Genomic DNA, 113,235 nt, shown 5'->3' with positions numbered 1-113,235 from the left:
CAATTGTGTCGTCAAATTACAGCGGCGTAAGGTCGTGTGACGGAAGTGTTAGCATCCGGGGCTCATTTTGTTTTTCAGGAGTACATCGATGAAATTCGCGATCCGGGCCGCACTGGCCGCCTTCTGCGTGACGACAGCCGCCGCCTGCGTGGCGGGGCCCGCTTCGGCGCCCGCCGTGACGGCCGAGTCGATCAAGATGTTTCCGCAGGCGGCGGCCGGCCAGCAGCGCGTCGTGATCGCGCTGCCCGCGCTGGAGAACGAAGGCGATGCGCGCGTCGAGCTGATGATCGGCAAGACGCTGCAGACCGACTGCAACCAGCAGTGGTTCGGCGGCGAGCTGACCGCCGAGGACGTGAAGGGCTGGGGCTATACGTACTACCAGCTCACCGACGTGAAGGGGCCGGCCTCGACGCTGATGGCATGCCCGGGCCAGGCGCCGCAGCAACGGTTCGTGCAGGTACGCGGTGACGGCCAGCTGCTGCGCTACAACAGCCGCCTGCCGCTCGTCGTCTATGTGCCGGACGGCTTCGAGGTGCGCTATCGCGCGTGGCATGCGTCGAAGGACGTGCAACACGCGGCAAAACAGTAACGTTACGGCGCGGCCGCGGCGTCCTGCCGCTACGCGCCGCCCATACCGACGAGCGCTGGCCACGCGGCCAGCGCGGCTTGCGCGACGGCCTCCAGATCGCGACGGCTCGCACCGTCGCGCGCCTGGATCGACATCCCCTGCTGGACCGTCACGTAGTACCGCGCGATTGCATCGAGGTTCGCTTGTGCCGTGATCTCGCCGGTCGCGACCCCTTGCCTGAGGCGTTCGCGCAGGTTCTCGACCGTGCGCTCGCGCATCGCGATCAGCGTTTGCCGAACCGTATCGGAGCGCTCGGCCGGATGCAGTGCCGACAGCACGATCAGGCAGCCGGCCGGCTTCGACCGCCGCGTGAACACGCGTGCCGTATCCATCAGGTAGTTCCGTACGGCGTCGTGCGCGCTGCCGGCCTGTTCGACGCCGCCCCAGATTTCCCGTCCCTCCGTCGCGCTGTAATGCTCGAGCGCCAGCCGGAACAACGCTTCCTTGCTGCCGAACGCCGCATACAGGCTCGGCGACGCGATGCCCATCGCGGCCGTCAGGTCGGCCATCGACGCGCCTTCGTAGCCGAGGCGCCAGAATACCTCCATCGCGCGATCCAGCGCCGCTTCCTTGTCGAAGCTTCTCGGTCGGCCCCGTTCAGCCATTGCGTCCGTTCCTTCATCGATTTCTGTATCGATCGATAAATTAAATCAATTGACTGTGTCGCGCAACTTGCCACATTCTGTGTCGGTCGTTACATAAATGAGGAAAGGAACCGACATGAATCGACTTCAGGGCAAGCGTGCACTCATCACGGGCGGCAGCCGCGGCATCGGTGCGGCGATCGCGAAACGGCTGGCGGCCGAGGGCGCGGACGTCGCGATCACCTATGAGAAATCGGCGGAGCGGGCGCAGGCCGTCGTGGCCGGCATCGAGGCGCTGGGCCGCCGCGCCGTTGCGATCCAGGCCGACAGCGCCGATCCGGTGGCCGTGCGCGACGCGGTCGATCGTGCGGCGGAGGCGTTCGGCGGTCTCGACATTCTCGTCAACAACGCGGGGATTTTCCGGGCCGGCGCGCTGGACGACCTCACGCTCGACGATATCGACGCGACGTTGAACGTGAACGTGCGCGCGGTGATCGTCGCGTCGCAGGCGGCGGCGCGGCATCTCGGGGAGGGCGGGCGCATCGTGTCGACCGGGAGTTGCCTCGCCACGCGCGTGCCCGATGCGGGGATGAGCCTCTATGCGGCGAGCAAGGCCGCGCTGATCGGCTGGACGCAGGGGCTTGCGCGCGATCTCGGCCCGCGCGGCGTCACGGTCAATATCGTGCATCCGGGGTCGACGGATACCGACATGAATCCGGCCGATGGCGAACATGCCGGTGCGCAGCGTTCGCGGATGGCGATCCCGCAGTACGGCAAGGCAGACGACGTCGCGGCGCTCGTGGCGTTCGTCGTCGGGCCGGAAGGGCGGTCGATCAACGGGACCGGGTTGACGATCGATGGTGGTGCGAACGCGTGAGTGCGTGAATGCCGACGCCCGGCGTGATTGTTCGACCGGGCGGCGTGGCGTTCGTTATCGGCAGCCGAGCCGGTGATGCTCGGTTTCGAGATCGGCGCGCTTGTCGTAAGCGCGCAGCTCGTTGCGCGGCTTGCCGTCCGGGCCCATTCCACGCACGACCTTCTGGCCGCGGTCGGGGGCGTGCGTGACGGCGTCGATCCCGGCGGCCAGTTCACGGCAGCGTGCGTCGGGGGAGGAGTTTTCCGCGTGCGGGGCTGCAGCGTTCGTGATGTTGGCGATGCCGGGGCTGACATAGCGCGGCTTCGCGGGTGCGGTAAGGGTGTCGGCGGCGTTTGCCGTGCCGGTCATCGCTGAAAGCGCGGCGAGTGCCGCGATCGCTCGAATCATTGCGGGAGTCCGGATGCTGAAGAAGGTTCGGAATTCTACGCAATATGTGGCGCAGGGCCGTGGCGATCCGGTGAGATGCGATCGTGTGTCGCAGGGGATGCCTGGGGCTGAATGTTCTGCGATTTGTCTGCATCGCAGCCCGTCGGTGCTCACGCAGCAGTGCATGCGGAAAGCAAAAAGCCCGCTTGCTTTCGCAGAGCGGGCTTCGGTATTGGTTGCGGGGGTAGGATTTGAACCTACGACCTTCGGGTTATGAGCCCGACGAGCTGCCAGACTGCTCCACCCCGCGGCGCGAAGTGTACTAGGGCTGATGTGGAGAGTCAATCGATTGGTGAATTACGTCGAATGGAGTCGGCGGCTCACCTTCAACAAGCGCGAGATCCGGCGTGCAGATTGGCTGCCGATGCTTCCCGATCCGCTTCGACGTCAGGCGCTTTTCGTCGCCGCCGTTGCGGTATTGGATCGTGGGAAAGTGGATGAGGCCATGAGGATGGCTGGTCCCCCGACAGAATTCATGCCGGTCCGCCGGCTATGGGAATAGCCGGCAACCTTTGAAGAAATACCCCCAAAAATACCCCCAGGGGTGATCTGTAGAGGGCTCGGGCAGGACGATGCTCGGCACATTCTGCCGTTGGCCCAAACCCGCCTCGTCGCGACGCAAGATGCCGCGGGCATATTGCGGCCCAAATCTGCTCATCTGTCGACATGCTATTCATTGCCGGTCCCGACCGAGACGCACAGGAGTGGGCTGCCGTGGGCGGGAGCGTCGGGTGGTTCAAGTCGCAGCAGAAAGTCGAAGTACCGTCCGGTGAGCTTCCCGAGTTGTTCCTGTACTGCGCCGAGCCGGATCAGGCATTGGGCGTCCCAGTTCATGCCCACGACGAGCTCGCTCGTTTCGCAGTTCCACTCGCTCAGTAGAATCGCAGCGGCGCGGGCGTTTTCTTCGGCGAACCGCTCGATACGCTGCTCGATGTAGCGCACGTCGTCACGCATCAGCGTGCCGGAGATGCGCAGCGAGACGGCGTGTGCTACTTCATCGTGCCTCAGATACACCGTCGCGATACCGCCTAGATGTCGGGACACCCGATCGAGCTGTTCGTCTTCCAGATCGTCCTGGACGGGCAGTGCACCCGACAATACGTAGCGTGCTGGTCCTTCCATCGTATCCTCAGCTGATTCGGTTATCCTAGGTCCGCGGTCGGTAATGGCGTATCAAGTCGTGTGTGTCAGGGTGCTGGCTGCCGGAACCTGTCCAGAATCTGCGCTTGGCGCCGCAGGAAGGCCTCCAGTTGCAGGTGCTCGTAGGCGAGTTCCTCAAGCAGCTCGACGTGTTCGGCGAGGCCGACGGGAACGAACGACGGCTCTCCATACCGCACGCGTTTGAAGATGGCGCCGGTCCGCGCCCATTTTTGGGAGAATTCTTCCAGTGTGTCTTCGACCGACTCCGCTTCGTCGTCGGTGAGCGCACCGCGAATGCGGGTCATGAAAGAGTGCGTGACGGCATCGGTCGCGAAATAGACATCGGCCGGGTTCGCGATACTCTCGGCGAACTGTTGTGCGTGACTGTGCCGAAAATTGTCGAAGACGGACAAGGTGCCGCAGATTTCGTAGGTGAATGACATAGCATCTACTCCAGCAAAAGGACTGCTGTTTTTTCGGGGCGTATGCAGTCGAATTTTCCTGCACGCGATAACGTCGAAGCTCGATCGTGTACTCATCACGCTAGTCAACAAAAACGTATATGTGAAATGAAAATCCACGTTTGGATAACTTTGCGCTGCGTCTGAAGCAGGAGCGGCGGCGCCTGCGTATGACGCAGGACGAATTGGGCAACTCTGGTGGCGTTCGAAAACAGGCGCAGTCCAACTATGAGAAGGGTTTGCGGTATCCGGACGCCAACTACCTGGTTGGAATTGCAGAGGCCGGGGTTGATGTTCAGTATCTGCTGACTGGTCAAACGTCAAATCCTGCGACGCTCCGGCTTGCCGATGAGGAGGAGCGACTTCTCGCAGGCTTCAGAGAACTGAAGAGTCGGGAGAAGAGGGGCGTGCTGGCGCTGGTCGACGCGATTAACGGACCCGTGTCGGGGGAGTCGGACGGCACCGAGGACAATTGATCGCAACGTGATGATGTAACTGGCCGAGGCGGGCGAATATGGGGACGCCTCCCTGACTGCAACTTGTCGGCGGTCGGAGCCGCACACACCGTTCGCTGCCGGTTCGGCGCGACTTCGTGCCGCAGCCACCGCTACACCGGCGCAATCAAAATGGACGTGGGACCCAGACGCTCTCAGTTGCCGTCATGGTGAGTCGGCGGCGTACATGCTGCCCATACCGACAATTGAGCCTCACTGCTTCGACCTATCAATGGTGCGCGTAGAGTTCCATGTGCATGGCGCCCAAAACCGGCGCAAGCCTATCCTGCACTACTTCGCTTTCCATATTTTTCTTGGCGTTAACGTGATTTTTACGCGCGCGATGTGCAGATCGTGTGCAATGAAAATTCGCGTCCTCTGCAATCGCAATGTGTCGCAGTGTGAGGCTGGCAGCGCAAGCAAGTTAGCCCGGCATGCATAGGCGATCGATCCCGAGTGCGATAGCTGTAGATGAGTGGACGGTAGCGTGTTAGATCGCATCGTCGGTATGGTGTGCTAGACGAATCGCACCGTGTCGTCAGACTGCGAATCGCAGCTGATCTAAGGTCGCTTGGTTGCGACCATCTACGCAAGGCAGCGGCAGGTCCAGCGCGAAGGCGTCGCAAATTGCAGGGAGCTAGTGGTGCATGTTGCGTCCGCGCGCTGGTGCGATCGAATGCATTCTCGGTGTTCTTGGGCGTGACGTGCCAAGCGTATGATGGTCGCCGAGATTTACGTGGGTGTGCACGAATGAGAGGGCGGGTGTGCTTCCGCGCGTGTCGAATGGGACATGGACGGCAAGATAAAAATATTTTGTATTCCGAGACATTCCTCTGGTTGCTGATGCGTTCCTTTCGTCTGAAAACCGCATTCAACCAGTGTTGACGTTGAGTTGATGCCTGCGCAAGATGCTATCAACGGTATATGTCGGAGCGAGTCATGTCGGTATCCAGACGTTTCACGCGAGCGCAGTGGGAAGCGTTTGGTCGCAGACTTGACGCACTGCCGGAAAAACCCAAAGAAGAGCAGTCGGTCAAGGTCGGGGATGGCGTCAAGTCGATTCGGAAGCAAATCAGCGCAGCGCGCGAAAAGGGTTACACGCTGCCGGAACTGGTTGAACAAGCAGCACAAGACGGCATCGGTGTGAGCCTCAATTCTCTGAGATATGCGATGCGTCGTGCGGATGGAAAGGGACGAGCTCGGCACGGTGGACGGGAAGCGGAACGGTGTCAACCGGTGCCAGGTCCGAACACGAAGTCGTCGCAAAGCGGTATGACCAGCATTGACTCGGAACGCCCCCAATCCCAAGCGAATAGCGTGAGAGAAGCGACTAAGCCGAGGCAAGGGGTTCAGGGCTTCCTCGGATTCCCGATCAGCCCGGATAGCGAAGACTTGTAGAGGCGCGACATGGCAGGCGAAGAGCTGACCATCGCTGCAACGATCTGTGACCGCTGGTGCTGATGTTTTCGTACTTGCTGGGTTGTCGTGCCAGCCTGCAGCCTGGGAGATGGTATTGATGACGGATGGGGCCGAGCATCGATTTAGATCGGCGGAACGCGGAGGGTTGGATGTGACGGGCAGCAACCACCAGTTGGATGCGCATTGCTTCTTTGATCGACATGACCCTACGAGAGACGGACAGCGGCTTGCAAGAAGCTATGTCTATGGAAGGGACGCGCTTGTGGTGCTCTCCTTCGCATAGCTTTCAGATGGCACGATTAGCCAAGTAATTGACAATCTTTCTGCTGTGAAAGGTTCGGTGCATTTGCGTGCCAGCCTGTCAATTTTGGTTAAATGAGGCCTATGTACATGTAGGTGCTGCCCCAATCTCCTGCTCTCGTCTGCAGATTTGGTATCCTGTAATGTACGAAATGGTGATTCACTCGTCCCGGTATGTGGGTTGATCGCCTAAATCAATACGAAATCAAAAAAATCGAGAGGGCGGCTGTGTCACTATCCGAAACAATAAGTAGCTTTGCCGCGGGGGCGGTTGACTGGAATAGGCGTCCTGTAGCGCTGAACTTTGGTCGGTTGCAAAGTACCTTAGGGCATTTGCTTGCGCTTCAGCACGCAAACGTTCGCGAGGGGTTAATGGCCGGCATCCACGGACACCTCACCTGCGTATCAGCTCGCCATGATCTTTCACCGAAGCTGTTCATTGGCGTGCCTATCTCGGTGCGGCTTGTCACTGACCGTGGTCAGCTTCATTTGATCAACGCGATCGTCCAGGACGTACAGATTGGTCAGAGCGACGGCGAACTCTGTGTGTACCAGCTCACAATCTGCGACGCGCTATCCCTGATGGACAAGCGCACCAATTCTCGAGTGTTTCGCAAGCTGAGTGTTGTTGACATCCTGGGTACGCTGTTCAACGAATGGCGGCAGCGCAGTCCTGCTCTTGCTCGTGCGTTTGAGTTCGACCTGTCCGGTGTGAGCCGAGATCGCTATCCGGCTCGCGAATTGACTCGACAGGTAAACGAATCAGACGCGAAATTCGTACGTCGCCTGTTGCGTCGCGAAGGGATCACGGTTTTCGCCAAAGCCGGGACGGCTCAGAGTGAGCGCACTACCCATGACGACACACCGACTCATACACTGGTGTGTTGCGATGATCCCGGGTCGCTACCTGAAGCGCCAGCCGGTACGGTGCGCCTGCACCCTCGTGATGCCGGCACGGAGGAGCGCGATACGGTCACGTTGTTTGCGCTGCATGCGCGGCTGGTGCCGGGCATGACCAGCCGCCCATCGTGGGACTACAAGAAGGCTCGAATCGACGAATCGACTGTGGCGGGCAGCGTCGATCAGGGCGAGGCCGGCAATGATCTTGCGAAGCTCTTGACCGACGTGGCGATCGACGTCCCGCATGCGGGTGACTCGTGGGACGATCATGAACGGCTCACGCGCGCGCGGATGCTGGCGCATCAGTTCGAGGCAGAGCAGTACGACGGAGCAAGCGGCGTCCGCGATCTTGCCGTTGGCACATGGATCACCCTGGCCGGCGATCCAGACTTGGATATGCAGTCGATCGACAAGAGACGGTTCGTCCTTACATCGATCGATCACGAGGTCTGGAACAATCTTCCGAAGGGATTGACCGAACGCGTGCAGGCACTGTTCGCTGCAAGCCACAATCTTGCGTTTCAATCACGACCGCGGCCGTCTGCGTCGGCGGAAGAGGCGGACACGCGTTACGAAAATACATTCACCTGCGTGCGCCGTGGGGTGCCGCTCACACCGGCCTACGATCCGAAAATCGATTTGCCGCCGGTGCACCTGCTGACTGGTGTGATCGTGACGCGTAATGGAGAGGAAGTCGTCTGCGACGAACTCGGCCGAGTTTACGTGCGGATCCAAGGGCTCGATCCGGCGGATCACACCCACGCGCAAGGCGCTGGCACTAACGACAACGTTGGTGATAGTGCTCCGATACGCGTCGCATCGAGCCTAGCGGGAACACAGTTCGGGGCTTCGTTCCTGCCTCGCGCCGGAATGGAGGTTTTGCTGGGCAGCATCGGGGGCGATCCCGACCGGTTGGTGATCATTTCGGTGCTGGGGAACGGCGTGAATCAGCCGGCTACATTCACCCATACCGGCTCATTGCCGGGAAACCGTTATGTGTCCGGGATCAAGACAAAGGAAATTAAGGGCAAGCGGTATAACCAGCTCAGGCTCGACGATACACCGGGGCAAATTTCCAGCCAGTTGGCGAGTGAGCATGCGCATACCCAATTGAACCTTGGCTACCTGACCCAACCACGTGACAACGGTGTGGGGCAGGATCGTGGTGAAGGCGCGGAACTGCGCACCGATGCAGCGGCCGCTTTACGGGCGGCGCAAGGCATTCTGCTGACCACCTATGCGCGGTCGCAGGCGAGCGGCGGGCAACTCGACCGCGACGAATTACTTCAACTGCTTGGTGAATGTACTGAGCTATTTAAGTCACTCGGTGATTACGCCGGGCAGCACGGCGGCCAAGCCGCTGATACGGCAGGTCAGGCCGCTGTTTCGCAAGCTTTCAAGAGCTGGGCACCAAGCAGCGGTACGTCGGAATCCGGATCTGGGCCGGCAGCAACGTCGCAGGCCTTGATGGCGTTAGGCGCGCAGGCAGGGTCGGTCAATGTCACTCCAAAGACGCATGTTACCTACGCGGGTGAGAACATCGATCAGGTCGCGCAGCAGCATCTCCAGTTGATGAGCGGCCAGCGTTTTAACGCAACTGCGGGTCAGGGCATGCAGTTGTTTGCGCGTGGCACGGGTGTGCAAGCCGTCGCGGGCGAAGGCCCGATGTTGCTGCAGGCTCAGGCTGATTCGCTAACGGCGAATGCGCAGAAGGGGGTTAAGATCGCGACCAACGAAAACGAGGTGTTGGTGACCGCACCAACGATTCGGCTAGTCGCTGAGGATGGCAGCTATATCAAGATCGGCGATGGTGTGACGCTCGGCACGAACGGCGATATCAAGCTGCTATCAGCTTCGCATCAATGGGGCGGACCATCAACGCAACAAGCTTCGAAGACTTCCTTCGCAAACCAACCAACCGATCAGCGTTTCCGATTGCATTTTCCGGGACAAGACGGCGACACGCCGGTTGCCGCGAACCGCGCATATCGAATGACGCTGGATGATGGGCGCGTCGTCGAAGGCAAGAGTGGCCCTGACGGATTGACAGATCTCGTATCGGACGATGCGATGCGGATCGTCAAGATCGATATCCTGAAAAATCCGCTCGCTTGAGCTAGCTACGATGACTAATATCTCGCAACCGACTGTTGTTTCGCAGGGCATGGCTGTGACGATGTCCAATCGTCCCGGTCCGCGAAACGTCCAGATTCCGGCCGATCGGCCAGGCGTTGTAATTTTCTTGCATGGCGTTAATGATCCGGGTGCCAACTATGATCACATCGAGCAGGGGTTATGCGAAGGATTGAACGAACGCCTCAGTCGCAGCGATCTGAAGCCGGGTGTGTATGGTGCGCTCTTTAACAAGGCCGTGAAATATAAGAGTGACAATCCCAACTTTGATCAGTGGAAGGACATCAAGTACGATCCGGACACCTATCTTTATCAGCGAACCGAAATCACTGAAGGTCAGGACAAAACTCATAGTATGTTTATCCCGTTTTATTGGGGATATCGAGCGTCGGACGGTGAGATCAAAGGCGGGGAAAAAAATCCGTCGACGTTTCGTGGTCAGTATCAGGACGGCAACGGAAACCGCTTGGGCAAGAAGTTCGCGAAAGGCGGTGGGATGTTCAACAATGCAACCACGAATATTCCGGCAATGTACGATGCTGGCTGGATGGACAACGCTGCCAACTGGGGCGCTGGTCTGTTCATGAGCGACTACCAGTACAGTTCGTCAAGCCCGAAGCGGCACTACTACGTTCTGGCCGCGGTACGTCTTGCAATGTTGATTCGGGAGATCCGGAGAGTTGACCCGAACGAAACGGTGACGGTAATGGCCCATAGTCAAGGGACCGTTATTACGCTGCTTGCGCAGGCAATGCTTGCTGAGAGTAAAGAGGACGGTTCGCGATGCGCTGATTGCGTGATTTTGGCTGACAGTCCATACAGCCTGACTGAGCCTGCGATGGCTCAGGCTGCTCAGCCGAGTGCGACTCCTTACACGCTTCGCGGCAAGCTCAATACTCTCATCAACATTGTCCAGGCAATCACTGCACATCCACACTCAGAGCCGCCGCTATCGCAACTCATCTGTAAGGACGACAACCCTGATCATCAGGGGCGCACCGGCCGCGGGTGGAGTCCCGCGCAGGCAAGCCGAAAAGACAAGGATGGCAAGGCCTATCCGTTCACGGAACGGGACAATCGAGGCAAAGTTTACTTGTACTTTTGCACCGAGGACACCACGGTCGATCTCATGACAGTCAAGGGTATCGGCACGCATGGTGTGCCGGATACTGTCGACGAAATATGGCAGGGAACACGCAAGTTGTTGGGGATGCCGATGAAATCCACGACCACGCTAAAGGCGATGGACGTGCTGAAGACGCATCGGTTCTATCAGCGACTCTGGTCGAAGGTTTCTTCCGATTTATACGGCCGACCCCGTTTCGTCGGAAAGAAGCCCGAATACTATGATGGTCAGTACCTTGGGGACGACCGAAAGTTTGAGAAACGCTTGATTAACGCGGACGAGTTGTTTCCCCCGTATCAGCCAAATCTCTATGGTGATGAAGCAATTCGTGGCACGGAGCGCAAGGCGGGTAAGGATAAACCGGACTACGTGGCGCGTGACACTCTTCTCGGTAATCCAAAAGCTAAAGTGAAGTTTATTCCCTTGACGGGCTTGCCCGAAGATGTGCGTAAGCAAGGCAGTCCGGCAATCATGAAATGGTATAACAGCAAGATTGCGGACCCCGAGGATCAAACCAACGTCGTTCGCGCGGCCGACGGGTATGGAATAAATTGGGAGCGCGAGGAATCGCCCAACGAGACACGCGCGCGACTGGAGACGGATAGTGGTAAATGGGACGATAATTCATACCATTCCGCGATTTATCGAGACTCGAATAACATGCGACGTGTTGCGGCTATGGATGTTGCGATTGGTCAGGCACGCAGTCTCGATGATCCGGATATGAGAAAGCTGTTGGTGGCGATTGCTGACTGGAAGTTGGATTCAACAAAACTTAAAGAAGTTCAGAATAACAAATGTTATGGAAATTTGCTTGGTTCATCTCAGGGGATAATTGAAAAAAGTTCTAAGTATTATTCTCGGGGAGAGTTTCCGTCCGACATTGTTCCCAAAACGCCACCAAAGATGGTGGACGGGGAGACATTTGCTCAACGCGAGAAACGCCAATGAATGTAAGCTTGTCACCTTTGTCGCGCCCCCGGTTGCGCGGGTACGTGTTGATACTTGTCGCGCTGGCGTTGGCTTGGACAGCTGTTACGCTGGCGCGGTCGTATCACTACTGGGAAAACACTGGCATCGAGGATCCGCATATGGGTAGTACGATACGCAACGGTTTTTTGGTAATTGTAGGTTTGGTTGCCGCTGCATATGCTGGGCAGTGGGTCTGGCGAGCGTCGCATGGCGAAGGTCGGGCTGCGGCAGTGCAGCCTGTTGCGACCGCAGCTGAACTGACCACGCCGCAGACGAACTCCGAGAACGCTAAAATTTTGGCAGGGACGGGTGCCAAATACGCATTGGAGATTCGTGCGGTTGGGTTGGCGGTAACGGGGCGACACCAAGACACGATCTGGAAGCAAATTGTCACAAAATCGAATAACTACGAGACGGTTCTTTCCTCCGATCCGAGGGATTACGGGGAAAATCCGGATGAGCGTAGGACCTTTGCGGAAGTGGCTGCTGGTGCCTCATTTAAATATGCCGCTGGCGAAGCTGTTGATCACTGGCCAATTCCTGTAATTATTTATGGGCCGCCCAAAGGGGCTGATAGCCACTATCGAGCGGCATATGAAATTTCCGATGTGCGCCAAAAGGCCGGGCTTGGCGTTACTCAATTTCTTTGGTTGGATGACGCTAATGCCAGCAGCGCAGCACCCGCTATCGACAAGCTTTTTAAATTTTTCGACGAGCATCCTGATGTTCCGGCTGCGCTGGTGATGAGTCAAGATGGTATGGTTAATCGTTGGGGGCTAAATACACCCGGGGCACCAAAAGAGCCGCAGGGTGCGTTTATTCCACCGGTCATCGATAGCATGAGTGCATTGCTTGTTGCAAGAACGGATCGCGTTAATAAACTCGTTCGCCCATATCAGGTCGACATGCCGGGTGATATCGATAACACAAAGACGCAATACGACGTCGTCAAGCTGTGGAACTTCTACTGGAAGGAGGATAGTGCTTTTTCCGATAAGGTAGAGGCTGAAGCTGGCGGGCACTTTTATGGCCCTTCGACAATGCGCTCCGACTGGTGGATATCGAAATTGCCCGAGTTGTGGAAAGAGGTGACCAACAAGGGGCCAGGAGAATTCCAGTCAAGTCCGTATCTACCGGTTCGCTGGGCCAACTGGCAAGTCGAGGAGTTCGATGAGGCACCTTTGTTGGGCTACCTTCATCGTCCTGTCGACATCAAGTTGACCGATGACAACGGGAAGCTGTTGAAGCGAACTGACCAAGTGAAGCGGTTGCAGGAGGGCTGGAAGCAGGCGGTGGCGACGCTACCGGATGGCGCAAGGCCTACGCGAGTGTTCTATGACACAACCCGAGATCGCGAGTGGACGATTCCACTTACGCAAGCGTTGCACGGGAACACGGAAGGTATCGATCTTGGTAACGTCAAGGAGGGCTACGATGTTGGTCGGCGCATCGGCAATACTGGCGTTAGCTCGGCGCTCGTCCAATTGTCGCTCGCGACTATCGCGAACTATGAGGAAGGCGGAAGTAGTGCGACGATCAATCTGATGGACGATGGTCGAGCGAGCATTGTGATGGTCAGTCCCCCGGACGAGGCAACCAAGGCCAAGAATTCGGAGCATCGTGGCCCGAACCCCTTCCGATATCGGATGCCGCATTAACCAATTTGGGAGGCGCGTATGCGCGGTGTAATACGTGTCGGTGACTCGACTTCGCATGGTGGGCGTGTTCAAACTGGCCGCGAGAATTCAACGGTGATGGGACGAGCCGTCGCATGCGTTGGGGATCGCTGCACTTGCCCCATGTCTGGTCACGACCACTGCGAAATCGTGGAAGGCGACGAGAACGTGCGCATTGATGGTCGTGCGGTTGCTTTTGACGGTCACAAGACATCGTGTGGCGCTGCGCTGATGTCGTCGATTCCGACATCGGGACGTGCGTAGCAGCGCGTACGCCGATGGTTGGGGACCGGAATGGTCCCTGCCGATGGTGAACGTCGTTGGTCGTGAAGGGCCAACTGCGCAATACTATCTAGCGTTCATTGCGGAGGATTCGTGTGAGGGCAGTGACGATTTGCTTGCCTACGGCGGCGGACGTCCACCTTACGACTTCCTCAAGTCAGGGGGAGACACTCGACTCTATCGAGGTCGATCAGCCAGCGATTGACGCATTGGTCTCGCCCCCTAAACCGCATCCTGCGGTGCCCTCACGATGCGTGTTCGAGAAAATTGGAGATGCATATCCGGGTCCTCGTTCTGGTCACCAACGCTGTCGCCTTTTCGTCGAGGCATCGTCCTTGTTCGACGGTATGGGGGCGAAGAATCGAAGGTGGTATCCCTCCAAGGGGTATCTTGGATACCCCGAGAGATACCCCCAAATACCCCGGCTGTCGCAGTACGTCCCGGGACGTATGCGGAATTGAAAAAACCCGCGAAGCCTTATGCTATCACGGGTTGCCGGAATTCTGGGGATCGCACGAGAGGGGAAGACTGGTCCCCCCGACAGGAATCGAACCTGTATCTAGCGCTTAGGAGGCGCTTGTTCTATCCATTGAACTACGGGGAGCGCCATGTCCGGGGAAACGCAGAAAAACGCGAACCGGACGGCGGTGTGGACAGCGCGCAGAGTATAGCAAACGCGCGGCGCGTCGGCGGGGCGGAATGCATGCCGACGCGCGTGATCGCGTCATCACCCGCGATTGGAAATCAGCGCGTCAGCGAATCAGAAATCGACGACGACGAAATCTTCCTTGCCCACATCGCACAGCGGGCAGCGCCAGTCGGCGGGAATGTCGGCGAAACGGGTGCCAGCCGGAATGCCTTCGTCGGGCAGCCCTTCCGCTTCGTTGTAGACCCACCCGCAAATCAGGCAGACCCAGCTCTGGTATTCGGTTACTTCGCTCATGTAACGCTCGGGAAAATGGAAATTCGGTGATGCCGTCCGCGGCGTGGCCGGCGGACGAAAGGCGCAATGGTACCGGAATTTCGTCGAACGGCTCCGCAACGTCGTTTTAAACGTACGCATCGCGAACAACGCAACCGAAACACGCCTGCCGTGCGTGCGGTGTATGCTTCCGAGGCTGTCCAATCATAAGGAGAATGCGATGCTGAACAGAAAGTGGATCGCAGGTGCGGTATGCGTCGCGGCGATGGCCGTATCGACGATGGCGCGGGCCGAGGCGCGCGTGTATTTCGAAGCGCCGAGCGAAGGCGCGACGGTGTCGAACCCGGTGCATGTGAAGTTCGGGCTCGAAGGAATGGAGCTTCGACCCGCCGGAGACAACACGCCGAACACTGGCCATCATCACCTGCTGATCGACGGCCGGCCGATTCCGAAGGGCGACGTGATCCCCGCGAGCGAACGTTCGCTGCACTTCGGCAAGGCGCAGACCGAGACCGACATCAAGCTGCCGCCCGGCCAGCACACGCTGACGCTACAGTTGGGCGACGGCATGCACCGCTCGTACGGCCCCGAATTGAGCTCGACGATTACGGTCAACGTGAAGTAATTGCACGTGCCGCGGACGGACGCCCAGGGCGTCCGGCGCGCAATGGTCGATCGGACGGCCGCAGCATCCGGCCGACGCAGGCGTTTTGCCCGGAACGCACGGCCCAGCGTCCGCGAACGGAAGCCGGGCGCACCCGGCGCGTGCCATCGAAGCGCATTGCGTCGATGCGCTTCGATCGACGCCCCGCCTGCCTGCCGCCAAAAGCACGTTCCAACCCGCCTCCCAACCCGTTTGCCGGCCTTATCCGTCCGGCCATACCGGCAACGCCGCCCGCGACCGGTACAATGGGCGCTTCCGATTTCTCTCTTCGCCGTCTCCCCATGTCGCTCTATTCCATTTCCGGTGCGCAGCTCGCGTTCGGTCACGTCGCGTTGCTCGATCACGCGGATTTCTCGCTGGAAGCCGGCGAGCGCGTCGGCCTGATCGGCCGCAACGGCGCGGGCAAGTCGTCGCTGCTGAAGATCGTCGCCGGGCTCGCGAAGCCCGACGACGGGCTGGTCACGCGCCAGCAGGAACTCGTGACCGTCTACGTGCCGCAGGAGCCCGAGTTCGAGCCGGGCGCGACGGTGTTCGAGGCAGTCGCATCGGGGCTCGCGCACACGCGCGAACTGCTCGAAGAATACGATTCGATCGCGCACCGCCTCGCCGATATACCCGAAGGCGCCGAGCACGATGCGCTGCTCGCGCGGATGAACGCGCTGCAGTCGTCGCTCGATGCGCACGACGCGTGGAGCTGGCGCACGCGCGTGTCGATGACGCTCGCGCAGATCGGCCTGGCGGACGTCGATGCTCCCGTCGATGCGTTGTCGGGCGGGATGCAGAAGCGTGTCGCGCTGGCGCGCGCGCTGGTGCTGCAGCCCGATGTGCTGCTGCTCGACGAACCGACCAACCACCTCGACTTCGACGGCATCCGCTGGCTGGAAGAACTGCTCGTCGCGCAGCGCGCCGGCCTGCTGTTCATTACGCACGATCGCGCGTTCCTCGATCGCGTCGCGACGCGCATCGTCGATCTCGATCGCGGCCGGCTGCTGTCGTACCCGGGCAATTTCTCCGCGTACCAGACGCGCAAGGCACAGCAGCTCGAAATCGAGCGCGTGGAAAACGAGAAGTTCGACAAGCTGCTCGCGCAGGAAGAAGTGTGGATCCGCAAGGGCGTCGAAGCGCGCCGCACCCGCAGCGTCGGCCGCATCGCGCGGCTCGTGCAGATGCGCAACGAGCGCGCGGAGCGCCGCAACACGCTGGGCAACGTGAAGCTGGATGTCGCGCAGGGCGAGAAGTCCGGCAAGATCGTCGCGGAGCTGACCGACGTGACGAAGCGCTACGGCGGCCGCGCGGTCGTCGATCGTTTCTCGACGACGGTGATGCGCGGCGACAAGATCGGCTTCATCGGCCCGAACGGTGCCGGCAAGACGACGCTGCTCAAGCTGATCCTCGGCGAACTGAAGCCCGACGAAGGCACGGTGCGCATCGGCACCAACCTGCAGGTCGCCTATTTCGACCAGATGCGTGCACAGCTCGACCAGGAGAAGAGCCTCGCGGATACCATCAGCCCCGGCAGCGAATGGGTCGAGATCGGCGGCGTGCGCAAGCACGTGATGAGCTATCTCGGCGACTTCCTGTTCGCGCCGGAACGCGCGCGTTCGCCGGTGAAGTCGCTGTCGGGCGGCGAGCGCAACCGGCTGCTGCTCGCGCGCCTGTTCGCGCGTCCGGCCAACGTGCTGGTGCTTGACGAACCGACCAACGACCTCGACATCCAGACGCTCGAACTGCTCGAGGAGCTGCTGGCCGACTACGACGGCACGGTGCTGCTCGTCAGCCACGATCGCGCGTTCCTCGACAACGTCGTGACGTCGGTGATCGCGGCCGAGGGCGACGGCAAGTGGCGCGAATACGTGGGCGGCTTCAGCGACTGGCAGATCCAGAGCGCGCGCGCCGATCAGCTCGCGCAGCAGGAAGCCGCGAAGCGTGCGGTCAAGGAAGCCGCGCCCGTCAAGGAAGAAGCGGCGAAAAGCGCCGCGGGCCGCAACACGCAACGCACGGTGAAGCTGTCGTTCAACGAGCAGCGCGAGCTCGATTCGCTGCCGGAGAAGATCGCCGCGCTCGAAGAGGAGCAGAAGACGATCAATGCGCGGCTCGAAGACGGCTCGATTTTCGCGAAGGATCCGCAGGAAGGCACGCGCCTGACCGAGCGGTTCGCGGCGATCGACGACGAATTGCTCGAAGCGCTCGAGCGGTGGGAAACGCTCGAGGCGAAGCGCAAGCCCGCGTAAAACGCAGACGCGTCGCGCGGCCGGCGGCCGCTGCGCGCGATTCCGCGATTGGCGTGCCACGCGGAACCAGTAAAATACCGCGCGTCCCGGGCAGCGCAGCGCACGCCGCGCGCCCGCTTTCGGAGCAGTCCAAGCACACCGTTGTTTCGATTCGCTTTTTTACGGAACTCAACGTTTTGTCCACGACGTTATCCACACGAGGTGTGGACAACGTCCCGATGAATGACGAAATTCAGCGCCTATGTCAACGAAGAAACCCAGCGCGGCCTATAGCGAAGCATCGATCAAGGTGCTCAAGGGTCTCGAGCCGGTCAAGCAGCGGCCCGGCATGTACACCCGTACCGAGAATCCGCTGCACATCATCCAGGAAGTCATCGACAACGCGTCCGACGAGGCGCTTGGCGGCTACGGCAAGCAGATCACGGTCACGCTGCACGCCGACCAGTCGGTCTCGGTCGAGGACGACGGCCGCGGCATCCCGTTCGGCATGCACCCTGAAGAGGGCGTGCCGGTCGTCGAGATCGTATTCACGCGCCTGCACGCGGGCGGCAAGTTCGACAAGGCCGCGGGCGGCGCCTACACGTTTTCGGGCGGCCTGCACGGCGTCGGCGTGTCGGTGACGAACGCGCTGGCGACACGCCTCGACGTGACGGTCTGGCGCGACGGCAAGATCGCGGAACTCGGCTTCGCCGAAGGCGACGTGGTGAAACCGCTCGCGACGCAGGGCGCGGGCCGCGGCGAGAAGAAATCCGGCACGCGCGTGCAGGTGTGGCCGAATCCGAAGTATTTCGATTCGCCGAACCTGCCGCTCGGCGAACTGCAGCGCCTGCTGCGCTCGAAGGCCGTGCTGCTGCCGGGCGTCGAGGTCGTGCTCGTCAACGAGAAGTCGGGCGAGCGCCAGACGTGGAAGTATGAAGACGGCCTGCGCGGCTACCTGCTCGACGAAATGAACGGCAGCGAGCTGCTGATCCCGCTGTTCGAAGGCGAGCGCTTTGCCGATTCGCGTTCGGGCGACGACACCTTCGCCGAAGGCGAGGGTGCGTCGTGGGTCGTCGCATGGAGCGAGGAAGGCTCGCTCGTGCGCGAGTCGTACGTGAACCTGATCCCGACGCCGGCCGGCGGCACGCACGAATCCGGCCTGCGCGACGGTCTCTACCAGGCAGTGAAAAGCTTCGTCGAACTGCACAACCTGCAGCCGAAGGGCGTGAAGCTGCTCGCGGAAGACGTGTTCGCGCGCGTATCGTTCGTGCTGTCCGCGAAGGTGCTCGATCCGCAGTTCCAGGGACAGATCAAGGAACGCCTGAACAGCCGCGACGCGGTGAAGCTCGTGTCGTCGTTCTCGCGTCCGGCGCTGGAGCTGTGGCTGAACCAGCACGTCGAGCACGGCAAGAAGCTCGCCGAACTCGTGATCAAGCAGGCGCAAGCGCGCACGCGCGCCGGCCAGAAGGTCGAGAAGCGCAAGAGCTCGGGCGTCGCGGTGCTGCCCGGCAAGCTGACCGACTGCGAGACGGAAGATATCGCGCGCAATGAGCTGTTCCTGGTCGAGGGCGACTCGGCGGGCGGCTCCGCGAAGATGGGCCGCGACAAGGAATACCAGGCGATCCTGCCGCTGCGCGGCAAGGTGCTGAACACGTGGGAAACCGAGCGCGACCGCCTGTTCGCGAACAACGAGGTGCACGACATCTCGGTCGCGATCGGCGTCGATCCGCACAGCCCGGATGAAAGCGTCGACCTGTCGAACCTGCGCTACGGCAAGATCTGCATCCTGTCGGACGCGGACGTCGACGGCTCGCACATCCAGGTGCTGCTGCTCACGCTGTTCTTCAAGCATTTCCCGCAACTGATCGAGCGCGGCCATGTGTGCGTCGCGCGCCCGCCGCTGTTCCGCGTCGACGCGCCCGCGCGCGGCAAGAAGGCTGCGCAGAAGCTTTATGCACTCGACGAAGGCGAACTCGAGGCGATCCTCGACAAGCTGCGCAAGGACGGTGTGCGCGAGACGCAATGGAGCATCAGCCGCTTCAAGGGTCTCGGTGAAATGAGCGCCGAGCAGCTGTGGGATACGACGATGAACCCCGACACGCGCCGCCTGATGCCGGTGAAGCTTGGCGAGCTCGACTACGAGGCGACCGTCGCACGCATGACGATGCTGATGGGCAAGGGCGAGGCAGCCGCGCGGCGCGGCTGGCTCGAGGAAAAGGGCAACGACGTCGAAGCGGACATCTAAGCCGAACACCTGCGCGGCCGGGCATGACGCCCGGCCCGGCCTTACGCCACTTACGAATACGGAATTCAGATGGACGACAACACTTCCGATCTCTTCGCCAGCTCCGATGCACCGGATGCCGACGCGCTGACGCTCGGCAACTACGCGGAGCAGGCGTATCTCAGCTACGCGGTCAGCGTCGTGAAGAGCCGCGCGCTGCCCGACGTGTGCGACGGCCAGAAGCCGGTGCAGCGCCGGATTCTCTACGCGATGAACGAAATGGGCCTCGGCCCGGACGCGAAGCCGGTGAAGTCGGCGCGCGTGGTCGGCGACGTGCTCGGTAAATACCACCCGCACGGCGACCAGTCGGCGTACGACGCGCTGGTGCGTCTCGCGCAGGATTTCTCGCTGCGCTACCCGCTGATCGACGGGCAGGGCAACTTCGGCTCGCGCGACGGCGACGGCGCGGCGGCCATGCGATACACCGAAGCCCGCCTCACGCCGATCGCGAAGCTGCTGCTCGACGAGATCGACCAGGGCACGGTCGACTTCATGCCGAACTACGACGGCTCGTTCGAGGAGCCGAAGACGCTGCCGAGCCGCATGCCGTTCGTGCTGCTGAACGGCGCGTCGGGCATCGCGGTCGGCCTCGCGACCGAAATCCCGTCGCACAACCTGCGCGAAGTCGCGGGCGCGGCGGTCGCGCTGATCCGCAATCCGAAGCTCTCGCACGCGGAGCTGATGAACCTGATTCCCGGCCCGGATTTCCCGGGCGGCGGCCAGATCATCTCGAGCGACACCGAAATCGCGGCGGCCTATGAAACCGGCCGCGGCAGCCTGAAGGTGCGCGCGCGCTGGAAGATCGAGGATCTCGCGCGCGGCCAGTGGCAGCTCGTCGTGACCGAGCTGCCGCCGAGCACGTCGGGCCAGAAGGTGCTCGAGGAAATCGAGGAGCTGACGAACCCGAAGCTCAAGCTCGGCAAGAAGACGCTGACGCCCGAGCAGCTCAACACGAAGAAGGCGATGCTCGACCTGCTCGACGCGGTGCGCGACGAGTCGGGCAAGGAAGCGGCGGTGCGGCTCGTGTTCGAGCCGAAGTCGCGCACGATCGACCAGACGGAATTCGTGAACACGCTGCTCGCGTACACGAGCCTCGAATCGAACGCGACGCTGAACCTCGTGATGATCGGCGCCGACGGCCGGCCGGGCCAGAAGGGTCTGCTGACGATCCTCGACGAATGGGTGAAGTTCCGCCAGCTGACGATGACGCGCCGGTGCCGCCATCGTCTCGCGAAGGTCGACGACCGCATCCACATCCTCGAAGGGCGGATGATCGTCTTCCTGAACATCGACGAGGTGATCCGCATCATCCGCGAGTCGGACGAGCCGAAGGCCGCGCTGATGAGCGCGTTCGGCCTCAGCGAACGGCAGGCGGAAGATATTCTCGAAATCCGGCTGCGCCAGCTCGCGCGGCTCGAGAAGATCAAGATCGAGAAGGAACTCGAAGCGCTGCGCGACGAAAAGGCGAAGCTCGAGGAACTGCTCGCGAACGAAAGCGCGATGAAGCGGCTGATGATCAAGGAGATCGAGGCCGACGCGAAGCAGTACGGCGACGATCGCCGCACGCTGATCCAGCAGGAAAAGCGCGCGACCTTCGAGGCGAAGGTGGTGGACGAGCCGGTCACGGTCGTCGTGTCGCAGAAGGGCTGGGTGCGTGCGCTGAAGGGCCACGGGCTCGACCCGGCCAGCTTCTCGTTCAAGGCCGGCGATCATCTGTACGCGGCGTTCCAGTGCCGCACGCCGGATCGCCTGATCGCGTGGGGCAGCAGCGGCCGCGTGTACTCGGTGGACGTGTCGGTGCTGCCGGGCGGGCGCGGCGACGGCGTGCCCGTCACGTCGCTGATCGAGCTCGAGTCGGGCTCGCACCTGATGCACTACTACGCGGCGCCGGCCGACCAGCAACTGCTGCTCGCGTCGAGCAACGGCTTCGGCTTCCTCGCGAAGGTCGGCGACATGGTGAGCCGCGTGAAGGCCGGCAAGGCGTTCATGACGATCGATGCGGGCGCGGCGCCGCTCGCGCCGATGCCGGTGCTGCCGAACGCGACGCAGGTCGCGTGCCTGTCGAGCGGCGGCCGCCTGCTCGTGTTCGGGATGGACGAGATGAAGACGCTGTCCGGCGGCGGTCGCGGCGTGATCCTGATGGCGCTCGACGACAAGGAAACGCTCGTTCAGGCGCTCGCGATCGATCCGGCCGGCGTCGTGCTGATCGGCACCGGCCGCGGCGGCAAGACGATGGACGAAACGCTGTCGTATGCGGGGCTGGCGCCGCACGTCGGCAAGCGCGCCCGCAAGGGCCGCGCGCCGGACACGAAGCTCAAGGTCGTCAGCGAACTGCGTCCGCTGCTCGGCTGACGCTGCGCACGTTCGATCGCCCGGTTCAGCCGCGATCGAAGGCCGCACCTCCGCTTCGGCGGACGTGCGGCTTTTTCTTTTGGAGGGGGATTCGGGTAAGCAAGCGTGGCGCTGTCACGCGGAACTTGCAAAATAATGTGAAATCGCGCCTGGGGTCTGAACCGCTCGGCGACAATCGGGTCGAACGTCGCTCGATGCCGCGTGCGACGCGGCCGTTCGCCGCACCCCACTCCTCACAGGATCGCCGTCATGTCCCATGCTGTCTCCGTCGCGCTGTTTCTTCATCTGCTGGCCGTCGCCGTGTGGGTGGGCGGGATGGTCTTCGCCAACTTCTGCCTGCGCCCGGCGCTGTCCGACCTGTCGCCGCAGCTTCGGTTGCCGCTGATCGAGGGCGTGTTCGGCCGCTTCTTCAACTGGGTCTCGGGCTCCGTGATCGTGATCCTGCTGACCGGCGGCTTCCTGCTCGTGCAATTCGGCGGCGCGCACGCGACGTGGTCGCTGCACGCGATGGCCGGGCTCGGCGTCGTGATGATGCTGATCTTCGGGCATATCCGGTTCGCGCTGTTCCCGCGCATCCGCCGTGCGGTGCAGGCGCAGAAGTGGCCGGACGGCGCACGCGCGGTGAATACGGTGCGCCTGCTCGTGCTCGTGAACCTCGTGCTCGGCGTCGTCACGATCGGCGCGGCGGTGTTGTCGCGCGGTTTCTGATTGACCGCAGCCGGCCGGCCCGCGTGCAGCCGCGGGTGCGCCGGCAAGCGCCGCTACGCGGCCAGCATCGCATCGAGCAGCCATGAACCGACCGGGCCGAGCGGCCGGTTGCGCGACCAGACCGCATCGACCCGCACACGGCGCGGCCAGCCGCGCGCACGCAGTTCGCACAGCCGATCGCGCGCGAAGTGGTCGACCATCCAGCGCGGCAGTTCGGCCCAGCCGAACCCCAGCACGGCCATCTCCAGCAGCATCAGGTAGCTTGGCGCCAGCCAGTGCTGCGTGCCGACGACGATCCGGTCGTCGGCGCCGCGGCCTTCCGTTTTCACATAGGTATTGAGGCGCAGTTCGCGCACGTCGCGCAGCGCGGCGTGCGGCACGTCGGCGTCGCCGTATTCGGCGAGCGCGTGCGTGCGGCCGACGAACAGCCCGATTTCCGACTCCTCCGCGATCGTCGCCGCGCCGATATCGGCCGGGTAGGCCGCGCGCGCGGCCATCAGCCCGAGCTGCGCGCGCCCCTGCTGGATCAGGTCGAGCACGTCTTCGTGCTCGGCGATCTGGCATTCGAGCTCGAGCGCCGGGAAGCGCCGTTCGAGCGCCATCAACGTTTCCTCGTAGCGCTTCGACTGGTACGTATCGGACACGACGAGCGTCAGCCGCGCTTCCTCGCCACGCGCGAGCCGCGCGGCCGTCCGGTCGATCGCCGCGCCGGCCTCGAGCGCGCGCTGCACCTGCGGCAGCAGCGCACGCCCGGCATCGGTCAGCGTCGGTGCGCGCGTCGAGCGATCGAACAACTGCACGCCGAGATCGATCTCGAGGTTCGCGATCGCCTCCGACACGGTCGACTGGCGCTTGCCGAGCTTGCGCGCGGCGGCCGTGAACGAGCCGAGCAACGCGGCTTCGGCGAAGGCGAGCAGGGCTTCGGGGGCGTGGCGCATGCGGCGCTCCTGGTGGTGATATATCGGTAAAACCGATGATATCAAACTGGATTCATACGGTTGCGCCGATCAAAATGGCGGCCATGTACGAAGTAGACGAATCGGAGGGAATCATGAAACAGGTCAACAAAACGGTGACGGAACGGCTGCTGCATGCACTGACGTTCGAGCTGGTCGCGATCGCGCTGTGCGCGCCGATCGGCGCGTGGCTGCTCGACATGCCGGTGTCGCACGTCGGCGTGCTGACGGTGATGGTGTCGCTGATCGCGATGGCGTGGAACATGGCGTTCAACACGCTGTTCGACCGCTTCGAGCGTCGCGCGGGGCTGACCCGCACGCTCGGCATGCGGATCGCGCATGCGGTCACGTTCGAGCTCGGTCTCGTCGCGATGGTGGTGCCGGTCGCCGCGTGGTGGCTGAACGTGAGCCTCGTCGAGGCGCTGCTGCTCGACCTCGGCATCGTGCTGTTCTTCCTGCCTTACACGTTCTGCTTCAACCTCGCTTACGACGCGCTGCGCGCCCGCTGGATGGCACGCCGGGTCGCGATGCAGGCAGGTTGAGGAGGGCCTGGACGGGCGAATGCCGGTAGAACCCGGCGGGGCGGTGGTCGCCGCCCGTCAGCGCGCGGCGGCCAGCAGCCACACGCCGCAAGCCACCGCGACCGTGCCGTACACGGCATAGACGGGCACCTTGAAGCGCGCGAAGCACAGCGTCGCGAAGGCGCCCGTCAGCCAGTAAACGGGGTCGACGGGTTCGCGGTACAGGATCCTCACGACGGCGACGACGAGAAAACCCGTGGTCGCCGCACGCAGCAGCCGCATCCCGTGCTCGAAACGCGAATGGCGCTTGAGCCGGGACAGGTGGTTCTGCGCAAACACGACGAGGCATCCCGACGGAATGAACAGCGCGGCCGTCGCGAGCAGCGCGCCGACCCAGCCGTCGGTCAGGTAGCCGAGAAACGGGACGACGTTCAGCAGCGGCCCCGGCGCGACAGGGGACAGCGCGAACGCCAGCGTGAAGTCGTGATCGGAGATGCCGGTTGCGGGCGTGACGAACAGCGTCTTGAGCACGGGCAGCGCGGAAAAGCCGCCGCCGAACAATGTCATGCCGGCGCCGGCGAGACGCGGCCACAGCAGCGTCGCCTGGTAATCGCCGGGCAGCGGCACCGCGAACAGCGTGACGAGCACGCCGAGCAGCACGAGCAGGTTGCGGTCGCGGGTCGACAACGTGAAATCGACCGCGTCGCGTTGCGGCGGCCCCGTGAGCCAGCCGGCCGCGAACGCGGCGAAGAGAATCCCGACGAAGGCGGCCGGATTATGCGCGAAACCGAGCAGAATCGTGGACAGCGCGGCGATCAGTTGTTCGCGCCGTGTGCGCGCGAGCGAGCGCAACTGCTTGACCCACGTGACGCCGATCAGCGCGGCGAGCACCATCCCGAAGTGATTGATCAGCATCGGCGCGGCGAGCGAGCGCACGAGCGGCGTGCGATAGAAGATCGCGAACAGCGTCATCAGGATGGAGAACGGCAGCACGCTCGCGATGCCGGCGATCCACGCGCCGATGCGGCCGTGCAGGATCTGGCCGACTTGCACCGCCACGTTGCAGCCGACGGGGCCCGGCACCAGCCAGGCCAGCGCGACGAGGTCGCCGAAGACGTTGGGCTCGATGCGCTTCAGCCGCTCCACGTAGTGGCGTTCGAGCTGCGCCATCATCGACAGCCCGCCCCACGAGACCGCCGAAATGCTGGCGACGACCTTGAACAGGTCCCACAGGGACGCCTGCGCCTGTTCGACATCAGCGGTCGCTTCGATTTCGACGGTAGTCATGTTGGTGGTGTGAGCGCGGGGCCCGATCTCTCGCGTGCGGCCATGCCGGCGGCCCGCCGACACGTTGGCCCTCCCAATTGTCCGCCGCGCACCGTGACACTGCCATGCGCGAAAACGCTAGTTCAAGAACTAAACAATCGGATCGGAAAACGAAACAATGACGGCGCGCGCAATAGCCACCAAGGCCACGGCCGCGGTGCGCTTACGCGCCCGTGCTGCCGGTCGCGCGATGCGCGATCACGTTCGGCGCGTCGCCGCGCACGCCGAAGCGTGCGATCAGCGCGGGAATCGCGTCGGCCGGCACCGGTCGCGAGAACAGGAAGCCTTGCGCCTCGATCTCGCCGAGCGCGGCGAGCCACGTGATCTGCTCCTCGGTTTCCGTGCCTTCGACGACGACGGTCAGGCCGAGCGAGCGCGCGAGATGCACGATCGACGACACCATCACGCACACGCTGCGATCGTTCGGGATGGCCTGCACGAACGAGCGGTCGACCTTCAGCGTGTCGACGGAGAAGCGGTGCAGGTACGACAGCGACGAATAGCCGGTGCCGAAATCGTCGAGCGCGATGCGGATGCCGAGCTTCTTCAGCGCGACGATCTTCTCGGACACGAGCTCCGGATATTCCATCATCGCGGTCTCGGTGATCTCGATCTCCAGCCGGTTCGCGTCGATGCCGGTGTCCTGTAGCGCCTGCGAGATCGTCTCGATCAGGTCGCCGCGCCAGAACTGCACCGGCGAGATGTTGACCGCGAGCGTCAGTGTGTCGTGGCCTTCGTCGCGCCAGCGCGCGATCTGCTCGCACGCGGTGCGGATCACGAAGTCGCCGATCGGCACGATCAGGCCGGTCGATTCGGCGATCGAAATGAATTCGTTCGCGGAGATGACGCCGTGCTCCGGATGATCCCAGCGCGCGAGCGCCTCGAAACCGGTGATGTGGCGGTGCGTGAGGTCGATCTTCGGCTGGTACGCGAGGAACAGCTGCCCCTCGGCGAGCGCGACGCGCAGTTGCTGTTCCCAGCGCATCAGGTGGTCGGCGCGGTGCGACAGGTGCGGCGCATAGAACTGGTAGCAGTTCTTGCCGGCGTCCTTCGCGCTGTACATCGCGAGGTCGGCCTTCTTCAGCAGGTCGATCTCGCTCTCGTTCGCCACCGTGTGCAGCGCGATGCCGATGCTCGCATGCAGCACGAACGAGCTGCCGCGCACGTCGAACGGTTCGCCGAACATCCGGATGATCGCTTCCGCGAGCCGTACCGCGCGCCGCTCGACGTCGTCGCCCTTCATCACCACGACGAACTCGTCGCCGCCGATGCGCGCGAGCGAGCCTTCGTCGCCGACCGCATCGGACAGGCGCGACGCGGTCATCTGCAGCACGATGTCGCCGGCGTTGTGGCCGAGCGTGTCGTTGACGGTCTTGAAGTTGTCGAGATCGATGAACAGCAGCCCGAGCCGCGACAGGCTCGCAGGCATCGACACGTCGTTGCGCAACCCGCGCAGCGTCGCATAGCGGTTCGCGAGGCCGGTGAGCAGGTCGTACTCGGCGAGCTGCGTCATTTCGCGCTCACGGCCGAGCAGCTTCCCGATCAGGCCCGTCGCGACGCCGAAGAACGCGAGCATCGCGAGCGTGATGAAGCTCGTCATCAGCAGGTAGACGTTGCGCGTGTGGTAGTAGTCCGCGAATTCCTCGGTTTGCGACAGCCCGACCATCACCGCGAGCGGGTAGCCGTCGAGGTGGCGGTACGACACGATGCGCGTCACGCCGTCGATCGGGTCGATGATCGTGCCCGTCACGCGCTCGGCGATCGGGTAAACACCCGACGCGGAAAACGCGCCGGGCGCGTTGCTGACCGAGCCCGTGCGCCGCGCGAGCACCGCGCCAGTATCGGACACCACCGCGATCACGCCTTCCTTGCCGATCGCCGCGTTGTTGTAGAAGTCGTTGGTGAAGTAGCTCGGGTCTTCCGACACGACGACGATGCCCGCGAAGCTGCCGTCCGGGTTGTTCAGGCGCCGTGTCATCTGCAGCGTCCAGTGGCTCGACACGCGGCCGAGTACGGGCTTGCTGATGAACAGGCGGTCGTCGTTGTGCGCGAGGTGGACCTTGAAGTGCTCGCGGTCGGACAGGTTGATCGGCTGCGGATGCAGCTCGGCCGTGTTCGCGAACAGGATGCCCTTCGCGTTGACGAGCGACACCTGGATCAGCGTGTCGCTCGGCACGACGCCTTTCTCGACGGCGCTGGCGAGGTTGAAGCGGGCGGGCGACTTCTCGAATTCGAACTTGACGAAGCGGGTGATCTGGTCGACCTGGTGGATCGCCTTGACCGTATGCTGCTCGAGCGCGGAGGACAGGATCGCGGCGGAAGCCGCTGCTTCCTTGTACGCGCTGTCCTTTTCGACCGACAGACGCGCGATGATCACGGCCCACAGCAGCGCGAGCGCCAGCATCCCGAGCAGCGGGATCGCAAATAGCGCACGCCGGCGCGATTTGCGCGGCGCGCGTAGCGGCCGGGTCGGCGGCGTATGGTTGGACCGGGCGGAGCTCATCGAAGCGGGTGGCGTCCTGCTCGCGTGCGCCATCCGTCTGGATGGCTGATTATTGGTCGGGGTTGTCCCGACGTCTGTTCGTTCGCGGGACACGCAACCATGGACAGACCTCCGAAACAACGGATTAGGCCCGATATTACTGGTTGGAACGTTTTTGCGATAGTTGGGCGAATCGTAGGGGGGCGCCGGACGGGCCGGCGCCATCGCACATCGCGAAATGTCAGGCGGGTGACAGGAAAGAGCCGTCGACGACGGTGACGACCTGGCCGCCGATCCACGTGGTGCCGTCTTCGTCATAGCTGACGAAGACGCGGCCGTCGCGGCCGATCGCCGTACCCTGGCGGGCCGTATACGACTGGCCGGGGCGGCGTTCCTGCCGCGTCAGCAGCCCGGCGAGCGCGGCGTTCGCGCTGCCGGTGACGGGATCCTCGCCGAAGCCGAAATTGCCGCCCGTCATCAGGCAGCGGATTTCGAACGTCGCGGGGCCGCCTTCGGCGTGCGGCGCGTAGACCGCGATGCCGTCCGTGCCGTAGCGGCGCGTGAGCGCCGCCAGCGCGGCCGGATCGGGCGTCAGGCCGATGCAGGCATCGGCCGACTTCAGTCGCATGACCAGCCACGGCGCGCCGTTGTCGACCGCGCACGGCTCGGCATCCAGATCGAGCGCGTCGCTGCGCAACGCGGCAGCCAGCGCCGCGTAGTCCGAGCGGTCGAGCGGCGTGACGCGTGCCGGCGGCGCGGCGAACGCCCAGCCGTCGGCCTGCTCGCGCAGCGCGACCCGGCCGACCCCGCACTGCTGGATCAGCCGGCCCGGCGTGCGCGGCCGCGCGCCGCTTTCCAGGAACGCATGCGCGGTGCCCAGCGTCGGATGGCCGGCGAACGGCAGTTCGCCCTCCGTCGTGAAGATCCGGACGCGGTAGTCGGCTTCCGGATCGGTCGGCGTGCAGAGGAAGGTCGTTTCCGACAGGTTCGTCCAGCGGGCGATCGCGAGCATGTGGTCGTCGCCGAGCGAATCGGCGTCGAACACCACGGCGAGCGCGTTGCCCTTGAACGGTACCGACGTGAATACGTCGACCTGCTTGAAACGGACGAGACGGCCGGGCATCGTGCTGCGTTCGTTACGCAACTTCGGCGATCAGCTCGATCTCGACGCACGCGCCGAGCGGGATCTGCGCGACGCCGAACGCCGAGCGCGCGTGCTTGCCGGCGTCGCCGAACACTTCCGCGATCAGTTCCGACGCGCCGTTCGTCACGACGTGCTGTTCGGTGAAGTCGAGCGTCGAGTTGACGAGGCTCATCAGCTTGACGATGCGCGTGACCTTGTTCAGGTCACCGGTGTGCGCGTGCAGCGTCGCGAGCAGGTCGATCGCGATCGAGCGGGCGGCGGCCTTGCCGTCTTCCGTCTGCAGATCCGCGCCGAGCTTGCCGGCCCAGACCTTGCCGTCCTTCTTCGCGATGTGGCCCGACAGGAACACCGTGTTGCCGGTTTGCGCGCTCATCACGTAGGCGGCGGCCGGTGCGCCGGCGGTCGGGAGCTCGATGCCGAGCGACTTCAGCTTGTCGTAGACGTTAGCCATGGATTCGATTCCTCGTAGAGAGTCGTGACAGGAAAAAGGGGATCAGAGACGCTCGCGCAGCAGCTTGCCGAGGCGCGCGACGCCTTCCTCGATCTTCTCGGGCGGCACCGTCACGAACGACAGGCGCAGCGTGTTCTGCTGTGCGTTGTCGGCGAAGAACGGCGCGCCCGGCACGAACGCGACGTGGTTGTCGACGGCCGTGGCGAGCAGCTTCATGCTGTCGATCTGCGCGGGCAGGTTCACCCAGATGAACATCCCGCCTTCCGGGCGGTTCCACGTGACGCCTTCCGGCATGTGGCGCTCGAGCGCGCCGAGCATCGCGTCGCACTGCGCGCTGTACAGCTCGCGGATCGTCGGGATGTGCTCGTCGAGGAAGCCGTCCTTGATCACTTCGTGCGCGATGCGCTGCGTGAGCGTCGGCGTGTGCAGGTCGGTGGCCTGCTTGGCCTGCACGAGCTTGAAGTGGAGTTCCTCGGGCGCAATGATGTAGCCGATCCGCAGGCCCGGCGCGAGCACCTTCGAGAACGTGCCGAGGTGCACGATGTGATCGGGCGCCATCGACAGCATCGTCGGCAGAGGCTCGCCGCGATAGTTCAGCGCGCCGTACGGATCGTCTTCCAGCACCGGGAACGGGCTCGACTGCGCGAACGCGGCGAGCGCGCGGCGGCGCTCGACGGGCAGGCGGCGGCCGGTCGGGTTCTGGAAGTTCGGCTGCGCGTACAAGAGGCGCGCGCCTTGCGTGAGTTCGGGCGTGAGGCCGTCCGGCAGCAGGCCCTGCTCGTCGGTCGGCACCTGCACGTAGCGCGGCTCGTACAGCGAGAACGACTGCAGCGCGCCGAGGTAGGTCGGGGTTTCGACGAGGATCGGGCTGCCCGGATCGACGAGCGCCTTGCCGAGCAGGTCGAGCGCCTGCTGCGAGCCTGTCGTGATCAGCACCTGCGACACGCGCACGCTGTAGCGCTCGGCGATCCATTCGCGCAGCGGCAGGTAGCCTTCGGTCGCGCTGTACTGGAGCGCGGCGGCCGGCGCGTCGCGCAGCACGCGATCGGCGGCGGCGCGCATGCGCTCGGCCGGGAACGTGGCAGGGGCGGGCAGGCCGCCGGCGAACGAGATGACCTCGGGGCGTTCCGTGACCTTCAGGATTTCGCGGATGGCAGAGCTCGTCAGCTTGCGTGCGCGTTCGGAAAGCTGCCAGTGCGGCGGATGCAGGTCGCTCGGATTCATAGTCTCCTCGTTCGGATATCGTGGTCAGTCAAGAAAGGTCGTTCGGGCAAATCGCTTCGACGCCGCCGGGTGGGCGGGCACGAGCGCGATAGGGCCTTCGCGGCCGGGTGGGCAAACCGATCAGGCAAAACGTCCATTATGGCGCAGCTGTTCAGCCGGCGCGAGCCGGTTGCGCGGCGGTGGCGACCGCCGAGCGGCGCCCGAGCACCACGGTGGCGATCACCGCGGCTGCGAACAGCCACGTCGACGGCGTCACCGTTTCGCCGAACAGCAATGCGGAAAAAGCGATCGTGAAGAAAATCTGCAGCAGTTGCACCTGGCCGACGCGCGCGATGCCGCCCATCGCGAGCCCCGCGTACCACGCGAAAAAGCCGATGAATTGCGAAAAGAGGGTCACGTAGCCGAACGCGAGCCACGTGCGCAGCGCGAGCGGGCCCGGATGCGCGGCATGCTGCGTCCACGCGAGCCAGCCGACCGGCAGCACGAGGAACGGCGCGGACACGACGAGCGCCCAGCAGATCACCTGCCAGCCGCCGATCTGGCGCGCGAGCCGCGCGCCTTCCGCATAACCGAGCGCACCGATGCCGACCGCGACGAGCATCAGCGCGTCGCCGGCCTGCACCGTGCCGCCGCCGTCGCGCAGCGCGAACGCGATCACGAGCGCGCTGCCGGCCACCGCGCTGGCCCAGAACGCCTTCGACGGCCGCTCGTGCGACAGCCAGGCCGCGTACAGCGCGACGAACAGCGGCTGCAGGCCGTTGACTACCGCACCGTGCGACGCCGGAACCGTTTTCATCGCCCATGCGGAGAACACCGGGTACGCGATGATCACGCCGAGCGACGTGATCGCGAGGCTTTTCAGCTGCGCGCGGGTCGGCAGCGGCTCGCGGCGCCACCACAGCAGCAGGCCGGCCGGCACCGCGGCGGCGAGCGCGCGGCCGAGCCCGTTGAGCAGCGGATGGAGTTCGGCGACGACGATCCGCGTCATCGGCAGCGTCAGGCTGAAGATCATCACGCCGATGAGGCCGAGCAGCATGCCCCGGGTTTCGCGCGAATTCATGAAGTGGGTGTCTCCGTGTTGCCGGTATGGGTGTAGTTCAGCGAGGCGGCAGGGTGTTCAGCGCAGCGTGCGCGCGCCCTGCGGCGTGTCGAATTCGGCGACCAGCGCGGGCGGGCCGTCGGCGGCGTCGAGGTCGAGCAGGTGGGCGGCGCCGAGCCAGTCGAGCTGCTCGCGGAGCGCGTCCGCGCGCGGGTGGGTGCCCTTGAGCGCTTTCAGCGCGACGCCGTCGCCCGGGAGCGATTCGGCCGGGTGGCGCGCGCTGTCCCACTGGATCAGCGACGGCAGGAGGCCGTCGCCCGCGCCTTGCCACGCGGGGAACGTGCCGTCGTCGGGCACGGTGAGGCCCCAGCTCAGGTCGCCGCGCCGCATCGCGACGACCGGCGGGATGCGCGCCGGGTACTGGCTCTGCCACAGCGCGAGCTGGCGCGGACGGTCGACCCGCGCGACCCAGTGCGCGAGAAACGGGCCTTGCGCAAGCCGTGCGTGCATGGCCGGATCGTCGAGCCCGAACAGCCGCGCGCGCGGCGGCTCGGCGTCGGCGTTCGGCGCAGGCGCATCGGGATCGATCGCGATCACTTCGAGGTAGAGTCCGCCCCATACGCCGAACAGCGCATTGTGGGTTCGCATCAGCGGGTGGCGGCCGCCGCCGGCCGGTTCGATGCCGAGCGCGTCGGCGACGTGGCGGACGCCTTCGTCGAGCGTGCGCGCGGCGATCACGAGATGGTCGAGTGTCAGGGAGCGGGCTGGCATGAACGTCGGTCGGGAAGCGAAAGTGTCATGGTGGGCAGGTAATGCGCCGGGCGGTGGCCGGACCGGCCGGCGTACCGGCCGCGATGCGGGCCGGTGGGCGCGGTGCCAGGTGCGGCGGGGCCGGAACGGTGGCCGCACGGCCGCCATTCCGGTCAACTGTAATCGTCGCTACCGGCACAGTAACGGTACAATCGGCGCGATAGCCTTCGGTACAGTTGGAGCTGCCGCCCATGTCCACCGTCCCACTCGCCCAGATTCCCGTGCCGCACGACACGGCCACGCTCACGCTCGTCGACCAGCTTGTCCAGTGGGCGCGACGGCGCATCGACGAGCGCGTGTTCCGGCCCGGCATGCGGATGCCGTCGATCCGCAAGCTCGCGCTCGACAAGAGCGTGTCGCGCTTCACCGTCGTCGAGGCGTACGAGCGCCTCGTCGCCCAGGGTTACCTCGACTCGCGGCGCGGCTCGGGCTTCTACGTGCGCGAGCGCACGGGCGCCGGCCCGCAGCCGGCCGACGGCGTCGCACGCGTGGCCGAGGCCGCGCCGGTGCACAACACGATCGACGTCGTCTGGCTGCTGCGCAACATGCTGCATACCGTCAGCCCGGAAAAGGGGCCGGGTCTCGGCTACCTGCCGGGCCGCTGGCTCGACGGGGAACTGATCACCGGTGCGCTGCGCGCGCTCGGGCGCCAGTCCGGCGCGCAGATGCTCGGCTTCGGCACCGCGCAGGGCTTCCTGCCGCTGCGCCAGCAACTGCAGACGCGCCTCGCCGAAGTGGAGATCGGCGCGAAGCCCGAACAGATCGTGCTGGTGTCGGGGATCACGCAGGCGATCGACCTGATCGCGCGGATCTACGTGAAGCCCGGCGATGCGGTGATCGTCGGCGATCCGGCCTGGTTCCAGATGTTCGGCCGCTTCGCGGCGCAGGGCGCGCAGCTCGTCGGGATGCCGTACACGCCGGACGGCCCCGATCTCGACGCGCTCGAAACGCTCGTCCAGATGTGGCGACCGAAGATGCTCGTGATCAATTCGGTGCTGCAGAACCCGACCGGCACGTCGCTGTCGGCCGCGCAGGCGTTCCGGATCCTGAAGCTCGCGGAGGCGTACGACTTCCTCGTCGTCGAGGACGACGTGTACGGCGACCTGTGCCCGCCGAGCTACCCGGCCACGCGCCTCGCGAGCCTCGACCAGTTGAAGCGCGTGATCTACCTCGGCAGCTATTCGAAGACGCTCGCGGCGAACCTGCGGGTCGGCTACGTCGCGTGCGCGCCGGAGATCGCGAAGGCGGTCACCGACCAGAAGATGCTGGTGGGGATGACGACGCCCGAGCTCAACGAGCGCGTGCTGTACAAGATCCTGACCGAAGGGCATTACCGGCGCCACGTCGAGCGGCTGCGCGCGCGGCTCGACGGCGTGCGCGACAAGACCGCGCGGATGCTCGAGCGCACGGGGCTCGGCCTGTTCACGATGCCGGCGGCCGGGATGTTCCTGTGGGCCGACACGGGCGTCGATTCGGACGCGCTCGCGGCAGTCGCGCACGAGGCCGGCTTTTTGCTGACGCCGGGCAGCCTGTTCTCGCCGCAGCAATCGCCGTCCACGTGGATGCGCTTCAACGTCGCGAACTGCGGCGATCCCGCGCTGCCGGCGCTGCTGTCGCGCTATATCGATTCCGCCGTGCGCCGCGCATCGTGACGCGGCGCGGCACGCCCGCCCTTGAAATCGGGCGTGCCGCCTCCAGATACGCGCGCAAACCGCTAGCGCCGGGCGGTCGGCTTTCACGGGCCGGCCTGCATCGCGGGCGGGGCGCCTGCGCCACACCATTCAAGTTCAAGTAAGAGGAAACAGCATCCATGGCACACGAAACGATGAGCTTTCAGGCAGAGGTCAAGCAACTCCTCCACCTGATGATCCATTCGCTCTACAGCAACAAGGAAATCTTCCTGCGCGAACTGGTGTCGAATGCGTCCGACGCGGTCGACAAGCTGCGTTTCGAAGCGCTCGCGGACAACGCGCTGTACGAGAACGATCCGAACCTGCGCATCCGCATCGGCTACGACAAGGCCGCGCGCACGATCACGATCGACGACAACGGCATCGGCATGAGCCGCGACGAAGCGATCGCGAACCTCGGCACGATCGCGCGTTCGGGCACCAAGGAGTTCTTCACGAAGCTGTCGGGCGACCAGCAGAAGGATGCGGCGCTGATCGGCCAGTTCGGCGTCGGTTTCTACTCGGGCTTCATCGTCGCCGACAAGATCACGGTTGAAACGCGTCGCGCGAGCCTGCCGGCGAGCGAAGCCGTGCGCTGGGAAAGCGCGGGCGAGGGCGATTTCACGATCGACGCGATCGAGCGCGCGCAGCGCGGCACGACGATCACGCTGCACCTGCGCGAAGGCGAGGACGACCTGCTGTCGTCGCACCGCCTGAAGTCGATCATCCAGAAGTACTCCGACCACATCGCGCTGCCGATCCTGATGCAGAAGGAAGAATGGGATCAGGAAAAGGGCGAGATGGTCCTGAAGGCCGAGGACGAGACCGTCAACCAGGCGAGCGCGCTGTGGACGCGGTCGAAGAGCGACGTCACCGACGAGCAGTACACGCAGTTCTACCAGCACATCGCGCACGACCACCAGGATCCGCTCACGTGGACGCATAACCGCGTCGAGGGCCGCAGCGAATACACGCAACTGCTGTTCGTGCCGTCGCATGCGCCGTTCGACCTGTGGAACCGCGACTATCGCGGCGGCCTGAAGCTGTACGTGAAGCGCGTGTTCATCATGGACGACGCCGAGCAGCTGCTGCCGCAGTACCTGCGTTTCGTGAAGGGCGTGGTCGATTCGGCCGACCTGCCGCTGAACGTGTCGCGTGAAATCCTGCAGGAAAGCCGCGACGTGAAGGCGATCCGCGAAGGCGTGACGAAGCGCGCGCTGTCGATGCTCGAAGAGCTCGCGAACGCGGAAGAGGATGCCGGCAAGGAGAAGTACAAGACGTTCTGGAGCGCGTTCGGCCAGGTGCTGAAGGAAGGCCTCGGCGAGGATCACGCGAACCGCGAGCGCATCGCGAAGCTGCTGCGCTTCGCGTCGACGCACGGCGACACCGACGCGCAGGACGTGTCGCTCGCCGACTACGTGTCGCGCATGAAGCCCGAGCAGAGCAAGATCTACTACGTGACCGCCGATACGTGGCAGGCCGCGAAGAACAGCCCGCATCTGGAAGTGTTCCGCAAGAAGGGCGTCGAGGTGCTGCTGCTGACCGACCGCGTCGACGAATGGATGCTGTCGTTCCTGCACGAATTCGACGGCAAGCCGCTCGCGAGCGTGGCCCGTGGCGACCTCGACCTCGGCGAGCTGAACGACGAGGAGAAGAAGGCGCAGGAACAGGCGGGTGAGGCGATCAAGCCGGTCGTCGAGAAGATGAAGGAAGCGCTCGGCGACAAGGTGAAGGAAGTGCGCGTCACGTTCCGCCTGACCGATTCGCCGTCGTGCCTCGTCGCGGACGACAACGACATGAGCGGCTACCTGCAGCGCATGCTGAAGGCGGCCGGCCAGAACGCGCCGGCGATGCAGCCGATCCTCGAGATCAACCCGGAGCACGCGCTCGTGAAGCAGCTGAATGCCGACAGCGCCGATTTCGGCGACTGGTGCCATCTGCTGTTCGACCAGGCGCTGCTCGCCGAAGGCGGCATGCTCGACGACCCGGCAAGCTTCGTGAAGCGGACCAACGCGCTGCTGCTGTCGCGCGCCGCGTGAACACGCGGATGCGATTCGACGGCGGTCAGGCCGGCTGGCGCGAGACGCCGCGGCCTGGCTGCACGCTCGACCAGCGTGACTGGCTGACGCGCGGCGGATCGCTGACCGCGCACCTCGCGCGGCTCGGCCGCGTGAACGTGCGCGTGACGCGCGAGGCCGTCGACTGCCCGTGGTTCGACGAGCCGGACGCGCTCGCCAGTGCGCTGCGCGCGCCGATGTGGGTGCGCGAGGTGATCCTGTCGGTCGACGGCACGCCGTTCGTCGCCGCGCACAGCATCGCGCCGCTCGCGGCCAGCAAGGGTGTGTGGCAGGCGATGCGGCGGCTGCGCACGCGGCCGCTGGCGGAGCTGCTGTACAGCGATCCGCAGGTCGAGCGTTCGGCGCTCGTCAGCCGGCGCGTGATCGCCGGCCATCCGCTGTATGCGCTGGCGAGCCACGCGCTTGGCGGCGCGCGCGCGCCGCATTCGTTCGCCGCGCGGCGCTCGGTGTTCCAGCGTCACGGCAAGCCGTTGATGGTCACCGAGTGCATGCTGCCGGCGCTGTGGCGCCATCTCGATGCGCACGGCGACGGGCCGCGCTCGGGCGGGCCGGACGGAGGCGCGTGATGTTGCGCGGGTTTCCGCCGGTCGTCGCGGCGAATACGCACACGATGATCCTCGGCAGTTTTCCGGGCGAGGCGTCGCTCGATGCCGCGCAGTATTACGCGCATCCGCGCAACCAGTTCTGGCGGTTGCTCGGCACGGTGCTCGGCGAGCACGGGCTGCACGAGTTCGCGTACGACGCGCGGCTCGAGCGTGTGCTGTCGCACGGGATCGGTATCTGGGATGTCTTGGCCGCGTGCCATCGCGAGGGCAGCCTCGATTCGGCGATCCGGCATGCGAAGCCGAACGATTTCGCGTCGTTGCGCGAGCATGCGCCGTTGCTCAAGCGCGTGTGTTTCAACGGCAAGACGGCGGGGCGGTTTGCGGAGGTGATCGGTGCGGCGGGGTACGACACGCTCGTGCTGCCTTCGTCGAGCCCGGCGAATGCGATGCTGACGTTCGAGCAGAAGCTCGCGCAGTGGCACGGGATTCGTGCCTGATGAATGGACGGATCGTCGCTTATTCGTCCTTGCCCCAGCGCCATTTCGGTTTTTCGCCTTTCAGCCAGCACACGATCGTGAGCGCGGCCACCAGCACCACGATGCAAGCCGCGAACGCCAGCGGTGACTGGGCGGGCGACACGTGCGTCGCAACCACGACGATCCCGATCACGAAGAGCAGCAGGACGACCCAGCCTTGCCACGCGACCGGCAACCCCCATCCCCAGCCGTAGCGCTTCGCCGGAAACCAGATCGTCTTGTGGTGCGAGGCCATGTGGCTCCTCGTTGTCTGATGATTGTTACGCTGACTTTTTGTTAGCGAGCGTGTCGCTGGCGGGCTCTCATCGTATCGAGCAGGCGTTCCAGCCGTGCGAGCGCGTCGGATGACGAAACGTACTCGCCCGTGCGTCGCGCCTCGTCGCGCGATGCAATGCCGCGTGCGATAAACGCGCTTTGAAGCCGGCGATACGCGATGCCGTCGCGGATTGATTGCTCGACGAAGCTCGACAGCGTTTCGCCGTCACGCAGGACGCGTTCGGCAACGGCGAGCAGTTCGGGTTCGATGGGGATGGGCTGACAAACGGTGGTCTTCATCGGGCGACTTCCACGAACACGATTTCAATGCATTGTCGTCCACGCGCAGCGATTGTGCACGTGACAGGCCAACGGTACGCAGTGGTGGATCGGTTTCCGACAGCGACTATCGTCCCGCCAATGCTATCCTCTCGTCCGCTAAAACCAGCTTCACCCAGCGAGATTCACACATGACCCGACTGATCAAGCGCGCGTCCGCCGAGGCGCGCGCGTCCAAGCGCAGCAAGCCGTCCGCGTACAACGGCTCCGAAAAACTCCAGCCGCCGCGATTGAAGCGCCGCCCGGACATCGACGAGCACGACGACGTGCCCGTGCTCGAAGCCCCGCGCAAGCCGCGCTTCGCGCCCGTCACGTTCTCGGAAGAGGGCGGCGTGCGCTTCCTGCATTTCGGTACCGAATGGGTGCAGGGCGCGATGCGGATCTCGAAGCCGCTGCATATCGAGCTCGAATACGCGCAGCAGATGATGGCGTGGCTGCTGTTCCTCGAAACGCCCGAGCGGATCGTCCAGCTCGGGCTCGGCACCGGCGCGCTGACCAAGTTCTCGCACCGCTTCCTGTCGCACGCGAAGGTCGAGGCCGTCGAGCTGAACCCGGCCGTGATCGTCGCCGCGCGCACGATGTTCGCGCTGCCGCCCGACGATGCACGTCTCGCCGTGCATGAAGCCGACGCGTGGGATTTCGTCAACGATCCGGCCAACCGCGGCACGACGGGCGCGATCCAGATCGACCTGTACGACGCGACCGCGCGCGGTCCCGTGCTCGACAGCGTCGCGTTCTACCGCGCGGTGCGCGGCTGCCTCGCCGATGCGGGCATCGCGACGATCAACCTGTTCGGCGATCATCCGAGCTTCGTGCGCAACATGAAGCACCTGAACGCGGCGTTCGATCACCGCGTGATCGCGCTGCCGGAAGTGCATGACGGCAACCGGATCGCGATCGCGTTCTCGGGCCCCGCGCTCGACGTGTCGTTCGCGCAGCTCGACGAACGCGCGAAGCTGATCGAGGACACGCTGAAGCTGCCCGCGCGCAAGTGGGTGAAAGCTTTGAAAGAAACGACCGGCGCACGCGACACCGCGTTCGCGATCTGACGCTTCATGCACCGGCGGCATGCCGGTGCAACCATGCGACAAGGGGCGGATCACTCGGGTTCGCCCCCGCTTGACCGCGTGCTAGCGGCTCCTATACTGGCGCGAAGCCAGGGGAGCCGCAGCCTACCCGTTTTGCGCTCCTCTCGGCGCCGTACCCGCTCAACAAGATCGATAACCGGGAAAGATGAGGAGACGTCATGGCTCACGATGCCGACGCCAACCGGGCCGCCAAGCGCTGGCTCTGGCTGCTGGTACTGCCGCTGATCGCGATGGTCTGGGTACCGTCGTACAGCAAGATCGAACCGCAATGGTTGGGTTTTCCGTTTTTCTACTGGTACCAGCTGCTTTGGGTCTTCATTAGCGCGGTGATCACCGCGTTCGTGTACTTCAAGACCAAGAACGCGTGGAAGGCGAGCGGCCCGCAGGGAGGTGCGCGATGAATCTCGGCGCAACCTTCGTCTTCGTGCTGCTGTTCATCGGCGTCACGATCATCGGTTTCCTGGCCGCGAACTGGCGGCGCGGCGATCTCGCCCATCTCGACGAATGGGGTCTCGGCGGCCGCCGCTTCGGCACGATCGTCACGTGGTTCCTGCTCGGCGGCGACCTCTACACGGCCTACACGTTCGTCGCGGTGCCCGCGCTCGTGTTCGGCGCCGGCGCGATGGGCTTCTTCGCGCTGCCGTACACGATCCTGATCTACCCGTTCGCATTCGTCGTGTTTCCTAAGCTGTGGAGCATCGCGAAGCGGCACGGCTACGTGACGTCCGCCGACTTCGTCAACGCGCGCTACGGCAGCCGGATGCTCGCGCTCGCGATCGCGGTGACGGGCATCGTCGCGACGATGCCGTATATCGCGCTGCAGCTCGTCGGCATCGAGGTGGTGATCGGCGCGCTCGGCTTCGACACGACCGGCTTCGTCGGCGACCTGCCGCTGATCATCGCGTTCGCGATCCTCGCCGCGTACACGTACACGTCGGGGCTGCGCGCGCCGGCGATGATCGCGATCGTCAAGGACATCCTGATCTACATCACGATCGCCGCGGCGGTCATCGTGATCCCGGCGAAGCTCGGCGGCTTCGGGCACATCTTCGCGAGCGTGCCGCCCGCGAAGCTGCTGCTGAAGGCGCCCGACGCGATGAGCCTGAACGGCTACAGCGCGTACGCGACGCTCGCGATCGGCTCGGCGCTCGCGCTGTTCCTGTATCCGCACTCGGTGACGGCGATCCTGTCGTCGTCGTCCGGCAACTCGATCCGTCGCAACATGGCGATGCTGCCCGCGTATTCGTTCGTGCTCGGCCTGCTCGCGCTGCTCGGCTACATGGCGCTCGCATCGGGCGTGAAGGACATGCCGCAGTACGCGCCGTACTTCAAGGCGTTCGGCCCGAACTTCGCGGTGCCCGCGCTGTTCCTCCAGTATTTCCCGTCGTGGTTCGTCGGCGTCGCGTTCGCGGCGATCGGCATCGGCGCGCTGGTGCCGGCGGCCATCATGTCGATCGCGGCCGCGAACCTGTACACGCGCAACATTCACCGCGAGTTCGTGAACCGCAACATGTCGCACGAGCAGGAAACGCATGTCGCGAAGCTCGTGTCGCTGATCGTGAAGGTCGGCGCGGTGGCGTTCATCCTCGGGCTGCCGCTGACCTACGCGATCCAGCTGCAGCTGCTCGGCGGGATCTGGATCATCCAGACGCTGCCGGCGATCGTGCTCGGCCTGTACACGCGCGTGCTCGACCATCGCGGCCTGCTGGCCGGCTGGGCGGCCGGCATCGTGTGCGGCACGTGGATGGCGATCTCGCTGAAGCTGGCCGGATCGATCTTCACGATCCACCTGTTCGGTCTCGCAATTCCCGGCTATGCAGCCGTGTGGTCGCTGATCGTGAACCTGGTGGTGGCGGTGGTGGTGAGCGTGCTGGTGCGCGTGATGGGCATGGCGCATGCGGAGGATCGCACGCGGCCGGAGGACTATCTCGACGTGGTGGAAGGCTGACGCCGCCTGCACGGCCACGCAATGACAAAGCCCGCCACCGGCAAGGTGGCGGGCTTTGTTTTTCGCGTTATCCCTGCGCGCGCTCCGAGAGGTTCTCGCGCTGCGACAGGTCTTCGACGTTGACCATCCAGTGCACGCCGAAACGATCCTTCGCCATCCCGAAGCCGAGCGCCCAGAACGTCTTGCCGAACGGCATCGTCACTTCGCCGCCGTCGGCGAGCGCATTGAACAGCTTCTGGCCTTCCTCGACCGTCGCCGGGTTCAGCGACAGCGAATAGCCGGCGTGCATGCCGCCGCCGGGCTGGCTGCAGTCGCCGTCCGAGCACATGATCATCGACTCGCCGATCGTGAAGCTCGCGTGCATCACCTTGTCGGCCATCTCCGGCGTCATCGGGTAGTCGGGATTCGGCGGCGCGTCCTTGAAGTGCATCTTGAACATCGTCTTCGCCCCGAGTGCCTTTTCGTAGAACTGAAGGGCTTCGTCGGCGCGACCGTAGAACGTCAGGTACGGTTGGACTTGCATCGTTGTCTCCTGGAGTGGGGAGCCGGCCTGCGCATTCGCGCGGGTTCGGCGTCGTGCGAGACTGACTGGGAAAGGGGGCCTCGGGAGGCGGCCGACGCACCCGTGACGTGGATTGTAGTGCGCGTGCTTGACGATGGAATGAAAAATAAAACGGCCGCGAACATGATGTTCGCGGCCGTATGCGGCGTGCGTGCTGACGGCTGTTGCCTGTGTTGCTGACAGCCGCTGACGCTTGTCGTGGCTCAGCGGCTCAGTGGCTCAGCGACTCAGCGCAGCGAGTCGATCAGCTTCTCGAGCTTCACCGCATCGGCGGCGAATACGCGGATACCTTCGGCGAGCTTTTCGGTCGCCATCGCGTCGTCGTTCAGCTGGAAGCGGAACGCGGCCTCGTCGATCGCGACACGCGCGGCGGGCTTGTCCTGCAGCGCTTCCGGCGACAGCTTGCGGGTGACGGTCTCGTTGCTGTCCTGCAGTTTCTGCAGCAAATCGGGACTGATCGTCAGCAGGTCGCAGCCGGCCAGTTCGGTGATCTGGCTGGTCGTGCGGAAGCTCGCGCCCATCACTTCGGTCGTATAGCCGAATGTCTTGTAGTACGTGTAGATGCGGCGCACCGACTGCACGCCCGGATCGTTCGCGCCGCCGTCCTTCTCTTCATTCCACTCGGCGCCGGCCTGCTTCTTGTACCAGTCGTAGATGCGGCCGACGAACGGCGAGATCAGCTGCGCGCCGGCTTCCGCGCATGCAGCGGCCTGCACGAGCGAGAAAAGCAGGGTCATGTTGCACTTGATCCCTTCCTTCTGCAGCACTTCGGCCGCGCGGATGCCTTCCCACGTCGATGCGAGCTTGATCAGGATGCGTTCGCGGCCGATGCCGGCTGCTTCGTACAGCTTGATGAGCTCGCGGCCCTTGTCGATCGAGCGCTGCGTGTCGAACGACAAACGTGCGTCGACCTCGGTCGACACGCGGCCCGGGATCAGCTTCAGGATCTCGGTGCCGAATGCGATCAGCAGGCGGTCGATGATGAAATCGGTGCTTTCGTTGCGATGATCGCGGACGGTTTTCTCGAGGATCGGCTTGTACGCATCCTTCTGGACGGCCTTCAGGATCAGCGACGGGTTCGTGGTCGCGTCCTGCGGCTGGTATTGCGCAAGCTGCTGGAAATCGCCCGTGTCGGCGACGACGGTCGTGTACTGCTTCAGCTGGTCGAGTGCGGTAGTCATGGCGATTCGGAAGAAGGGCGCAAGGCGCCGGGTTCTCACGGGCCGCGCGAACGCGGCGGCGAAGCGAGGCGGCGCCGGGCGCCGCCTCCGATCCGCTATTCTAGGCCCGATTCGTGTCGGGCACGTTCTGGCGTGTCCGAAGGCCGCGGCGGCTGGCGCTAAGCCGCGTCACGCGGGGCGGCGCGCGTTCAGGATCACCTGCGTGACGACGCCCGCGACGAGCCCCCAGAATGCCGAGCCGATCGACAGCAGCGTGAGGCCCGACGCGGTGACCATGAACGTGACGAGCGCGGCTTCGCGCTGCTTCACGTCCTGCATCGCGTTCGCGAGGCCGCTCATGATCGAGCCGAACAGCGCGAGCGCGGCGACCGACACGACGAGCGCCTTCGGCAGCGCCGCGAACAGCGCGGCGATCGTCGCGCCGAAGATTCCCGCGACCAGGTAGAACGTGCCGCACCACACGGCGGCCGTGTAGCGTTTCGCGTGATCCTCGTGCGCTTCCGGGCCGGTGCAGATCGCGGCCGTGATTGCCGCGAGGTTGACGCCGTGCGAGCCGAACGGCGCGAGCAGCAGCGACGCGAGGCCGGTGGTCGCGATCAGCGGCGACGACGGGGTCTGATAGCCATCCGCGCGCAGCACCGCGATGCCCGGCACGTTCTGCGACGCCATCGCGACGACGAACAGCGGAATGCCGATGCTGACGATCGATGCGATCGAGAACGCGGGCATCGTGAATACGGGCTTCGCGAACGCGATGTGAAAGCCGCTGAAGTCGAGCAGGCCGAGACCACCGGCGACTGCCGTGCCGACGATCAGCGTCGTGACGATCGCATAGCGCGGCGCGAGCCGCTTGACGATCAGGTAGGTGAAGAACATCGCGAGCACGAGCGCCGTCTGGAACTGCGCGGCACGGAAGATCTCGATGCCGATCTCGAACAGGATGCCCGCGAGCAGCGCGGCTGCGATGCCGGCCGGAATCTTGCGCATCAACGTGTCGAACAGCCCGCTCACGCCGATGGCCGTCAGCAGCACCGCGCAGACGACGAATGCGCCGATCGCCTCGGGGTAGGGCACTCCGGGCAACGACGCGATCAGCAGCGCGGCGCCGGGCGTCGACCACGCGACGACGACGGGCGCACGAAAGCGCAGCGACAGGCCGATCGTCGTCAACGCCATGCCGATCGACAGCGCCCAGATCCACGACGAGATCTGCGCATCGGTGAGGTGGGCGGCGCGGCCGGCCTGGAACATCAGCACGAGCGAACTCGTGTAGCCCGTCATCATCGCGACGAAGCCGGCGACGAGGGCCGAGACGGACGTATCGGCGAAAAAGCGGCGGCCGCCGGCGCGGCTGGCGCTCGCGGTGGGCGAGGGGTTCATGCTATCTCCGGGGGGAGGCCGCTCGGACGCGGCCTTCGTGCTTGGTGGGTGTCGTTACTTGCTGAGTGCGCGCATTGCGGTTTCGAGGCCCGCGAGCGTGAGCGGATACATACGATGGCCGAGCAGGTCGCGGATCACCGCGACCGACTGCCGGTATTCCCATAGCCGTTCGGGCTCGGGGTTCAGCCATGCATGATGGGGGAACTGGTCGGCGAGGCGGCGCAGCCATACGGCGCCGGCTTCCGGGTTGTTGTACTCGACCGAGCCGCCGGGCTGCAGCACTTCGTACGGGCTCATCGTTGCATCGCCGACGAAGATCAGCTTGTAGTCGGGCGTGAACTTGTGCAGCACGTCCCACGTCGCGGTGCGTTCCGAGTGGCGGCGGCGGTTGTTCTTCCACAGGTGGTCGTACACGCAGTTGTGGAAGTAGAAGAATTCCAGGTGCTTGAATTCGGCCTTCGCGGCGGAGAACAGCTCTTCGGTGCGCTTGATGTGATCATCCATCGAGCCGCCGACGTCGAGCAGCATCAGCACCTTCACGTTGTTGTGGCGCTCGGGCACCATCCGCAGGTCGAGCCAGCCCGCGTTCGCGGCGGTGCTGCGGATCGTGCCGGGCAGGTCGAGCTCCTCGGCGGCGCCTTCGCGCGCGAAGCGGCGCAGCCGCCGCAGCGCGACCTTGATGTTGCGCGTGCCGATCTCGACGGAATCGTCGTAGTCGCGATACGCGCGTGCTTCCCATACCTTCACCGCGGTGCGGTTGCCGTTCGACGGGCCGCCGATGCGCACGCCTTCCGGGTTGTAGCCGCCGTGCCCGAACGGCGACGTGCCGCCGGTGCCGATCCACTTGTTGCCGCCTTCGTGGCGCTCCTTCTGCTCGTCGAGCAGTGCCTTCAGGCGCTCCATCAGCTTGTCGAGCCCGCCCATCGCCTCGATCTGCGCCTTCTCTTCCGGCGACAGCTCGCGCTCGAGGCGCTTCTCGAGCCAGTCGAGCGGAATGTCGAACGCTTCGGACGGCAGCGCGGACACGCCGTGGAAATATGCGCCGAACGCCTGGTCGAACTTGTCGAAGTACTGCTCGTCCTTGACGAGCGTCATCCGCGCGAGGAAGTAGAACGCGTCGATCGACGGCGAGATCAGCCCGGCCTTCAGCGATTCGAGCAGCGTCAGGTATTCCTTCACCGAGACGGGCAGCTTGGCTGCGCGCAGCGCGTAGAAGAAATTGAGCAGCATGGCCGGGCCTTCGCGGGTGAGAGAGGATTACCGGTTGTGCCGGTTCATGTAGACGAGCCGTTCGAGCAGGCTCAGGTCCTGCTCGTTCTTCAGCAGCGCGCCCGCGAGCGGCGGCACGATCTGCTTCGCATCCACGCCGCGCAACTGGTCGGCCGGGATGTTCTCGGCGAGCAGCAGCTTCAGCCAGTCGAGCAGCTCGGACGTCGACGGCTTCTTCTTCAGGCCCGACACGCCGCGCAATTCGAAGAAACTCTCGAGCGCCGCGCGCAGCAGCTCCTCGCGGATGTCCGGGAAATGGACCGCGACGATCTTCTGCATCGTCGCCGGGTCGGGAAACTGGATGTAGTGGAAGAAGCAGCGGCGCAGGAACGCGTCGGGCAGCTCCTTCTCGTTGTTCGACGTGATGATGACGAGCGGGCGGTGCTTCGCGCGGACCGTTTCCCGTGTTTCGTACACGTGGAACTCCATCCGGTCGAGCTCGCGCAGCAGGTCGTTCGGGAATTCGATGTCGGCCTTGTCGATCTCGTCGATCAGCAGCACGCTCGGGTGCTCGGCATCGAACGCCTGCCACAGCACGCCCTTGACGATGTAGTTCGAGATGTCCTTCACGCGCGCGTCGCCGAGCTGCGAATCGCGCAGCCGCGACACGGCGTCGTATTCGTACAGGCCCTGCTGCGCCTTCGTGGTCGACTTGATGTGCCACTGCAGCAGCGGCATGTCGAGCGCGGCGGCCACTTCCTCGGCGAGCATGGTCTTGCCGGTGCCGGGCTCGCCCTTGATCAGCAGCGGGCGTTGCAGCGTCAGCGCGGCATTGACCGCGAGCTTCAGATCGTCGGTGGCGACGTAGTGCGAGGACCCTTCGAAACGCATGGCGGCGCTCTTCTCAATCGGGGAAAAAAACCCAGTATAAGTCAGAAGGGCTGTCCGGTTGGGCCACGCCCGCGTATCGTTGCGGGGCTGTGGCGGGGAGAACCGGGGTGCCTTGTGGACGCGTTCCCTGCCGACGCGGTACAATCTGGCCGTTTTTTTTGGCCTGCGTGGCGACCTGATAAGCATAACGGCGCGGGCCGTTGCCGCTTCGGCGCCAGTTTCCCCTCAAGCTAGGTTACAAGAGCTATGAACAAATTCGTCGGCAAACACGTCGTTGTCGCAGCGCTCGTGGCGCTCGCGGGCAGCGCGCAGGCGGCCGGTGTGGTCGGCAACCCGAAGGACGGGGCGAGCAAGGCCGCCATGTGCATCGGTTGCCACGGCATCCAGGACTACCGCGCGGCGTACCCGGAGGTCTACCGGGTGCCTGTCCTCGGCGGCCAGAACCAGCAATACCTCGAGAACGCGCTGAAGGCCTATCGCAAGAAGGATCGTCACTTCCCGTCGATGAATGCGATCGCCGGTTCGCTGACGGACCAGGACATCGCGGATCTGGCGGCGTACTACGCCGTCCAGAAGGCCGACACGAAGGACAATCCCTACAAGTAAAGCGCGCGCCGCCGATCTGACCGGCGGGACAGGAGCATTCATGAACAACGCATTCAAGACGGCGGCGGTTGCACTGGCGGCCGGCCTCGCGATCGGTACCGCGCACGCGGCGGACACCACGAAGGGCAAGGAACTGGTCGAATCGCACAACTGCGCCGCCTGCCACGGCGCGCAGATGAACAAGCCGATCAACGCCGAATATCCGCGCCTCGCCGGCCAGCACGCCGACTACCTCGTGTGGGCGATGCGCCAGTACCAGATGGGCCTGACGAATCCGCTGCTCGGTCGCAACAACGCGATCATGCAGGCGCAGGTGCAGAGCCTGTCGGTCAGCGACATGAAGGACATCGCGGCCTACATCGAGTCGCTGAAAGAAACCGATCTCGTGTTCAAGAAGTAAGCGCGACGGGCCCGACGGGCCCGCGCAGCAAAAATACCCCGCCTCGGCGGGGTATTTTTTTGGCCGCGCGCCGCGCCCGTGGGCCGGCGCCGCGGCGCTCAGTCGCGCGATGCGCGACGCAGGATGCGCTGCAGGTACGCGTCGGTATCGGGCGGTGTGCTCGTGCGCTGGGCTTCCCAGATCGTCTCGCCGAGGCATTCCATGATCACGTGCTGCGCGTCGTGGGTCGAGTCGAGCTTGGCCGCGAGCTTGTCGTGTGCAGCGCGGATGCCGGGCGGCTGGTCGATCGACAGCTGCTCGCTGATCGCGAGATGCATCGACAGGTGCAGGAACGGGTTCGTGCGGCCTTCCTCGGGCGTGTACTCGCGCGCGGTCGCGCCATCGGCATCGGCGAGTTCGTCGTGGTATTCGGGATGCTCGACGATCCAGTCGGCTGCCATCGCTTCCAGCGGCGTCAGGATCTCGCCGGCGCGCTGCTTGCGCCAGGTCTCGGTGAAAAAGCGACGCACTTCGTCGCGGCTTGGATTGAACATGGTGGGGAAACGTCGTGATTCGGACGGCGTGATGCCGCGTCGGGCATTGTACGCCGGGTCGGCGGACGGCGCTGGCGGCGGGCGGGAGCGGGTTGCGCGGCGGCCAGCCGGGCGAGCAGGTGCGTGGCCGCGCGGCGCCGGCGGGTTGCCGGCACCCTGAGCCGGCGCCGGGGAACGGGTAAGCGCGGGCTAGGCTCGCCGCCGCCGCGCCGTTACACTCCGACGATTTCCGTCGCCACGCCGCTCGCGCCCGTTTCGTCATGACCGTCACCGCCCGCCCGTCGTCCGCGGCCCTGCAGGGCACGCTCTATGTCGCGCTGTCCGCCGCAGCATTCGGTGCGATGGCGATCTTCGGCCGCTACGCGTATGCGGCCGGCGTCGACGTGCTCGGGCTGCTGATCGTGCGCTTTGCGATCGGCGGCGCGGTGCTCGCCGCGATCGCACGGCATCGCCGTGTCGCGTGGCCGCGCGGGCGCGCGCTCGCGCCGCTCGTGGCGATGGGCGCGCTCGGCTACGTCGGGCAGTCGTTCTGCTATTTCAGCGCGCTGCAGCATGCGCAGGCGAGCCTCGTCGCGCTGCTGCTGTACCTGTATCCGGCGTTCGTCACGCTGCTGGCCGCGTGGTGGCTCGGCGAGCGCCTCACGCGCGCGAAGGCCGTCGCGCTCGTGCTGTGCGTCGCGGGTTCGGCGCTGATGGTCGGCGGCGGGCATGGCGAACCGCTCGGGATCGCACTCGCGCTGGCCGCCGCGGTGATCTATTCGCTGTACATCGTCGGCGGCACGAAGGCGACGCGCGGCGTCGATCCGCTCGCGACCACCGCGATCATCTGCCTGTCGGCCACCGCGACGCTCGTGGCGATCGCCGTCGTGCGGACCGCCGCGTTCGGCGCGCCGCCGCGCTGGCCCGCGACGGCCGGCGGCTGGGCGTCGATGCTTGCGATCGCGCTCGTGTCGACGGTGGCGGCGATGCTCGCGTTCTTTGCCGGGCTCGAACGGCTCGGGGCCGCGCGCACGTCGATGCTGTCGACGCTCGAACCGGTCGTGACGGTCGCGCTTGCGGCGCTGCTGTTCGGCGAAGCGCTGTCGCCGCTGCAGTGGGCGGGTGGCGTCGCGATTCTGGCTGCCGTGCTGGCGCTGGTGCGCGCGGGCGGTGCGGCGGCAGACGACGCGACGGCGACGTCCAACGCGTAAGTCGGGAAGGGGGAAAGCGGGGCGGCAGCGCGGGTGGCGACGCGCTGTCGTGGTGGCGGCTGCGGTATGCCGGCCGGCCAACGGCCGACGCGGCGTGCATCGTGCGCCTGGCTGTCTGGCGCCGGGCGGCCTGCGGCCTGTCAGCCGCGGTGGCGCATCACTCGTTCGGCGGCGGCGTCTTCGGCCGGAATTCGCACAGCGGCTCGATCGCGCAATGCCAGCACTCGGGCTTGCGGGCCTTGCACACGTAGCGCCCGTGAAGGATCAGCCAGTGATGCGCGTCCTGCAGGAATTCCTTCGGCGTGAACTTCTCGAGCGCGGCCTCGACGGCGCGCACGTCCTTGCCTGGCGCGAGGCCGGTGCGGTTCGCGACGCGGAAGATATGCGTGTCGACCGCGATCGTCGGCTGGCCGAACGCGGTGTTCAGCACGACGTTCGCGGTCTTGCGGCCGACGCCCGGCAGCCCTTCGAGCGCTTCGCGATCGGCCGGCACCTCGCCGTCGTAGCGGTCCAGCAGGATCCGGCACGTCGCGACCACGTTCTTCGCCTTGGTCCGGTACAGGCCGATCGTCTTGATGTACTCGGTGACGCCTTCTTCGCCGAGTGCGACGATTTGTCGCGGGGTGTTCGCGACCGGGAACATCTTCCGCATCGCCTTGTTGACCGATACGTCGGTCGCCTGCGCGGACAGCATCACGGCGATCAGCAACTCGAACGGCGTCGAGTATTCGAGCTCGGTGGTCGGATGCGGATTGAGGTCCTGCAGCGTTTCGTAGATCGCGCGTCGTTTGCTGGCGTTCATGGAGCGTTCGGGTCGGGCGGTGCGGACGGGCCATCCGGGCCGTCGTTGCCTGCGTCGTTCTTTTCGTCGTTGCCGCTCGCGGCGGCCGCCTCGGCGTCGCGCTGGGCCTGCTGTTCGGCGAGCCGCTTGCGGCGCGCCTCGGCCGCGTCGATCTGCGCCTGGACGGCCGCGCTCACGCCTTCGGTGTTCTTCGGCACGGCGCCTTGCCCGGACAGCTCTTCCTTCTTCTTGCGCGCGCGTTCGAGCGCGGCGGCGATGATCGCGCGCTTCTTCGCTTCGGCGTCGTCCGCGGGTGCGGCGGCCGGCGCGGCGGACGGCGTTTCCGCTTGTCCCGCAGCCGGTTTCGCGGCGCTCGCCGCGCGGCGTGCGGCCGCGCGCGCTTCGGCGGCCTCGCGTTCGCGGCGCTGGCGCGCGAGCCGCAGGTCGTGGTGCTCGCGTGCGGCGTCGGCCTGCTCCTGCGACCACGCATCCCAGCCGGTGCGTTCGCCGGTCACCGGCAGCATCGCGATGCAGTCGACCGGGCAGGGCGGCACGCACAGATCGCAACCGGTGCACTGCGACTCGATGATCGTGTGCATCTGCTTCGGCGCGCCGACGATCGCGTCGACCGGGCACGCCTGCATGCACAGCGTGCAGCCGATGCACAGGCTTTCGTCGATGAAGGCGACCGCGCGAGGATGCTCGGTGCCGTTGACGGGGTTCAGCGGAATCACCGGTTTGCCGAGCAGGCTCGACAGGCGCGCGATGCCCTCGGCGCCGCCGGGCGGGCACTGGTTGTAGTTCGCCTCGCCGGCGGCGATCGCCTCGGCGTACGGACGGCAGCCGTTATAGCCGCACTTCGTGCATTGCGTCTGGGGAAGCAGATCTTCGATGCGATCTGCGAGTGTTTTGGAATCGGTCACGGTGACAACGGGCGCAGCGGCGCCGAATGGCTCTCGGCCGTGTCGGGCGCGGCCGGAAAAGGTTTGCCAAAGCTCGATTATCGCCGATTTCCCGCATTGCGCTGGACGCCGTCTGTGCGCATAATCGAACCGCTTTTTTGCAGGGGCTCAGCAGGAGGGCGGCCGCCCGCGGCGCGCCCGTTCCAGGGCGGCCGGCGCCAAGGCGGTGGGGGTGCCGGTCCGGATCAAGCGGCTCACATAGCAAAACGCCACCATGAATCAGCCAAAAATCAAAAGAGATCCTGAAGGTACGCGCCGCCGCATCCTGATGGCGGCAGCCGAAGAGTTCGCGAGTGGAGGGCTGTTCGGCGCGCGCGTCGACCAGATCGCGCGCAGGGCCGAAACCAACGAGCGCATGCTCTATTACTATTTCGGCAGCAAGGAACAGCTGTTCACGGCGGTGCTCGAACACGCGTTCTCCGCGCTGACCGAGGCCGAGCGCGAGCTCGATCTCGACGGCGTCGCGCCGGTCGAAGCCGTCACGCGGCTCGCGCATTTCGTTTGGGACTACTACCGCGACCATCCGGAACTGCTCAGGCTCATCAACAACGAGAACCTGCACGAAGCGCGCTACCTGCACAAGTCGACGCGGATCCGCGAGATGATGTCGCCGATCGTCGCAAAGCTCGGCAACGTGCTGACGCGCGGCCAGAAGGCCGGGCTGTTCCGCACCGACGTCGATCCGCTGCGCTTCTACGTGACGCTGTCGGGGCTCGGCTACTACATCGTGTCGAACCGCTTCACGCTCGCCGCGACGCTCGGCCGCGACTTCACCGACGCCGACGAGCGGGCGGAGATGGTCAGGATGAACACCGAAGTGCTGCTCGCCTATCTGCTGCGGCGCTGAAGCGGCCGCCCGATGTAAAAACGCCGCCGTGCGCAGGCAACGGCGGCGTCTTTTCGTCGGAACGCGGTGCGTCAGGCGGCCTTGCGCGTGCGCACGGCTTTTGCGCGCGGGCTGACGGCGGCGGCGCGTTTCGCGGCCGGTGCGGCCTTGGCGGGGGCGGCGGCCTTCGCCGGCGCCTTCGCGCGCGTGCGCTTCGCCGTGGTGGCGCGCGTCGTTTCGGCCGGTGCGTCGGCGGCCGGCACGGCGGCGAGCGTCTTGGCGGCCGGCGTTTCCGGGACATCCTTCGTCGCACCGTGCTTCGGCTCCGGTGCATGCTCGCGGATGAAATCGCGCAGCTGCGGATAGATGATCGTGCGCCAGCGGCGGCCCGAGAAAATCCCGTAGTGACCGCACTTCTCGGCGGTCAGGCTGCGGCGCTGGTCCTGCGGGATGCCCGTGCACAGCTCGTGCGCGACGTGCGTCTGGCCGCTGCCCGAGATGTCGTCGAGTTCGCCCTCGATCGTCATCAGCGCGGTGTGCCGGATGTCCTGCGGACGCACGCGCTCGCCTTCGACGTCCCACGTGCCCTCGGCCAGGCGGAATTCCTGGAACACGACGCGGATCGTCTCGAGGTAATACTCGGCGGCCATGTCGAGCACCGCGTTGTATTCGTCATAGAAGCGGCGGTGCGCTTCGGCGTCGTCCTCGTCGCCGCGCAGCAGGCTCTGGTAGAAATCCCAGTGCGATTGCGCGTGCCGTTCCGGGTTCATCGCGACGAAGCCCGTGTGCTGCAGGAAGCCCGGATACACCTGGCGGCCTTCGCCCGGATAGTTCGCCGGCACCGTGTGGATCACGTTGTTCTCGAACCATGCGGTCGAGTGCTGCGTGGCGAGCGAATTCACCGAGGTCGGGCTGCGGCGCGCATCGATCGGGCCGCCCATCATCGTCATCGTGAGCGGCGTGTCCTCGCCGCGGCTCGCCATCAGCGAGATCGCCGCGAGCACCGGCACCGTCGGCTGGCACACCGAGATCACGTGCAGGTTGCGCGCGCCGATGTGACGGATGAACTCCTGGATGTACGCGATGTAGTCGTGCAGGTGGAACGGGCCGGTCTCGATCGGCACCATCCGCGCGTCGATCCAGTCGGTGATGTAGACCTTGTGATCCTGCAGCAGCGTGCGCACGGTGTCGCGCAGCAGTGTCGAGTGGTGGCCCGACAGCGGCGCGCAGACCAGCACGACCGGTTCGTCCTTCAGTTGCGTGACGGCGTCGGCGTCGTCCGAATAGCGCTTGAAGCGCAGCAGCCGGCAGAACGGCTTCTCGACGATCGTCTGCTCGACGATCGGGATGTTGTGGCCGTCCTTGACGATCTGATGAATGTTGAATTCGGGCTTCTCGTAATCCTTGCCGAGCCGGTACATCAACTCGTACGCGGCGGCCATCCGCGTCGCGCCCGGCATCAGCGAGAACGGGCTGGACGGATTGGCGAACGATTTGGACGCGGCCTGGGCCCAGGCCGTCAGCGGGCTCAGCATGGCGCGCTGGAATTCGTGCAGTTGGTAAAGCATGCAGACTACTCCCGCGTGGGGGACGGTGCGCAAGGGCGGCGTGGGGCGTCGCGGCGTGCCGTGTGGGTCAGCGACCGGCCATGTTGCATTGCAGCCGGACAATCGCGTCGATCATATCGGACAACGATGGGTGGTGCAATGCAACATTTCCCCGATTTTTCATCAAAGTTTTGCGATTTGACGTTATCTGACCAAGCCGCTCGCGCCCCCGTTCAGCGCCCCGTCGCCACCGCCGGCGCGGGCTGGCCGGCGGCGCGCGCCATCGCGTCCTCGTGGTGCATCAGGTTCATCGCGGTATGCACGAGCGCCACGTGCGAGAACGCCTGCGGGAAGTTGCCGACGAGCCGCCCGGCCACCGGGTCGTACTCCTCCGCGAGCAGCCCGAGGTCGTTCGACAGCGCGAGCAGCCGGCTGAACAGGCGGTGCGCGTCGTCGATCCGGCCCAGCAGCGCATAGTTGTCGACCAGCCAGAAGCTGCACGCGAGAAACGTGCCTTCGCCGGGCGGCAGGCCGTCGTCGTACTCGGTCGTGCGGTAGCGCATCACGAGGCCATCGTGCAGCAATTCCCGCTCGATCGCCTCGACCGTGCCGACGATGCGCGGATCTTCCGGCGGCAGGAAGCCGAGCAGCGGCATCAGCAGCACGCTGGCGTCGAGCTCGTCGCTGCCGTAGCTCTGCGCAAACGCCCGTTTGCTTTCGTGCCACGCGTTGGCGCACACGTCGGCATGGATCTGGTCGCGCAGCGCACGCCAGCGGTCGAGCGAGCCGGGCAGCCGGAACATCTCCGCCGACTTGATCGCGCGGTCGAACGCGACCCACGCCATCACTTTCGAGAACGTGAAATGGCGGCGGCCGCCGCGCGTTTCCCAGATGCCTTCGTCGGGCTCCTGCCAGATCTTCTCGAGATGGTCGAGCAGCGCGCACTGCACGGACCAGACCGTGTCGTCGGCCTGCAGGCCGCCCACCCGCGCGAGGTGCAGCGCGGCCATCACCTCGCCGAACACGTCGAGCTGGAGCTGGTTCGCGGCGCCGTTGCCGATGCGCACCGGCTTCGAGTCCTGGTAGCCGGGCAGCCAGTCGAGCTCCATTTCCGGCAGCCGGCGTTCGCCGGCGATCCCGTACATGATCTGGATCTGCTCGGGCGAGCCGGCCATCACGCGGCCGAGCCACGTGCGCCACGCGCGCGCCTCGTCGTAGTAGCCGCCGCGCATCAGCGCGAGCAGCGTGATCGTCGCGTCGCGCAGCCAGCAGTAGCGGTAGTCCCAGTTGCGGTTGCCGCCGATCTTCTCGGGCAGCGACGTGGTCGGCGCCGCGACGATGCCGCCGGTCGGCTCGTACGCGAGCGCCTTCAGCGTGATCAGCGAGCGGCGCACGGCGGCCGCGTAGCGGCCCTGCACCTGGCAGCGGCCCGACCATTCGAGCCAGTAGTTCTCGGTGCGCGCGAGCATCGACAGCGGATCGCGGGCCGGCGGCAGCCGCAGGTGCGACGCCGCATAGCTGAGCGAGAACGGCACGCGCTCGTCGGCGCTCACCGTGAATTCCGCGAGCGTGTGGAGATTCTTGCCGGTGAGCGGCACCGGCGTGCGCAGCACGACGGTGTCGGGGCCCGCGATCGCCTTCATGCCGTCCTCGCGGGTCAGCTGCGTGACCCACGGGATCGAGAAGCCGTAGTCGAAGCGCAACACGAGCTCCATGCGCATCTTCATCGTGCCGTGGCGGCCGACGACGATCCGCACCAGTTCGGACCAGCCATTGCCGGGCGGCATGAAGTCGACCACGGTGACGGCGCCGTCGGCGCTTTCGTAGTCGGTTTCGAGAATCAGCGTGTCGCCGCGATAGCGGCGCGTCGTGTGCGTGATCGCGGCATCGGCGGCCGGCGCGAGCAGCCAGCGGCCGTGCTCGGGGGTGCCGAGAAGCGCCGCGAAGCAGGCGCCCGAATCGAAGCGGGGCCAGCACAGCCAGTCGACGGAGCCGTCTTTAGCGATCAGCGCGGCAGTGTGGCCGTCGCCGACGAGGGCGTAGTCTTCGATCAGGGCAGGCATGGGCAGGCGATCCTTGGGTATTCGAGTTCACAATGCGGACGGCGGCGGCCAAGGCTTCACGCGCCGGCACCGCGCCCCGTATACTCGGCCGGGCGGCGGAGCGCATGAACGGCCGGCGTTTCGTCCTATCTCAACACTTGAAGCGACTCGACGCAAGGAGGATTCAATGCCCAACCGTTTACGCGAGCGTGACGCACGCGCTTCGACACGAGGGTTCCCGCTTAGGCTCGCTCACTGGATGAAAGGTTTCGCGATCGTGCTCTCCCTTTCCGCGACCCACGCATTCGCGCAGCAATCGCCCGCCCCGGCCGACGGCGTCTACAACCTGCTCGTCGGCACCTATACGGGAGGCGGCAGCGACGGCATCTATGTTTACCGCTTCGATACGAAAACCGGCAGCGTCGCACCCGTGTCGTCGGCGAAGACCGTGAATCCGTCGTATCTGTTGCCGAGCCGCGACGGTCGCACCGTTTACGCGGTCAACGAACTGCCCGGCGACGACGGGCCGGCGACCACGCGCGGCGGCATCAGCGCGTTCCGCTTCGACGCGAAGACGGGCGCGCTGAGTTTCATCGACCGCGTGTCGTCGGAAGGGAACGATCCTTGCTATCTCGCGCTGTCGCCCGACGGCAAGTACCTCGTGACCGCCAACTACTCGGTCGCGAAGGATCCCGGCGGCAGCTTCGCGGTGTTTCCGCTGCGCGACGACGGCGCGGTCGGCCAGGCCGCGCTGACCGTGCACCATGAAGGCACGGGGCCGGTGAAGGGCCGCCAGGACGGCGCGCACGTGCATTCGACGGTGTTTTCGCCGGACGGCCGTTATCTGTTCGTGCAGGATCTCGGTGCGGACAAGATCTACGGCTACCGCTACACGGTGGACGGCAGCCGCGGGCTGATCAGCCCGACGGACACGCGCTACACGCCGGTGAAGGCGGGCTCGGGCCCGCGCCACATGGTGTTCGGCGCCGACGGCCGGTACGCATACGTGACGAGCGAGCTCAACGCGTCGGTCGAGGTGTTCGGCTATCACGACGGCAAGCTGACGCCGGTCGAGACCGTGTCGATGACCGCGCCGGGCTTCAAGGGCAAGGTCGGCGGCGGCGCGATCCACCTGTCGCCGGACGGCCGCTTCCTGTACGTGAGCAACCGCGGCGACGCGAACGACCTGGTGATCTACGCGGTGAACCAGGCCGACGGCCGGCTGAAGCACGTCGGCCGCCAGTCGAGCCTCGGCAAGACGCCGCGCGAGTTCCTGATCGATCCGACCGGCAAGTGGCTGATCGTCGGCAACCAGGACAGCGATACGTTCTACGTGTTCAGCCGCAATGTCGAAACGGGGCAGCTCGGCCCGAATCCGCAGAAGGTGGCGGTCGGCAAGCCGGTCGACTTCAAGCTGGTGCCGGTACTGTAAATGAAAAAGGGCGCTGCCGATGCAGCGCCCTTCGTTTTTCGGGGCGGCCGGTTTCCCGGCGCGCCCGTATCGGCGGACGGCGGCCGCCCGGCCGCCGCACTCAGTCGGCCGCGGCCGGCACGAGCACCTCGCGGCTGCCGTTGATCCCCATCGGCGACACGAGCCCGGCCGCCTCCATCTGCTCGACGAGGCGCGCGGCGCGGTTGTAGCCGATGCGCAACTGCCGCTGCACCGACGAGATCGACGCGCGCCGCGTGCGCACGACGAACGCGACGGCTTCGTCGTACAGCGGATCGGCTTCCGCGTCCGGCGCATCGCCGAACAGGTCCTGCGTCGCGCCGTCGGCGGCCGGGCCGTCGAGGATCCCTTCCTCGTACTGCGGCTCGCCGAACTGCTTCAGGTACTCGACGACCCGGTGCACTTCTTCGTCCGCGACGAACGCGCCGTGCACGCGCTGCGGATAACCGGTGCCCGGCGGCAGGAACAGCATGTCGCCCATCCCGAGCAGCGATTCGGCGCCCATCTGGTCGAGAATCGTGCGCGAGTCGATCTTCGACGACACCTGGAACGCGACGCGCGTCGGGATGTTCGCCTTGATCAGGCCCGTGATCACGTCGACGGACGGACGCTGCGTCGCGAGGATCAGGTGAATGCCGGCCGCACGCGCCTTCTGCGCGAGGCGGGCGATCAGTTCCTCGATCTTCTTGCCGGCGACCATCATCAGGTCGGCCAGCTCGTCGATCACGACGACGATCAGCGGCAGCGTCGACAGCGGCTCCGGATCCTCGGGCGTCAGCGAGAACGGGTTGCCGATCTTCTTTTCCTTCGCTTCCGCGTCGCGGATCTTCTGGTTGAAGCCCGCGAGGTTGCGCACGCCGACCGCCGACATCAGCCGGTAGCGTTTCTCCATCTCGCCGACGCACCAGTTCAGTGCGTTCGCCGCGAGTTTCATGTCGGTGACGACCGGCGCGAGCAGGTGCGGGATCCCTTCGTAGACCGACAGCTCGAGCATCTTCGGGTCGATCATGATCAGTCGCACGTCCTCGGGTGTCGCCTTGTACAGCAGCGACAGGATCATCGCGTTGATCGCGACCGACTTGCCCGAGCCGGTCGTGCCCGCGACGAGCATGTGCGGCGCCTTCGCGAGATCGGTGACGACCGGGTGGCCGGTGATGTCCTTGCCCATCGCGATCGTCAGTTGCGACGCCGAGTGCTGGTACGGGCGCGACTCGAGAATTTCCGACAGGCGGATCATCTGGCGCTTCGCGTTCGGCAGTTCGAGCCCCATGCAGGTCTTGCCGGGAATCGTCTCGACGACGCGGATCGACGTGAGGCCGAGGCCGCGCGACAGGTCCTTCATCAGCCCGACAATCTGGCTGCCGCGCACGCCGAGCGCGGGTTCGATCTCGAAGCGCGTGATCACGGGGCCGGCGGACGCGCCGACCACCGTCACCGGCACCTTGAATTCCTGCAGCCGCTGTTCGATCACCTGCGCGGTTTGCGCGAGGTGTTCTTCGGTGATCGTTTCGATGTCGCCGGACGCGGACGCGGGCTCGAGCAGGTCGAGGGTCGGCAGTTCGACGCTGAACGACGCGGGTGCGTGGAATTCGAAGGCGTTCGGGCGCGGCTGGCGCGCGGGGGTGTCGGGGGCGGGCGAGCCGGCTGCGGCAGGCGGGGCCGGTTCGGTTGCCGGGGTGGTTGCTTCGGCCGGCGGGGCAGTGGGGATCGCCGGTACGGTCGTGACTGCCGTCGGTGCGGACAGGCTCGCGCCGGGGATCGTTGCTGCGGGTTGCGGCGGTGCCACGGGCGATGCGGCTAACGGTGCCGCGGAGGCATTCGACACGGACCAGCCTGCCGGCGACGAGGTCGCGGCGGCCGGGGGGGCGAACGTCGTGGCTTCGACGGCTGTAGGCGCGGAAGCGATCGACGGAGCCAGCGCCGCAGTGGTTGCGCCGAAGGACGTCAGCGAGCCGGCCGGAGCGACGGGCGAGCTGGCGATCGGTTGCGCGGGAGTCGCCGCGGCGGTGGTGATCGGTGTGACAACGCCGGAGGACGTTGCCGTCGTGGCGGCAGGGGCCGGCGGCACGGGCAGGCCTGCGGCCGGCTGCGATGCGATTGCGCCTGAGGGGGCGAAGGTGCCGGATGTCGTGCCGGTCGACGAGGCTGATGGGGTGGCCGGATGCGTCGGAGCAGGCGCGGCGGATGGAGCCGCGACCGAGCCGGACACGACATTCACGGGCGTCGAGGTAGCGACCACCGGCGCGCTCGAACCGGATGCCGAGGCCGTCGGGCTGGCCGTCGACGGCGGCACGGCGGGCGCAACGGGCGATGCGGGCGACGCGGGTGTTGATGCGCGGGGGAACGAACCGTAAGTCGTGTCCGCAACGGTCGATGCCGACGTGGCCGGTTGCGAAATCGAAGCCGACGCAGTGCCGGTTACGTCGATCGGGGATGCCGACGCGACGGGTGCAGTGTTCGCTGCCGAAGCGGCCGGCTGCGAAAGCGAAGCCGAGGTAGCGCCGGTCACGCCGATCGGGGATGCCGGCGCGACGGATGCGGTGTTCGATGTCGAAGTGGCTGGCTGCGAAAGCGAGGTCGACGCAGTGCCGGTTACGCCGATCGCAGATGCCGACGGAGCGGCTGCAACAGTCGACGCTGCCGGTTGAGCCAGCGAACCGGATGCCGTGTCGGTCACACCATCCGACGAGGCGGTAACGGCGACAGGCGCAATGCCCGAGGCGGATGCAGGCGCTTGCACGGTCGAACCGTGGGCGGTGCCGACGAGCGGCGACGCAATGCTTGCCGAAGCCTTTTGCGTGGAGGCAAACGGTTGAGTGGCAACCGGCGATTTCGGCAATTCCGCGGTGACAGGCGTATTCGTCGGGGCCGGTTGCGCCGTCGCAGGCGTCCACGTCCATGCTGTCGCCGGTGCGGTGCCTTCAGCGGTTGCGGCCAGCGGCGCTGCAGGTTCCACCGTATCCGACTTGGCAGCTTCCAGTGCGGCACTCGATGCGACCGGTGCCGCCGCCGCAAACGGCCTGGTTTCGGCACTTGCGCGCGGCGTCGTTTCGATGATCGGCGAAGAGGGGAGGGCCGCGAACGGCACGCTGTTCCCGGCGGGTTCGGCGTGTGCATTGGCGATGCCCGGCGGCACGCTGGCCGATACGGTGCGATCGATTGCAGGCGCCGGATGCGCCGTGTACTTGTCGTCGGTATCGATGGATGCCGGGTTGCTCGCCGCGAGGTCGTGAACCGCCTCGGTCCCGGGTTGCGCGAAGGCGGCATGGGCCGGTTCCGATCCCGTCACATCGGTCGATGACTCGGCGACCGGGTTCCAGGCGGATGCGTCGAACGCGGAAACCGGTTGGCTGGCGAGGTCCTCCCACGGCGCGAGGTCGATGGGCGCGTCGAACGTCGGTGCGGGCGAGATTCCCGATGCCGGTGCGATAGCGGCAGCGACATCGTCGGCGTGCCGGATCTCGTCATTGGCGTGATGCGGGAACGCGGCATCAGCGATGCCGGTATTCGACAACGCGTGCGGTGCGGTGGCGTCGACTGCCACGGCGCCCGTATCGGCAACCGGTGCATGGACAGCGGGCGCTGCCGGATTGAACGCATCGAGCACGATCGGTGCGTTGTCGTCGTATGTCGGCGCCGGATCGTAGGCGAGCGGTGCACTGGCGTCATGCGCCGCGAGGCCGTGGGCCGCGGAGGCAGCCCCGGTCGGCACGGCCGCTGCTGCCGGCGCTGCCATGCCGGCTGCCGTCGCGGCCACACCGGCTGCGGTTGCCGCTGCCGCCGCCGCGTGCCCGGCATCGTCCTGCGCACCGCCCAGCGTCGCCCACTGCGCGGTGCTGGCTTCGATCGAGCGCAGCGTGTCGTGCACGCTCGGCGCCGGCGTGATCGGCGCGGCGGGTTTTTCCGTCCAGGCATAAAGCGGTGCACGCGCCGGCGTTGGCTGCGGCGGGCGACGTCGTGCCGCATCCTGCGTCAGGCCGGCCGAACCGGCTGCAGCTGCGGGGCGTACGGGCGGGCGCTGCGGCTGCGCGGTGGCCGGCCGCGGTGTGACCGTGGTACGCGGCGGGGTCGGTTTCAACGCCGCGGTGGCCGGTCGCGCGCCAGTCGGCCGCGGGCGGACGGGTTCGAATCCGGCAGGAAGCGGGGCCGGATCGGGGCGCGGGACTTGCGAGTTCGCGGCTGCGCGCGCAAGGCTGGCGGTGCTGCCGGTCGTCGGCGGCGGCATCGCGCTGGCCGGCGTGATCGGCGCGGGCGGTGTCGGCATGCTGCGCTGGGGCGTGGCCGGCTTCAACCAGCCCGACGGCGCAACAGGTTCCACGTGCGGACGCGCAGGCGTGCTGCTGCGCGGCTTCGGCCGCGCCTGCGGGTCGGGTTTCCACAGCGTCGGGCGCGAATACCGGCCGTTCTGGCGGGGCGCCATCGAATTGACGGTATGCGCGGTGGTCGGCTGGACGATGTCGTCGTCGCGATGCAAGGCGCTGCGCGGCAGGTCGGCGATGCCGCGCGCTTCGTCGTCACCGCCGTCGCGCGCCAGCTTGACGCCGAACGACGTATCGACCCACGCGGCGAACTGCCGCCAGCCGATGCCGGTCAGCCAGGGCAGCCCGGCGAAGAACAGCACGACCATCGCGACCGGCGTGCCGATCGGGCCGAGCACGTGGGCGAAGCCTGCCGAGAATGCATGGCCGAGCGCGTTCGTGTCGGGGCCCGACAGCGGGCTCGTCAGCGTGCAGCTCGCCACGAACACCGCGACGAAGCCGAGCCACAGACGGATCGAGCCGCGGCCGGCAAGTCCGACACCGCCAGGCAGCATCGCCTGCACGAGACGCCAGAAGAGAAGGAGGAACCAGACGGCGGAGATGCCGAACCAGCCGAAGACAACCGTGTGCATGCTTTGAAACAGGAGTGGGGCGGGGCGCGCGGGGCGCGACCCGCCGAGTTTAACCGGCCGGCGAACAAGACTCTAACGCGGCGTGCATCCGATACACGCCGTGCGACGCGTGTGCGCGGCACACGCGCGTGGCGCGCCACGCGAAGGCGGTCGGTCGGCCTTCGCGCGCGCCGTGCATCAGGGGCTCCGGTGCGTGAAGGTCAGCGTTGCGCCGGACGTGGTCACGATCTGCAATTGCTGCGGCTCGCGCATCTGCACACCGGTCTTGTCGACGTGGGCGAGCGCGTCGAGGTACGCGGTTTCGAGCTGGCCGCCGAGCGTATTCGGGCAGGCCATCCGCGTGCCGGCGAGCGGCCCGAAGCTCAGCAGGCCGTTCTTGATCGCGTAGGTGCCCATGTAGCGGTTGCAGCCCGAAAACCCGCTGGCGCGCCGGACGCCCGATTCGGTCGACAGCGCGAGCTTGATCGGCTCGCCGTTGTCGCCGTGCGGGATCGCGCGCTGCGTGCCGTCGGCGTTCAGCCAGCTGGTGAGTTCCCAGCTCGTGTCGTCGAGCAGCTGGACGGCGGCCGGGTTGTACGGGTCGGGCGCGGGGGCGGCGGAATCGGGGTGGGTCGGCATCGCGCAGGCAGAGAGAAGCGTGGCAAGCGTCAACGCGCAGAGCGGCGCGCGCAACGGGCGAAGCAGGCCGGTGCGTGCGCGTGCGGCGGCGGACAGGTGGGACATGAGCCTCGTTCCTCATCGGATTCTGATCAAGGCGTAAGAGTAACGCACCCGCCCCGCGGCAGGCGAGCCGACACTTCACGCGTGAAAACGTTCGCAGTCTGCTCGCGAGCGGCCCGCGGCCGGTTGCCGGCACGGCGAAACGCGCAAAACCGGCGCCGTGGCGCGTGTTAACATCGGAGCCGTTTTCGTCCTCCACCAGAAGCGGGTAATCACATGCAGATCGGTCAGCGGCTCGGTACGCCGCTCTCACCCTCGGCCACGCGCGTCATGCTGCTCGGCGCCGGCGAACTCGGCAAGGAAGTCATCATCGCGTTGCAGCGGCTCGGCGTCGAAGTCGTCGCGGTCGACCGCTATCCGGACGCACCGGGCCACCAGGTCGCGCATCGCGCGCACGTGATCGACATGACGGACGCCGCCGCGCTACGCGCGCTCGTCGAAGCCGAACGCCCGCACCTGATCGTGCCGGAGATCGAGGCGATCGCGACCGACGCGCTCGCGGCGATCGAGGCGGCCGGCCTCGCCGAAGTGATCCCGACCGCGCGCGCGACGCAGCTCACGATGAATCGCGAAGGAATCCGCCGGCTCGCGGCCGAGGAGCTCGGCCTGCCGACTTCGCCGTATGCGTTCGCGGATTCGTTCGAGGCGTTCAGCGCGGCGATCGCGAAGATCGGCATGCCGTGCGTCGTCAAGCCCGTGATGTCGTCGTCGGGCAAGGGGCAGTCGGTCGTGAAGACCGAGGCCGACGTGAAGCCGGCGTGGGACTACGCGATGGCGGGCGGGCGTGTGAACCACGGCCGCGTGATCGTCGAGGGTTTCGTCGATTTCGACTACGAGATCACGCAGCTCACCGTGCGCGCGATCGATCCGGCGACGAACGCCACGCGCACCTATTTCTGCGAGCCGGTCGGCCACGTGCAGGTCGCGGGCGACTACGTCGAATCGTGGCAGCCGCAGCCGATGAGCGCGGTGGCGCTCGAGAAGTCGCGCGAGATCGCGCACAAGGTCACCGAGGCGCTCGGCGGGCGCGGGATGTTCGGCGTCGAGTTGTTCGTGCGCGGCGACGACGTGTGGTTCTCCGAAGTGAGCCCGCGGCCGCACGATACGGGCCTCGTCACGCTCGCGTCGCAGCGTCAGTCGGAATTCGAGCTGCACGCGCGTGCGATTCTCGGGCTGCCGGTTGATCCGGCGCTCGGTACGCCGGCCGCGTCGGCCGTGATCTACGGCGGGCTCGACGAGCGCGGGATCGCGTTCGAGGGCGTGCGCGACGCGCTTGCCGTGCCGGGCGCCGACCTGCGCCTGTTCGGCAAGCCGGAAAGTTTCGCGAAGCGGCGCATGGGCGTCGCGCTGGCGACCGGCGCGACCGTCGACGAAGCCCGCGAACGCGCGAAGCGTGCCGCCGCGGCCGTCCGGCCCGTGTCGGCCCGCTGACGTAATCAGGAGAGGACGATGACGCCGAAGTGGCTGCGTATCGGAAAGCTGGCCGCCGCGCTGGCGCTTGCAGTGAACCTCGCGGGTTGCGGGCTCGCGGCCGCACCGTGCCGGGTGGCCTCGGCCGGGCTCAAGATCGTGCCGCTCGTCGGTCATGTCGCGGCCGCACCGACCGACGCGTGTGCCGACGTCATCGATCCCTGAGCACGCTACCCGACCCGATCGCCAACAATAATCACGCGCCCCGCGAGGGCGCGTTTCCACCCGTCTCGTGAGAGGACCTGCATGATCCGCCAAACCCTCGCCGCGCTCGCGCTCGCCGGCGCGGCCGTTTCCGTCGCGCATGCCGCGCAGCTGACCGTCGAAGAGATCGACGCCGATTCGCGCCAGTTCACCGTCTACCAGTGCGCGAACCAGAAGCAGCCGGTGCGCGTGTCGTACTGGCTCGCGGGCAATGGCCAGAGCTTCGCGCTCGTGCCGGTCAACGGGAAGCAGATGCTGTTCGTCGACACGGTGTCGGCGTCGGGCGCGCGCTACCAGGCCGGCCGCTATACGTGGTGGACGAAGGGCAAGGAAGCGACGCTGCGCGACGAGATCGCCGACCAGAGCTCGCCGCCGCTGCTGGGCGACTGCGTACAGGTCGAGAAGAAAAAGAAGAAGGGCTGAGCGCCGGGCGGGAACGTGGATCGTGCTGCCGGTGCCGGTGCCGGTGCCGGCCGGCTCCCGGGCCTGACGGCCGGATACGCGGCCTGGCCGCGGGCGATCGGGCCCAGTGATCGGGGATCAGACCCCTGAAATCATCCGCTGGCCCATCGGGCTAGTCCGATCGGGGCATCCGTCTGCCGCGCGGGCTTGCCCGGGCCTGCCGCGCGAACCGCCGTTGTGGCCGTTCGCCGCGTTGTCACGGACAGATGGCCGCGCAGTGCTACAATACGCCCCTTTCCGCCGGCATTCGCGCCGAACGGAGTCCGCACGGCCTGGCGTCCAGCGTTCACATTGAACCGGTCCCAAGCGCCAGAGCGGCGCCGCGCGGCGCGCCGCGGCTCCGTCTATTTCCGAATTGTGATGAGCGCAGGCCCGGCTGGCCTGACGCACGATGTCCCCGCCGCGCCTTTTGAGCGAAACGCCACCATGTCCGATTCTGTCGCCAAGCCCGTCGACGCAACCTTCGATCAATTCGGCCTTGCCGCCGATATCCTGAAAGCCATTGCGGAGCAGGGCTATACGACGCCGACGCCGATCCAGGCGCAGGCCATTCCGGTCGTGCTCGCCGGCCGCGACGTCATGGGCGCCGCGCAAACGGGCACCGGCAAGACCGCGAGTTTCTCGCTGCCGATCATCCAGCGCCTGCTGCCGCAGGCCAACACGAGCGCGTCTCCGGCGCGCCACCCGGTGCGTGCGCTGATCCTCACGCCGACCCGCGAACTCGCCGACCAGGTTGCCGCGAACGTGCACGCGTATGCGAAGCACACGCCGCTGCGCAGCGCGGTCGTGTTCGGCGGCGTCGACATGAACCCGCAGTCGGCAGAGCTGCGCCGCGGTGTCGAGATCCTGATCGCGACGCCGGGCCGCCTGCTCGACCACGTGCAGCAGAAGACGGCGAACCTCGGCCAGGTGCAGATCCTCGTGCTCGACGAAGCCGACCGGATGCTCGACATGGGCTTCCTGCCCGACCTGCAGCGCATCCTGAACCTGCTGCCGAAGGAACGCCAGACGCTGCTGTTCTCGGCCACCTTCTCTGGCGAAATCAAGAAGCTCGCGTCGACCTACCTGCGCAACCCGCAGACGATCGAAGTCGCGCGCAGCAACTCGACGAACGCGAACGTCACGCAGATCGTCTACGACGTCGCCGAAGGCGACAAGCAGGCGGCCGTCGTGCAGTTGCTGCGCGATCGCGGCCTCAAGCAGGTGATCGTGTTCTGCAACAGCAAGATCGGCGCAAGCCGACTTGCGCGCAATCTCGAGCGCGACGGCGTGGTCGCGTCGGCGATCCACGGCGACAAGACGCAGATCGAGCGGATGCAGGCGCTCGACGCGTTCAAGCGCGGCGAGATCGAGGCGCTGGTCGCGACCGACGTGGCCGCGCGCGGCCTCGACATCGCCGAACTGCCGGCCGTGATCAACTTCGACCTGCCGTTCAGCGCGGAAGACTACGTGCACCGGATCGGCCGTACCGGCCGTGCGGGTGCGACGGGCGACGCGCTGTCGCTGTGCAGCCCGAACGAGCGCAAGCAGCTCGCCGATATCGAGAAGCTGATCAAGCGTCCGCTCGAAGTGCAGACGCTCGCGCTCGACAAGCCGGCGCGCCACCGTCACGACGAGCGCGGCAACGACCGCGGCGGCGATCGCAACAGCGAGCGCGGTGGCGAGCGCGGCGGTGAACGAGGCGGCCGTCGCGATCGCGACGAGCATCGCGGTGCATCGGGGCGCCGTCCGGGCGGTTCCGAGCGTGGTCATCACCGTCGCCACGAAGCGCCGGTCGACGATTTCTTCCTGAAGCCGTACGAGCCGTCGGCGCCGGCGAAGCAGCAGGACGACGCGCAGCCTGCGCAGCAGCCCGAGAAGAAGGGGCCGAAGCGTCAGGTCGCCGCACTGCTCGGCGGGTTCGGGATGCCGCGCAAGCCGTCGGCGTAAGCCGGGCGGGCGTGACAGCGCAGCGCGAGCGCTGCTGCAGAAGCGGGTGCATGCGATGAGCATGTGCCCGTTTTTCATTGGGGCTGCGGTTTGATGGGGGAGGCGGGCGCGTGGCGTGGGCGGGGATGCCGGATCCGGTTTGGGCCTGGTCGCCACGACATCGGCGCGCTGGCCGTGCGTCAGCCGGCCTGAGGCCCGAAGCGCCTCGCCCATGCGGCGGTGGCGGCGGCGTAGAACGTATCGAGGGTCGTGCCTGCGAGCGTGCCGTCGGGCGCGAGGCCCAGGTGCGCGGCCGCGGCCAGCAGCGCCGGCAGCGGATCGTCGCGCTCGAGCGCGGTCGCGCCCGTCTGCTTGCTGAGCTTCTCGCCGTTCGCATCGACGACGACGGGCACGTGCAGGTATTGCGGTGTCGGCACGCCGAGGCAGTGCTGCAGGTGGATCTGGCGAGCGGTCGAGTCGAGCAGGTCGGCGCCGCGCACGACGTGCGTGATGTGCGCATCGGCATCGTCGACGACGACCGCGAGCTGGTAGGCCCATTGGCCGTCCGCGCGCTTCAGCACGAAATCGCCGACTTCGGTCGCGAGGTTCTGCGATTGCGTGTGCTGCCAGCGATCGTCGAACGTGACGATCGCGTCGTCGCCGTCCGGCACGCGCAGCCGCCACGCGCGCGCGGGCTTGCCGTGCAGGCCGGTGCGGCAGGTGCCCGGGTACGCGAGCGTCGTATGGCGCTCGTGCGCGGCGCGCAGCGAATCGGCGATTTCCTTGCGCGTGCAGCCGCACGGATAGACGAGCCCGGCCGCGACGAGCCGTTCGAGCGCGGCCGTATACGCGGCATCGCGCGTGCTTTGCCAGACGGGCGGCTCGTCGGGCGTCATGCCGAAATGCGCGAGCGTCGCGAGGATGTCGTCGGCGGCGCCCGGCACCGTGCGCGGGCCGTCGAGATCCTCGATGCGTACGAGCCATGCGCCGCCGTGTGCGCGTGCGTCGAGCCAGCTCGCGAGTGCACCGACCAGCGACCCGAAATGCAGCGGGCCGGTGGGCGACGGCGCGAAGCGGCCGCGATAGCCGGTCATCGGGGCGCGGGGCAGTGCGCGCTTACGCGGCGCTGGCCGCCGGTGCGCAGGCCGGGCACGACTTGCCGGGCACGTAGCTCGGCGACTGTTGCGCGTCCGGCGTGACGACCGCGCGGCACGCGAAGCACGTGACGTTCTCGGTGGGCTGGAGCTGCGGATTCAGCGCGGTGCGGTAGTCGAACACGAAGCAGTCGCCGTGATAGTGCGCGCCGCCGACTTCCTCGAAGTACTTCAGGATCCCACCTTCGAGCTGGTACACGTTCTCGATGCCGATTTCCTTCATGTGGATCGCGGCTTTCTCGCAGCGGATGCCGCCCGTGCAGAACGACACGACCGTCTTGCCTTCGAGGTCGGCACGGTTCGCGTCGATCACTTCGGGGAATTCGCTGAACTTGTCGATCCGGTAGTCGAGCGCGTCGTCGAACGTGCCGACGTCGACTTCGAACGCGTTGCGCGTGTCGAGCATCACGACCGGGCGGCCCGTGTCGTCGTGGCCGCGATCGAGCCACGTCTTCAGCGTGCGCGCGTCGACGAACGGCGCGCGGCCGAGTTCCGGCTTGATCGCCGGCTTCTTCATCGTGATGATTTCGCGCTTCAGGCGCACGAGCATGCGGCGGAACGGCTGCGAGTCGGACAGGCTCTCCTTGAACTGCAGCGACGCGAACTTGCCCTCGAACAGCGGATCGTGGCGGATGTAAGCGATGAATGCGTCGGCGGCTTCGCGCGTGCCGGCGATGAACAGGTTGATGCCTTCCGGCGCGAGCAGGATCGTGCCGCGCAGGCCGAGTTCGTTGCAGCGGGCGGTGACGAGCGGGCGCCATTGCTCGTTCGCGTCGAGCGACACGAAGTGGTAGGCGGCGAGGTTGACGATGGTCATGATGGTCCGACGGGAAAACGGCCGCACGGCGGCCCGCAAAAAAGGGTGCGAAGCCGGGGCGTGGATTCGAAAAGCCGTATTATCCCGCAAACCGCGCCCGGGCCGGCACCCTGCCGTTTGGCCAGCCGCGCGACGTGCGGTCGCGCGCATCGGCCGAACGGCCAGCGCGGGGATTTTTTGGGCAGCCTGCGCGGCGGGGCGGCTACAATAGCGCCCATGTCAGATCCCCGCTTCGTCCATCTTCGCGTTCACTCCGAATTCTCGATTGCCGACGGCATCGTGCGCATTGACGACATCGTCAAGGCGGCGGCCGCGGACGGTCAGGGCGCGCTCGCGCTCACCGATCTCGGCAACGCATTCGGCCTCGTTCGTTTCTACCAGGAAGCCCGCGGCAAGGGCATCAAGCCGATCGCCGGCTGCGACGTCTGGATCGCCAATCCGGACGACCGCGACAAGCCGTCGCGGCTGCTGCTGCTCGTCAAGGACAAGGTCGGCTACCTGAATCTGTGCGAGCTGCTGTCGAAGGCGTGGCTCACGAACCAGTACCGCGGCCGTGCGGAGCTGGACGCGAGCTGGCTCGACGGCGAGCTCTCGAAAGGGCTGCTCGCGCTGTCGGGCGCGCAACAGGGCGATATCGGGCTCGCGCTTGCCGCGGGCAACGAAGAAGCCGCGCGCCGTCACGCCGAGCGCTGGGCGAAGGTGTTCCCGGGCGGCTTCTACATCGAGCTGCAGCGTTACGGCCAGCCGGGCGCCGAGGCGTACATCCAGCAGGCCGCGACGCTCGCCGCGGCGCTGAAGCTGCCGGTCGTCGCGACGCACCCGACGCAGTTCATGACCGACGACGATTTCACCGCGCACGAGGCGCGCGTGTGTATCTCGGAAGGCGACATCCTCGCGAACCCGCGGCGCCAGAAGCGTTTCACGACCGACCAGTATTTCCGCACGCAGGACGACATGGTCGCGCTGTTCGCCGACCTGCCGTCGGCGATCGCGAACACGGTCGAAATCGCGAAGCGCTGCAACCTGAAGCTCGAGCTCGGCAAGCCGAAACTGCCGCTGTTCCCGACGCCGGACGGCATGTCGCTCGACGACTACCTGGTCCAGCTGTCGAAGGAAGGGCTCGAGACCCGTCTCGCGCAGCTGTATCCGGTCGAGGCCGAGCGCGACGCGCAGCGTGACACGTATTACAAGCGCCTCGAATTCGAGTGCGGGACCATCACGAAGATGGGCTTCCCGGGCTACTTCCTGATCGTCGCGGACTTCATCAACTGGGCGAAGAACAACGGCGTGCCGGTCGGCCCGGGCCGCGGCTCGGGCGCCGGTTCGCTGGTCGCGTACGCGCTCGGCATTACCGACCTCGACCCACTGCGCTACAACCTGCTGTTCGAGCGCTTCCTGAACCCGGAACGCGTGTCGATGCCCGACTTCGACATCGACTTCTGCCAGCATGGCCGCGACCGCGTGATCCAGTACGTGAAGGAGAAGTACGGCGCGGACGCCGTGTCGCAGATCGCCACGTTCGGCACGATGGCCGCGAAGGCGGCCGTGCGCGACATCGGCCGCGTGCTCGACCTCGGGTACATGTTTACCGACGGCATCGCGAAGCTGATCCCGTTCAAGCCGGGCAAGCACGTGACGATCGCCGATGCGATGAAGGAAGAGCCGCAACTGCAGGAGCGCTACGACCACGAGGACGAGGTGCACCAGCTGCTCGATCTCGCGCAGCGCGTCGAGGGCCTCACGCGTAACGTCGGGATGCACGCGGGCGGCGTGCTGATCGCGCCCGGCAAGCTGACCGATTTCTGCCCGCTGTACACGCAGGGCGACGACGGCGGCGTGGTCAGCCAGTACGACAAGGACGACGTCGAAGCCGTCGGCCTCGTGAAGTTCGACTTTCTGGGCCTCACGACGCTGACGATCCTCGACTGGGCCGAGCGCTACATCCGCCGCCTTGATCCGTCGAAGGCCGACTGGTCGCTCGCGCAGGTGCCGCTCGACGATCCCGCGTCGTTCCAGATCCTGAAGAAGGCCAACACGGTCGCGGTGTTCCAGCTGGAAAGCCGCGGGATGCAGGGCATGCTGAAGGATGCGCAGCCTGATCGCTTCGAGGACATCATCGCGCTCGTGTCGTTGTACCGTCCGGGCCCGATGGACCTGATCCCGAGCTTCTGCGCACGGAAGCATGGCCGCGAGAAGGTCGAGTATCCGGATCCGCGCGTCGAACCCGTCCTGAAAGAGACCTACGGCATCATGGTCTATCAGGAGCAGGTGATGCAGATGGCGCAGATCATCGGCGGCTACTCGCTCGGCGGCGCGGACTTGCTGCGTCGCGCGATGGGCAAGAAGAAGCCCGAGGAGATGGCCAAGCACCGCGAGATCTTCGCCGAGGGTGCGGCGAAGAACGGCCTCACGCGCGAGAAGTCCGACGAGATCTTCGACTTGATGGAGAAGTTCGCGGGCTACGGCTTCAACAAGTCGCACGCGGCCGCCTATGCGCTGCTCGCGTACTACACCGCGTGGCTGAAGGCGCACCATCCGGCCGAATTCATGGCGGCCAACATGACGCTCGCGATGGACGACACCGACAAGGTGAAGATCCTGTTCGACGATTGCGTCGTGAACAACCTCGTCGTGCTGCCGCCCGACATCAACGCTTCGCATTACCGCTTCGAGCCGGTCGCCGAAGCCGACGGCAAGCGCTCGCGCACGATCCGCTACGGCCTCGGCGCGGTGAAGGGCAGCGGCCAGAACGCGATCGAGGAAATCCTGCGCGCCCGCGAGGAAAAGGCGTTCACCGACCTGTTCGACTTCTGCGAGCGGATCGACCGGCGCGTCGTCAACCGCCGCACGGTCGAGGCGCTGATCCGTGCCGGCGCGTTCGATTCGCTGAACACGAACCGTGCGCAGCTGATCGCGTCGGTGCCGCTGGCGATGGAAGCGGCCGACCAGGCCGAGGCGAACGCGATGCAGGCCGGCCTGTTCGACATGGGCGCCGAGTCGCCGCACGCGCATGCGCTCGTCGACGAGCCCGCGTGGGACGACAAGCGCCGCCTGCAGGAAGAGAAGGGCGCGCTCGGCTTCTACCTGTCCGGCCATCTGTTCGACGCGTATCGCGACGAGGTGCGCCGCTTCGTGCGGCAGAAGGTCGGCGACCTGAAGGAAGGGCGCGACAAGCTCGTGGCCGGCATCATCGCGTCGCTGCGCACGCAGATGACCCAGCGCGGCAAGATGCTGATCGCGCTGCTCGACGATGGCTCGGGGCAGTGCGAGATCACGATCTTCAACGAGCAGTTCGAGGCGAACAAGGCGCTGTTCAAGGAAGACGAGCTGCTGATCGTGCAGGGGCAGGCGCGCAACGACGCGTTCACGGGCGGCATCCGCTTCACGGCCGATACCGTGATGGATCTCGAGCGCGCGCGCAGCCGCTATGCGCAGGCCGTCCGGCTGACGATGAACGGCAACGCCGACGCGGCCGCATTGCGCCGCGTGCTCGAGCCGCACGTGTCGAAGGACGATCCGGCGGCAAACGTGGTCGACGCACCGGCGCCGCGCGGCGGCGGGCGCGATGGCGGTCGTCGCCCGCAGGCGCCGCTGCCGAACGGGCTTGCGGTGCAGGTCCACTACAGCAACGCGCGGGCGCAGGGTGAAATGCGCCTCGGCGACGCATGGCGCGTGAAGCCGAGCGACGTGCTGCTCGCGGAGCTGCGCGCGACGTTCGACGGCAGCGTCGTCGAAATCACGTACTGATCGCGCCTACGCCGAACGGCTGTCGCGCCATGCGGCCCGTCGCATCGCCATCGGGCGGTGCGGCGGGCCGTTTTTGCAGGTTCACGCCAGCGGGTCTTGGGCTCGCCATCCGGACGCTATACAATCCGGCGCTAGCCGCACGAACGCGGCGCTGACCGCCGCTTGTCCGGCGGATTGCGCCGGTATCGCGCACATAAGCGGGGGCGGATCCGTGCGGCGAGCCGCGATAGGCGACCAGGCCGTCCCGGAACCGGATGCCGTGAAATGGCTCGTCGCGACGACAAAAACTGACAGTCTCCACATGACCATGGCCAATGTGAACCCGACGCAGCGGATCCTCGTGATCCGGATCGATTTTTTGGGCGACATGCTGTGCACAACGGCGTTTCTCCGCGCGCTGAAGGAGCGCTGGCCCGGCGCCGAACTCCATGTGGTCGCGAACCGCTACAACGCGGCCGCGCTGGACGGAAACCCCGACGTCGACACGATCCACACCTACGTCTATAGCCGTCAATGCGAGCGCAACGACCGTCCCGGGCGGATGCGCGCGTTCTTCGACCGGCTGCGGCTGGTGCGTCGCCTGCGTCGCTTGCGGTTCGACCTCGTGGTCGTGCCGAACGGCGGCATGCATCGCAGCAGCGTGCAGTTCGCGCGCCAGATCGGCGCGAAGGATTGCCGCTGGCACGATGCCGAGACGGAATTCGACGATCGCAAGCCCGAGCATGTCGCCGAGCGGCCGATGTGCCACGAGGCGTTGTCGGGTTTCCGGCTCGTACCCGAACTCGGCCGCGCCGACGTCGACCGCCTCGCGTTGTCGGTTCATCCCGACCGCGCGCTGCAGGACGCGTGGTACCGGCTGCTCGGCGCACGCACGAAGCCGCGCGTCGGGTTGTTCGTCACGAACAAGGCGGTCGAGCGCCGCTGGCCGGCCGATCGTTGGCGCGACCTCGCCGAGCGCCTCGCGCCGCATGCCGACGTGATCGTGTTCCGCGACCCGGCCGTCCGCCATGCCCCCGAGGACGACTCGTGGCGCGACGTGTGCGCGCGCCATGTTGCGCCGTCGTCGGTCGCCGAGCTGGTGGCCGCGGCGAGCCTGCTCGATGTGATCGTCTCCGCCGACAGCGCCCCCGTGCACCTCGCGTCGGCGCTCGGCGTGCCCGTCGCCGCGCTGTTCGAGGACCGTCCCGAGAAATACCTGCGCTGGCATCCGCTCGGTGTGCCGCACGTGATCGTGCGCGCCGGCGCGACCGTCGATGCGATCGGCGTCGACGCGGTCGAGCGTGCGGTGAATCACCTGCTGCCGCAGGCCACCCATCGCGACGAACGGTTGGCCGACGCAGCACACACTCAGCCCGCGGCTGCCGCTGCGGCGCCGGTGATCATGACCATCGCTTCGTAGCGCCGCGGGTATCGCAGGGCACCGCGTACGCCACCGGCGCACGGGTGCGCCTGCCGCGCGGCACCTCGCGAGCGGGGCCGCATCAGGCTGACCGGACGGCCGATTCGCCATGTCGCGCCGGCTGCTGCAAAATCCTGTACATTGCCAGCCTTGTTCAGCCAGCCAGACACACCCGCCGTGGCCCTGTTTTCTTCCGCCCGCCCGCCCAGAACCATCCTCGTTGCCGCGCCGCGCCGTATCGGCGACGTGCTGCTGACGACGCCGCTCGTCCGTTCGCTGAAGGCCCGCTGGCCTGAAGCGCAGATCGACATGCTGGTGTTTCGCGGCACCGAAGGCGTGCTCGAGCACAATCCGGACGTGCGGCGCGTGATCGTCGTCGCGCAACGCGCGGGCTTTCGCGAGCGGCTGCGCGACGCGCTGTCGATGTGGCGCCGCTACGATCTCGCGTGCGCGGCGCTGAGCTCCGACCGGCCGCGCTTCTACAGCTGGTTCGCGGGCCGCAAGCGGGTGGGCCTCGTCGATCCGAACCGCGTGACGTGGCTCACGCGGATGATGCTGAACGGGATCGCGATCAATCACCACGAATCCGCGCATACGGTCGTCAGCACGCTGGCGCTCGCGCCCGTGATCGGCATCGAGCCGGTGCCCGAGGTCGTCGCGCCCGGCATCGGCGACGATCCGGCGCGGCGCGCGCGCTTCGACGCGTGGCTCGCCGAATCGCCGGCGATCCGCGACGGCAAGCCGTTGGTCGTCCTGCATCCGTATCCGATGTTCCGTTACAAGCAATGGCGGCTCGACGGCTGGGTCGAGATGATCGGCTGGCTGCGCGAGTGCGGCTTCGCGGTCGCGCTGTCGGGCGGCCCGGCGGACAGCGAGCGCGAGTATGCGGAGCAGGTCGCGGCCGAAGCGGGCGGCGACGTACTGAACCTGGTCGGCCGCCTGACGTTCGGCGAAAGCGCCGAACTCGTGCGGCGCGCACGGCTTTTCATCGGGCCCGACACCGGCGCGACGCACGTCGCGGCCGCGACCGGCACCGACACGATCGCGCTGTTCGGCCCGTCCGACCCCGTGCGCTGGGGGCCGTGGCCGCAGCACTGGCCGGCGACCGAGAATCCGTGGCCGCTGCGCGGCTCGGGGCGGCACGGGAACGTATGGCTGCTGCAGGGGGAGGGCGATTGCGTGCCGTGCCGGCACGAGGGCTGCGAGCGCAAGGTCGACAGCCGCAGCGACTGCCTCGTCAATCTCGGTGCGCAGCGCGTGAAAGCAGCGGCGGCCGAGATGCTCGGACTGAATCCGCCAGGCCCGGCCGAAGCCGTCGTCGATACGTCGCGACTGCACCGCGCCGGATCCGACTGACGCGCGGGCGACGCGCGTTTTCCGCCGGTTTCAGGCGGCTTGTTTGGCGACGCGCCAGCCGCCCGGCTCGTTTCCGTCGAAGCTCGATCGTGAAGAACGCCGCGGTGGCCGAAGCCGGCCGCCGGCGGAGCGCAGGCCGCTGCGCGTTACGCGCTGCGCCGGATCGCCGACGTTTCGCGCGGCAGCGCCTCGGCGCGCTCGCCGCAGCCGAGCAGGATGCCGGCCAGCAGCACGATCAGGTGCCCTTCGGCGAAATCGAGCAGCAGCGAATTCGCGAGACTGCCGATCGCGAAGATCGCGAGCCAGCCGAGCAGCAGATGCCGCGAGCGCGGATCGAGCGTGCGGCTGCCGCGCGCGATCTGCACGATCAGGTTGATGAACAGCAGCAGGCCGAGCGTGCCGAGCTGCACGGCCATCAGCAGGTATTCGTTGTGCGGATTCGACGTGAGCTGGCCTGCGGCTGCTGTCTTGCCGGCCGTGAGCCGCTCGAATTCGGATTCGAGGCCGCCCGCGCCATAGCCGATCACCGGGCGCTGGCGATACAACTCGAGCCCCTTCTTGTACCACTCGAGGCGCAGCCCGGTCGACGTGACCGCGTCGCTTTGCCGGTATTGCTGCACTTCCGTCACGACCTTCGTCAGCCGGCCGTTGTGAACCGTGCACGCGGCGACCACGAGCGCGATGCCGGCCAGCACGAACGCGCCGGCGGCGAGCCCCGCGCGCAGCGCCGATTGCCGGCGCAGCAACAGCACGAAACGCACGGCGACGACGAGGATCAGCAGCAGCGCGATGACCTGCCCGGTGCGACCCTGCAGCATCACGAACACGTTGACGAGCGACCACGCGGCAACGCCCGCATATGCAGCGCGCGACAGCGCCGTGCGGGCCGCCAGCGCGAGGTCGGCCGCCTGGTAGAACAGCAGCGCGCCGAACATGCCGGCGGCGATGTGGTTCTTGAACACCCAGGCGCGTGACAGCGGCAGCTCGGTCGCGTGCGCGGGCCCGATCGCGGTCAGGCCGAGATAGTTGGTGGTCGACAGCAGCAGGATCACGCACAGCGTGCCGAACCAGCAACGCCGCACGATCGGTGCCCAGTTCGAATGGCGGAAGGCGAGCACGGCGAACGGCAGCAGCAGCAGCTTGTCGTACTTGGCGACCCAGCTCCACGCCTTGTTGTGCGGCGCGACCGTATAGGTGACGCTGGCGGCCAGCGCGGCCAGGATCAGCAGCGCCGCGAGCGAGGCCGGGTCGGTGACGAACGAGCGCAGGTCACGCCAGAATTCGGGGGAAATCACGAGCGCGGCGGCGAACAGCCCGCAGAACACGTTGGTCAGCGCGGTCGAGACGGGCACCATGCAGAGCGCGGCGACGGCGAATGCGCGGGCGGCGGTCAGGCGCCGCGAGGCGGGAGCGGAAAACGAAAGCATCGGAACCTGTCGAATGGACGAATGCGGCTTGCGTACGTCGTGCTGCGCGCCGCGCGCCCCGGCGGGAGATCCGGGACGAACGGCGCAAAGTATACGCGAAGCAGCGCGCGTTTCCGTGTCGTTTTCGGGGCGCGATCAGCTGAACGCGCGCTTGATCCGCGAGCGCAGCAGTGCGCGCTTCAGGCTGCCTTCCACGGCCGGCGTGTCGAGCTCGACGCGCGTGCCCGCCGGCTCGCCGCGATGCAGGTAGTGGCGGTCGAACGTCGCCTGGGTCATGCCCCATTTGTTCAGGAACTGGCGGCGACCATCGTTCTTGACGATCTTGCCCGTGCTCTTCTGCTGGAAGTGGTAGACGAGGCTGTCGCCGACGCCGATGAAGATCCGGCAGCCGGCATCCCAGAATTTCATCGAGAAGTCGTTGTCGCTGCTCATGCCGGGCGACAGCTCGCTGCTGTAGCCGCCGATCCGGTTCCACCAGTCGCGGTGCACGAGCGTCGGCGGCCAGGTCGAGCCCAGCCAGTCCGCCCGCACGAGCTTCGGAGCCGCCGCGACGAGGCCCGCCGCGGCGAAATGTTCGGCGTCGCGGCCGAAATTGCTGACCACGACGCACGGATTGCGGGTGTCGACCGGCTCGACCATCGTGCCCGACAGCATGAAGAGGTCGGTCGGCATCCGTTCGATGCGGCGCACGAGCGCCGTGTCCCAGCCGGGGCAGCAGAACATGTCGTCGTTCATGTAGACGACGTAGTCGCGCGTGGCGCGCGCGGCGGCCCAGTTCACCGCGTGGCAGATGCCGATGTTGGTCGGCGACGCGGTGTGCTCGATCCCTTCGCTGCGCACCCAGTCGAGCGTGCCGTCCGAGCCGTCGTTCACGTGCACGATGATCTGGTGGTCGTACGCGGAGTGGCGGCGCAGGCTGTCGACGACGAGCTTGAGGTACGGCAGGTTGTTCCAGGTCGGAATGATGATGGAGAACATGGCGGTCGGATTCGGTAGTCGTCGTGGCGGGCGGCGCGTGGCGCCGCCGGTCGGGCGGGCACGCGCGGCGCGGGCAGCCCGGCATTGTAACGCCGGGCCGGCTCCCTGCCGGGCGGGCGCTCAGCGGGCCCGTTCGTGGCCGAGCTTCAGGAAACGGTAGTACACGGTTTCCGCGTTGAACACGGCGATCATGAAGCCGGCGCGGCCATCGAGGAAGCCGCGGCGCAGCACGTAGGTGCGCACGAACGCCCAGGCGCCGCGCGCGAGCGCCTTGCCGAAGCCGCCGCGCTGGCCGGCCGCGCGGCGCTGGCGCGCGCCGGCCGTCGAATAGGCGTCGAGCTTGCGCACGACGGTTTCGAAATCCTCGTACGAGTAGTGCATCAGCTTGCCCGACAGCCGCTGCGCGGCGCCGTCGAACACGAGGCGCTCGTGCACGAGATCGTCCGAGAAGCGCGCGGCGCCGCGCCGGAACAGGCGCGGGATCCAGTCCGGATACCAGCCGCTGTGATGAATCCACTGGCCGCAGAAGCTCGACAGGCGGTCGACCGCATAGACCTGCGCGGCCGGCGCGCGGAGCGTGTCGCGGATCGATTGCGCGAGTTCCGGGGTGACGACTTCGTCGGTATCGAGGGACAGGATCCAGTCGGTGTCGAGCGCGTCGAGCGCGCGGTTCTTCTGCGGGCCGAAGCCCGGCCAGTCGCGCTCGACGATCACGCGCGCGCCGTGCGCCTGCGCGATCGCGACGGTATCGTCGGTGCTGCCGCCGTCGATGACGACGACGTCGTCGGCGAACGACAGCGCGGCCAGGCACTGCGCGAGCCGCGCGGACGCGTTGAGGGCGATGAGGGCGACGCCGAGGGAGGGTTCAGCCATGAAATCGTCGGAAAAGGCGGAGAAAACGGTGAGCGGCAGTATACCCGCGGCCCGGGCGCCGCCCGCATCGGCCAGGACCGTGCCGGCGGGGGCGGTGCGGCTATAATGTTGAGCCCTTTTCGGCACCCGCCCGACAGGGCGAATTCCCGGGCGGCCACGTCCGGGCGCCGCATCGCGGCTCAAGAAGGATTGCCTTGGAAACCCAGAACACTCTTCGCAAACCGATGGACGGCACGGGCACCTCGCCCGTGACGGTCCTCAAGCGCCTGTGGCCGTACATCCGGCCGCTGATCGGCATCGTGGTGCTCGCCGTGATGACGATGGGCGTCGTCGCGGCCACCGAGGCCGGGATTCCGGCGCTGCTCAAGCCGCTGCTCGACCACGGCTTCGGCTCGCACGGCAGCGACCGCGCGAAATGGTACGTGCCGATGGCCGTGATCGGGCTCGCGCTCGTGCGCGGCGTGTCGCAGTACGCGTCGAATTACCTGCTCAACTACGTGTCGAACCGCATCCTGCTGCAACTGCGGCTCGAGATGTTCCAGCGGATGCTGCACACGGGCGCGTCGTTCTTCCAGCGCGAGACGGCGAGCACGGTGATCAACGCGATCGTGTTCGAGGTCAACCAGATCCTGTCGGTGCTGACCGGCGTGATGGTCACGCTCGTGCGCGATTCGCTGACGGTGATCTTCCTGCTCGGCTACCTGTTCTACCTGAACTGGCGGCTCACGCTGATCGTCGCGGTGATCCTGCCGGGCATCGGCTGGCTCGTCAGCAAGATCAACCGCCGCCTGCGCCGCCTGAACCGCGAGCACCAGACGCTGACCAACGAGCTGTCGTACATCGTCGAGGAGACGGTCGGCGGCTACAAGGTCGTCAAGGTGCACAACGGCGAAGCGTACGAGATGGACCGCTTCACGCAGATGAGCAAGCGCCTGCGCGGCTACGCGATGCGCATGACGATCTCCGGCGGCCTCGCGCAGCCGCTCACGCAGTTCCTCGCGTCGATCGCGCTCGCGGTCGTGATCACGATCGCGGTCGTGCAGTCGTCGAACGACCAGACGACGGTCGGCGGCTTCGTCGCGTTCGTCACGTCGATGCTGCTGGTGATCTCGCCGCTCAAGCACCTGATCGACGTCAACCAGCCGCTGCAGCGCGGGATGACGGCCGCCGAACTGATCTTCGGGCTGATCGACGAACCGGCCGAGCCGCAGGGCGGCGGCCGGCCGCTCGCCCAGGCGCGCGGAGACATCGAGTTCCGCAACGTGACGTTCGACTACGGCGCGGCCGAGCGGCCGACGCTCGACCGCATCTCGTTCAAGGTCGCGCCCGGTGAAATGATCGCGCTCGCGGGCCCGTCGGGCAGCGGCAAGACGACGCTCGTGAACCTGCTGCCGCGCTTCTTCGACCCGACCGACGGGGCGATCCTGGTCGACGGCGTGCCGGTGGCCGACTACGACCTCCACGCGTTGCGCGGCCAGATGGCGATGGTCAGCCAGGACGTCGTGCTGTTCAACGACACGATCGCCGCGAACGTCGCGTACGGGCAGACGCCCGACCGCGCGCGCGTGCAGGCCGCGCTCGAGGCCGCGAACCTCGCCGATGCGGTCGCCGCGATGCCCGACGGGCTCGACACGCTCGTCGGCGGCAACGGGATGCGGTTGTCCGGCGGCCAGCGCCAGCGGCTCGCGATCGCGCGCGCGATCTACAAGGATGCGCCGATCCTGATCCTCGACGAAGCGACGTCGGCGCTCGACTCGGAATCGGAGCGCCACGTGCAGGCCGCGCTCGAGCGGCTGATGGAAGGCCGCACGACGCTCGTGATCGCGCACCGGCTGTCGACGATCGAGCGTGCGGATCGCATCCTCGTGCTCGAGGCCGGCAAGATCGTCGAGGAGGGCAGCCACGACGAATTGCTGCGCCACGGCGGCCTCTACGCGCACCTGCACCGGATCCAGTACCAGCAGCAGGCGGCGTAACGCGCGGTCATATGCGCGGTCATGTGGCCCCGCGATACCGTGTGCTAGTCTTCATCGGGCAGTCCGAGTGGTTTCGTTCGACGTGACAACACGGAGGGAAGGCACGATGAAGAAGATGCACGGAATGATGCTGGCTGCGCTGATTGCGGCGGGTTTCGCCGCGCCGGCCGCGATGGCGCAGGATCACGACCACCACGACGACCAGGGTGGCCACGGCATGCAGCGCGGCCACGGCCCGAAACACATGCCGCCCGGCCAGATGCGCCATGAGGACGACGTGCCGCCGCGCTGGGCCGACCAGCCGCGCCGCGAATGGCACAAGGGCGACCGGCTTCCGCCCGAGTTCCGCGATCGCCAGTACGTGATCGACGACTGGCGCGGCTATCGCCTGAGTCCGCCGCCGCGCGGCTATCAATGGGTCGGCGTCGGCGGGGATCACCTGCTGGTGCAGATCGGTTCCGGCATCGTGCTGCGGATCGGCAACTGACCTGGCCGATCACCCGGCACGGATCGCGATGCCGCGATGCGCGCCGGGCAACCGGATCAACGCGTCACTTTGCCGCCGCGTGGCGGAACCAGCGGCGCTCGATTTTCGACATCACCCAGCACACGCCCAGCGCACACACGGTGCCGAGCGTCACCTCGCCGAGCCGCATCAGCGGAATGTCCCACAGCGGGCCGTTGCCCGGAAACAGCAGCACGATCGTCGCGGTCACGCCGCCGAGCCGTGCGGCGCTGCCGACGTTCAGGCACCAGCAGCAGACGATCACGACCGCGACGGTCATCGCATACGCGACGAGGCGGTCGCCGCCGAGCGCCGCGCCGGCGAAGCCGAGCACGCCGCCGACCATCGCGCCGACGAACTGGTCGCGCGACAGCGACATCGTGTCCGAGTAGTTGTGCTGCGTCACGGCGATCGCGGTGATCGCCGCCCACACGGCCTGCTCGGTGTGCAGCGCGCGGCCGATCACGTACGCGAGGCAGGCGCCGCACACGGCCTGGAGCGCCATCAGCCCGCCCTGGGCGAGCCGCTCGCTGAATGACAGCCCCTTGAACAGGTCGAAGATCGACTGCTGGATCTGCTGGCGGGCTTCGTTGAGTGTCCTGATCGTATCCATCATGCGTTGGCCAAGAAGCGGGTAACGGCGGCGCGCCGGTGTCAGCGCGCCTGTTCGGGCGATGCGGCGGCCGGTTCGTCGGCGGCCGCGTCACCGTTCGCGACGCGCGTTTCGGGCATCACGAGCCAGACCAGCAGCACCGCGAGCGCACCGGCGCCCGCGAGCCCGAAGAAGCTCACGGCGTTGCCGAAGTGATCGGCGACGTAGCCGGCCGCGGCCGTGCTGAGTGTCGCGCCGATCCCGGCCGCGAGCCCGAAGAGCCCGATGCACAGGTTGTAGCGGCCCTTGCCGCCCGCGACGTCGGCCGCGATCAGCGGCAGCATCACGCCGAACACGGCCGCGCTGATGCCGTCGAGCATCTGCACCGGTACCAGCAGGTACGGGCTGCTCACGCCGGCGAACAGCAGCGCGCGCACCGGCAGTGCCGAGAAGCCGAGCAGCAGGATCGGCCGGCGCCCCCAGCGTTGCGCGGAGCGGCCGACCCACGGCGACAGCATCGCGACGATCGCCTGCGGCACGATGATGCACGCGGCGATCACGAGCTGCACGTTCTCGCCCATCCCGGCCGTGACTTCACCGGCCGCGAGGTTCAGCATCGCGGCGTTCGACAGGTGGAACAGCACGACGCACGCCGCGAAGATCAGCATCCGGCGGTCGCGCAGCAGCTCGAGCAGCGTTTCGCGTTCGCCGGCTTCGTCGCGATCGTCGGGCTTCGACGACTGCGGGATCACCTCGTGGGTCGGCTGGATCATCGCGAGCGCGAACAGCGCGGGCAGCGCGAGCACGGCGGTCAGCCAGAACACCGCGCGGGCGGAGAAGTATTCGCCGGTGAGCCCCATCAGGCCCGCCGCGACCGCGCTGCCGATCGACGCCCAGCGCGCGTTGCGGCCGAGCCGGTCGCCGAGGTCGGCGCGGCCGACGAGCGAGAACGAGATCGCGGCCATGGCCGGCACGAGCATGCAGCTCGCGAAGCCGTGGAACACCTCGGCGGCGATCACCGGCACGATCGTCGGGCTCGACGCGAGCAGCACCGCGGACAGGATAATGGCCGCGATCGCCCACGCGGCCGCGCCTTTCTTGTTCTTCAGCGCATCGACGGCCGCGCCGCCCGGCACCTGGCTGACCATCGCGCTGATCGTGCCGATCGACAGCACCATGCCGATCTCGCCCTGCGTCCACTTGTGCGACGCGAGGTAGGACGCGATGAACGGACCGAACCCTGTTTGAACGTTTGCAACGAAGAAGTTGAGCCAGTCGAGGGACCGGAGACTGCGTGCGCTGACGGAATGCTTGATCGTCATCGGGTCGCGCTCGCAGACGAAGCCGGTGCCGGGGCAACGGGCGGGGGGAAAACCGCAACGATCGGCTTGTCGGCCGCGTAGGGCGGCGACGCCTTGATCTGTGCGTCGTTCAGGTCGAGCTGCGGATGCAGCGCCTTGTCGCGCGTGACGAAGCGCAGCGCGCCCCAGCTCGCGGCGATCGAACGGCGATCGGTATTGACGAGGCCGCCGAGGTCGAGCACGACCGCCTGCGGCTGCGATGCGCGGTCGATCAGCACGTCGACGATGCGGCCGATCTTCGTGCCGTTCGGGCGCTCGACGTCGCTGTCGAGCATCGGCAGCCGCGTCGCAGGCGAGGCGGCTGCCGAACCGGACAGCGGCACGGCCTTGGGCCGGGCGGCCGGCGGGAGGTCGCCCGACGGCACGTCGAGCACGATCGGCTCCTGTTTGCCGCCGGGCGTGAAGCGGAACACGTTCCACGGGAAGATGACCTTGCGGTCGCCCACGCCCATGAAGCCCTGCAGGTTCACGATCATCTCGCGCGGCTTGCCGCTCGCGTCGGTCACCATGTCGACCGCGCGGCCGATCACCTTGCCGTTGCGGCGCGCGACTTCGCTGTCGAGCAGCGCATGGATCTGGGTGCGGTCGAGCGGGCGCGTCGCGACGATCGGCGGCGGAGGAGGCGGCGGCGGTGTCGGCGATTCGGGGCGCTGCACGGGCTTCGGCCGCGTGGCTTCGCGGTGCGGCTTCTTCGGCGCTTCCGGTTCCTCCGGGTGCGTCGGCGCCGGCACGGGCGGCATCGTCAGCGGTTCGCCGGCGGTTTCCTCGACGGGCTCGACGAGCGCCTCGCTGATCGGCGCGGGCGGATTCTGCACCGGCAGCAGCCCGCAGCCGGACAGCAGCGTGGCGGCGGCGAGGATCAGGAAAACCGTCGAGGACGGCAACGACTTGCTGCGGGATGCGGGAAACGGAGGTCCGCCGCTCATTGACACTCACTCCATGGGTCGGGGGCGGCCCGGAGGCACGCGGCTGGCGATGGATGGCGGGTGCGGGCGGCGCACCACGCGAGGTGAGATTTTAACGTGTCTTGCTTTCAGGTCTGATTTCGATGGCTGGCTGGAGGCGGACTGTCGGGAAAAGGAAGGGATCGCGGGGTGGGGAAGGGGGTGAATGCTGGCGAAGGCGAAGGCGAAGGCGAAGGCGAAGGCGCCCGATCGTCTGCGACGATGCGGGCGCCGTGCCGGCCTGCCGCTTACTTGACCAGCGCGCCGAGCGTCGTCGTCACGGGGGCGAGCACGCCGCCCGTTTTCGAGAGCGCACCGGTGCCGCTGCCGCCCGTCAGCCCCGCGACGGGCGAGCCGCCGGCTGTGCCCGACACCGCTCCCGTCACGGTGCCGACCGCCGACGTGAGCACACCTGCCGGGTTGCTGCCACCCGTCGCGCCGCCGAGTGCGCCGGTCGACAAGAGCCCCGTGACCGGTGCGAGCGGGCTCGTCGCGGCGCCGCCGCCGCCCAGCAGCGCCGTGCCGGCGGTGGCCACTGTATTGCCGGTCGCGGTGACGACGTTGCCGACGCCGGTCGTTACCGGATTCCCGCCGGTTTTCGCGATCGTCGTGCCGGCGTTCGCGATGCCGTTGCCGACCGTCGTCACGAGGTTCGTGAGCGGCGCGCCGAGCGGCGTGCTCGACGCGACGGTCTGCGTGACCGACCCGACCTGCGTCGTGATCGGCGTGATCGCCGAGCTGGCGGCGCCCGTGACCTGCGCGACGGGGCCGGTCGACAACTGCGTGCCGAGCGTCGCACCGCCGCCCGCGATCGTGTTGCCGAGCATCGTGACCGCGCCGCCGACCGGCGACGTGACGGGCGCGAGCGGCGCCAGCGCCGAACCGCTGGCGCCGAGACTCGACACGACGCCGCCGGTTGCAGCGACCGCGTCGCCGAGGTTCGTGACCACGCCGCCGGTGCTCGCGACCGTCGTGCCGACCGGGTTCGAGGATGCGCCGAGCTGGCCGAGCCCCGAGCCGAGGCCGGTGCCGAGCGTCGTGACGGCCGCGCCGGCATCCTGCACGACCGTGCCGAGACCTTGCGTGGTCGACGCATGGGTGCCGGGCAGCGACTGGCCCGCGATCGTCGTGCCGACGCTCGATACCGCGCCGCCCGCGGCCGTCACGATGTTGCTCGACGAGTCGATCGTCTGGCCGAGCGCATTGGCGGATGCGCCGCTGCCCGCCGAGCCGGTGCCCGAGCCGCTGCCGCTGCCCGTGCTGCCGACGGTCGAGCCGCTGCCGGAACCGCTGCCCGAGCCGTTGCTCGTGCCGCCGGTCGTGGCCGTCGTGTCGCCCGAACCCGATCCTGCGCCACCGGTGCCCTGGCTCAGCGAGCCGGAGCCGCCGCACGCGGACAGCGACACCAGCGCTGCGACGCCAGCCGCGATCATGATCATTCGGAGTCCTGCTTGATGGGTGGTAGGCGTATCCATGTCGTCCTCGTATTCGTTGGAGAGTGGGGTCAGGCGGCCTTCGTGTGCGTCAATGTGTCGCTGCGATGGGAAGCGGCTGGCGCATTGTTGGTTGTCTCCCTGATTGGCCTGTCGCCGTGTCGCGTTTTCGCCCGTACCGGAATCCGGAACATCGGTCGGGCGAGCGGTTTGCATTCTTTCGTCTTGCTTGCTGATCGCACCGGAAAACATCGGATTCCTGGCGATCAGAGTAGGTCTGCCGGCGCGAGCCGTCTTTTAAGCAACGTTAAATTGAAGTAAGCGTCCGATTCACTGCCGAAATCGGGGTAATCACCGTCGACGCGGCGGAAATCGTGTGAGTCGGTGCCGGTGGCGCGGATGTCGCGCGATGGCGGGAGAGGATGGGGGAGGCGAGGCGGAGGGAGCGGGGCGGCGCCGGCCTCACCCGCCGTGGCGGCGGGCAGGCGCGGGCGCGGCGCGACGGGCGTGAAGCCGGAAACTCAGGCTTCCGGGTACCACGCGTCGGTGAATTCGCTGACCTTGACGTCGGTCAGTTCCGGCCGTGCGGCCAGCCAGCCGCGCACGAGCTCGCGGTCGGCGTCGGTCGTCGTGCCGCGCGGTGCGCCGGAAATCACGTAAGCGCCGATGCCTTCGTCCGCCGACGCGACGGTCAGCAGCCCGTTCGCTTCGACGAAGTCGATGAACGCATCGATCAGTTCGCCGCGCTCGAGGTCGGTCATTTCGTTGCGGTAATGCGCGGTGGCGTTGAACGCGAGTTCCTGGAATTCGCCAATGTGGAGTTTCTTGCGCTGGCGGCGGTTGTGGCCTTGGCTCATGGTGTGTGGTGAATGCGAAAAGGGTAGGGTGAAAGGGCGGCGGCGGGTGCCGGCGCGACATGCGCGGGCGGCCCGGGCGCCGCATCGAAGCGCCGCGCGGCGATGCCGGCGGCGGATGGACGGAACGTTACATCAGCACGATATCGTACTGCTCCTGGCTCAGGTTCGATTCGACCTGCAGCGACACCGGCTTGCCGATGAAGTCGATCAGCATCGCGAGATGCTGCGACTCCTCGTCGAGGAACAGGTCGATCACCTGCTGCGCGGCGATCACGCGGAATTCGCGCGGGTTGAACTGCCGCGACTCGCGCAGGATCTCGCGCAGGATGTCGTAGCACACGGTGCGCGAGGTCTTCACCTGGCCCTTGCCCTGGCAGGTCGGGCACGGCTCGCACAGCACGTGCGCGAGCGATTCGCGCGTGCGCTTGCGCGTCATCTCGACGAGCCCGAGCTGCGAGAAGCCGTTGACCGTTACGCGCGTGCGGTCGCGCGACAGCGCCTTCTTCAACTCGGACAGCACCGCGTCGCGATGCTCGGCGTTCTCCATGTCGATGAAGTCGATGATGATGATCCCGCCGAGGTTGCGCAGCCGCAGCTGCCGCGCGATCGTATGCGCGGCCTCGAGGTTGGTCTTGAAGATCGTGTCGTCGAAGTTGCGTGCGCCGACGTAGCCGCCCGTGTTCACGTCGATCGTCGTCATCGCCTCGGTCTGGTCGATCATCAGGTAACCGCCCGACTTCAGGTCGACGCGGCGCGACAGCGCGCGCTGGATCTCCGTCTCGATGTTGTACAGGTCGAACAGCGGACGCTCGCCCGTGTAGTGGTGCAGCTTCGGGCTCACGGCCGGTGTGAATTCGCCCGCGAATTCCGACAGGCGCTGGTACGTCTCGCGCGAATCGACCTGGATGCGCGTCGTGTCGTCGTTCGCGAAATCGCGCAGCACGCGCTGCGCGAGATCGAGGTCCTGGTACAGCAGGCTCGTCGCCGGCAGCCGCTGTGCCTGGGCGACGATCGTCGCCCACGTCTTGCGCAGGTACGTGACGTCGCCGGCGAGCTCGTCGGAGGTGGCATCCTCGGCGATCGTGCGCACGATGTAGCCGCCTTTCTCGTCCGGCGGGATCACGGCCGTCAGGCGCGCGCGCACGGCCTCGCGTTCGGCCTCGCTCTCGATCTTCTGCGAGATGCCGATATGCGGCTCCTGCGGCAGGTAGACGAGCGTGCGGCCCGCGATGCTGACCTGTGTCGACAGCCGCGCGCCCTTCGTGCCGATCGGATCCTTGATCACCTGGACCATCAGCGTCTGGCCTTCGAACACGATCTTCTCGATCGGCTGGTGCGGCGTGCTCGACTGCGGCTCGCCCGCGAGGCGCGGATGCCAGATGTCGGCGACGTGCAGGAACGCCGCGCGTTCGAGGCCGATGTCGATGAACGCCGACTGCATGCCGGGCAGCACGCGCACGACCTTGCCGAGATAGATGTTGCCGACCCGCCCGCGCGACAGCGTGCGCTCGACGTGAAGCTCCTGCACCGCGCCTTGCTGGACGAGTGCGACCCGCGTTTCCTGCGGCGTGAGGTTGATCAGGATTTCTTCGTTCATGGTGGGTTCAGAAGGCGACGCGCGCGGCACGCAGCAGCGCGGCAGTCTCAAAAAGGGGCAGACCCATGATACCTGAATGGGACCCGTCGATTCGCTCGATGAACTCGGCGGCGCGCCCCTGGATCGCGTATGCGCCGGCCTTGCCGAACGGCTCGCCGGATTCGACGTAGCGCGCGTACGCGTCGCGCGACGCGGCCGCGAAACGCACCGACGAGCGCGACAGCGCGGGCGGCAGCAGTTCACCGTCGGCATCGATCACGGCGACGGCGGTCAGCACCGCGTGTTCGCGGCCGGCGAGGCGCGTGAGCATCGCGAGCGCGTCGTCGGCGTCGGCCGGCTTGCCGAGGATCGCGCCGTCGATCGTGACGGTCGTATCGGCGACCAGCACCGGCGAGGCCGGCTTGCCGCTCGCGACGAGGCGCGCACGCGCAGCCTCGGCCTTGGCGATGGTCACGCGCCGGACGTACGCATCGGCGGCTTCGCCGGGCAGTTCGGCCTCGAGCGCCTCGGCATCCTCGTCGGGGCGCGGCAGCAGCAGCTCGAAGCGTACGCCGATCTGTTGCAGCAGCTCCTGGCGGCGCGGGCTTTGCGAAGCGAGGTAAAGGGTCGGGAAAAGCGCGGGGGGCGTGCTGGACGGCATGGTGTCGTTATCTCGGTGTGCGCGCGTGGCGCGCGTCTCGAGGACGACACGTCATGCGCGGTGGTAGGGGTGATTCTGCGTGATGCTCCACGCCCGGTAAAGCTGTTCGGCGAGCAGCACGCGCACCATCCCGTGCGGCAGCGTCATGCTCGAGATGCGCAGCAGCGTGTCGGCACGCGCTTTCAGTTCGGGATCGAGCCCGTCGGCGCCGCCGATCACGAACGCGACGTCGCGGCCGTCCTGCTGCCAGCCGGGCAGCGCCTGCGCGAGCTGCATCGTGGTCCAGTCGCGGCCGCGCTCGTCGAGCGCGACGAGGCGCGCGCCCTTCGGCAGCGCGGCCTCGATCTTCTGCCGCTCGGCCGCCATCACGCTTTCGGCGCTGCGGCCGCCCGAACGCAGTTCAGGCTTGATCTCGCGCAACTCGATGCGCAGCTCGGGCGGCATCCGCTTCGTGTATTCGTCGAAGCCGGATGCGATCCAGCCCGGCATCTTGTGGCCAACCGCAAGGATGAAAAGCTTCATCGGAAGACGCTTGACGACTCGGGACTCAACGGCGGCGAGCGGCCGTCTTGCGCGCCGGGCGGGCGGGCGCGGCTTCCTCTTCTTCGTCGTCGCCTTCGCTGGCCTGGGCGAAGCCGTTGCCCTTGCCGCCGCCGAGCTTCATCCGCACGGGCTTGTCGCCCCAGATTTCCTCGAGGTTGTAGTACTGGCGCAGGGCCGGTTGCAGGATGTGCACGATTGCGTCGCCGCAGTCGACGAGCACCCATTCGCCGGTGTCTTCGCCTTCGGAGCTGACGATGTCGCCGCCGGCTTCCTTGACCTTGTCACGCACGCTCGACGCGAGCGCCTTGGTCTGGCGGTTGGAGGTGCCCGAAGCGACGACCACGCGGTCGAACAGTTCGGTCAGGTGGCTGGTGTTGAACACCTTGATGTCTTGCGCCTTGACGTCTTCGAGGGCGTCGACGATCACGCGCTGCAGTTTGCGAATATCCATGGATTCAGGAATGGTAGAGGCGATGTTGAAGAATATAGGCCCATACGGCGGCCGGCACATGCTCGGCCGATGCGTCGGGCATTTGCGCATGGCGTGCGATGCATTCGCGCAGGTGGGCGCGGATGTCGGTCGCGGCAATGTCGAACGAAAGGGTCGTATCGATCAGCAGGTGGCCTGCCGGCGTGGCCTTCAGCACGTCGGCGCCGGCCTGCCGCGCGGCGATTACCTGCGCGACGTCCGGTGGCGCCGCGCCGAGGTCGAACCCCGGGCGCGTCGACACGCAGATGTGCGCGTAGTCGAACAGCTTGCGCCAGTCGCGCCACGTGTCGAGGCGCACGAGCTGGTCGGCGCCGATCAGCAGCGACAGCGATGCGCCTGGGCCGATCCGCTCGCGCCAGCGCGCGAGCGTCTCGACCGTGTAGGTCGGGCCGGCGTGCTCGATCTCGTCGGTGGCGACGGTCACGGTCACGCCCGGCACGGACAGCGAGCCGGCGGCCGCGCGCGTCATCGCGAGCCGATGCTCGGCAGCCGACACGTCACGCTTCTGGTACGGCTGCCCGGCGGGCAGCAGCACGAGTTCGGTCAGTCCGAGCAGTTCGGCGAACCGGCGCGCGAGCGCGAGATGGCCGTCGTGGATCGGGTCGAAAGTGCCGCCCAGCAAGCCGATACGACGCGGCAGCGGGGCGGGGCGGGCGGTGGTGTCCAGAAACGCGTCCTTTGCTTGAGGCAGGGTCAGACCCAGTCGCGCGGCACGATGAAGTCGCTGTACAGGCGCGCCTCCGGCGAACCCGGCTCGGGCTGCCAGTTGTAGCGCCAGTTCGCGACCGGCGGCATCGACATCAGGATCGACTCGGTCCGGCCGCCGCTTTGCAGGCCGAACAGCGTGCCGCGATCGAACACGAGGTTGAATTCGACATAGCGGCCGCGGCGGTACGCCTGGAAGTTACGCTCGCGCTCGCCGTACGGCAGCTCGGCGCGTCGCTCGACGATCGGCAGGTAGGCCTGCAGGAACGCGTCGCCGACGCTTTGCATCATGTCAAACGAGCGTTCGAAACCGGGCTCCGAGAAATCGTCGAAGAAGATCCCGCCGATGCCGCGCATCTCGTTGCGGTGCTTCAGGAAGAAATACTCGTCGCACCACTTCTTGAAGCGCGGGTAGAGCTCGACGCCGAACGGGTCGAGCGCATCCTTGCAGGTCTGGTGGAAATGCCGGGCGTCGTCCTCGAAACCGTAAACCGGTGTCAGATCCATGCCGCCGCCGAACCAGAACACGGGCTCCTCGCCCGGTTTCGTCGCGATCAGCATCCGCACGTTCATGTGGACGGTCGGGCAGTACGGATTGCGCGGGTGCAGCACCAGCGACACACCGAGCGCCTCGAAGCCGCGGCCCGCGAGTTGCGGGCGCGCCGCGCTCGCCGACGGCGGCAGCGCATCGCCCGCGACGTCGGAAAAGCCGATCCCCGCGCGTTCGAACACGCGGCCGCCTTCGAGAATCCGCGTGCAGCCGCCGCCGCGCAGGCGTTCGGCCGGCCCGCGTTGCCATGCGTCGGTCGCGAGCGGCGTACCGTCGAGCGCGCCGAGCGCGTCGGCGATGCGTGTCTGCAGGCCCTGGAGGTACGTGCGCACGCGCGCTACGTCGTAGGTCGAATCGGTCATGTCTGGACTGGGTGCCCCCGCCCGAAGCGGGGGCCGTAAAAAAGGCTTCTGCCGGGCATTCTATCGAACCCCGGCAGACGAGCCGCCGCCGCGCGCGGGCGGGGCGGCAATTGCAGCGTCAGGCGCTCTTGCGGTTGAGCGCGCGAAAGCCGATGTCGCGGCGGTACTGCATGCCTTCGAAATTGATCTGGTTGATCGTATCGTACGCATGCTGCTGCGCTTCGCGCACCGAATCGGCGAGGCCGACCACGCACAGCACGCGGCCGCCGGACGTCGTCAGCTTGTCGCCGTCGAGCGTCGTGCCCGCGTGGAACGTGACGGCCTGTTCGGTCTCGGTCGGGATCCCGTTGATGCGGTCGCCCTTGCGCGGCGCGTCCGGATAACCGTGCGCGGCCAGCACGACGCCCAGCGCGGTGCGGCGGTCCCAGTCGAGCTCGACCGTGTCGAGCGTGCCCGCGATCGCCTGCTCGACGACCTTCGAGAAATCGCTCTTCAGGCGCGCCATGATCGGCTGCGTTTCCGGGTCGCCCATCCGGCAGTTGAACTCGAGCGTGCGCGGATTGCCTTCCTTGTCGATCATCAGGCCCGCATACAGGAAGCCCGTGAAGCGGATGCCGTCCTTCTCCATCCCGCGTACGGTCGGCATGATGATCTCGCGCATCACGCGTGCGTGCATCTGCGGCGTGACGATCGGCGCGGGCGAATACGCCCCCATGCCGCCGGTGTTCGGGCCGCGATCCTCGTCGAGCAGGCGCTTGTGGTCCTGGCTGGACGCCAGCGCCAGCGCGTGCTTGCCGTCGACCATCACGATGAAGCTCGCTTCCTCGCCATCGAGGAATTCCTCGATCACGACACGCGCGCCGGCGTCGCCGAGCTTGTTGCCCGACAGCATCATGTCGACGGCTTCGTGCGCTTCTTCCGGCGTCATCGCGACGACGACGCCCTTGCCGGCCGCGAGGCCGTCGGCCTTCACGACGATCGGCGCACCCTTCGCGTCGATGTACGCGTGCGCGGCGGCCACGTCGGAGAACGTTTCGTACTCGGCGGTCGGGATGCCGTGGCGCTTCATGAACGCCTTCGCGAAATCCTTCGAGCTCTCGAGCTGCGCGGCTTCGCGGGTCGGGCCGAAGACCTTCAGGCCGCGTGCGCGGAACAGGTTGACGATGCCGGCCGCGAGCGGTGCTTCCGGCCCGACGAGCGTGAACGCGACGCCTTCGCGTTCCGCGAAATCGGCGAGTTCGTCGAGCGCCGTGATGTCGACGTTCTTCAGACGCTCGTCCTGCGCCGTGCCGCCATTGCCGGGCGCGACGTAGACCATCTGGACGCGCGGCGACTGCGCGAGCTTCCACGCCAGCGCATGTTCGCGGCCGCCGGAACCGACGACGAGTAGTTTCATGGGATTCCCCGCAGACTAGAAAACAGGGCGGCCGGCACGCTCAGGCGCGCCGGCCGCGGATTCGGTCGGGCCGCCGCCGCGACAGGAACACGGCGGCCGGCACCTCATTCCTCGACGATGACGGCGTTCGTATACACGTCCTGCACGTCGTCGAGGTTCTCGAGCGCGTCGAGGAGCTTCTGCATCTTCGCCGCGTCGTCGCCGGTGAATTCGACTTCGTTCTGCGGCTTCATCGTCACTTCGGCGAGCTCGGCCTTGAAGCCGCCGGCTTCGAGCGCGTCCTTCACCGCCGAGAATGCCTGCCAGTCGCACAGCACTTCGATCGAACCGTCGTCGTTCGTGTTCACGTCGTTCGCGCCGGCTTCGAGCGCGGCTTCCATCAGCGCGTCTTCCGACGTGCCCGGTGCGAACAGGAACTGGCCGACGTGATCGAACATGAACGCGACCGAGCCGTCGGTGCCCATGTTGCCGCCGAACTTCGAGAACGCATGGCGGACTTCCGCGACCGTGCGGGTGCGGTTGTCGGTCAGCGTGTCGACGATGATCGCCGCGCCGCTGATGCCGTAGCCTTCGTAGCGGATTTCCTCGTAGTTCGCGCCATCCGCGCCGCCGACGCCGCGATCGATCGCGCGCTTGACGTTGTCCTTCGGCATGTTCGCGTCGGCCGCCTTGTCGACCGCCAGACGCAGGCGCGGGTTCGAGTTGACGTCACCGCCGCCGAGGCGCGCCGCGACCTGGATTTCCTTGATCAGGCGGGTCCAGATCTTGCCGCGCTTCGCGTCGGCCGCTGCCTTCTTATGCTTGATGTTGGCCCATTTCGAATGACCAGCCATACCTTTCTCCGTGCCCGGGCGCACAGCGCGGGCGATTGTTTCAATGTGTCGTTGAATCGGCGGCCGTTTCGGCGGGCATGAAGCCGCGGGGCCGCGCGTGTCGAGTGGATCGAGATTTTATCACGCGGCGACCGCCGGATCGGGGCCGCCGCGCATGGCCGGACGGCCAGGCGGGCCGCCGCGAGCCGGGCCGCGCGCCGCGCGGCCGTACCGGGGCTCAGTTCTTGGTGCCGAACAGGCGGTCGCCCGCGTCGCCGAGGCCCGGCACGATGTACGCATGCTCGTTCAGGTGCGAATCGAGCGACGCGACGAACAGCTTCACGTCCGGGTGCGCGTCCTGGAACACCTGCACGCCTTCGGGCGCCGCGACCAGCGCGACGAACATGATGTTCGCGGCCGGCACGTTGCGGCGCTTCAGCACGTCGACCGCGTGCACGGCCGAGTAGCCGGTCGCGACCATCGGGTCGCACAGGATGAAGATGCGGTCTTCCAGATCCGGCAGGCGCACCAGGTATTCGACCGGGCGGTGGTCGTCGGCGCGGTACACGCCGATGTGGCCGACGCGGGCGGACGGAACCAGGTCGAGCAGGCCGTCCGACATCCCGATGCCCGCGCGCAGCACCGGCACGATCGCCAGCTTCTTGCCCGCGATCACCGGCGCGTCGACCTCGACGAGCGGGGTTTCGACCCGCTTGGTCGTGATCGGCAGGTTGCGGGTGATCTCATAGCCCATCAGCAGCGTGATTTCGCGCAGCAGCTCGCGGAACGTGCGCGTGGACGTGTCCTTGTCGCGCATGTGCGTGAGCTTGTGCTGGATCAGCGGGTGATCGGTGATGAAGAGATTCGGGAAACGGCTGTCCTGTTTCATGACGGGGGCGCCTTGGCGGCAAAAGAGGATCGGGGGCGGTGGCGGGCGCAAGCCGGCCGCGCGCTTATGCCCGCAATTTTACCAAGGCGCGCCGCATGATCCGGATAATATCGACGTCTCACGACAATCCGCGCGCCCGCTGCCGCCCGATTGCCCGCCCGACCCGTCCGGGGTCCGTGCGCCGGCGTGATCGGGCCGAGCCGGCGCGTGTCGCCACCAAGGAATCGACGATGGATCTCGGCATCGAAGGAAAGACCGCGCTGGTGTGCGCGGCAAGCAAGGGGCTCGGTCGCGGCTGCGCGGAAGCGCTGGCCGCCGAGGGCGTGAACCTCGTGATCGTCGCGCGCACGCGCGACACGCTGGAGGAAACCGCGGAGGAGATCCGCGCCGGCGCGAACGTGTCGGTGACCGCGGTCGCCTGCGACATCACGACGCCGGACGGGCGCGCGGCCGCGCTCGCCGCGTGCCCGCAGCCGGACATTCTCGTGACGAATGCCGGCGGCCCGCCGCCCGGCGACTTCCGCGACTTCTCGCACGACGACTGGATCCGCGCGCTCGAAGCGAACATGCTGACGCCGATCGAGCTGATCCGCGCGACCGTCGACGGGATGATCGCGCGCGGCTTCGGCCGGATCGTCAACATCACGAGCTCGGCCGTGAAGGCGCCGATCGACGTGCTCGCGCTGTCGAACGGCGCGCGCTCGGGGCTGACCGGCTTCGTCGCGGGGCTGTCGCGCAAGGTCGCGGGGCAGGGCGTGACGATCAACAACCTGTTGCCGGGCCTGTTCGACACCGACCGGATCGCGACCACGCTCGCCGCGTCGGCGAAGGCGCAGGGCGTGAGCGTCGACGAGATGCGCGCGCGGCGCACGAAGGACATCCCGGCCGGCCGCCTCGGCACGCGTGCGGAATTCGGCGCGGCGTGCGCGTTCCTGTGCAGCGTGCACGCGGGCTACATCACCGGGCAGAACTGGCTGCTCGACGGCGGCTCGTATCCGGGCACGTTCTGACGCGCGCACCGCCTTTCACGACAACCACCTGAAACGAAGGATCTGGAGATGAGCAAACCCCGCATCGCATTGATTGCGCACGACGCGAAGAAGGACGAGATCGTCGCGCTCGCGGGCGAATTCCGCACGACGCTCGCGCAATGCCGGCTGGTCGCGACCGGCACGACCGGCGGCCGCATCGCGGACGCGCACGGGCTCGAGGTCGAGCGCAAGCTGTCGGGGCCGCTCGGCGGCGACCTGCAGATCGGTGCGGAACTGGCCGACGGCCGCATCGACATTGTCGTGTTCCTGCGCGACCCGATGACCGCGCAGCCGCACGACCCCGACATCACCGCGCTCGTGCGTGCCTGCGACGTGCACGACGTGCCGGTCGCGACCAACGTCGCCACCGCGCGGATGCTGCTCGACGATCTGGCGCGCAACATGCAGGACGTTTGCTGAGGGCTGCCCGCGCCCGATTGCCCCTGCTGGCGGCAGGGCCATGCACGGATGGCCGCGGCGCGCGAGAATCGTGCGTCGCGACGCGCGCCTGCCGGCCGGTACCCGCATGAGGCCGGCCCCGCGGATCGGCGACCCGGATTTTTCCCTGACCGAATCAGAAACGAGGAGCGAAACGATGCCGAAAGCAATCCGATACGACCAACCGGGCGGCCCGGACGTGATGAAGTGGGTCGATGTCGAGGTCGGCGAACCGAAGGCAGGCGAAGTCCGCATCCGGCAGCACGCGGTCGGCCTCAACTACATCGACGTCTATTTCCGCACCGGTTTGTACCCGCAAGCGCTGCCCGGCGGTCTCGGGATGGAGGCGGCGGGCGAGGTGACGGCCGTCGGCGAAGGCGTGACCACGCTCAAGGCGGGGGACCGCGTCGCGTACGTCGGGCAACCGCCGGGCGCATACGCGCAGGAACGCGTGATGCCGGTCGACCGGCTCGTGAAGCTGCCCGACGGCATCAGCTACGACGACGCGGCGTCGGTGATGCTGCAGGGCCTGACCGCGCACTACCTGCTGCGCCGCACGTATCCGGTGAAGGCCGGCGACACGATCCTGATCCACGCGGCGGCCGGCGGTGTCGGCCTGCTCGTGTGCCAGTGGGCGAAGGCGCTCGGCGCGACCGTGATCGGGACGGTCGGCTCCGACGAGAAGGCCGCGCTCGCGAAGGCGCACGGCTGCGACCATCCGGTCGTCTACACGCGCGAGAACTTCACGCAGCGCGTGAAGGAGATCACGAACGGCGCCGGCGTGCCGGTCGTCTACGACTCGATCGGCGAGGACACCTACGTCGGCTCGCTCGACAGCCTCGCGCCGCTCGGGCTGTTTGTCAGCTTCGGCAACGCGTCGGGCCCGCTGCCGCCGATCGACTCGAAGGAATTCTCGTCGCGCGGCTCGCTGTTCTTTACGCGCCCCACGCTGTTCTCGTACATCGCGAAGCGCGCCGATCTCGAAGCCGCGGCCGCCGAGCTGTTCGACGTGCTGCTGTCGGGCAAGGTGAAGACCAGCATCAACCAGCGCTATCCGCTCGCGGAAGTTGGCCGCGCGCATGAAGATCTCGAAGCGCGCAAGACCACCGGCTCGACGATCCTCGTTCCCTGACCTGTCTCCCCGTGCCGGCGCCACGCCGGCACGCGCTTCTCCGGGCGGCGCCACGGCGCCGTCCGTCCCGTCTCCCGGTTCCCGCCGTCGTCCCCCCAGAATGCCTCGTTTACGCGTTTTTTATACGCGCCCCGATACCTTTGACCCGTCCTTTACGTGCGTTCCCATAAGGTTCTAGTCGTCTGATTTCGACGATGGAGAACAGAAAAATGGATGGGGTTTTCATCGGCGCACTGGTGCTCTTCACCGCGCTGATCCTCGGTTTGGTTGCCGGTTGCGACAAGCTGGTGCAATACGGTCGCGGGGGGCGAGCATGACCTGGATGCTTTGGCTGGCGGGCGCCTCGACGGCGCTGCTGTTCGCGTATCTCGTCTTTGCGCTGCTGCGCGCGGAGGACATTGAATGAACGCGAACAATCTCTTTCAGACGCTGCTCTTCATCGTCGTGCTGCTGGCGGCGGCCGTGCCGGTCGCGCGCTATCTGTCCGCGGTGATGGACGGCAGCTCGCGCGTCGTGCGCGTGTTCGGGCCGCTCGAGCGCGCGCTGTACCGCATCGCCGGCGTCGACGCCGGCAGCGAGATGAACTGGAAGCAGTACGCGATCGCGACGATCGCGTTCAACGCGCTCGGCGCGCTGTTCCTCTACGGCCTGCTGCGCCTGCAGGGCTTCCTGCCCGGCAACCCGCAGCAGTTCGGTGCGATGACGGTCGACGGCGCGTTCAACACGGCCGTCAGCTTCGTCACCAATACGAACTGGCAGGACTACACGCCCGAGCAGACCGTCAGCTACCTGACGCAGATGCTCGGCCTGACCGTGCAGAACTTCCTGTCGGCGGCAACCGGGATCGTCGTCGTGATCGCGCTGATCCGCGGTTTCGCGCGTCATACCGCGCAGACGATCGGCAACTTCTGGGTCGACCTCACGCGCGTGACGATGTACGTGCTCGTGCCGATGTCGATGATCATCGCCGCGCTGCTGATGAGCCAGGGCGTGATCCAGAACATGAAGTCGTACCAGGACGTGCCGGTGCTGCAGGCGAGCACCTACGCCGCGCCGAAGCTCGACGCGCAGGGCAATCCGGTGAAGGACGACAAGGGCAACGCGGTCACGGTGCCGACCCCGCTCACGAAGCAGACGCTCGCGATGGGCCCGGTTGCGTCGCAGGAAGCGATCAAGATGCTCGGCACCAACGGTGGCGGCTTCTTCAACGCGAACTCCGCGCACCCGTACGAGAACCCGACGCCGTTCGCGAACGTCCTGCAGATCTTCGCGATCCTGATCATCCCGGCCGCGCTGTGTCTCGTGTTCGGCCGCATGATCGGCGACCGCCGGCAGGGCATCGCCGTGCTCGCGGCGATGACGGTCGCGTTCGTGCTCGCGATCGGCTTCGAGGTGAGCGCCGAGCAGGCCGGCAACCCGACGCTCGCCGCGCTGCACGTCGACCAGTCGGCGAGCGCGCTGCAGCCGGGCGGCAACATGGAAGGCAAGGAAACGCGCTTCGGCATCGCGCAGACCGGCATCTTCACGGTCGCGACCACGGCCGCGTCGTGCGGCGCCGTCGACACGATGCACGATTCGCTGACGCCGCTCGGCGGCCTCGTGCCGATGCTGCTGATGCAGCTGGGCGAAGTGATCTACGGCGGGGTCGGCTCGGGTCTCTACGGGATGCTCGTGTTCGCGCTGCTCGCGGTGTTCGTCGCCGGCCTGATGATCGGCCGCACGCCGGAATACGTCGGCAAGAAGATCGAAGCGTACGAGATGAAGATGGTGTCGATCGTCGTGCTGCTCACGCCGCTGCTGGTGCTGGTGGGCACGTCGATCGCCGTGCTCGCCGATGCGGGCAAGGCCGGCATCGCGAACCCGGGGCCGCACGGCTTCTCGGAAATCCTGTACGCGTTCAGCTCGGCCGCCAACAACAACGGCAGCGCGTTCGCGGGCCTGACGGTCGGCACGCCGTTCTACAACTGGATGACCGCGATCGCGATGTGGTTCGGCCGCTTCGGCACGATCGTGCCGGTGCTGGCGATCGCCGGCTCGCTCGCCGCGAAGAAGCGCATCGCGGTAACGAGCGGCACGCTGCCGACGCACGGTCCGCTGTTCGTCGTGCTGCTGCTCGGCACCGTGCTGCTGGTGGGCGCGCTGACCTACGTGCCGGCGCTCGCGCTCGGCCCGGGCGTCGAGCACCTGATGATGTGGCTGGGCGCGTGATGCGCGCCCGCATGGCGACACCTTGAAAAGACTGAAGAGATTGAAGAGATCGCAATGACTCAACATTCCGCAACACGGTCCATGTTCGATCCGGCGCTGCTGCGCCCGGCGATCGTGGACTCGTTCAAGAAACTCACGCCGCGCACGCAGTTCCGCAATCCGGTGATGTTCTGCGTGTACGTCGGCAGCATCCTGACCACGATCCTGTGGATCGCGGCGCTCGCCGGCCAGGCCGAGGCGCCCGCGGGCTTCATCCTCGCGATCGCGCTGTGGCTGTGGTTCACCGTGCTGTTCGCGAACTTCGCCGAAGCGCTCGCCGAAGGGCGCTCGAAGGCGCAGGCCGCGTCGCTGCGCAGCGCGAAGAAAGACGTGATGGCGAAGAAGCTCAACGAGCCGCATCCGAAGTCGCCGATCCGCATCACGACCGCGACCGAGCTGCGCCGTGGCGACGTCGTGCTGGTCGAGGCCGGCGACGTGATCCCGGCCGACGGCGAGGTGATCGATGGCGTTGCGTCGGTCGACGAATCGGCGATCACCGGCGAATCCGCGCCGGTGATCCGCGAATCGGGCGGCGACTTCTCGTCGGTGACGGGCGGCACGCGCGTGCTGTCGGACTGGATCGTCGTCAAGGTCACCGCGAATCCCGGCGAGGCGTTCCTCGACCGGATGATCGCGATGGTCGAAGGCGCGAAGCGCAAGAAGACGCCGAACGAGATCGCGCTGACGATCCTGCTCGTCGCGCTGACGATCGTGATGCTGCTCGCCACTGCCACCCTGCTGCCGTTCTCGACGTTCGCGGTCGAGGCGATGAAGGCCGGCCATGTCGTGACGATTACCGCACTGGTTGCGCTGCTCGTGTGCCTGATTCCGACGACGATCGGCGGGCTGTTGTCCGCGATCGGCGTGGCCGGGATGAGCCGGATGATGCAGGCGAACGTGATCGCGACGTCGGGCCGCGCGGTGGAAGCCGCCGGCGACGTGGACGTGCTGCTGCTCGACAAGACCGGCACGATCACGCTCGGCAACCGCCAGGCATCGACGTTCGTGCCGGCGCCGGGCGTGACCGAGGAAGCGCTGGCCGATGCCGCGCAACTGTCGTCGCTCGCCGACGAAACGCCGGAAGGCCGCAGCATCGTCGTGCTCGCGAAGGAGCGCTTCAACATTCGCCAGCGCGACATGGGGCAACTGCACGCGACGTTCATCGGCTTCTCCGCGCAGACGCGGATGAGCGGCGTCGACCTGCCGGGCCGTGAAATCCGCAAGGGTGCGGCCGACGCGATCCGCAATTACGTCGAGACGCACGGCAGCCGCTTCCCGGAAGAAGTGCGCCGCGCGGTCGACGAAGTCGCGCGCCGCGGCAGCACGCCGCTCGTCGTGGCCGACCTGCATGAAGGCGCGGCGCGCGTACTCGGCGTGATCGAGCTGAAGGACATCGTGAAGGGCGGCATCAAGGAGCGCTTCGCGGAACTGCGCAAGATGGGCATCAAGACCGTGATGGTGACGGGCGACAACCGGCTGACGGCCGCGGCAATCGCGGCGGAAGCGGGCGTCGACGATTTCCTTGCCGAAGCGACGCCGGAAACCAAGCTCGCGACGATCCGCGAACACCAGGCCGCAGGGCGCCTCGTCGCGATGACCGGCGACGGCACCAACGACGCGCCGGCGCTCGCGCAGGCCGACGTGGCCGTGGCGATGAACACCGGCACGCAGGCGGCGAAGGAAGCCGGCAACATGGTCGACCTCGACTCGAACCCGACGAAGCTGATCGAGATCGTCGAGATCGGCAAGCAGATGCTGATGACGCGCGGGTCGCTCACGACGTTCTCGATCGCGAACGACATCGCGAAGTACTTCGCGATCATCCCGGCCGCATTCGTGACGACGTACCCGCAGCTGCGCGTGCTCGACATCATGCACCTGACGTCGCCGGCGTCGGCCATCCTGTCTGCGGTGATCTTCAACGCGCTGATCATCGTCGCGCTGATTCCGCTGGCGCTGAAGGGCGTCACGTACCGGCCGCTCGGCGCCGCGTCGCTCCTGCGCCGCAACCTGCTGGTATACGGCCTCGGCGGCGTGCTGCTGCCGTTCCCGTTCATCAAGCTGATCGACATGACGCTCGCTGCACTCGGCTGGGCCTGAGCCGGCCGTATTTGAAGGAAACATCATGAAAACGTTGATTCGTCCGCTCGTCGTGCTCTTTGTCGTCCTGACTGCCGTGACGGGGCTCGCCTACCCGGCCGTGATGACCGTGTTCGGCCAGGCCGTGTTCCCGTCGCAGGCGAACGGCAGCCTGATCGAGAAGGACGGCAAGGCGGTGGGCTCCGCACTGATCGGCCAGCCGTTCGATGCGCCGAAGTACTTCTGGGGCCGGTTGTCGGCGACCTCGCCGATGCCGTACAACGCGACCGGCTCCGGCGGCTCGAACCTCGGCCCGCTGAACCCGTCGCTCGCCGACCAGGTGAAGGGGCGCATCGCCGCGCTGCGCGACGCGGGCACCGACATGTCGAGGCCCGTGCCGGTCGACCTCGTGACGGCGTCGGCCAGCGGCCTCGATCCGGAGATCACGCCGGCCGCCGCCGCGTACCAGGTCGAGCGCGTCGCGAAGGCGCGCAACCTGGCGCCCGACGCGGTCGCGCAGCTCGTCGCCGCGAATACGACGGGCCGCCAGTTCGGCGTGCTCGGCGAGACGCGCGTGAACGTGCTGAAGCTGAACCTCGCGCTCGATGCGGCACAGGCCGCGCACTGAGCGCGCGTCCGGGCTTCCGACGGCAACCGGCGTCCGGCGCGGCACGCCCCGCGCCGGGCGCGCCTTTTCCCGACGGCGCATGCGCCGTCTTTGCCTTTTGCGGCGATTTGGAACAACAATGCTCGTACTCGCGCGCATCCGGGCGCTCCGCCTTTCTGACGCATGAATCGTCCCGATCCAGACCAACTCCTCGACAAGCTGCAGCGTGACGAAGAAAAGCAGCGGCGCGGCCAGCTCAAGATCTTCTTCGGCGCATCGGCCGGTGTCGGCAAGACCTACGCGATGCTGCAGGCCGCGCGCCAGCGCCTGCAGGAAGGCGTCGACGTCGTCGTCGGCATCGTCGAGACCCACGGGCGCAGCGAAACCGCCGCGCTGCTCGACGGCCTCGACGTGCTGCCGCTCGCGCGCATCGACTATCGCGGCCGCACGCTCGCCGAATTCGATCTCGACGGCGCGCTCGCGCGTGAGCCGCAACTGATCCTCGTCGACGAACTCGCGCATTCGAACGTGCAGGGCGCGCGGCACCTGAAGCGCTGGCAGGATGTGTACGAACTGCTCGACGCGGGCATCGACGTCTACACGACCGTCAACGTCCAGCACCTCGAAAGCCTGAACGACGTGGTCGGCGCGATCACCGGCATCCGCGTGTGGGAGACGGTGCCCGACCGCGTGTTCGACGCGGCCGACGAAGTCACGCTCGTCGACCTGCCGGCCGAGGAGCTGCTCGAGCGGATGCGCGACGGCAAGGTCTATCTCGCGCAGCAGGCCGAGCGCGCGGTGCGCAACTTCTTCCGCAAGGGCAACCTGATCGCGCTGCGCGAACTGGCGCTGCGGCGCACGGCCGATCGCGTCGACGCGCAGATGCGCGAGTATCGCGCCGATCGTTCGATCCAGCGCATCTGGCAGGCACGCGAGCGGCTGCTCGTGTGCGTCGGGCCGGGCCCTGAAGCGCCGACGCTCGTGCGCGCGGCGGCACGGCTCGCCGCGAGCCTGAAGGCCGACTGGATCGCCGTCTATGTGGAGACGCCGCGCCTGCAGCGGTTGCCCGATGCGCGACGGCAGCGCACGCTCGACGCGCTGAAGCTCGCGGCCGAGCTGGGCGCGGAGACGGCCACGCTCGCCGGCGCCGACGCGGTTGCCGCGCTGATCGGCTATGCGAAGGTGCGCAACGTGTCGAAGATCGTCGCGGGCGGCTCGCCGAAGGTCGGGCTCGTGCGCCGCTTCGTGCGGCCGTTCGGCGAGAAGCTGGCCGAACGCGCGGGCGACGTCGACCTGATGCTGATCCGGGCGTCCGCGAGCGACGAGGCGCGCGCAGCCCCCCTCGACGCACGTGCGCGCGACTGGCGTGACGCGTTCGCGCAGTTCGGCACGCACCGTTCGCCGCCGCGGCACTACGTGTACGCGGCCGCGATCTGCGCGGCGATCACGGTTGTCGCGAGCCTCGTGTCCGAGCGGCTCGACCTCACGAACCTCGTGATGCTGTACCTGCTCGGCGTCGTGTTCTCGGCCGTGCGGCTCGGGCGCGGCCCGGGCGTGCTGCAGTCGTTCCTGTCGGTGGCCGCGTTCGATTACTTCTTCGTGCCGCCGCGCATGTCGTTCTCGGTCAGCGACACGCAATACCTGCTGACCTTCTTCGGGATGCTGCTGACGTCGCTCGTGATCAGCCACCTGACGTCGACGCTGACGCGCCAGGCGAGCGTCGCGCAGCGCCGCGAGCGCCGCACCGGCGCGATCTATGCGATGGCGCGCGAGCTGGGCGCGGCGCTGACGACCGAGCAGATCGTCGAGATCGGCAGCCGTCACGTGGGCGAGGTGTTCCGCGCGCGTGTCGCGTTCCTGCTGCCCGACAGTGCGGACAAGGTGCGCCAGAAGATCGAGGAGCCCGATGCGGCCGTCACGCTGACGGGCACCGACCTCGACAGCGACGTCGGCCAGTGGGTGTACGACCAGCAGAAGCCGGCCGGCCGCGGCACCGATACGTTGCCCGCGACGGCCGCGCTGTACCTGCCGCTGAAGGCGCCGATGCGCACGCGCGGTGTGCTCGCGGTCGCGTCGCGCGAGCCGCGCGAACTCGAGGTGCCGGAGCAGCAGCGGATGCTCGACGCGTTCGCCGCGCAGATCGCGCTCGCGCTCGAACGCGTGCACTACGTCGAGATCGCGCGCGACGCGCTCGTCAACATGGAATCCGAGCGGCTGCGCAACTCGCTGCTGTCGGCGATCTCGCACGATCTGCGCACGCCGCTCACGACGATCGTCGGCTTCTCGTCGATGCTCGCGAACGGGCGCGCGGCCGCGCAGGGCGGCGACGCCGCGGCGGCCGAACGCTTCGCGCAGCGCGAGGGCGAACTCGTCGACGCGATCCACGACGAAGCGCTGCGGATGACGGGCATCGTCACGAACCTGCTCGACATGGCGCGGCTGCAGGCCGGCAGCCTGCAGTTGAAGCGCCAGTGGTCGCTGCTCGAGGAAACCGTCGGGGCCGCGCTCGCCGCCTGCAAGCGCGTGCTTGCGCGCCATCCGGCGCGCGTCGTGCTGCCGGCCGACCTGCCGCTCCTGCAGATGGACGCGGTGCTGATGGAGCGCCTGTTCACCAACCTGTTCGAGAACGCGGCGAAGTACACGCCGGCCGATACGCCGCTCGACATCGGCGCCGAGCGCGTGACCGACGACGGGCTGCCGTTCGTGCGCGTGCTCGTCGACGATTACGGTCCCGGCCTGCCGGCCGGGATGGAAGCGCGGATCTTCGACAAGTTCACGCGCGGCGAGAAGGAATCGGCGACGCCGGGCATCGGCCTCGGCCTCGCGATCTGCCGCGCGATCGTCGAAGCGCACGGCGGTAAAATCGGCGCGTTCAACCGGACGGCACCCGACGGCCACGTGACGGGCGCGCGTTTCTGGTTCACGCTGCCGGTCGAGACACCGCCGGCCGCGCCTGCCGTACCCGACGACGAACCCGAAGTGCCGGGGGCGTCGTCCCCATCCGAATCATTGCCAGATCATGAGTGAACCCAGCCTGACCGTCGTCCTGATCGAGGACGAAAAGCAGATCCGCCGTTTCGTGCGCGCCGCGCTCGAGGAGGAGGACATCGCGGTGTTCGAGGCCGAGACGGGCAAGCAGGGGCTGATCGACGCGGCGACGCGCAAGCCCGATCTCGTGATCGTCGACCTCGGCCTGCCCGATACCGACGGCCTCGACGTGATCCGGGAATTGCGCGGCTGGTCCGAGGTGCCGGTGATCGTGCTGTCCGCGCGCACGCAGGAAGAAGAGAAGGTCGCGGCGCTCGACGCGGGCGCCGACGACTACCTGACCAAGCCGTTCGGCGTGTCCGAACTGCGCGCGCGGATCCGCGCGCAACTGCGCCGGCGCAACCAGGGCGGCGCGAACGAGTCGCCGAAGGTGACCTTCGGCACCGTGACCGTCGATCTCGCGCTGCGCCAGGTGTGGCGCGACAACGAAATCGTGCACCTGACGCCGCTCGAATACCGGCTGCTCGCGACGCTCGTGCGGCACGCGGGACGCGTGCTCACGCACCGCCAGCTGCTGCGCGACGTGTGGGGGCCGTCGCACGTCGAAAGCCACCACTATCTGCGCATCTACATGGCGCACCTGCGCCAGAAGCTCGAGCGCGACCCGGCGCAGCCCGAGTACATCGTGACCGAGACGGGCGTCGGTTACCGGCTGGTCGGCGCCGCATGACGGGCATAGCCGGGGCGCAACGGCGCCCGTGCGCGTGACGTCGCGTGCCGGCACGGTTGCGCCGGCGCGACAGTCTCGCGGCCGGCGCGCGCGTTGCACACCCGGCGCTCATTCCCCGTTATCCTGACCGTTCCGCGAACGAAAACGAGGAGCGTGCAATGTCCGTCCGTCTGGTCGTCATCTGTGCGCTGGCGCTTGCCGCGTCTGGCGCGTTCGCCCAACCGCTGCCGCCCGGGCAGCAACCGTCGTCGCAGCAGCAGGCGATGGCCAATCCCGCGTCGGTCAATTGCGCCAAGCTCGGCGGCCGCCACACGACCCGCAACCTGTCGAGCGGGCAGGTCGGCATGTGCGTGTTCAAGGATGGCCGCGTGTGCGAGGAGTGGGCGTTGTACCGCGACGACCGCTGCGTCGCCGGCGTCACGCCGAAGCGCGTGTCGAACTGACCGGGCCTGGCCGATCGTGCCCCCGATCGGCCGCCGGCCACGCGCCGCGTCCGTAAGCATCTTGTTATACTCGGCGCCGCCCGGGGACGACCCCGGGTCATTCGCTTCAACGGGGACGGCCCCATCCGATACGGAGTACGTCGAGATGGCGTGGGTATTGTTGTTCATTGCCGGTTTGCTGGAAGTGGCCTGGGCGGCCGGCATGAAATCGTCGGACGGCTTCACGAAGCTCGGTCCGTCGGTGTTTACGATCGTGACGGCGCTGGCCAGCTTCGGGCTGCTCGCGGTCGCGATGCGCCAGCTGCCGCTCGGCACCGCGTACGCGGTGTGGACGGGCATCGGCGCGGTCGGTGCGTTCGTGTTCGGCATCGTGATGATGGGCGAGGCGCTGACCGTCGCGCGCGTCGCGAGCGCCGTGCTGATCGTCGCGGGGCTGATCGGCCTCAAGCTGTCGTCGGCTGCCTGACGAGGGCGTCCCGGTGCGCACGCGCCCGGTGCCGCACTGCGGAATTGCGCCGGCCGTGCGCCTGGCCTGTCTATAATGGAACGCATTCGGGCCTGAATACCGTCGTGCTTCTCGCGGCACGTGGTGCCGGTCGCCACGCGCCGCGCGGCCGGTCTGTCCGACCCGATCCGATCAATCGGCAAATCGCACGGAAAGTGCAAGGAGAGGGCCATGATCGAAGCCATTTCGCTCGGCGCGGGGCTCGCGTGGGCGAGCGGCCTGCGCCTGTACCTGACCGTGCTGATCGCCGGCGTGCTGGCGCGGTTCGGCTGGCTCCACCTGCCCGACACGCTGGCCGTCCTGATGTCGCCGTGGGTCATCGGCGCCGCGGCCGTGCTCACCGTCACCGAATTCCTTGCCGACAAGATCCCCGCGTTCGACTCGCTGTGGGATGCCGTGCATACCTTCATCCGCATTCCGGCCGGCGCCGTGCTCGCGGCCGGCGCGCTCGGCCATGCCGATCCGACCGTGCTCGCGGTCGCAGGGCTCGCCGGCGGCTCGCTCGCCGGTGCCGCGCACGTGGCGAAGGCCGGCACGCGCGCGATGATCAACCTGTCACCCGAACCGATTTCGAACTGGATCGCGTCGTCGACCGAGGACGGCCTCGTGGTCGGCGGGCTCGTGCTCGCGTTCTTCGTTCCGCTCGCGTTCCTCGTGTTGCTTGCCGCCTTCATCGCGGCGTCCGCGTGGGCGCTCCCGCGCCTGTGGCGCGGTGTCTCGGGCGGCTTTCGCGGGATGGCGAACCACATGGTGTCGCGGCTCAACTCGATCGGGGGGAAGCGCGATTGAAGGGGCGGCAACCCGCGGCGCAGCCGCCGGCCGGGCATCCCGGCCATGAGGTGAACGCGCATGCCGGCCGCTTCGGCCTGCGCGACCTGTTCCGCCAGGCCGCCCGCATGACCGCGCGCGACTGGCGCGCGGGCGAGTTGACGCTGCTCGTCCTTGCACTGGTGCTCGCGGTCGCGGCGCTGACGAGCGTCGGCTTCCTCGCCGACCGGCTGCGCCAGGGGCTCGAGCGCGACGCGCGCCAGATGCTCGGCGCCGATTTCGTCGTGCGGGCCGATCGCCCCGTCGATCCGTCGTTCGACCAGCAGGCCCGCGCGCTCGGCCTGCATACTGCGACGACCGCCATCTTCCCGAGCATGATCGCGTCCGCCACGGGCGGGCAGGCGACCGACGCGGCGCCGTCGCGCCTCGCGGCCGTGAAGGCCGTGTCGCCCGGCTATCCGTTGCGCGGCGCGGTCGAGATCCTGCCGGCCGGCGCGGCCACCGCGCAGAAGGCGGCCGCGATTCCCGCGCCCGGCACCGTATGGGCCGATCCGGCGCTGCTCGATGCGCTGCACCTGAAGGCGGGCGATACGGTGCGCGTCGGGCTGCGCACGTTCAAGGTCGCCGCGTCGATCTCCCGCGAGCTCGATCGCGGGTTTTCCTTCGTCAATTTCTCGCCGCGGCTGATGATGCGCGCGGACGAGCTGGCCGCGACGGGGCTCACGGGCTATGGCAGCCGTGTCACGTACCGGCTGCTGGTTGCCGGCGACCAGCAGGCCGTCGCGCGTTTCGAGGCGTATGCGCACGCACGTGTCGACGGCGGGAAACTGCGCGGCGTCGGTCTCGAGTCGTTGCAGGAAGGCCAGCCGCAGGTGCGGCAGACGCTGGATCGCGCGCGCCACTTCCTGACGCTCGTCGCGCTGCTCACCGCGCTGCTCGCGGCGGTCGCGATCGCGATGGCCGCGCAGCGCTACATGCGGCGCCACCTCGACGGCTGCGCGACGATGCGCTGCCTCGGCGTGAGCCGCCGCACGCTCGGCGCGCTGTTCGCACTCGAATTCGCGGGCATCGGGATCGTGTCCGGCGCTGCCGGCGCGGTGCTCGGCTACGGCGGCCACTGGGCATTGCTGGCCGCGCTCGGCGGCCTGATCGACGTGGTGCTGCCGCCCCCCACGCTGTGGCCGGCGCTGATCGGCATGGGCGCCGCGCTGGTGTTGCTGCTCGGTTTCGCGCTGCCGCCGCTCGTGCCGCTCACGCGCGTGCCGCCGGTGCGCGTGCTGCGGCGTGAGTGGGGCGACGCGTCGCGCACGGCGTGGGCCGCGTATGCGGTCGGCGTCGTGCTGTTCGCGGGGCTGCTGATCGTGGCCGCCGGCAACCTGAAACTCGGGCTGATCGTCGCGGGCGGTTTCGCCGGCGCGCTGGTCGGTTTCGTGCTGATCGCGCGGCTCGTGCTGTTCGCCGCTGCGCGCGCGGTGCGCAACGCGCGCGTGGCCGCGGGCGTCGGCTGGCGTTACGCGCTCGCGTCGCTGCACCGGCGCGGCACGGCGAGCGCGCTGCAGATCACCGCGCTCGCGCTCGGCCTGATGTGCCTGCTGCTGATCGCGATCACGCGCAACGACCTCGTCGCGGGCTGGCAGCAGTCGACGCCGCCCGATGCGCCGAACCAGTTCCTGATCGACATCCAGCCCGACCAGCGCGCCGACGTCGCGGCCTATCTGGCCGCGCACGGCGTGCGCGACGCGGTGCCCGAGCCGATGGTGCGCGGCCGCCTCGTCGCGATCAACGGCAAGCCGGTGAATCCGGACGCCTACCCGTCCGAGGAGGCGCGCCGGCTCGTCGACCGCGAGTTCAACCTGTCCTATACGACCCGGTTGCCGTCCGACAACCGGATCGTCGAAGGCGACTGGTTCGGCACCGCGGCGACGCCGCAGATCTCGATCGAGGCGGGCCTCGCGAAGACGCTGAACGTGAAGCCGGGCGACGTGCTGCGCTTCGACGTGACGGGGCTGACGGTCGACGCGCCGATCACGAGCGTGCGCAAGCTCGACTGGGGTTCGTTCCGCGTCAATTTCTTCGTGCTGATGCCGCCGCCGGTGCTGAAGGATTTCCCGGCCGTGTACCTGACGAGCTTCCATTTGCCGGCATCGAATGCCGCGCTGCTCGATCCGCTGATCGCGCGCTATCCGAACCTGACCGCGATCGACGTCGCGCCGATCCTCGCGCAGTTGCAGCGGATGATGCTGCAGGTGGTCGGCGCAGTGCAGTTCCTGTTCATGTTCACGCTCGCGGCCGGCGTGCTCGTGCTGTACACGGCGCTCGCCGGCACGCGCGACGAGCGGGTGCGCGAGGCCGCGCTGCTGCGCGCGCTCGGCGCGTCGCGCGCGCAGGTCAACGCGGTGCAGCGCGCGGAGTTCGTCGTGGTCGGCGCACTGGCCGGTGCGCTGGCGTCGGCGGGCGCGATCGCGGTCGGCTGGGTGCTCGCGTCGCGCGTGTTCGATTTCCGGCTCGCCGTCGATCCGTGGCTCGTGCCGGCCGGCATCGCGGCCGGCGTCGCGTGCGCCGGTGCGGCCGGCTGGCTGAGCCTGCATAATGTGCTGCGGCGCCCCGCGCTGCAGTCGCTGCGCGACGCATGAGCGTCGCCGGCGGCCCCGAAGATCCTGTTTTCCGACTATCCGTATGACCGATGTGAATGACGATGCGCCGTCGCAACCGACGGCGTTCGAGCTCGTGGGCGGTGAAGCCCGCGTGCGCGAAATGGTGGACCGCTTTTACGACCTGATGGATCTCGAGCCCGAGTTCGCGCAGATTCGCGCGCTGCACCCGGATTCGCTCGACGGTTCGCGCGACAAGTTTTTCTGGTTCCTGTGCGGGTGGCTCGGCGGCCCCGACCACTACATCAGCCGGTTCGGCCATCCGCGGCTACGCGCGCGGCACCTGCCGTTCCCGATCGCGTCGGTCGAGCGCGACCAGTGGCTGCGCTGCATGGCGTGGGCGATGGAGGACATCGGGCTGCCCGAGCCGCTGCGCGAGCGGCTCATGCATTCGTTCTACGACACGGCCGACTGGATGCGCAACCGGCCCGGTTGATCGACCGGTACGCCGCCGCCCGCGCGCGGGACGATCTGCGTCTGGGCGCGCGCACCGCGCGGCGCGACACTGGCCGCTTCCCCCCAATCGATACGAGGCTCGCCCGATGACGACACAAGCGCTGTTTCGCGAAGACGCGTACCTCACGCAATGCGACGCGGTCGTGCTGGCCGTCGGCGACGACGGCATCCGGCTCGACCGCACCGTGTTCTATCCGCTCGGCGGCGGCCAGGCCGGCGACACCGGCACGCTGACGCTGCCCGACGGCAGCACGATCGCGATTGCCGATACGCGCAAGGCCAAGTTCGACGGCGCGACGCCCGACGACGCCGTGCACGTGCCCGCACCGGGGCAGGAGGCGAGCGTCGCGGCGCTCGAGCCCGGCACGCGCGTGGTCGCGGAGATCGACTGGCTGCGCCGCTATCGCCACATGCGGCTGCATACCGCAGCGCACCTGATGTGCGCGGTGCTGCCGTACGCGGTCGACGGTTGCAGCGTGACGGCCGACTACGTGCGGATGGATTTCGCGACGTCCGACGCGATCGACCGCGACGACGTCGAGCGGCGCCTCGCCGGCCTGGTGGGCGGCGCGCATCCGGTCACGACCGAATGGATTACCGACGACGAGATGGCCACGCGGCCGGACCTCGTGCGCACGATGAGCGTGAAGCCGCCGATGGGCCTCGGCCGTGTGCGGCTGCTGCGCATCGAGCAGGTCGACCTGCAGCCGTGCGGCGGCACGCATGTGCGCAATACGTCCGAAATCGGCGAGCTGCGGGTCGCGAAACTGGAAAAGAAGAGCGCGCGCACCCGGCGCCTCGTACTGGAGTTTGCATGACGATTGACACCCCCCACGCGGGCGCGGCGGCGCTCGATCCGCAAGCGCGGGAGATTCTCGATTTCTGGTTCGGCGAGCCGGGCTCGGCCGAATTCGGGCAGAACCGCAAGGTCTGGTTCAACGGCGGCGCGGCATTCGACGACGTGCTGCGCACGCGCTACGGCGCGTTGCTCGACGCCGCGTGCGACGGCGCTTGCGATCACTGGGCGGGCTCGCCGTCGGGGGCACTGGCGTTGATCGTCGTGCTCGACCAGTTCTCGCGCAACATCCATCGCGGCACGCCGCGCGCGTTTGCCGCCGATCCGAAGGCGCTCGCGCTCGCGCGCCGCGTCGTCGCGGCCGGCTGGGACGCGCAGTTGCCGAGCGGCCATCACCGCGCGTTTGCGTATCTGCCGTTCGAGCATGACGAGTCGGTCGAGAGCCAGCGCGAAGCCGTGCGCCTGTGCGCGGGCATTCGCGACGAAGCAGGGTGCGAGAGCTATCACCGCTTCGCGTTGCTGCATGCGGCCGTCGTCGAGCGCTTCGGCCGCTTTCCGCACCGGAACGCGATTCTCGGTCGGGTATCGAGTGACGAAGAGATGGCGTTTCTTCGCGAGCCCGGTTCGTCGTTCTGAGGATTCGGGCGGCGGTGTGACGCGGGGAGGGGGCGGGCCCGCGGAGTCTCGCGGGCACGGTGGCGGCCGGGCACGCCGGTCGGCGGCGCGCATTTCCCGATCGCTGTTCGCTGCTCCGGCGGTGGTGCTTACCGCCCCACGCCCGGCATGAGGGCAAGCACGGCGGCGCGTCCGCCGTGCCTCCTCGCATTACTCAACGTGCTGTTCAGGCGTGCGCACGTATACGCGCAGCAGTTCCTCGTTGTCGCCCGGGCGGGCGCCCGTCCAGAACAGTTTCCATTCGTCGCCGGGCGCCGGATCGACGGCCCGCACGCCCTGGACGATCATCCAGGTGCAGCGCGTCGTCTTCGCGTCGGCGATCGGCGTGTGCTGGATGCCGGAAAAGTAGTACAGCATCGGCGCTTCCGATTCGCCGAGCCCGTGCAGGCTCGCCATGCAGTCGCCGTCGTTCCATTCGAGCGCGAGGTGCGCGTTCAGGTCGTCGAACACCGAGCGGTAGCTCTTCGCGACATCGAGCCACGGCAGCAGCAGCGTGTAAATGAGCCCCCATGCAACGAGTGCGCCGGCGCCCCACGACAGCGCGCCGCGCCAGACGCCCGTCGTACGCAGCTTCGGCAGCAGCGTCAGCCACCCGACCGTCAGCGCGAGCGCACCGACCACGAGCGCGGGTTCGATCGGCATCGTCCAGTCGAGCGGCAGCCAGCGGCCGAGCAGCGTCAGATCCTTGCGCGACGCGGCCGGATCGGCCATTACTGCCCAGATGGCCCAGGCGAGCGCGGCGGCCGTGCCGAACAGAATGCGGCTCAGGTAGTCCCACGCGAGATGCAGCTGGCGCGGCAGGCGGTCGATGGCCTGTGCGGCGACCAGCGCGAGCGGGGCGAAGAACGGCAGGATGTAAAGCTGGCGCGACGTCGCGGACACTTGCAGCACGACGAGCCCGACGACCGTGAACATCACCGGCAGCGCGATGCGCGGCGTGCGCCAGTCGCGCCACGCACCCCGCGCGAGCGCGACGATCGCGAGCGGCGCGACCGGGAAGCCGACGAGCAGGAACGCACGCAGGATGAAGAACGGCTTGTCGTTTTCCGCGCCCAGTTGGGGGACGGAGAAACCGAAGAAGCGGCCGACGTTGTTATCCCAGAACCACGTCATGAACAGCGTCTCGGAGCGCAGGAACAGTGCGGTCGGCCAGACGAGCGCGAACGGCGCGAACACCAGTGCTGCGATGCCGAGCGAGCGCGCGAACGCGCGGGTGCGGCAGGCCGGATAGAGCACCAGCGCGCCGACGAGCGTGGCGGCAAACACGAGCGGTACGAACAGCCCCTTCGTCATCAGCGCGATGCCGACGCCCGCGCCGAAGATCGGCGCGGCCCAGCGGCCCGACGGCCGGACCGGTAGCCCGTGCCGCATCTGCTGCGCGCGCGTGACGTGCTGCATCACGAGTTCGAGCAGCCCGCAGAACGCGATTGCCGTGCCGGCGAACAGCGCGACGTCGGTCATCATGTCGTGCACGTGCTTGATGACGACGAGCGTCCCGGCGCTCAGCACGACAGGACCGATCACGCGCAGGTCGAGCCAGGCGTCCGCGCGGCTGGCGACGCGCGCCGCGCGCGCGATGAAGCCGAATGCCAGTGCGGCGAACAGCGCGCTCGCGAGCCGGGCCGCGTCGTGCAGCGGCATGACGCGCTGCAGCAGCCAGGCGAGGCTGGTCGCGACCCACGCGTAGAGCGGCGGTTTTTCCATGAACGGCAGGCCGGCATTGGTCGGCACGACGAAGTCGCCGGTCTCGAGCATGTGCTGGATGATGCCGAACGTGTAGGTTTCGTCCTGCTTCCACGGATCGTGGCCGAGCACGCCCGGCAGCGTATACGCGCAGATCAGTGCGGCGACGAACAGCCACGCGCGCCAGCCGAGCAGGCGCAAGCGTTCGCGCGTCGTGCCGGTGGCAGCGGTCGACGCGACGACGGGCGTGCCGGCGGCGTCGAGCGATGCGGTGAGTTCGGCGTCGGCGGTCGAATGGGTGTGCGGGGCCGGAGCGGGCACAGACGTGCGTCGCCGGCTGGGCGCTGCGGTTCCAGGCATGGAAGGAATCTCGGGTCGAGTCGAGCCGGTCCGGCGACGTGGGCAGGACCGATTGGGG

General features: G+C 67.1%; 100 protein-coding genes and 2 tRNA genes. 53 read left to right on the top strand and 49 right to left on the bottom strand.

Annotation, left to right across the window (positions count from 1 at the left end):
• Positions 1-88: 88 nt before the first annotated feature.
• Positions 89-589: a serine protease inhibitor ecotin gene (gene eco, locus CFB39_RS13410; protein WP_089473351.1), complete on the top strand. Its 501-nt coding sequence runs from the start codon at positions 89-91 to the stop codon at positions 587-589.
• 29 nt (positions 590-618) lie between these two features.
• On the opposite strand, the gene CFB39_RS13405 is transcribed toward eco, so the two are convergent.
• A complete protein-coding gene (locus tag CFB39_RS13405; RefSeq protein WP_089473350.1) occupies positions 619-1,233 on the bottom strand; it encodes a TetR/AcrR family transcriptional regulator in 615 nt (204 codons plus the stop codon).
• Between the two features lie 115 nt (positions 1,234-1,348).
• Between CFB39_RS13405 and CFB39_RS13400 the strand changes: the two genes are divergently transcribed.
• Positions 1,349-2,089 carry an SDR family NAD(P)-dependent oxidoreductase gene (locus tag CFB39_RS13400; protein WP_089431554.1) on the top strand — a complete coding sequence of 247 codons (741 nt, stop codon included), beginning with the start codon at positions 1,349-1,351 and terminating at the stop codon, positions 2,087-2,089.
• A 54-nt stretch (positions 2,090-2,143) separates the two neighbouring features.
• Here the strand turns inward: CFB39_RS13400 and CFB39_RS13395 are convergent, their stop codons facing one another.
• The 4 genes from CFB39_RS13395 to CFB39_RS13380 form a co-directional block, all read right to left on the bottom strand.
• The gene (locus tag CFB39_RS13395) at positions 2,144-2,476 is read right to left on the bottom strand and encodes a hypothetical protein (RefSeq protein ID WP_089473349.1); all 333 of its coding nucleotides are present in this window, start codon (positions 2,474-2,476) and stop codon (positions 2,144-2,146) included.
• Between the two features lie 212 nt (positions 2,477-2,688).
• Positions 2,689-2,765 (bottom strand) — tRNA-Met (locus tag CFB39_RS13390).
• A 419-nt stretch (positions 2,766-3,184) separates the two neighbouring features.
• Positions 3,185-3,637, bottom strand: a complete 453-nt coding sequence (locus CFB39_RS13385; RefSeq protein WP_089473348.1) for a hypothetical protein — start codon at positions 3,635-3,637, stop codon at positions 3,185-3,187.
• Between the two features lie 65 nt (positions 3,638-3,702).
• A complete protein-coding gene (locus tag CFB39_RS13380; RefSeq protein ID WP_089473347.1) occupies positions 3,703-4,098 on the bottom strand; it encodes a hypothetical protein in 396 nt (131 codons plus the stop codon).
• 140 nt (positions 4,099-4,238) lie between these two features.
• Here CFB39_RS13380 and CFB39_RS13375 point away from each other — a divergent pair, with 140 nt between their 5' ends.
• From CFB39_RS13375 to CFB39_RS13350, 6 genes are all read left to right on the top strand, one after another.
• A complete protein-coding gene (locus CFB39_RS13375) occupies positions 4,239-4,592 on the top strand; it encodes a helix-turn-helix domain-containing protein (protein WP_089473346.1) in 354 nt (117 codons plus the stop codon).
• A 957-nt stretch (positions 4,593-5,549) separates the two neighbouring features.
• Complete coding sequence (locus tag CFB39_RS13370; protein ID WP_089473345.1) at positions 5,550-6,008, top strand: hypothetical protein; 459 nt, start codon at positions 5,550-5,552, stop codon at positions 6,006-6,008.
• 549 nt (positions 6,009-6,557) lie between these two features.
• The gene (locus CFB39_RS13365) at positions 6,558-9,344 is read left to right on the top strand and encodes a type VI secretion system Vgr family protein (protein ID WP_373452727.1); all 2,787 of its coding nucleotides are present in this window, start codon (positions 6,558-6,560) and stop codon (positions 9,342-9,344) included.
• Between the two features lie 10 nt (positions 9,345-9,354).
• Entirely contained in the window at positions 9,355-11,439 is a 2,085-nt protein-coding gene (locus CFB39_RS13360) for a DUF3274 domain-containing protein (protein WP_089473343.1), read from the top strand.
• Complete coding sequence (locus CFB39_RS13355; protein ID WP_089473342.1) at positions 11,436-13,118, top strand: DUF2875 family protein; 1,683 nt, start codon at positions 11,436-11,438, stop codon at positions 13,116-13,118. Before CFB39_RS13360 ends, CFB39_RS13355 begins: the two co-directional genes overlap by 4 nt.
• Before the next feature lie 18 nt (positions 13,119-13,136).
• Positions 13,137-13,400, top strand: coding sequence for a PAAR domain-containing protein (locus CFB39_RS13350; protein WP_089473341.1), 264 nt, complete (start codon positions 13,137-13,139; stop codon positions 13,398-13,400).
• Positions 13,401-13,947: 547 nt separating this feature from the next.
• Here CFB39_RS13350 and CFB39_RS13345 read toward each other — a convergent pair.
• A tRNA-Arg gene (locus CFB39_RS13345) sits at positions 13,948-14,022 on the bottom strand.
• A 156-nt stretch (positions 14,023-14,178) separates the two neighbouring features.
• Positions 14,179-14,361, bottom strand: coding sequence for a rubredoxin (locus tag CFB39_RS13340; RefSeq protein ID WP_006478164.1), 183 nt, complete (start codon positions 14,359-14,361; stop codon positions 14,179-14,181).
• 199 nt (positions 14,362-14,560) lie between these two features.
• Between CFB39_RS13340 and CFB39_RS13335 the strand changes: the two genes are divergently transcribed.
• From CFB39_RS13335 to CFB39_RS13315, 5 genes are all read left to right on the top strand, one after another.
• Complete coding sequence (locus CFB39_RS13335; protein WP_089426058.1) at positions 14,561-14,965, top strand: DUF4399 domain-containing protein; 405 nt, start codon at positions 14,561-14,563, stop codon at positions 14,963-14,965.
• A gap of 284 nt (positions 14,966-15,249) precedes the next feature.
• On the top strand, positions 15,250-17,235 hold the full coding sequence (locus CFB39_RS13330; RefSeq protein ID WP_179257678.1) for an ATP-binding cassette domain-containing protein: 1,986 nt from the start codon (positions 15,250-15,252) through the stop codon (positions 17,233-17,235).
• Positions 17,236-17,476: 241 nt separating this feature from the next.
• The gene (gene parE, locus CFB39_RS13325; RefSeq protein WP_089426056.1) at positions 17,477-19,459 is read left to right on the top strand and encodes a DNA topoisomerase IV subunit B; all 1,983 of its coding nucleotides are present in this window, start codon (positions 17,477-17,479) and stop codon (positions 19,457-19,459) included.
• 69 nt (positions 19,460-19,528) lie between these two features.
• Positions 19,529-21,850, top strand: a complete 2,322-nt coding sequence (gene parC / locus CFB39_RS13320; RefSeq protein ID WP_089473339.1) for a DNA topoisomerase IV subunit A — start codon at positions 19,529-19,531, stop codon at positions 21,848-21,850.
• A gap of 249 nt (positions 21,851-22,099) precedes the next feature.
• Positions 22,100-22,558: a CopD family protein gene (locus CFB39_RS13315; RefSeq protein ID WP_069248551.1), complete on the top strand. Its 459-nt coding sequence runs from the start codon at positions 22,100-22,102 to the stop codon at positions 22,556-22,558.
• Between the two features lie 53 nt (positions 22,559-22,611).
• Here the strand turns inward: CFB39_RS13315 and CFB39_RS13310 are convergent, their stop codons facing one another.
• Entirely contained in the window at positions 22,612-23,496 is an 885-nt protein-coding gene (locus tag CFB39_RS13310; protein WP_039370345.1) for a LysR family transcriptional regulator, read from the bottom strand.
• Between the two features lie 113 nt (positions 23,497-23,609).
• Here CFB39_RS13310 and CFB39_RS13305 point away from each other — a divergent pair, with 113 nt between their 5' ends.
• Entirely contained in the window at positions 23,610-24,056 is a 447-nt protein-coding gene (locus CFB39_RS13305) for a multidrug/biocide efflux PACE transporter (protein ID WP_089426630.1), read from the top strand.
• Positions 24,057-24,113: 57 nt separating this feature from the next.
• Here CFB39_RS13305 and CFB39_RS13300 read toward each other — a convergent pair whose 3' ends face one another.
• The 7 genes from CFB39_RS13300 to CFB39_RS13265 form a co-directional block, all read right to left on the bottom strand.
• The gene (locus CFB39_RS13300) at positions 24,114-25,322 is read right to left on the bottom strand and encodes a chromate transporter (RefSeq protein ID WP_089473338.1); all 1,209 of its coding nucleotides are present in this window, start codon (positions 25,320-25,322) and stop codon (positions 24,114-24,116) included.
• Positions 25,323-25,524: 202 nt separating this feature from the next.
• The gene (locus CFB39_RS13295) at positions 25,525-27,864 is read right to left on the bottom strand and encodes an EAL domain-containing protein (protein ID WP_089473337.1); all 2,340 of its coding nucleotides are present in this window, start codon (positions 27,862-27,864) and stop codon (positions 25,525-25,527) included.
• 220 nt (positions 27,865-28,084) lie between these two features.
• Positions 28,085-28,966 (bottom strand): PhzF family phenazine biosynthesis protein, encoded by an 882-nt coding sequence (locus tag CFB39_RS13285; protein ID WP_089473336.1) that lies wholly within the window; start codon positions 28,964-28,966, stop codon positions 28,085-28,087.
• Between the two features lie 13 nt (positions 28,967-28,979).
• Positions 28,980-29,438: a RidA family protein gene (locus CFB39_RS13280; RefSeq protein ID WP_011352811.1), complete on the bottom strand. Its 459-nt coding sequence runs from the start codon at positions 29,436-29,438 to the stop codon at positions 28,980-28,982.
• A 42-nt stretch (positions 29,439-29,480) separates the two neighbouring features.
• Positions 29,481-30,662: a PLP-dependent aminotransferase family protein gene (locus CFB39_RS13275; RefSeq protein WP_047852437.1), complete on the bottom strand. Its 1,182-nt coding sequence runs from the start codon at positions 30,660-30,662 to the stop codon at positions 29,481-29,483.
• 151 nt (positions 30,663-30,813) lie between these two features.
• Positions 30,814-31,722 carry a DMT family transporter gene (locus CFB39_RS13270; protein ID WP_089426049.1) on the bottom strand — a complete coding sequence of 303 codons (909 nt, stop codon included), beginning with the start codon at positions 31,720-31,722 and terminating at the stop codon, positions 30,814-30,816.
• A gap of 57 nt (positions 31,723-31,779) precedes the next feature.
• On the bottom strand, positions 31,780-32,472 hold the full coding sequence (locus tag CFB39_RS13265; protein WP_089473335.1) for a VOC family protein: 693 nt from the start codon (positions 32,470-32,472) through the stop codon (positions 31,780-31,782).
• Positions 32,473-32,702: 230 nt separating this feature from the next.
• Between CFB39_RS13265 and CFB39_RS13260 the strand changes: the two genes are divergently transcribed.
• From CFB39_RS13260 to CFB39_RS13245, 4 genes are all read left to right on the top strand, one after another.
• Positions 32,703-34,163 carry a PLP-dependent aminotransferase family protein gene (locus CFB39_RS13260; RefSeq protein ID WP_089440728.1) on the top strand — a complete coding sequence of 487 codons (1,461 nt, stop codon included), beginning with the start codon at positions 32,703-32,705 and terminating at the stop codon, positions 34,161-34,163.
• A gap of 158 nt (positions 34,164-34,321) precedes the next feature.
• Positions 34,322-36,220: a molecular chaperone HtpG gene (gene htpG, locus CFB39_RS13255; protein ID WP_089473334.1), complete on the top strand. Its 1,899-nt coding sequence runs from the start codon at positions 34,322-34,324 to the stop codon at positions 36,218-36,220.
• Positions 36,221-36,228: 8 nt separating this feature from the next.
• Positions 36,229-36,825 carry a chorismate lyase gene (locus tag CFB39_RS13250; protein ID WP_089473785.1) on the top strand — a complete coding sequence of 199 codons (597 nt, stop codon included), beginning with the start codon at positions 36,229-36,231 and terminating at the stop codon, positions 36,823-36,825.
• Positions 36,825-37,301, top strand: coding sequence for a DNA-deoxyinosine glycosylase (locus CFB39_RS13245; RefSeq protein ID WP_089431546.1), 477 nt, complete (start codon positions 36,825-36,827; stop codon positions 37,299-37,301). The genes CFB39_RS13250 and CFB39_RS13245 overlap by 1 nt, the downstream gene beginning before the upstream one ends.
• A gap of 19 nt (positions 37,302-37,320) precedes the next feature.
• On the opposite strand, the gene CFB39_RS13240 is transcribed toward CFB39_RS13245, so the two are convergent.
• Positions 37,321-37,575 carry a hypothetical protein gene (locus tag CFB39_RS13240; RefSeq protein WP_089473333.1) on the bottom strand — a complete coding sequence of 85 codons (255 nt, stop codon included), beginning with the start codon at positions 37,573-37,575 and terminating at the stop codon, positions 37,321-37,323.
• A gap of 41 nt (positions 37,576-37,616) precedes the next feature.
• Positions 37,617-37,895, bottom strand: a complete 279-nt coding sequence (locus tag CFB39_RS13235) for a YlcI/YnfO family protein (protein WP_089473332.1) — start codon at positions 37,893-37,895, stop codon at positions 37,617-37,619.
• A 170-nt stretch (positions 37,896-38,065) separates the two neighbouring features.
• Between CFB39_RS13235 and CFB39_RS13230 the strand changes: the two genes are divergently transcribed.
• The 3 genes from CFB39_RS13230 (at position 38,066) to mctP (ending at position 40,970) form a co-directional block, all read left to right on the top strand.
• Positions 38,066-38,983 (top strand): spermidine synthase, encoded by a 918-nt coding sequence (locus CFB39_RS13230; RefSeq protein WP_089473331.1) that lies wholly within the window; start codon positions 38,066-38,068, stop codon positions 38,981-38,983.
• Between the two features lie 197 nt (positions 38,984-39,180).
• Positions 39,181-39,423, top strand: a complete 243-nt coding sequence (locus CFB39_RS13225; RefSeq protein ID WP_011352801.1) for a DUF3311 domain-containing protein — start codon at positions 39,181-39,183, stop codon at positions 39,421-39,423.
• A complete protein-coding gene (gene mctP, locus CFB39_RS13220) occupies positions 39,420-40,970 on the top strand; it encodes a monocarboxylate uptake permease MctP (protein WP_089426038.1) in 1,551 nt (516 codons plus the stop codon). Before CFB39_RS13225 ends, mctP begins: the two co-directional genes overlap by 4 nt.
• Before the next feature lie 67 nt (positions 40,971-41,037).
• Here mctP and CFB39_RS13215 read toward each other — a convergent pair whose 3' ends face one another.
• The 5 genes from CFB39_RS13215 to CFB39_RS13195 form a co-directional block, all read right to left on the bottom strand.
• The gene (locus tag CFB39_RS13215; protein ID WP_089473330.1) at positions 41,038-41,493 is read right to left on the bottom strand and encodes a VOC family protein; all 456 of its coding nucleotides are present in this window, start codon (positions 41,491-41,493) and stop codon (positions 41,038-41,040) included.
• Positions 41,494-41,759: 266 nt separating this feature from the next.
• On the bottom strand, positions 41,760-42,713 hold the full coding sequence (gene tal / locus CFB39_RS13210) for a transaldolase (RefSeq protein WP_089473329.1): 954 nt from the start codon (positions 42,711-42,713) through the stop codon (positions 41,760-41,762).
• 168 nt (positions 42,714-42,881) lie between these two features.
• On the bottom strand, positions 42,882-44,093 hold the full coding sequence (locus CFB39_RS13205; RefSeq protein WP_089473328.1) for a benzoate/H(+) symporter BenE family transporter: 1,212 nt from the start codon (positions 44,091-44,093) through the stop codon (positions 42,882-42,884).
• Between the two features lie 54 nt (positions 44,094-44,147).
• Positions 44,148-45,323, bottom strand: coding sequence for a VWA domain-containing protein (locus tag CFB39_RS13200; RefSeq protein ID WP_034190734.1), 1,176 nt, complete (start codon positions 45,321-45,323; stop codon positions 44,148-44,150).
• A gap of 27 nt (positions 45,324-45,350) precedes the next feature.
• Positions 45,351-46,193 (bottom strand): MoxR family ATPase, encoded by an 843-nt coding sequence (locus CFB39_RS13195; RefSeq protein WP_089426034.1) that lies wholly within the window; start codon positions 46,191-46,193, stop codon positions 45,351-45,353.
• Positions 46,194-46,439: 246 nt separating this feature from the next.
• On the opposite strand from CFB39_RS13195, the gene CFB39_RS13190 reads away from it, so the two are divergent.
• Complete coding sequence (locus CFB39_RS13190; RefSeq protein ID WP_011352793.1) at positions 46,440-46,799, top strand: c-type cytochrome; 360 nt, start codon at positions 46,440-46,442, stop codon at positions 46,797-46,799.
• Positions 46,800-46,839: 40 nt separating this feature from the next.
• Positions 46,840-47,199, top strand: coding sequence for a cytochrome c (locus CFB39_RS13185; protein WP_011352792.1), 360 nt, complete (start codon positions 46,840-46,842; stop codon positions 47,197-47,199).
• Between the two features lie 98 nt (positions 47,200-47,297).
• On the opposite strand, the gene CFB39_RS13180 is transcribed toward CFB39_RS13185, so the two are convergent.
• Positions 47,298-47,765, bottom strand: coding sequence for a DUF1841 family protein (locus CFB39_RS13180; RefSeq protein ID WP_373452734.1), 468 nt, complete (start codon positions 47,763-47,765; stop codon positions 47,298-47,300).
• A gap of 227 nt (positions 47,766-47,992) precedes the next feature.
• Between CFB39_RS13180 and CFB39_RS13175 the strand changes: the two genes are divergently transcribed.
• Positions 47,993-48,922 carry a DMT family transporter gene (locus tag CFB39_RS13175; RefSeq protein WP_089473327.1) on the top strand — a complete coding sequence of 310 codons (930 nt, stop codon included), beginning with the start codon at positions 47,993-47,995 and terminating at the stop codon, positions 48,920-48,922.
• A gap of 157 nt (positions 48,923-49,079) precedes the next feature.
• Here CFB39_RS13175 and nth read toward each other — a convergent pair whose 3' ends face one another.
• Together nth and rsxB are read right to left on the bottom strand one after the other, a co-directional pair.
• A complete protein-coding gene (gene nth, locus CFB39_RS13170) occupies positions 49,080-49,724 on the bottom strand; it encodes an endonuclease III (RefSeq protein ID WP_089426031.1) in 645 nt (214 codons plus the stop codon).
• The gene (rsxB, locus tag CFB39_RS13165; protein ID WP_089473326.1) at positions 49,721-50,626 is read right to left on the bottom strand and encodes an electron transport complex subunit RsxB; all 906 of its coding nucleotides are present in this window, start codon (positions 50,624-50,626) and stop codon (positions 49,721-49,723) included. The genes nth and rsxB overlap by 4 nt, the downstream gene beginning before the upstream one ends.
• A 253-nt stretch (positions 50,627-50,879) precedes the next feature.
• Here rsxB and CFB39_RS13160 point away from each other — a divergent pair, with 253 nt between their 5' ends.
• Entirely contained in the window at positions 50,880-51,512 is a 633-nt protein-coding gene (locus CFB39_RS13160) for a TetR family transcriptional regulator (protein ID WP_039370405.1), read from the top strand.
• Between the two features lie 71 nt (positions 51,513-51,583).
• On the opposite strand, the gene CFB39_RS13155 is transcribed toward CFB39_RS13160, so the two are convergent.
• Complete coding sequence (locus CFB39_RS13155; protein ID WP_089426029.1) at positions 51,584-53,059, bottom strand: polyhydroxyalkanoate depolymerase; 1,476 nt, start codon at positions 53,057-53,059, stop codon at positions 51,584-51,586.
• A gap of 212 nt (positions 53,060-53,271) precedes the next feature.
• The gene (locus tag CFB39_RS13145; protein WP_089426027.1) at positions 53,272-55,101 is read right to left on the bottom strand and encodes a glycoside hydrolase family 15 protein; all 1,830 of its coding nucleotides are present in this window, start codon (positions 55,099-55,101) and stop codon (positions 53,272-53,274) included.
• A gap of 166 nt (positions 55,102-55,267) precedes the next feature.
• Between CFB39_RS13145 and CFB39_RS13135 the strand changes: the two genes are divergently transcribed.
• Positions 55,268-56,512, top strand: a complete 1,245-nt coding sequence (locus CFB39_RS13135; protein ID WP_089473325.1) for a lactonase family protein — start codon at positions 55,268-55,270, stop codon at positions 56,510-56,512.
• Positions 56,513-56,612: 100 nt separating this feature from the next.
• Here the strand turns inward: CFB39_RS13135 and CFB39_RS13130 are convergent, their stop codons facing one another.
• The gene (locus CFB39_RS13130) at positions 56,613-60,755 is read right to left on the bottom strand and encodes a DNA translocase FtsK (RefSeq protein ID WP_373452733.1); all 4,143 of its coding nucleotides are present in this window, start codon (positions 60,753-60,755) and stop codon (positions 56,613-56,615) included.
• On the opposite strand from CFB39_RS13130, the gene CFB39_RS41250 reads away from it, so the two are divergent.
• Entirely contained in the window at positions 60,730-61,428 is a 699-nt protein-coding gene (locus CFB39_RS41250) for a hypothetical protein (RefSeq protein WP_373452736.1), read from the top strand. The genes CFB39_RS13130 and CFB39_RS41250 overlap by 26 nt on opposite strands.
• Before the next feature lie 170 nt (positions 61,429-61,598).
• On the opposite strand, the gene CFB39_RS13125 is transcribed toward CFB39_RS41250, so the two are convergent.
• Positions 61,599-62,144 (bottom strand): META domain-containing protein, encoded by a 546-nt coding sequence (locus CFB39_RS13125; protein WP_089473323.1) that lies wholly within the window; start codon positions 62,142-62,144, stop codon positions 61,599-61,601.
• A 213-nt stretch (positions 62,145-62,357) separates the two neighbouring features.
• Here CFB39_RS13125 and purT point away from each other — a divergent pair, with 213 nt between their 5' ends.
• From purT to CFB39_RS13100, 4 genes are all read left to right on the top strand, one after another.
• Complete coding sequence (purT, locus tag CFB39_RS13120; protein ID WP_089426023.1) at positions 62,358-63,572, top strand: formate-dependent phosphoribosylglycinamide formyltransferase; 1,215 nt, start codon at positions 62,358-62,360, stop codon at positions 63,570-63,572.
• 18 nt (positions 63,573-63,590) lie between these two features.
• The gene (locus tag CFB39_RS13115) at positions 63,591-63,776 is read left to right on the top strand and encodes a DUF6726 family protein (RefSeq protein ID WP_069248523.1); all 186 of its coding nucleotides are present in this window, start codon (positions 63,591-63,593) and stop codon (positions 63,774-63,776) included.
• A gap of 81 nt (positions 63,777-63,857) precedes the next feature.
• Positions 63,858-64,238, top strand: coding sequence for an MliC family protein (locus tag CFB39_RS13110; protein WP_089473322.1), 381 nt, complete (start codon positions 63,858-63,860; stop codon positions 64,236-64,238).
• 399 nt (positions 64,239-64,637) lie between these two features.
• Positions 64,638-66,206 carry a DEAD/DEAH box helicase gene (locus CFB39_RS13100; protein WP_089426021.1) on the top strand — a complete coding sequence of 523 codons (1,569 nt, stop codon included), beginning with the start codon at positions 64,638-64,640 and terminating at the stop codon, positions 66,204-66,206.
• A 179-nt stretch (positions 66,207-66,385) separates the two neighbouring features.
• Here the strand turns inward: CFB39_RS13100 and gluQRS are convergent, their stop codons facing one another.
• Positions 66,386-67,279 (bottom strand): tRNA glutamyl-Q(34) synthetase GluQRS, encoded by an 894-nt coding sequence (gene gluQRS / locus CFB39_RS13095; RefSeq protein WP_089473321.1) that lies wholly within the window; start codon positions 67,277-67,279, stop codon positions 66,386-66,388.
• Between the two features lie 22 nt (positions 67,280-67,301).
• Positions 67,302-68,156 (bottom strand): sulfurtransferase, encoded by an 855-nt coding sequence (locus CFB39_RS13090; protein ID WP_089473320.1) that lies wholly within the window; start codon positions 68,154-68,156, stop codon positions 67,302-67,304.
• Positions 68,157-68,372: 216 nt separating this feature from the next.
• On the opposite strand from CFB39_RS13090, the gene dnaE reads away from it, so the two are divergent.
• The 3 genes from dnaE (at position 68,373) to CFB39_RS13075 (ending at position 74,658) form a co-directional block, all read left to right on the top strand.
• Positions 68,373-71,903: a DNA polymerase III subunit alpha gene (gene dnaE / locus CFB39_RS13085; RefSeq protein WP_089473319.1), complete on the top strand. Its 3,531-nt coding sequence runs from the start codon at positions 68,373-68,375 to the stop codon at positions 71,901-71,903.
• A 307-nt stretch (positions 71,904-72,210) separates the two neighbouring features.
• Positions 72,211-73,302: a glycosyltransferase family 9 protein gene (locus tag CFB39_RS13080; RefSeq protein WP_089473318.1), complete on the top strand. Its 1,092-nt coding sequence runs from the start codon at positions 72,211-72,213 to the stop codon at positions 73,300-73,302.
• 177 nt (positions 73,303-73,479) lie between these two features.
• Positions 73,480-74,658 carry a glycosyltransferase family 9 protein gene (locus CFB39_RS13075; RefSeq protein ID WP_089473317.1) on the top strand — a complete coding sequence of 393 codons (1,179 nt, stop codon included), beginning with the start codon at positions 73,480-73,482 and terminating at the stop codon, positions 74,656-74,658.
• Positions 74,659-74,804: 146 nt separating this feature from the next.
• On the opposite strand, the gene CFB39_RS13070 is transcribed toward CFB39_RS13075, so the two are convergent.
• The 3 genes from CFB39_RS13070 to CFB39_RS13060 all read right to left on the bottom strand — a co-directional run bounded on the left by CFB39_RS13070 (position 74,805) and on the right by CFB39_RS13060 (position 77,936).
• Positions 74,805-76,085: an O-antigen ligase gene (locus tag CFB39_RS13070; RefSeq protein WP_089473316.1), complete on the bottom strand. Its 1,281-nt coding sequence runs from the start codon at positions 76,083-76,085 to the stop codon at positions 74,805-74,807.
• A 135-nt stretch (positions 76,086-76,220) separates the two neighbouring features.
• A complete protein-coding gene (locus tag CFB39_RS13065) occupies positions 76,221-77,063 on the bottom strand; it encodes a glycosyltransferase family 2 protein (RefSeq protein ID WP_089473315.1) in 843 nt (280 codons plus the stop codon).
• Positions 77,064-77,183: 120 nt separating this feature from the next.
• The gene (locus CFB39_RS13060) at positions 77,184-77,936 is read right to left on the bottom strand and encodes a glycosyltransferase family 2 protein (RefSeq protein WP_089431524.1); all 753 of its coding nucleotides are present in this window, start codon (positions 77,934-77,936) and stop codon (positions 77,184-77,186) included.
• A 224-nt stretch (positions 77,937-78,160) separates the two neighbouring features.
• Here CFB39_RS13060 and msbA point away from each other — a divergent pair, with 224 nt between their 5' ends.
• Together msbA and CFB39_RS13050 are read left to right on the top strand one after the other, a co-directional pair.
• A complete protein-coding gene (gene msbA / locus CFB39_RS13055; RefSeq protein ID WP_069248513.1) occupies positions 78,161-79,912 on the top strand; it encodes a lipid A export permease/ATP-binding protein MsbA in 1,752 nt (583 codons plus the stop codon).
• Between the two features lie 106 nt (positions 79,913-80,018).
• Positions 80,019-80,399, top strand: coding sequence for an RcnB family protein (locus tag CFB39_RS13050; protein WP_089473314.1), 381 nt, complete (start codon positions 80,019-80,021; stop codon positions 80,397-80,399).
• 64 nt (positions 80,400-80,463) lie between these two features.
• Here CFB39_RS13050 and CFB39_RS13045 read toward each other — a convergent pair whose 3' ends face one another.
• From CFB39_RS13045 to upp, 14 genes are all read right to left on the bottom strand, one after another.
• A complete protein-coding gene (locus tag CFB39_RS13045) occupies positions 80,464-81,030 on the bottom strand; it encodes an aromatic acid exporter family protein (RefSeq protein ID WP_089426010.1) in 567 nt (188 codons plus the stop codon).
• A 41-nt stretch (positions 81,031-81,071) separates the two neighbouring features.
• The gene (locus CFB39_RS13040) at positions 81,072-82,331 is read right to left on the bottom strand and encodes an MFS transporter (RefSeq protein WP_039370460.1); all 1,260 of its coding nucleotides are present in this window, start codon (positions 82,329-82,331) and stop codon (positions 81,072-81,074) included.
• Positions 82,328-83,296, bottom strand: coding sequence for a PRC-barrel domain-containing protein (locus CFB39_RS13035; RefSeq protein WP_089426009.1), 969 nt, complete (start codon positions 83,294-83,296; stop codon positions 82,328-82,330). The genes CFB39_RS13040 and CFB39_RS13035 overlap by 4 nt, the downstream gene beginning before the upstream one ends.
• A 266-nt stretch (positions 83,297-83,562) precedes the next feature.
• On the bottom strand, positions 83,563-84,789 hold the full coding sequence (locus CFB39_RS13030) for a collagen-like triple helix repeat-containing protein (protein ID WP_089473313.1): 1,227 nt from the start codon (positions 84,787-84,789) through the stop codon (positions 83,563-83,565).
• A 479-nt stretch (positions 84,790-85,268) separates the two neighbouring features.
• Positions 85,269-85,604, bottom strand: coding sequence for a YggL family protein (locus CFB39_RS13025; protein ID WP_041492911.1), 336 nt, complete (start codon positions 85,602-85,604; stop codon positions 85,269-85,271).
• A gap of 127 nt (positions 85,605-85,731) precedes the next feature.
• Positions 85,732-87,201 (bottom strand): ribonuclease G, encoded by a 1,470-nt coding sequence (rng, locus tag CFB39_RS13020; RefSeq protein ID WP_089473312.1) that lies wholly within the window; start codon positions 87,199-87,201, stop codon positions 85,732-85,734.
• 7 nt (positions 87,202-87,208) lie between these two features.
• Complete coding sequence (locus CFB39_RS13015; protein ID WP_089473311.1) at positions 87,209-87,841, bottom strand: nucleoside triphosphate pyrophosphatase; 633 nt, start codon at positions 87,839-87,841, stop codon at positions 87,209-87,211.
• A 51-nt stretch (positions 87,842-87,892) separates the two neighbouring features.
• Entirely contained in the window at positions 87,893-88,363 is a 471-nt protein-coding gene (gene rlmH / locus CFB39_RS13010; protein WP_011352746.1) for a 23S rRNA (pseudouridine(1915)-N(3))-methyltransferase RlmH, read from the bottom strand.
• A 25-nt stretch (positions 88,364-88,388) separates the two neighbouring features.
• Positions 88,389-88,835 carry a ribosome silencing factor gene (gene rsfS / locus CFB39_RS13005; RefSeq protein ID WP_089426006.1) on the bottom strand — a complete coding sequence of 149 codons (447 nt, stop codon included), beginning with the start codon at positions 88,833-88,835 and terminating at the stop codon, positions 88,389-88,391.
• 4 nt (positions 88,836-88,839) lie between these two features.
• Complete coding sequence (locus tag CFB39_RS13000) at positions 88,840-89,571, bottom strand: nicotinate-nucleotide adenylyltransferase (RefSeq protein WP_089473310.1); 732 nt, start codon at positions 89,569-89,571, stop codon at positions 88,840-88,842.
• Positions 89,568-90,491, bottom strand: coding sequence for an oxygen-dependent coproporphyrinogen oxidase (gene hemF, locus CFB39_RS12995; protein WP_089473309.1), 924 nt, complete (start codon positions 90,489-90,491; stop codon positions 89,568-89,570). The genes CFB39_RS13000 and hemF overlap by 4 nt, the downstream gene beginning before the upstream one ends.
• Before the next feature lie 118 nt (positions 90,492-90,609).
• Positions 90,610-91,887, bottom strand: a complete 1,278-nt coding sequence (gene purD, locus CFB39_RS12990) for a phosphoribosylamine--glycine ligase (RefSeq protein WP_089473308.1) — start codon at positions 91,885-91,887, stop codon at positions 90,610-90,612.
• Between the two features lie 104 nt (positions 91,888-91,991).
• Positions 91,992-92,720 carry a YebC/PmpR family DNA-binding transcriptional regulator gene (locus CFB39_RS12985; protein ID WP_011352741.1) on the bottom strand — a complete coding sequence of 243 codons (729 nt, stop codon included), beginning with the start codon at positions 92,718-92,720 and terminating at the stop codon, positions 91,992-91,994.
• A gap of 217 nt (positions 92,721-92,937) precedes the next feature.
• Positions 92,938-93,588, bottom strand: a complete 651-nt coding sequence (gene upp, locus CFB39_RS12980) for a uracil phosphoribosyltransferase (RefSeq protein WP_011352740.1) — start codon at positions 93,586-93,588, stop codon at positions 92,938-92,940.
• 230 nt (positions 93,589-93,818) lie between these two features.
• Between upp and CFB39_RS12975 the strand changes: the two genes are divergently transcribed.
• The 17 genes from CFB39_RS12975 to CFB39_RS12900 all read left to right on the top strand — a co-directional run bounded on the left by CFB39_RS12975 (position 93,819) and on the right by CFB39_RS12900 (position 111,095).
• Entirely contained in the window at positions 93,819-94,598 is a 780-nt protein-coding gene (locus CFB39_RS12975; RefSeq protein ID WP_089473307.1) for an SDR family oxidoreductase, read from the top strand.
• Between the two features lie 48 nt (positions 94,599-94,646).
• Entirely contained in the window at positions 94,647-95,039 is a 393-nt protein-coding gene (locus CFB39_RS12970; protein WP_043188929.1) for a methylglyoxal synthase, read from the top strand.
• A 175-nt stretch (positions 95,040-95,214) separates the two neighbouring features.
• Positions 95,215-96,189 (top strand): quinone oxidoreductase, encoded by a 975-nt coding sequence (locus CFB39_RS12965; RefSeq protein WP_089473306.1) that lies wholly within the window; start codon positions 95,215-95,217, stop codon positions 96,187-96,189.
• A 194-nt stretch (positions 96,190-96,383) separates the two neighbouring features.
• The gene (locus CFB39_RS40800; RefSeq protein ID WP_256976802.1) at positions 96,384-96,506 is read left to right on the top strand and encodes a hypothetical protein; all 123 of its coding nucleotides are present in this window, start codon (positions 96,384-96,386) and stop codon (positions 96,504-96,506) included.
• Positions 96,503-96,595, top strand: coding sequence for a K(+)-transporting ATPase subunit F (gene kdpF, locus CFB39_RS12960; RefSeq protein WP_006752209.1), 93 nt, complete (start codon positions 96,503-96,505; stop codon positions 96,593-96,595). Before CFB39_RS40800 ends, kdpF begins: the two co-directional genes overlap by 4 nt.
• Positions 96,592-98,397 carry a potassium-transporting ATPase subunit KdpA gene (gene kdpA, locus CFB39_RS12955; RefSeq protein ID WP_089473305.1) on the top strand — a complete coding sequence of 602 codons (1,806 nt, stop codon included), beginning with the start codon at positions 96,592-96,594 and terminating at the stop codon, positions 98,395-98,397. Before kdpF ends, kdpA begins: the two co-directional genes overlap by 4 nt.
• A gap of 54 nt (positions 98,398-98,451) precedes the next feature.
• Positions 98,452-100,536 (top strand): potassium-transporting ATPase subunit KdpB, encoded by a 2,085-nt coding sequence (gene kdpB, locus CFB39_RS12950; RefSeq protein WP_089473304.1) that lies wholly within the window; start codon positions 98,452-98,454, stop codon positions 100,534-100,536.
• A 25-nt stretch (positions 100,537-100,561) separates the two neighbouring features.
• Positions 100,562-101,143: a potassium-transporting ATPase subunit KdpC gene (kdpC, locus tag CFB39_RS12945; RefSeq protein ID WP_089473303.1), complete on the top strand. Its 582-nt coding sequence runs from the start codon at positions 100,562-100,564 to the stop codon at positions 101,141-101,143.
• A 162-nt stretch (positions 101,144-101,305) separates the two neighbouring features.
• Positions 101,306-104,149, top strand: a complete 2,844-nt coding sequence (locus CFB39_RS12940) for a DUF4118 domain-containing protein (protein ID WP_089473302.1) — start codon at positions 101,306-101,308, stop codon at positions 104,147-104,149.
• Complete coding sequence (kdpE, locus tag CFB39_RS12935; protein WP_039370506.1) at positions 104,142-104,840, top strand: two-component system response regulator KdpE; 699 nt, start codon at positions 104,142-104,144, stop codon at positions 104,838-104,840. The genes CFB39_RS12940 and kdpE overlap by 8 nt, the downstream gene beginning before the upstream one ends.
• 158 nt (positions 104,841-104,998) lie before the next feature.
• Entirely contained in the window at positions 104,999-105,283 is a 285-nt protein-coding gene (locus CFB39_RS12930) for a DUF333 domain-containing protein (protein WP_089431503.1), read from the top strand.
• Between the two features lie 145 nt (positions 105,284-105,428).
• The gene (gene sugE / locus CFB39_RS12925) at positions 105,429-105,749 is read left to right on the top strand and encodes a quaternary ammonium compound efflux SMR transporter SugE (protein WP_089425993.1); all 321 of its coding nucleotides are present in this window, start codon (positions 105,429-105,431) and stop codon (positions 105,747-105,749) included.
• A 210-nt stretch (positions 105,750-105,959) separates the two neighbouring features.
• Positions 105,960-106,577 (top strand): DUF4126 domain-containing protein, encoded by a 618-nt coding sequence (locus CFB39_RS12920; RefSeq protein ID WP_011352729.1) that lies wholly within the window; start codon positions 105,960-105,962, stop codon positions 106,575-106,577.
• The gene (locus CFB39_RS12915) at positions 106,574-109,189 is read left to right on the top strand and encodes an ABC transporter permease (RefSeq protein WP_179257677.1); all 2,616 of its coding nucleotides are present in this window, start codon (positions 106,574-106,576) and stop codon (positions 109,187-109,189) included. The genes CFB39_RS12920 and CFB39_RS12915 overlap by 4 nt, the downstream gene beginning before the upstream one ends.
• A 43-nt stretch (positions 109,190-109,232) precedes the next feature.
• On the top strand, positions 109,233-109,643 hold the full coding sequence (locus tag CFB39_RS12910) for a group II truncated hemoglobin (RefSeq protein WP_069248490.1): 411 nt from the start codon (positions 109,233-109,235) through the stop codon (positions 109,641-109,643).
• A gap of 106 nt (positions 109,644-109,749) precedes the next feature.
• Complete coding sequence (locus CFB39_RS12905; RefSeq protein WP_089473301.1) at positions 109,750-110,481, top strand: alanyl-tRNA editing protein; 732 nt, start codon at positions 109,750-109,752, stop codon at positions 110,479-110,481.
• The gene (locus CFB39_RS12900; RefSeq protein WP_089473300.1) at positions 110,478-111,095 is read left to right on the top strand and encodes a DUF924 family protein; all 618 of its coding nucleotides are present in this window, start codon (positions 110,478-110,480) and stop codon (positions 111,093-111,095) included. Before CFB39_RS12905 ends, CFB39_RS12900 begins: the two co-directional genes overlap by 4 nt.
• Positions 111,096-111,284: 189 nt before the next feature.
• Here CFB39_RS12900 and CFB39_RS12895 read toward each other — a convergent pair whose 3' ends face one another.
• Positions 111,285-113,177, bottom strand: a complete 1,893-nt coding sequence (locus CFB39_RS12895; RefSeq protein ID WP_089473299.1) for a glycosyltransferase family 39 protein — start codon at positions 113,175-113,177, stop codon at positions 111,285-111,287.
• Positions 113,178-113,235 lie beyond the last annotated feature (58 nt).

This window comes from Burkholderia sp. AU6039, assembly GCF_002223365.1.
In the GTDB taxonomy this organism is placed as follows: Bacteria; Pseudomonadota; Gammaproteobacteria; order Burkholderiales; family Burkholderiaceae; genus Burkholderia.
Note: the sequence above shows the minus strand (reverse complement) of the source record. Positions and strands in the feature narration are given on the sequence as shown.

What these genes read in the sequence shown, in the direction of transcription:
- eco (WP_089473351.1), top strand. Translation starts at nt 89, where the DNA reads ATGAAATTCGCGATCCGGGCCGCACTGGCCGCCTTCTGCGTGACGACA.
- CFB39_RS13405 (WP_089473350.1), bottom strand. Translation starts at nt 1,233, where the DNA reads ATGGCTGAACGGGGCCGACCGAGAAGCTTCGACAAGGAAGCGGCGCTG.
- CFB39_RS13400 (WP_089431554.1), top strand. Translation starts at nt 1,349, where the DNA reads ATGAATCGACTTCAGGGCAAGCGTGCACTCATCACGGGCGGCAGCCGC.
- CFB39_RS13395 (WP_089473349.1), bottom strand. Translation starts at nt 2,476, where the DNA reads ATGATTCGAGCGATCGCGGCACTCGCCGCGCTTTCAGCGATGACCGGC.
- CFB39_RS13385 (WP_089473348.1), bottom strand. Translation starts at nt 3,637, where the DNA reads ATGGAAGGACCAGCACGCTACGTATTGTCGGGTGCACTGCCCGTCCAG.
- CFB39_RS13380 (WP_089473347.1), bottom strand. Translation starts at nt 4,098, where the DNA reads ATGTCATTCACCTACGAAATCTGCGGCACCTTGTCCGTCTTCGACAAT.
- CFB39_RS13370 (WP_089473345.1), top strand. Translation starts at nt 5,550, where the DNA reads ATGTCGGTATCCAGACGTTTCACGCGAGCGCAGTGGGAAGCGTTTGGT.
- CFB39_RS13360 (WP_089473343.1), top strand. Translation starts at nt 9,355, where the DNA reads ATGACTAATATCTCGCAACCGACTGTTGTTTCGCAGGGCATGGCTGTG.
- CFB39_RS13355 (WP_089473342.1), top strand. Translation starts at nt 11,436, where the DNA reads ATGAATGTAAGCTTGTCACCTTTGTCGCGCCCCCGGTTGCGCGGGTAC.
- CFB39_RS13350 (WP_089473341.1), top strand. Translation starts at nt 13,137, where the DNA reads ATGCGCGGTGTAATACGTGTCGGTGACTCGACTTCGCATGGTGGGCGT.
- CFB39_RS13340 (WP_006478164.1), bottom strand. Translation starts at nt 14,361, where the DNA reads ATGAGCGAAGTAACCGAATACCAGAGCTGGGTCTGCCTGATTTGCGGG.
- CFB39_RS13335 (WP_089426058.1), top strand. Translation starts at nt 14,561, where the DNA reads ATGCTGAACAGAAAGTGGATCGCAGGTGCGGTATGCGTCGCGGCGATG.
- CFB39_RS13330 (WP_179257678.1), top strand. Translation starts at nt 15,250, where the DNA reads ATGGGCGCTTCCGATTTCTCTCTTCGCCGTCTCCCCATGTCGCTCTAT.
- parE (WP_089426056.1), top strand. Translation starts at nt 17,477, where the DNA reads ATGTCAACGAAGAAACCCAGCGCGGCCTATAGCGAAGCATCGATCAAG.
- parC (WP_089473339.1), top strand. Translation starts at nt 19,529, where the DNA reads ATGGACGACAACACTTCCGATCTCTTCGCCAGCTCCGATGCACCGGAT.
- CFB39_RS13315 (WP_069248551.1), top strand. Translation starts at nt 22,100, where the DNA reads ATGTCCCATGCTGTCTCCGTCGCGCTGTTTCTTCATCTGCTGGCCGTC.
- CFB39_RS13310 (WP_039370345.1), bottom strand. Translation starts at nt 23,496, where the DNA reads ATGCGCCACGCCCCCGAAGCCCTGCTCGCCTTCGCCGAAGCCGCGTTG.
- CFB39_RS13305 (WP_089426630.1), top strand. Translation starts at nt 23,610, where the DNA reads ATGAAACAGGTCAACAAAACGGTGACGGAACGGCTGCTGCATGCACTG.
- CFB39_RS13300 (WP_089473338.1), bottom strand. Translation starts at nt 25,322, where the DNA reads ATGACTACCGTCGAAATCGAAGCGACCGCTGATGTCGAACAGGCGCAG.
- CFB39_RS13295 (WP_089473337.1), bottom strand. Translation starts at nt 27,864, where the DNA reads ATGAGCTCCGCCCGGTCCAACCATACGCCGCCGACCCGGCCGCTACGC.
- CFB39_RS13285 (WP_089473336.1), bottom strand. Translation starts at nt 28,966, where the DNA reads ATGCCCGGCCGTCTCGTCCGTTTCAAGCAGGTCGACGTATTCACGTCG.
- CFB39_RS13280 (WP_011352811.1), bottom strand. Translation starts at nt 29,438, where the DNA reads ATGGCTAACGTCTACGACAAGCTGAAGTCGCTCGGCATCGAGCTCCCG.
- CFB39_RS13275 (WP_047852437.1), bottom strand. Translation starts at nt 30,662, where the DNA reads ATGAATCCGAGCGACCTGCATCCGCCGCACTGGCAGCTTTCCGAACGC.
- CFB39_RS13270 (WP_089426049.1), bottom strand. Translation starts at nt 31,722, where the DNA reads ATGAATTCGCGCGAAACCCGGGGCATGCTGCTCGGCCTCATCGGCGTG.
- CFB39_RS13265 (WP_089473335.1), bottom strand. Translation starts at nt 32,472, where the DNA reads ATGCCAGCCCGCTCCCTGACACTCGACCATCTCGTGATCGCCGCGCGC.
- CFB39_RS13260 (WP_089440728.1), top strand. Translation starts at nt 32,703, where the DNA reads ATGTCCACCGTCCCACTCGCCCAGATTCCCGTGCCGCACGACACGGCC.
- htpG (WP_089473334.1), top strand. Translation starts at nt 34,322, where the DNA reads ATGGCACACGAAACGATGAGCTTTCAGGCAGAGGTCAAGCAACTCCTC.
- CFB39_RS13250 (WP_089473785.1), top strand. Translation starts at nt 36,229, where the DNA reads ATGCGATTCGACGGCGGTCAGGCCGGCTGGCGCGAGACGCCGCGGCCT.
- CFB39_RS13245 (WP_089431546.1), top strand. Translation starts at nt 36,825, where the DNA reads ATGTTGCGCGGGTTTCCGCCGGTCGTCGCGGCGAATACGCACACGATG.
- CFB39_RS13240 (WP_089473333.1), bottom strand. Translation starts at nt 37,575, where the DNA reads ATGGCCTCGCACCACAAGACGATCTGGTTTCCGGCGAAGCGCTACGGC.
- CFB39_RS13235 (WP_089473332.1), bottom strand. Translation starts at nt 37,895, where the DNA reads ATGAAGACCACCGTTTGTCAGCCCATCCCCATCGAACCCGAACTGCTC.
- CFB39_RS13230 (WP_089473331.1), top strand. Translation starts at nt 38,066, where the DNA reads ATGACCCGACTGATCAAGCGCGCGTCCGCCGAGGCGCGCGCGTCCAAG.
- CFB39_RS13225 (WP_011352801.1), top strand. Translation starts at nt 39,181, where the DNA reads ATGGCTCACGATGCCGACGCCAACCGGGCCGCCAAGCGCTGGCTCTGG.
- mctP (WP_089426038.1), top strand. Translation starts at nt 39,420, where the DNA reads ATGAATCTCGGCGCAACCTTCGTCTTCGTGCTGCTGTTCATCGGCGTC.
- CFB39_RS13215 (WP_089473330.1), bottom strand. Translation starts at nt 41,493, where the DNA reads ATGCAAGTCCAACCGTACCTGACGTTCTACGGTCGCGCCGACGAAGCC.
- tal (WP_089473329.1), bottom strand. Translation starts at nt 42,713, where the DNA reads ATGACTACCGCACTCGACCAGCTGAAGCAGTACACGACCGTCGTCGCC.
- CFB39_RS13205 (WP_089473328.1), bottom strand. Translation starts at nt 44,093, where the DNA reads ATGAACCCCTCGCCCACCGCGAGCGCCAGCCGCGCCGGCGGCCGCCGC.
- CFB39_RS13200 (WP_034190734.1), bottom strand. Translation starts at nt 45,323, where the DNA reads ATGCTGCTCAATTTCTTCTACGCGCTGCGCGCAGCCAAGCTGCCCGTC.
- CFB39_RS13195 (WP_089426034.1), bottom strand. Translation starts at nt 46,193, where the DNA reads ATGCGTTTCGAAGGGTCCTCGCACTACGTCGCCACCGACGATCTGAAG.
- CFB39_RS13190 (WP_011352793.1), top strand. Translation starts at nt 46,440, where the DNA reads ATGAACAAATTCGTCGGCAAACACGTCGTTGTCGCAGCGCTCGTGGCG.
- CFB39_RS13185 (WP_011352792.1), top strand. Translation starts at nt 46,840, where the DNA reads ATGAACAACGCATTCAAGACGGCGGCGGTTGCACTGGCGGCCGGCCTC.
- CFB39_RS13175 (WP_089473327.1), top strand. Translation starts at nt 47,993, where the DNA reads ATGACCGTCACCGCCCGCCCGTCGTCCGCGGCCCTGCAGGGCACGCTC.
- nth (WP_089426031.1), bottom strand. Translation starts at nt 49,724, where the DNA reads ATGAACGCCAGCAAACGACGCGCGATCTACGAAACGCTGCAGGACCTC.
- CFB39_RS13160 (WP_039370405.1), top strand. Translation starts at nt 50,880, where the DNA reads ATGAATCAGCCAAAAATCAAAAGAGATCCTGAAGGTACGCGCCGCCGC.
- CFB39_RS13155 (WP_089426029.1), bottom strand. Translation starts at nt 53,059, where the DNA reads ATGCTTTACCAACTGCACGAATTCCAGCGCGCCATGCTGAGCCCGCTG.
- CFB39_RS13145 (WP_089426027.1), bottom strand. Translation starts at nt 55,101, where the DNA reads ATGCCTGCCCTGATCGAAGACTACGCCCTCGTCGGCGACGGCCACACT.
- CFB39_RS13135 (WP_089473325.1), top strand. Translation starts at nt 55,268, where the DNA reads ATGCCCAACCGTTTACGCGAGCGTGACGCACGCGCTTCGACACGAGGG.
- CFB39_RS13130 (WP_373452733.1), bottom strand. Translation starts at nt 60,755, where the DNA reads ATGCCGCCGCCGACGACCGGCAGCACCGCCAGCCTTGCGCGCGCAGCC.
- CFB39_RS13125 (WP_089473323.1), bottom strand. Translation starts at nt 62,144, where the DNA reads ATGTCCCACCTGTCCGCCGCCGCACGCGCACGCACCGGCCTGCTTCGC.
- purT (WP_089426023.1), top strand. Translation starts at nt 62,358, where the DNA reads ATGCAGATCGGTCAGCGGCTCGGTACGCCGCTCTCACCCTCGGCCACG.
- CFB39_RS13115 (WP_069248523.1), top strand. Translation starts at nt 63,591, where the DNA reads ATGACGCCGAAGTGGCTGCGTATCGGAAAGCTGGCCGCCGCGCTGGCG.
- CFB39_RS13110 (WP_089473322.1), top strand. Translation starts at nt 63,858, where the DNA reads ATGATCCGCCAAACCCTCGCCGCGCTCGCGCTCGCCGGCGCGGCCGTT.
- CFB39_RS13100 (WP_089426021.1), top strand. Translation starts at nt 64,638, where the DNA reads ATGAGCGCAGGCCCGGCTGGCCTGACGCACGATGTCCCCGCCGCGCCT.
- gluQRS (WP_089473321.1), bottom strand. Translation starts at nt 67,279, where the DNA reads ATGACCGGCTATCGCGGCCGCTTCGCGCCGTCGCCCACCGGCCCGCTG.
- CFB39_RS13090 (WP_089473320.1), bottom strand. Translation starts at nt 68,156, where the DNA reads ATGACCATCGTCAACCTCGCCGCCTACCACTTCGTGTCGCTCGACGCG.
- dnaE (WP_089473319.1), top strand. Translation starts at nt 68,373, where the DNA reads ATGTCAGATCCCCGCTTCGTCCATCTTCGCGTTCACTCCGAATTCTCG.
- CFB39_RS13080 (WP_089473318.1), top strand. Translation starts at nt 72,211, where the DNA reads ATGGCCAATGTGAACCCGACGCAGCGGATCCTCGTGATCCGGATCGAT.
- CFB39_RS13070 (WP_089473316.1), bottom strand. Translation starts at nt 76,085, where the DNA reads ATGCTTTCGTTTTCCGCTCCCGCCTCGCGGCGCCTGACCGCCGCCCGC.
- CFB39_RS13065 (WP_089473315.1), bottom strand. Translation starts at nt 77,063, where the DNA reads ATGTTCTCCATCATCATTCCGACCTGGAACAACCTGCCGTACCTCAAG.
- CFB39_RS13060 (WP_089431524.1), bottom strand. Translation starts at nt 77,936, where the DNA reads ATGGCTGAACCCTCCCTCGGCGTCGCCCTCATCGCCCTCAACGCGTCC.
- msbA (WP_069248513.1), top strand. Translation starts at nt 78,161, where the DNA reads ATGGACGGCACGGGCACCTCGCCCGTGACGGTCCTCAAGCGCCTGTGG.
- CFB39_RS13050 (WP_089473314.1), top strand. Translation starts at nt 80,019, where the DNA reads ATGAAGAAGATGCACGGAATGATGCTGGCTGCGCTGATTGCGGCGGGT.
- CFB39_RS13045 (WP_089426010.1), bottom strand. Translation starts at nt 81,030, where the DNA reads ATGGATACGATCAGGACACTCAACGAAGCCCGCCAGCAGATCCAGCAG.
- CFB39_RS13040 (WP_039370460.1), bottom strand. Translation starts at nt 82,331, where the DNA reads ATGACGATCAAGCATTCCGTCAGCGCACGCAGTCTCCGGTCCCTCGAC.
- CFB39_RS13035 (WP_089426009.1), bottom strand. Translation starts at nt 83,296, where the DNA reads ATGAGCGGCGGACCTCCGTTTCCCGCATCCCGCAGCAAGTCGTTGCCG.
- CFB39_RS13030 (WP_089473313.1), bottom strand. Translation starts at nt 84,789, where the DNA reads ATGGATACGCCTACCACCCATCAAGCAGGACTCCGAATGATCATGATC.
- CFB39_RS13025 (WP_041492911.1), bottom strand. Translation starts at nt 85,604, where the DNA reads ATGAGCCAAGGCCACAACCGCCGCCAGCGCAAGAAACTCCACATTGGC.
- rng (WP_089473312.1), bottom strand. Translation starts at nt 87,201, where the DNA reads ATGAACGAAGAAATCCTGATCAACCTCACGCCGCAGGAAACGCGGGTC.
- CFB39_RS13015 (WP_089473311.1), bottom strand. Translation starts at nt 87,841, where the DNA reads ATGCCGTCCAGCACGCCCCCCGCGCTTTTCCCGACCCTTTACCTCGCT.
- rlmH (WP_011352746.1), bottom strand. Translation starts at nt 88,363, where the DNA reads ATGAAGCTTTTCATCCTTGCGGTTGGCCACAAGATGCCGGGCTGGATC.
- rsfS (WP_089426006.1), bottom strand. Translation starts at nt 88,835, where the DNA reads ATGGATATTCGCAAACTGCAGCGCGTGATCGTCGACGCCCTCGAAGAC.
- hemF (WP_089473309.1), bottom strand. Translation starts at nt 90,491, where the DNA reads ATGACCGATTCGACCTACGACGTAGCGCGCGTGCGCACGTACCTCCAG.
- purD (WP_089473308.1), bottom strand. Translation starts at nt 91,887, where the DNA reads ATGAAACTACTCGTCGTCGGTTCCGGCGGCCGCGAACATGCGCTGGCG.
- CFB39_RS12985 (WP_011352741.1), bottom strand. Translation starts at nt 92,720, where the DNA reads ATGGCTGGTCATTCGAAATGGGCCAACATCAAGCATAAGAAGGCAGCG.
- upp (WP_011352740.1), bottom strand. Translation starts at nt 93,588, where the DNA reads ATGAAACAGGACAGCCGTTTCCCGAATCTCTTCATCACCGATCACCCG.
- CFB39_RS12975 (WP_089473307.1), top strand. Translation starts at nt 93,819, where the DNA reads ATGGATCTCGGCATCGAAGGAAAGACCGCGCTGGTGTGCGCGGCAAGC.
- CFB39_RS12970 (WP_043188929.1), top strand. Translation starts at nt 94,647, where the DNA reads ATGAGCAAACCCCGCATCGCATTGATTGCGCACGACGCGAAGAAGGAC.
- CFB39_RS12965 (WP_089473306.1), top strand. Translation starts at nt 95,215, where the DNA reads ATGCCGAAAGCAATCCGATACGACCAACCGGGCGGCCCGGACGTGATG.
- CFB39_RS40800 (WP_256976802.1), top strand. Translation starts at nt 96,384, where the DNA reads ATGGAGAACAGAAAAATGGATGGGGTTTTCATCGGCGCACTGGTGCTC.
- kdpF (WP_006752209.1), top strand. Translation starts at nt 96,503, where the DNA reads ATGACCTGGATGCTTTGGCTGGCGGGCGCCTCGACGGCGCTGCTGTTC.
- kdpA (WP_089473305.1), top strand. Translation starts at nt 96,592, where the DNA reads ATGAACGCGAACAATCTCTTTCAGACGCTGCTCTTCATCGTCGTGCTG.
- kdpB (WP_089473304.1), top strand. Translation starts at nt 98,452, where the DNA reads ATGACTCAACATTCCGCAACACGGTCCATGTTCGATCCGGCGCTGCTG.
- kdpC (WP_089473303.1), top strand. Translation starts at nt 100,562, where the DNA reads ATGAAAACGTTGATTCGTCCGCTCGTCGTGCTCTTTGTCGTCCTGACT.
- CFB39_RS12940 (WP_089473302.1), top strand. Translation starts at nt 101,306, where the DNA reads ATGAATCGTCCCGATCCAGACCAACTCCTCGACAAGCTGCAGCGTGAC.
- kdpE (WP_039370506.1), top strand. Translation starts at nt 104,142, where the DNA reads ATGAGTGAACCCAGCCTGACCGTCGTCCTGATCGAGGACGAAAAGCAG.
- CFB39_RS12930 (WP_089431503.1), top strand. Translation starts at nt 104,999, where the DNA reads ATGTCCGTCCGTCTGGTCGTCATCTGTGCGCTGGCGCTTGCCGCGTCT.
- sugE (WP_089425993.1), top strand. Translation starts at nt 105,429, where the DNA reads ATGGCGTGGGTATTGTTGTTCATTGCCGGTTTGCTGGAAGTGGCCTGG.
- CFB39_RS12920 (WP_011352729.1), top strand. Translation starts at nt 105,960, where the DNA reads ATGATCGAAGCCATTTCGCTCGGCGCGGGGCTCGCGTGGGCGAGCGGC.
- CFB39_RS12910 (WP_069248490.1), top strand. Translation starts at nt 109,233, where the DNA reads ATGACCGATGTGAATGACGATGCGCCGTCGCAACCGACGGCGTTCGAG.
- CFB39_RS12905 (WP_089473301.1), top strand. Translation starts at nt 109,750, where the DNA reads ATGACGACACAAGCGCTGTTTCGCGAAGACGCGTACCTCACGCAATGC.
- CFB39_RS12900 (WP_089473300.1), top strand. Translation starts at nt 110,478, where the DNA reads ATGACGATTGACACCCCCCACGCGGGCGCGGCGGCGCTCGATCCGCAA.
- CFB39_RS12895 (WP_089473299.1), bottom strand. Translation starts at nt 113,177, where the DNA reads ATGCCTGGAACCGCAGCGCCCAGCCGGCGACGCACGTCTGTGCCCGCT.